At 53.3% G+C, this 115343-nt stretch carries 96 protein-coding genes and 1 riboswitch (1 of these 97 running past the window's edge); of the genes, 66 read left to right on the top strand and 30 right to left on the bottom strand.

Annotated elements, in window-relative coordinates; genetic code table 11:
• Positions 1-96: 96 nt before the first annotated feature.
• A complete protein-coding gene (locus tag AK59_RS0100695; protein ID WP_013097943.1) occupies positions 97-669 on the bottom strand; it encodes a DedA family protein in 573 nt (190 codons plus the stop codon).
• A gap of 157 nt (positions 670-826) precedes the next feature.
• On the opposite strand from AK59_RS0100695, the gene AK59_RS0100700 reads away from it, so the two are divergent.
• Complete coding sequence (locus AK59_RS0100700) at positions 827-1414, top strand: Yip1 family protein (protein ID WP_013097942.1); 588 nt, start codon at positions 827-829, stop codon at positions 1412-1414.
• Between the two features lie 167 nt (positions 1415-1581).
• Positions 1582-2505: a D-alanyl-D-alanine endopeptidase gene (pbpG, locus tag AK59_RS0100710; protein ID WP_013097940.1), complete on the top strand. Its 924-nt coding sequence runs from the start codon at positions 1582-1584 to the stop codon at positions 2503-2505.
• Positions 2506-2600: 95 nt separating this feature from the next.
• Here pbpG and AK59_RS0100715 read toward each other — a convergent pair whose 3' ends face one another.
• Positions 2601-3155, bottom strand: a complete 555-nt coding sequence (locus AK59_RS0100715; RefSeq protein ID WP_029881766.1) for a GNAT family N-acetyltransferase — start codon at positions 3153-3155, stop codon at positions 2601-2603.
• 111 nt (positions 3156-3266) lie between these two features.
• Positions 3267-5015: a D-lactate dehydrogenase gene (dld, locus tag AK59_RS0100720; RefSeq protein WP_029881767.1), complete on the bottom strand. Its 1749-nt coding sequence runs from the start codon at positions 5013-5015 to the stop codon at positions 3267-3269.
• A 189-nt stretch (positions 5016-5204) separates the two neighbouring features.
• Between dld and bglX the strand changes: the two genes are divergently transcribed.
• The 5 genes from bglX to AK59_RS0100745 all read left to right on the top strand — a co-directional run bounded on the left by bglX (position 5205) and on the right by AK59_RS0100745 (position 11400).
• Positions 5205-7502, top strand: a complete 2298-nt coding sequence (bglX, locus tag AK59_RS0100725) for a beta-glucosidase BglX (RefSeq protein ID WP_020690142.1) — start codon at positions 5205-5207, stop codon at positions 7500-7502.
• 146 nt (positions 7503-7648) lie between these two features.
• Positions 7649-8566 (top strand): glycine betaine ABC transporter substrate-binding protein OsmF, encoded by a 918-nt coding sequence (osmF, locus tag AK59_RS0100730; protein WP_013097936.1) that lies wholly within the window; start codon positions 7649-7651, stop codon positions 8564-8566.
• 12 nt (positions 8567-8578) lie between these two features.
• Entirely contained in the window at positions 8579-9736 is a 1158-nt protein-coding gene (locus tag AK59_RS0100735) for an ABC transporter permease (protein ID WP_020690143.1), read from the top strand.
• Positions 9729-10679: an ABC transporter ATP-binding protein gene (locus AK59_RS0100740; RefSeq protein WP_020690144.1), complete on the top strand. Its 951-nt coding sequence runs from the start codon at positions 9729-9731 to the stop codon at positions 10677-10679. The genes AK59_RS0100735 and AK59_RS0100740 overlap by 8 nt, the downstream gene beginning before the upstream one ends.
• The gene (locus AK59_RS0100745) at positions 10663-11400 is read left to right on the top strand and encodes an ABC transporter permease (RefSeq protein WP_029881768.1); all 738 of its coding nucleotides are present in this window, start codon (positions 10663-10665) and stop codon (positions 11398-11400) included. Before AK59_RS0100740 ends, AK59_RS0100745 begins: the two co-directional genes overlap by 17 nt.
• On the opposite strand, the gene AK59_RS1000000124115 is transcribed toward AK59_RS0100745, so the two are convergent.
• Both AK59_RS1000000124115 and mlrA read right to left on the bottom strand, forming a co-directional pair.
• Positions 11375-11488: a protein YohO gene (locus AK59_RS1000000124115; RefSeq protein WP_010433613.1), complete on the bottom strand. Its 114-nt coding sequence runs from the start codon at positions 11486-11488 to the stop codon at positions 11375-11377. The genes AK59_RS0100745 and AK59_RS1000000124115 overlap by 26 nt on opposite strands.
• A gap of 69 nt (positions 11489-11557) precedes the next feature.
• Entirely contained in the window at positions 11558-12298 is a 741-nt protein-coding gene (gene mlrA, locus AK59_RS0100755) for an HTH-type transcriptional regulator MlrA (protein WP_029881769.1), read from the bottom strand.
• A 218-nt stretch (positions 12299-12516) separates the two neighbouring features.
• Between mlrA and AK59_RS0100760 the strand changes: the two genes are divergently transcribed.
• Genes AK59_RS0100760 through AK59_RS0100770 form a run of 3 tightly spaced genes read left to right on the top strand, consistent with a single transcriptional unit; the run spans position 12517 to position 15433 of the window.
• Entirely contained in the window at positions 12517-14202 is a 1686-nt protein-coding gene (locus AK59_RS0100760) for a sensor histidine kinase (RefSeq protein ID WP_013097931.1), read from the top strand.
• Positions 14196-14915: a two-component system response regulator BtsR gene (gene btsR / locus AK59_RS0100765; protein ID WP_013097930.1), complete on the top strand. Its 720-nt coding sequence runs from the start codon at positions 14196-14198 to the stop codon at positions 14913-14915. The genes AK59_RS0100760 and btsR overlap by 7 nt, the downstream gene beginning before the upstream one ends.
• Positions 14916-14962: 47 nt before the next feature.
• Complete coding sequence (locus tag AK59_RS0100770) at positions 14963-15433, top strand: DUF1456 family protein (protein WP_020690148.1); 471 nt, start codon at positions 14963-14965, stop codon at positions 15431-15433.
• A 95-nt stretch (positions 15434-15528) separates the two neighbouring features.
• On the opposite strand, the gene metG is transcribed toward AK59_RS0100770, so the two are convergent.
• On the bottom strand, positions 15529-17562 hold the full coding sequence (gene metG, locus AK59_RS0100775) for a methionine--tRNA ligase (protein WP_029881770.1): 2034 nt from the start codon (positions 17560-17562) through the stop codon (positions 15529-15531).
• Between the two features lie 137 nt (positions 17563-17699).
• On the opposite strand from metG, the gene apbC reads away from it, so the two are divergent.
• On the top strand, positions 17700-18809 hold the full coding sequence (gene apbC, locus AK59_RS0100780; RefSeq protein WP_029881771.1) for an iron-sulfur cluster carrier protein ApbC: 1110 nt from the start codon (positions 17700-17702) through the stop codon (positions 18807-18809).
• A gap of 95 nt (positions 18810-18904) precedes the next feature.
• Here apbC and AK59_RS0100785 read toward each other — a convergent pair whose 3' ends face one another.
• Entirely contained in the window at positions 18905-19390 is a 486-nt protein-coding gene (locus tag AK59_RS0100785; RefSeq protein ID WP_029881772.1) for a GNAT family N-acetyltransferase, read from the bottom strand.
• On the bottom strand, positions 19335-19667 hold the full coding sequence (locus AK59_RS0100790) for an RcnB family protein (protein WP_013097925.1): 333 nt from the start codon (positions 19665-19667) through the stop codon (positions 19335-19337). Before AK59_RS0100790 ends, AK59_RS0100785 begins: the two co-directional genes overlap by 56 nt.
• 468 nt (positions 19668-20135) lie before the next feature.
• Between AK59_RS0100790 and AK59_RS0100795 the strand changes: the two genes are divergently transcribed.
• Genes AK59_RS0100795 through etk form a run of 3 tightly spaced genes read left to right on the top strand, consistent with a single transcriptional unit; the run spans position 20136 to position 23922 of the window.
• Entirely contained in the window at positions 20136-21275 is a 1140-nt protein-coding gene (locus tag AK59_RS0100795) for a polysaccharide export protein (RefSeq protein ID WP_023622076.1), read from the top strand.
• A complete protein-coding gene (locus AK59_RS0100800) occupies positions 21275-21724 on the top strand; it encodes an arsenate reductase/protein-tyrosine-phosphatase family protein (RefSeq protein WP_013097923.1) in 450 nt (149 codons plus the stop codon). Before AK59_RS0100795 ends, AK59_RS0100800 begins: the two co-directional genes overlap by 1 nt.
• Entirely contained in the window at positions 21724-23922 is a 2199-nt protein-coding gene (etk, locus tag AK59_RS0100805; RefSeq protein ID WP_029881773.1) for a tyrosine-protein kinase, read from the top strand. Before AK59_RS0100800 ends, etk begins: the two co-directional genes overlap by 1 nt.
• Here the strand turns inward: etk and AK59_RS0100810 are convergent.
• On the bottom strand, positions 23919-25262 hold the full coding sequence (locus AK59_RS0100810; protein WP_029881774.1) for an NCS2 family permease: 1344 nt from the start codon (positions 25260-25262) through the stop codon (positions 23919-23921). The two genes, etk and AK59_RS0100810, sit on opposite strands and share 4 nt — an antisense overlap.
• Before the next feature lie 20 nt (positions 25263-25282).
• Positions 25283-27061 (bottom strand): adenine deaminase, encoded by a 1779-nt coding sequence (locus AK59_RS0100815; RefSeq protein ID WP_029881775.1) that lies wholly within the window; start codon positions 27059-27061, stop codon positions 25283-25285.
• A gap of 122 nt (positions 27062-27183) precedes the next feature.
• Here AK59_RS0100815 and AK59_RS0100820 point away from each other — a divergent pair, with 122 nt between their 5' ends.
• Complete coding sequence (locus AK59_RS0100820; protein ID WP_162780648.1) at positions 27184-28104, top strand: LysR family transcriptional regulator; 921 nt, start codon at positions 27184-27186, stop codon at positions 28102-28104.
• A 70-nt stretch (positions 28105-28174) separates the two neighbouring features.
• The gene (locus AK59_RS0100825; protein WP_020690158.1) at positions 28175-28690 is read left to right on the top strand and encodes a protein disulfide oxidoreductase; all 516 of its coding nucleotides are present in this window, start codon (positions 28175-28177) and stop codon (positions 28688-28690) included.
• 36 nt (positions 28691-28726) lie between these two features.
• Here AK59_RS0100825 and AK59_RS0100830 read toward each other — a convergent pair whose 3' ends face one another.
• The 3 genes from AK59_RS0100830 to AK59_RS0100840 form a co-directional block, all read right to left on the bottom strand.
• Positions 28727-30193, bottom strand: coding sequence for a pyridoxal phosphate-dependent decarboxylase family protein (locus tag AK59_RS0100830; RefSeq protein WP_013097917.1), 1467 nt, complete (start codon positions 30191-30193; stop codon positions 28727-28729).
• Between the two features lie 18 nt (positions 30194-30211).
• A complete protein-coding gene (locus tag AK59_RS0100835; protein WP_013097916.1) occupies positions 30212-31588 on the bottom strand; it encodes a diaminobutyrate--2-oxoglutarate transaminase in 1377 nt (458 codons plus the stop codon).
• Between the two features lie 345 nt (positions 31589-31933).
• The gene (locus AK59_RS0100840) at positions 31934-32938 is read right to left on the bottom strand and encodes a LacI family DNA-binding transcriptional regulator (protein ID WP_029881777.1); all 1005 of its coding nucleotides are present in this window, start codon (positions 32936-32938) and stop codon (positions 31934-31936) included.
• A 238-nt stretch (positions 32939-33176) separates the two neighbouring features.
• On the opposite strand from AK59_RS0100840, the gene AK59_RS0100845 reads away from it, so the two are divergent.
• Together AK59_RS0100845 and AK59_RS0100850 are read left to right on the top strand one after the other, a co-directional pair.
• Positions 33177-34418, top strand: a complete 1242-nt coding sequence (locus AK59_RS0100845; protein WP_020690161.1) for an MFS transporter — start codon at positions 33177-33179, stop codon at positions 34416-34418.
• Between the two features lie 16 nt (positions 34419-34434).
• Positions 34435-35868, top strand: coding sequence for a glycoside hydrolase family 32 protein (locus AK59_RS0100850; protein WP_029881778.1), 1434 nt, complete (start codon positions 34435-34437; stop codon positions 35866-35868).
• Positions 35869-35943: 75 nt separating this feature from the next.
• On the opposite strand, the gene AK59_RS1000000125095 is transcribed toward AK59_RS0100850, so the two are convergent.
• Positions 35944-36438: a hypothetical protein gene (locus AK59_RS1000000125095; RefSeq protein ID WP_176471363.1), complete on the bottom strand. Its 495-nt coding sequence runs from the start codon at positions 36436-36438 to the stop codon at positions 35944-35946.
• A gap of 234 nt (positions 36439-36672) precedes the next feature.
• A complete protein-coding gene (locus tag AK59_RS0100860) occupies positions 36673-37500 on the bottom strand; it encodes a YadA C-terminal domain-containing protein (RefSeq protein ID WP_080292706.1) in 828 nt (275 codons plus the stop codon).
• Positions 37501-38172: 672 nt separating this feature from the next.
• Positions 38173-38269: riboswitch (TPP riboswitch) on the top strand.
• Positions 38270-38304: 35 nt separating this feature from the next.
• Here AK59_RS0100860 and thiM point away from each other — a divergent pair.
• The 3 genes from thiM to AK59_RS0100880 are packed head-to-tail and all read left to right on the top strand — an operon-like array spanning position 38305 to position 40661.
• The gene (gene thiM, locus AK59_RS0100870; RefSeq protein WP_029881782.1) at positions 38305-39075 is read left to right on the top strand and encodes a hydroxyethylthiazole kinase; all 771 of its coding nucleotides are present in this window, start codon (positions 38305-38307) and stop codon (positions 39073-39075) included.
• Positions 39072-39872, top strand: a complete 801-nt coding sequence (gene thiD, locus AK59_RS0100875) for a bifunctional hydroxymethylpyrimidine kinase/phosphomethylpyrimidine kinase (protein ID WP_029881783.1) — start codon at positions 39072-39074, stop codon at positions 39870-39872. The genes thiM and thiD overlap by 4 nt, the downstream gene beginning before the upstream one ends.
• Before the next feature lie 42 nt (positions 39873-39914).
• A complete protein-coding gene (locus AK59_RS0100880; protein ID WP_013097911.1) occupies positions 39915-40661 on the top strand; it encodes a GntR family transcriptional regulator in 747 nt (248 codons plus the stop codon).
• Here the strand turns inward: AK59_RS0100880 and AK59_RS0100885 are convergent.
• Genes AK59_RS0100885 through AK59_RS0100895 form a run of 3 tightly spaced genes read right to left on the bottom strand, consistent with a single transcriptional unit; the run spans position 40635 to position 43863 of the window.
• On the bottom strand, positions 40635-41588 hold the full coding sequence (locus AK59_RS0100885; protein ID WP_029881784.1) for a PfkB family carbohydrate kinase: 954 nt from the start codon (positions 41586-41588) through the stop codon (positions 40635-40637). The two genes, AK59_RS0100880 and AK59_RS0100885, sit on opposite strands and share 27 nt — an antisense overlap.
• A complete protein-coding gene (locus tag AK59_RS0100890) occupies positions 41585-42589 on the bottom strand; it encodes an ADP-ribosylglycohydrolase family protein (protein WP_029881785.1) in 1005 nt (334 codons plus the stop codon). Before AK59_RS0100890 ends, AK59_RS0100885 begins: the two co-directional genes overlap by 4 nt.
• On the bottom strand, positions 42586-43863 hold the full coding sequence (locus tag AK59_RS0100895) for a nucleoside permease (protein ID WP_013097908.1): 1278 nt from the start codon (positions 43861-43863) through the stop codon (positions 42586-42588). Before AK59_RS0100895 ends, AK59_RS0100890 begins: the two co-directional genes overlap by 4 nt.
• Positions 43864-44115: 252 nt before the next feature.
• Here AK59_RS0100895 and fbaB point away from each other — a divergent pair, with 252 nt between their 5' ends.
• Entirely contained in the window at positions 44116-45168 is a 1053-nt protein-coding gene (gene fbaB / locus AK59_RS0100900) for a class I fructose-bisphosphate aldolase (protein ID WP_008500869.1), read from the top strand.
• Between the two features lie 46 nt (positions 45169-45214).
• On the opposite strand, the gene yegS is transcribed toward fbaB, so the two are convergent.
• The 9 genes from yegS to AK59_RS0100945 form a co-directional block, all read right to left on the bottom strand.
• A complete protein-coding gene (yegS, locus tag AK59_RS0100905; RefSeq protein ID WP_029881786.1) occupies positions 45215-46114 on the bottom strand; it encodes a lipid kinase YegS in 900 nt (299 codons plus the stop codon).
• Between the two features lie 114 nt (positions 46115-46228).
• Entirely contained in the window at positions 46229-46993 is a 765-nt protein-coding gene (locus AK59_RS0100910) for a hypothetical protein (protein ID WP_029881787.1), read from the bottom strand.
• A gap of 315 nt (positions 46994-47308) precedes the next feature.
• Positions 47309-48670 carry a prephenate-dependent tRNA uridine(34) hydroxylase TrhP gene (trhP, locus tag AK59_RS0100915; protein ID WP_029881788.1) on the bottom strand — a complete coding sequence of 454 codons (1362 nt, stop codon included), beginning with the start codon at positions 48668-48670 and terminating at the stop codon, positions 47309-47311.
• Positions 48671-48833: 163 nt separating this feature from the next.
• Positions 48834-49556 carry a two-component system response regulator BaeR gene (baeR, locus tag AK59_RS0100920; protein WP_013097904.1) on the bottom strand — a complete coding sequence of 241 codons (723 nt, stop codon included), beginning with the start codon at positions 49554-49556 and terminating at the stop codon, positions 48834-48836.
• On the bottom strand, positions 49553-50956 hold the full coding sequence (baeS, locus tag AK59_RS0100925; RefSeq protein WP_029881789.1) for a two-component system sensor histidine kinase BaeS: 1404 nt from the start codon (positions 50954-50956) through the stop codon (positions 49553-49555). Before baeS ends, baeR begins: the two co-directional genes overlap by 4 nt.
• Positions 50953-52368: an MFS transporter gene (locus AK59_RS0100930; protein ID WP_029881790.1), complete on the bottom strand. Its 1416-nt coding sequence runs from the start codon at positions 52366-52368 to the stop codon at positions 50953-50955. The genes baeS and AK59_RS0100930 overlap by 4 nt, the downstream gene beginning before the upstream one ends.
• Positions 52369-55446, bottom strand: a complete 3078-nt coding sequence (gene mdtC / locus AK59_RS0100935; protein WP_029881791.1) for a multidrug efflux RND transporter permease subunit MdtC — start codon at positions 55444-55446, stop codon at positions 52369-52371.
• Entirely contained in the window at positions 55447-58569 is a 3123-nt protein-coding gene (locus tag AK59_RS0100940) for an MdtB/MuxB family multidrug efflux RND transporter permease subunit (protein ID WP_029881792.1), read from the bottom strand.
• Complete coding sequence (locus tag AK59_RS0100945; protein WP_013097899.1) at positions 58569-59771, bottom strand: MdtA/MuxA family multidrug efflux RND transporter periplasmic adaptor subunit; 1203 nt, start codon at positions 59769-59771, stop codon at positions 58569-58571. Before AK59_RS0100945 ends, AK59_RS0100940 begins: the two co-directional genes overlap by 1 nt.
• A gap of 790 nt (positions 59772-60561) precedes the next feature.
• Here AK59_RS0100945 and ecpA point away from each other — a divergent pair.
• The 8 genes from ecpA to AK59_RS0100995 all read left to right on the top strand — a co-directional run bounded on the left by ecpA (position 60562) and on the right by AK59_RS0100995 (position 69876).
• Complete coding sequence (gene ecpA / locus AK59_RS0100960) at positions 60562-61146, top strand: common pilus major fimbrillin subunit EcpA (protein WP_013097898.1); 585 nt, start codon at positions 60562-60564, stop codon at positions 61144-61146.
• Between the two features lie 52 nt (positions 61147-61198).
• Positions 61199-61873 carry a hypothetical protein gene (locus AK59_RS0100965; protein ID WP_032618325.1) on the top strand — a complete coding sequence of 225 codons (675 nt, stop codon included), beginning with the start codon at positions 61199-61201 and terminating at the stop codon, positions 61871-61873.
• A 54-nt stretch (positions 61874-61927) separates the two neighbouring features.
• Positions 61928-64420, top strand: coding sequence for a TcfC E-set like domain-containing protein (locus tag AK59_RS0100970; protein WP_029881795.1), 2493 nt, complete (start codon positions 61928-61930; stop codon positions 64418-64420).
• A 4-nt stretch (positions 64421-64424) separates the two neighbouring features.
• Positions 64425-66041 carry a hypothetical protein gene (locus AK59_RS0100975; protein WP_023622609.1) on the top strand — a complete coding sequence of 539 codons (1617 nt, stop codon included), beginning with the start codon at positions 64425-64427 and terminating at the stop codon, positions 66039-66041.
• A gap of 17 nt (positions 66042-66058) precedes the next feature.
• On the top strand, positions 66059-66733 hold the full coding sequence (locus AK59_RS0100980; RefSeq protein WP_013097894.1) for a hypothetical protein: 675 nt from the start codon (positions 66059-66061) through the stop codon (positions 66731-66733).
• Positions 66734-66832: 99 nt separating this feature from the next.
• Complete coding sequence (locus AK59_RS0100985) at positions 66833-67570, top strand: winged helix-turn-helix domain-containing protein (protein WP_029881797.1); 738 nt, start codon at positions 66833-66835, stop codon at positions 67568-67570.
• Entirely contained in the window at positions 67545-68018 is a 474-nt protein-coding gene (locus AK59_RS0100990; protein WP_029881798.1) for a hypothetical protein, read from the top strand. Before AK59_RS0100985 ends, AK59_RS0100990 begins: the two co-directional genes overlap by 26 nt.
• Positions 68019-68388: 370 nt before the next feature.
• Complete coding sequence (locus AK59_RS0100995) at positions 68389-69876, top strand: EAL domain-containing protein (RefSeq protein WP_029881799.1); 1488 nt, start codon at positions 68389-68391, stop codon at positions 69874-69876.
• Between the two features lie 51 nt (positions 69877-69927).
• Here AK59_RS0100995 and yegD read toward each other — a convergent pair whose 3' ends face one another.
• On the bottom strand, positions 69928-71280 hold the full coding sequence (yegD, locus tag AK59_RS0101000) for a molecular chaperone (protein WP_029881800.1): 1353 nt from the start codon (positions 71278-71280) through the stop codon (positions 69928-69930).
• Positions 71281-71410: 130 nt separating this feature from the next.
• On the opposite strand from yegD, the gene alkA reads away from it, so the two are divergent.
• Positions 71411-72283, top strand: a complete 873-nt coding sequence (gene alkA, locus AK59_RS0101005) for a DNA-3-methyladenine glycosylase 2 (RefSeq protein ID WP_029881801.1) — start codon at positions 71411-71413, stop codon at positions 72281-72283.
• Here the strand turns inward: alkA and AK59_RS0101010 are convergent.
• Positions 72248-75577: a diguanylate cyclase gene (locus tag AK59_RS0101010; protein WP_029881802.1), complete on the bottom strand. Its 3330-nt coding sequence runs from the start codon at positions 75575-75577 to the stop codon at positions 72248-72250. The two genes, alkA and AK59_RS0101010, sit on opposite strands and share 36 nt — an antisense overlap.
• Before the next feature lie 344 nt (positions 75578-75921).
• Here AK59_RS0101010 and udk point away from each other — a divergent pair, with 344 nt between their 5' ends.
• From udk to asmA, 3 genes are all read left to right on the top strand, one after another.
• Complete coding sequence (gene udk / locus AK59_RS0101015) at positions 75922-76563, top strand: uridine kinase (protein ID WP_008500855.1); 642 nt, start codon at positions 75922-75924, stop codon at positions 76561-76563.
• Positions 76564-76651: 88 nt separating this feature from the next.
• Positions 76652-77233 (top strand): dCTP deaminase, encoded by a 582-nt coding sequence (gene dcd / locus AK59_RS0101020; protein ID WP_013097886.1) that lies wholly within the window; start codon positions 76652-76654, stop codon positions 77231-77233.
• Positions 77234-77255: 22 nt separating this feature from the next.
• Positions 77256-79106 carry an outer membrane assembly protein AsmA gene (gene asmA, locus AK59_RS0101025; RefSeq protein WP_029881803.1) on the top strand — a complete coding sequence of 617 codons (1851 nt, stop codon included), beginning with the start codon at positions 77256-77258 and terminating at the stop codon, positions 79104-79106.
• Positions 79107-79180: 74 nt separating this feature from the next.
• On the opposite strand, the gene AK59_RS0101030 is transcribed toward asmA, so the two are convergent.
• Positions 79181-80764, bottom strand: a complete 1584-nt coding sequence (locus AK59_RS0101030) for a TerC family protein (protein WP_029881804.1) — start codon at positions 80762-80764, stop codon at positions 79181-79183.
• Positions 80765-81455: 691 nt separating this feature from the next.
• Between AK59_RS0101030 and AK59_RS0101035 the strand changes: the two genes are divergently transcribed.
• The 32 genes from AK59_RS0101035 to AK59_RS0101190 all read left to right on the top strand — a co-directional run.
• Positions 81456-82595 carry a polysaccharide export protein gene (locus AK59_RS0101035; protein WP_014170829.1) on the top strand — a complete coding sequence of 380 codons (1140 nt, stop codon included), beginning with the start codon at positions 81456-81458 and terminating at the stop codon, positions 82593-82595.
• Positions 82596-82601: 6 nt separating this feature from the next.
• Positions 82602-83045, top strand: coding sequence for a low molecular weight protein-tyrosine-phosphatase Wzb (gene wzb, locus AK59_RS0101040; RefSeq protein ID WP_013097882.1), 444 nt, complete (start codon positions 82602-82604; stop codon positions 83043-83045).
• Between the two features lie 2 nt (positions 83046-83047).
• The gene (wzc, locus tag AK59_RS0101045) at positions 83048-85210 is read left to right on the top strand and encodes a tyrosine-protein kinase Wzc (RefSeq protein ID WP_013097881.1); all 2163 of its coding nucleotides are present in this window, start codon (positions 83048-83050) and stop codon (positions 85208-85210) included.
• Positions 85211-85318: 108 nt separating this feature from the next.
• Complete coding sequence (wcaA, locus tag AK59_RS0101050) at positions 85319-86161, top strand: colanic acid biosynthesis glycosyltransferase WcaA (protein WP_013097880.1); 843 nt, start codon at positions 85319-85321, stop codon at positions 86159-86161.
• Complete coding sequence (gene wcaB, locus AK59_RS0101055) at positions 86161-86652, top strand: colanic acid biosynthesis acetyltransferase WcaB (RefSeq protein WP_013097879.1); 492 nt, start codon at positions 86161-86163, stop codon at positions 86650-86652. Before wcaA ends, wcaB begins: the two co-directional genes overlap by 1 nt.
• Entirely contained in the window at positions 86649-87866 is a 1218-nt protein-coding gene (wcaC, locus tag AK59_RS0101060; RefSeq protein WP_029881805.1) for a colanic acid biosynthesis glycosyltransferase WcaC, read from the top strand. Before wcaB ends, wcaC begins: the two co-directional genes overlap by 4 nt.
• Positions 87841-89061, top strand: coding sequence for a colanic acid polymerase WcaD (gene wcaD / locus AK59_RS0101065; protein ID WP_013097877.1), 1221 nt, complete (start codon positions 87841-87843; stop codon positions 89059-89061). Before wcaC ends, wcaD begins: the two co-directional genes overlap by 26 nt.
• 16 nt (positions 89062-89077) lie before the next feature.
• Positions 89078-89824 carry a colanic acid biosynthesis glycosyltransferase WcaE gene (wcaE, locus tag AK59_RS0101070; RefSeq protein WP_013097876.1) on the top strand — a complete coding sequence of 249 codons (747 nt, stop codon included), beginning with the start codon at positions 89078-89080 and terminating at the stop codon, positions 89822-89824.
• Positions 89825-89839: 15 nt separating this feature from the next.
• Positions 89840-90388, top strand: a complete 549-nt coding sequence (gene wcaF / locus AK59_RS0101075) for a colanic acid biosynthesis acetyltransferase WcaF (protein WP_013097875.1) — start codon at positions 89840-89842, stop codon at positions 90386-90388.
• A 24-nt stretch (positions 90389-90412) separates the two neighbouring features.
• A complete protein-coding gene (gene gmd / locus AK59_RS0101080) occupies positions 90413-91534 on the top strand; it encodes a GDP-mannose 4,6-dehydratase (protein ID WP_003863514.1) in 1122 nt (373 codons plus the stop codon).
• A gap of 2 nt (positions 91535-91536) precedes the next feature.
• Positions 91537-92502 carry a GDP-L-fucose synthase gene (gene fcl / locus AK59_RS0101085; protein WP_013097874.1) on the top strand — a complete coding sequence of 322 codons (966 nt, stop codon included), beginning with the start codon at positions 91537-91539 and terminating at the stop codon, positions 92500-92502.
• Between the two features lie 2 nt (positions 92503-92504).
• Positions 92505-92984 carry a GDP-mannose mannosyl hydrolase gene (locus tag AK59_RS0101090; RefSeq protein ID WP_029881806.1) on the top strand — a complete coding sequence of 160 codons (480 nt, stop codon included), beginning with the start codon at positions 92505-92507 and terminating at the stop codon, positions 92982-92984.
• The gene (gene wcaI, locus AK59_RS0101095) at positions 92981-94204 is read left to right on the top strand and encodes a colanic acid biosynthesis fucosyltransferase WcaI (protein ID WP_029881807.1); all 1224 of its coding nucleotides are present in this window, start codon (positions 92981-92983) and stop codon (positions 94202-94204) included. Before AK59_RS0101090 ends, wcaI begins: the two co-directional genes overlap by 4 nt.
• 3 nt (positions 94205-94207) lie before the next feature.
• A complete protein-coding gene (cpsB, locus tag AK59_RS0101100; protein ID WP_000084309.1) occupies positions 94208-95644 on the top strand; it encodes a mannose-1-phosphate guanyltransferase in 1437 nt (478 codons plus the stop codon).
• Between the two features lie 110 nt (positions 95645-95754).
• Positions 95755-97125, top strand: coding sequence for a colanic acid biosynthesis phosphomannomutase CpsG (gene cpsG, locus AK59_RS0101105; protein WP_013097871.1), 1371 nt, complete (start codon positions 95755-95757; stop codon positions 97123-97125).
• A 114-nt stretch (positions 97126-97239) separates the two neighbouring features.
• Positions 97240-98634: an undecaprenyl-phosphate glucose phosphotransferase gene (gene wcaJ / locus AK59_RS0101110; protein WP_014832616.1), complete on the top strand. Its 1395-nt coding sequence runs from the start codon at positions 97240-97242 to the stop codon at positions 98632-98634.
• A gap of 1 nt (position 98635) precedes the next feature.
• The gene (gene wzxC / locus AK59_RS0101115; RefSeq protein ID WP_029881808.1) at positions 98636-100114 is read left to right on the top strand and encodes a colanic acid undecaprenyl disphosphate flippase WzxC; all 1479 of its coding nucleotides are present in this window, start codon (positions 98636-98638) and stop codon (positions 100112-100114) included.
• Between the two features lie 17 nt (positions 100115-100131).
• A complete protein-coding gene (wcaK, locus tag AK59_RS0101120) occupies positions 100132-101412 on the top strand; it encodes a colanic acid biosynthesis pyruvyl transferase WcaK (RefSeq protein WP_021558691.1) in 1281 nt (426 codons plus the stop codon).
• Positions 101409-102629, top strand: a complete 1221-nt coding sequence (gene wcaL, locus AK59_RS0101125) for a colanic acid biosynthesis glycosyltransferase WcaL (RefSeq protein ID WP_020690194.1) — start codon at positions 101409-101411, stop codon at positions 102627-102629. Before wcaK ends, wcaL begins: the two co-directional genes overlap by 4 nt.
• A 12-nt stretch (positions 102630-102641) precedes the next feature.
• Positions 102642-104033, top strand: coding sequence for a colanic acid biosynthesis protein WcaM (gene wcaM / locus AK59_RS0101130; protein WP_029881809.1), 1392 nt, complete (start codon positions 102642-102644; stop codon positions 104031-104033).
• A gap of 175 nt (positions 104034-104208) precedes the next feature.
• Positions 104209-105105 carry a GalU regulator GalF gene (gene galF, locus AK59_RS0101135; RefSeq protein ID WP_013097865.1) on the top strand — a complete coding sequence of 299 codons (897 nt, stop codon included), beginning with the start codon at positions 104209-104211 and terminating at the stop codon, positions 105103-105105.
• A 354-nt stretch (positions 105106-105459) separates the two neighbouring features.
• Positions 105460-106542 (top strand): dTDP-glucose 4,6-dehydratase, encoded by a 1083-nt coding sequence (gene rfbB, locus AK59_RS0101140; RefSeq protein WP_029881810.1) that lies wholly within the window; start codon positions 105460-105462, stop codon positions 106540-106542.
• A gap of 2 nt (positions 106543-106544) precedes the next feature.
• Positions 106545-107444 carry a dTDP-4-dehydrorhamnose reductase gene (rfbD, locus tag AK59_RS0101145; RefSeq protein WP_029881811.1) on the top strand — a complete coding sequence of 300 codons (900 nt, stop codon included), beginning with the start codon at positions 106545-106547 and terminating at the stop codon, positions 107442-107444.
• A gap of 52 nt (positions 107445-107496) precedes the next feature.
• Positions 107497-108375, top strand: coding sequence for a glucose-1-phosphate thymidylyltransferase RfbA (rfbA, locus tag AK59_RS0101150; protein ID WP_029881812.1), 879 nt, complete (start codon positions 107497-107499; stop codon positions 108373-108375).
• Positions 108376-108378: 3 nt separating this feature from the next.
• Positions 108379-108933 (top strand): dTDP-4-dehydrorhamnose 3,5-epimerase, encoded by a 555-nt coding sequence (rfbC, locus tag AK59_RS0101155; RefSeq protein ID WP_029881813.1) that lies wholly within the window; start codon positions 108379-108381, stop codon positions 108931-108933.
• A complete protein-coding gene (gene rffA, locus AK59_RS0101160) occupies positions 108930-110054 on the top strand; it encodes a dTDP-4-amino-4,6-dideoxygalactose transaminase (RefSeq protein WP_029881814.1) in 1125 nt (374 codons plus the stop codon). Before rfbC ends, rffA begins: the two co-directional genes overlap by 4 nt.
• 81 nt (positions 110055-110135) lie before the next feature.
• Positions 110136-111659 carry a lipopolysaccharide biosynthesis protein gene (locus AK59_RS0101165; protein ID WP_050491961.1) on the top strand — a complete coding sequence of 508 codons (1524 nt, stop codon included), beginning with the start codon at positions 110136-110138 and terminating at the stop codon, positions 111657-111659.
• The gene (locus AK59_RS0101170) at positions 111656-112561 is read left to right on the top strand and encodes a hypothetical protein (RefSeq protein WP_029881816.1); all 906 of its coding nucleotides are present in this window, start codon (positions 111656-111658) and stop codon (positions 112559-112561) included. The genes AK59_RS0101165 and AK59_RS0101170 overlap by 4 nt, the downstream gene beginning before the upstream one ends.
• A gap of 105 nt (positions 112562-112666) precedes the next feature.
• Positions 112667-113287: a haloacid dehalogenase-like hydrolase gene (locus AK59_RS0101175; RefSeq protein ID WP_029881817.1), complete on the top strand. Its 621-nt coding sequence runs from the start codon at positions 112667-112669 to the stop codon at positions 113285-113287.
• The gene (locus AK59_RS0101180; protein ID WP_029881818.1) at positions 113284-114102 is read left to right on the top strand and encodes a hypothetical protein; all 819 of its coding nucleotides are present in this window, start codon (positions 113284-113286) and stop codon (positions 114100-114102) included. Before AK59_RS0101175 ends, AK59_RS0101180 begins: the two co-directional genes overlap by 4 nt.
• Entirely contained in the window at positions 114092-114970 is an 879-nt protein-coding gene (locus tag AK59_RS0101185) for a glycosyltransferase family 2 protein (protein ID WP_029881819.1), read from the top strand. Before AK59_RS0101180 ends, AK59_RS0101185 begins: the two co-directional genes overlap by 11 nt.
• Before the next feature lie 36 nt (positions 114971-115006).
• Positions 115007-115343 carry the start of an EpsG family protein gene (locus AK59_RS0101190; protein ID WP_149896229.1) on the top strand. The gene runs 629 nt beyond the window's last position, so 337 of the gene's 966 nt are visible here — the first part of the coding sequence; its start codon is at positions 115007-115009; the stop codon falls past the right edge of the window.

Here is a 115343-nt window from a genome sequence, read left to right on the forward strand (position 1 = left end):
AGCCGGCGGGGTAGCTTCCCCTCACCCCGTGGGAGAGGGTGTGTTAAGTTCCCTCTCCCAGTGGGAGAGGGTTAGGGTGAGGGCAACAGACCGCACTCACTCCTCATCCTGCTTCTTCTCTCTGTGCCGCATCCACAGCCTGACTCCAATCACCGCCACAACCACCAGAATCAGCCACGCCCAGTGCTTCAGATGCTGGTCAAGGTTATGCAGCCACGGGCCAATCACTTCTCCACCCACGTAACCGAGTGTGGTAAAGATCAGCGCCCAGGCGCACGCGCCAATCACGTTCAGCGGCAGGAAAATTTTCGGCGGCAGGCGGCTGGCGCCAATCAATATCGGCCCGATAATCCGAAAGCCGTACATAAAGCGGGTGCCAATCACAAACAGGTAAGGGTGGCGCTGGATCAGCCGCTGCGCGCGGTTAATTTTCTTCTTGTGCTTAGCGAAACGCTTAAGCAGCGTCGGCCCAAAACGCAGCCCCAGAAAGTAGAGCAGCTGATCGCCAATCATCCCGCCCAGCGCAACCGCGGCGACAACCAGCGGGAATTTAAGTAATCCCTGATGCGCGGCGACGCCGCCTAACAGGGTGATGGTTTCACCTTCTGCCACGCTTCCGACAACCAGCGCAGCGTATCCGTATTGTTCAATAACTCCGTTGATATCCATTACGTAAATATCATCTCCCTCAGCGTGCCTCGGTTAATCATATACCCCTTGTGACAACCGCGGGGCAATCAACGGAAATTTCCCACTGTACATAAAATAATCTAAACCCTGCATTATACTTAAGGTATCGATGACGGGCCGACAACAAGGGGGCGCTATGAACCATGTCTGGGGACTTTTTTCCCATCCCGATCGTGAAATGCATGTCATCAAAAGTGAGAACGAAACGGTCTCGCATCATTACACGCACCACGTGCTGCTGATGGCAGCGGTGCCGGTGATATGCGCGTTTATTGGTACAACACAAATCGGCTGGAACTTTGGTGATGGCACCGTAGTACAGCTTTCCTGGTTTACCGGGCTTTATCTTGCCATTCTCTTTTATGGCCTGATGCTGGCAGGGGTGGCGGTTATGGGACGCGTCATTCACTGGATGGCACGTAACTATCCGCAGCGTCCTTCCCTGGCACACTGTATGGTCTTTGCCGGATACGTCGCGACCCCGCTGTTCTTAAGCGGTATTGTTGCACTCTATCCCCTGGTCTGGCTGTGCGCGCTGATCGGGACCATTGCGCTCTTTTACACCGGCTATCTGCTGTATCTGGGCGTACCTACCTTCCTGAATATCAATAAAGAAGAAGGCCTGAGCTTTTCCAGCTCTACGCTCGCCATCGGCGTGCTGGTACTGGAAGCGTTACTGGCGCTGACGGTGATTCTTTGGGGTTATGGTTACCGTCTCTTCTGAGTTAATTGCATTGCTGGCGTAAATGCCAGCAATGCAGCATCTGTTCACGATTATCCGCTGGCGACAATGCACGGTGACCGCTATGATGCCGAAGCCAGCCTGTGTTTCTCCGTCGACGCAGGCGGTGTACGTCATAACGTGCGTGAATAATTATCAGAAGTCTCACCATGCTGAAATTCCGAGTTTCTTTACTTAGCCTGGCACTGTTGCTGGGGGCGTCCGCTGGCGTGCCAGCTCTCGCCAAAACGCCCGCGGTGACCACCGCTGCTGCTCAACCGCAAATCGCTTCCGGCAGCGCGATGATTGTTGATCTCAACACCAATAAGGTGATCTACGCCAGCCATCCGGATCTGGTGCGCCCGATCGCCTCGATAACCAAATTAATGACCGCGATGGTAGTGCTGGATGCACATCTGCCGCTGGATGAAAAACTGAAAGTGGATATCAGCCACACGCCGGAGATGAAAGGGGTTTACTCCCGCGTGCGCCTGAACAGTGAAATCAGCCGTAAAAACATGCTGTTGCTGGCGCTGATGTCGTCAGAAAACCGCGCCGCGGCGAGCCTCGCCCACCATTATCCGGGCGGCTACGACGCCTTCATTCGAGCGATGAATGCCAAAGCCAAAGCGCTGGGAATGAATAATACCCGTTTTGTTGAGCCGACAGGTCTGTCGATTCACAACGTCTCTACGGCGCGCGATCTGACCAAACTGCTGATTGCCAGCAAACAGTACCCGCTGATTGGGCAGCTCAGTACCACCCGTGAAGAGATGGCGACCTTTGCGAACCCGGCCTATACGCTGCCGTTTCGCAATACGAACCACCTGGTGTACCGCGAGAACTGGAATATTCAGTTAACGAAAACCGGCTTTACTAACGCGGCGGGTCACTGTCTGGTGATGCGTACCGTGTTCAACGGTAAACCGGTGGCGCTGGTGGTGATGGATGCCTTCGGCAAATATACTCACTTCGCCGATGCCAGCCGACTGCGCACCTGGATTGAAACCGGGAAAGTGCAGCCTGTTCCGGCTGCGGCATTGACGTATAAAAAGCAGAAAGCCGAGCAGATGGCGACGGCGCAGAACGATTAGGTTAAAGCAAAACGGTAACAGTGTTACCGTTTTTTATGTTTTCTCCCTCTCCCGGTGGGAGAGGGCCGAGGTGAGGGCACCAGACCGCACTGGGCCTATTCCGGCAGGGTCCAGTCTCCGTCGTTAAGCGGGCGCTGCATAATCACCGTATCCCGCCAGTCGCCTTTTTTGTAGCCCACGCTGCGCAGCTGACCGACCACTTCAAAACCGTGCTTTTTATGCAGCCGCAATGACCCGGCGTTATTATGGCCATCCCCCACAACGGCAATCATCTGACGCCAGGGACCTTGTTCGCAGCGTTCAATCAGCGCGTCCATTAGTGCACTGCCAAAACCGCGTCCGGTGGTGCTGGCATCCACGTAGATTGACTCTTCCAGCGTGAAGCGATACGCGTGTCGTGGACGGTATGGCGTGGCGTAGCAATAGCCCACCACAATGCCGCGATACAGCGCCACCAGCCAGGGGAAACCGTTATCGGTCACGTTTTTCAACCGCTTACGCATTTCATCAACGGTGGGGGGGATTTCCTCAAACGACGCACGTCCGTGAAGTACATGCCATGCATAAATAGCCGAAATGGCATGCACATCGTCGGGAAGGGCATCGCGCACTTCCACTTCGGTTACGGATAAAATATCAACAGCCGACATGATGTGCCTGCTCCTCGTCAAAGAATGCCGGAGAAACGTTTCTCCGGCGAGTGCAGGTACTCTAGTACGATTGAGCTGTGCTTAACAATCTCTTAAATATGGCTGTATGAATTAATCAGATGCTTGCGTAATGGCCTGCTCTGCGTTACCGCTCTCTTTCCAGTATTTATTCCGCGTTGTTTTACCAATGCCGGGATTCATACTGTTTGTAGGGTCATTCTCGCGATAAAACTGCTTAAGTGTCTCAGGGGCTTTGTAAAGATGCCCAACGTTGTGTTCCGCAGGATATTGTGCGCCACGTTCGCGCAGAAGGGCGAGCATCTCCTCTTTCAAGGCGTGCGCGTCGACCCCTTTTTTAACGATGTAATCCTGGTGGAAGACGTAGCACATAAAGTGGCCGTAGTAGAGCTTATGCACCAGCTTGCTGTCGATTTCCGGCGGCAGGTGTTCAAACCACTCGGTATCGTTGCGTCGCAGCGCAATATCCAGCGCCAGAATATCCTCTACTTCTTCTGAGTGTACGGCCTGATAACGGATGGCGGCCCCCGCAGCGGCAAAACGGTGCAGGAACGCTTTGCTCCCCTCCTCAGGTGTACAGGCGAAGAAATCCCCCTCGGCGGTTTTGAAGAATTCGCTCAGCCAGTTTTGTGCTTCGGCGATCCCGTCCCCGGCCATTTTCAGCAGCAGGTGATGTTCATACTTGTCGCGCCAGGTTTTCATTCGCTCCGGCAGGTGGGCCGGGAAAACGTTACCCAGCTTCTGCATAAAGCGGTCGGTGAAGTGGGGTTTAAACAGCGGCACTTTCTCCAGCATCGCATCGGTGCGGCCCTTCATGGTGAAGAAGAACGGCATCTTGTCGGTGCCGAGCTTGTCGATCATCAGGAACGTATCTTTGCCGTAGCGTTCGGCGATGTCGTAAATATCCCGATGCATATACTCGCCCGCCACCGGCAGATGCGTGAATTCGCCCAGAATATGACGACGGATTTCGGTCAGCACGTCAGGCTGATTGGTGCCGATGTAAAACACCTGCTGTTTTTTCTCGGCCGGGAAGGTGTCGAGCCGGACCGCGAAAACGGCCAGTTTGCCCGCGCAGCCGGAGGATTCGAACAGGCGATCCGGGTCGGCGTTGTAACGCGCTGGTGTATCCGCGTTGATATCACGTACGCGGGTGATGTAATCGTGATCGTGGGCATGACGGCCATCGTGCTGTACATCTGCATCTTTCACGCGATCGTCGTCGAGCTTACTCAGGATCTGCTCCGGCGTGACGCCCAGATCGATTCCCAGATGGTTCACAAGCGTCAGCTTGCCGTTTTCATCAATACGGGCATAGAGCGACATTTCGGTATAAGCCGGGCCGCGCTGCACCAGCGAACCGCCGGAATTATTACAAATCCCACCAATGACGGAGGCGCCGATGCAGGATGAACCAATCACCGAATGCGGTTCGCGCCCAAGCGGCTTAAGCGCTTTTTCCAGCGAGTAGAGGGTGGTGCCGGGGAAGGCCAGTACCTGCTCGCCTTTATCGAGCAGGTGAAGTTTGTCGAGGCGCAGGGTGCTGATAATCACGATGTCGCGATCGTAATCGTTGCCGTTCGGCGTCGAACCTTCGGTCAGGCCGGTGTTAGCCGCCTGCATTAAAATAATCTTGTCTGCGGCAACGCAGGCGCTCAGGACGCGCCACAGCTCCAGCAGCGTGCCGGGAAAAACCACCGCCAGCGCATCGCCCTGTCCGGAACGAAAGCCCTTACGGTAGCGGGCAGTTTTGGCCGGGTCGGTAAGCAGGTGAGAGTGACCAACCAGGCGCGACAGTTCGTTAATAAAAGTCGTGTTATCGGCAGTTCGAACAGAAGACATCTTCCACTCCTTGTGGTGGGGCAAATTTCTCGCTGTAAAGCATAGCGCGATTAGCTGTTTAGAGGGCGCGTATTTGCGAGAAAAATCAGAGAATAACCCTGCAACGTTCTGAGGGTTTGTGGCACACTGCGCTTTTCGCACGCCCTGGCCGAGATCTTCCGGCGGAAATTGATGAGAGAGTAAAACGACATGAAATGGCTATGTTCTGTAGGTGTCGCCGTCAGCCTGGCACTGCAACCTGCGCTGGCAGATGAACTGTTTGGCAATCACCCGCTTACGCCTGAAGCACGGGACGCGTTTGTCACGGAATTGCTCAAGAAAATGACGGTCGATGAGAAGATCGGCCAGCTGCGTCTTATCAGCGTCGGCCCGGATAACCCGAAAGAGGCGATCCGCGAAATGATTAAAGAGAGCCAGGTAGGGGCGATTTTTAACACCGTGACCCGTCAGGATATCCGCAAAATGCAGGATCAGGTGATGGAACTTAGCCGCCTGAAAATTCCGCTGTTCTTCGCCTATGATGTGGTACACGGACAGCGTACCGTTTTCCCTATCAGCCTCGGTCTGGCCTCCTCCTTTAACCTCGACGCGGTGAAAACCGTCGGGCGCGTCTCGGCATATGAAGCCGCAGACGACGGCCTGAACATGACCTGGGCCCCGATGGTTGACGTCTCCCGCGATCCGCGCTGGGGCCGCGCGTCAGAGGGCTTTGGTGAAGATACTTATTTGACCGCCACGATGGGGAAAACCATGGTGGAAGCGATGCAGGGTAAAAGCCCGGCGGATCGTTATTCGGTCATGACCAGCGTCAAGCACTTCGCCGCTTATGGTGCCGTGGAAGGCGGTAAAGAGTACAACACCGTCGACATGAGCCCGCAGCGCCTGTTTAACGATTACATGCCGCCGTACAAAGCAGGCCTGGATGCCGGTAGCGGCGCGGTGATGGTCGCCCTGAACTCGCTCAACGGCACGCCTGCCACCTCTGACTCCTGGCTGCTGAAAGACGTGCTGCGCGACCAGTGGGGCTTCAAGGGCATCACCGTCTCTGACCATGGCGCCATTAAAGAGCTCATCAAACACGGTACGGCCTCCGACCCGGAAGATGCGGTGCGCGTGGCGCTCAAATCCGGCATCAACATGAGCATGAGCGACGAATATTACAGCAAATACCTGCCGGGGCTGGTGAAGAGCGGCAAGGTGACGATGGCGGAGCTGGACGATGCCACGCGTCACGTGCTGAACGTGAAATATGACATGGGGCTGTTTAACGATCCGTACAGCCACCTGGGTCCGAAAGAGTCAGACCCGGCGGACACCAATGCCGAAAGCCGTCTGCACCGTAAAGAGGCCCGAGAAGTGGCCCGTGAAAGCCTGGTGCTGCTGAAAAACCGCCTCGACACGCTGCCGCTGAAAAAATCCGGCACCATTGCGGTGGTCGGCCCGCTGGCCGACAGCAAGCGCGACGTGATGGGGAGCTGGTCTGCTGCGGGCGTGGCCGATCAGTCCGTGACCGTGCTCACCGGTATTAAAAATGCGGTCGGTGAAAACGCTAAGGTGGTGTACGCCAAAGGGGCGAACGTCACTGATGATAAAGATATCGTGACCTTCCTCAATCAGTATGAAGAGGCGGTGAAGGTGGATCCGCGCTCGCCGAAAGAGATGATTGACGAAGCGGTAAACGCCGCGAAACAGTCTGACGTGGTGGTTGCCGTGGTGGGTGAAGCACAGGGGATGGCACACGAAGCCTCCAGCCGAACGGACATCACGATCCCGCAAAGCCAGCGCGATCTGATCGCCGCCCTGAAAGCCACCGGCAAGCCGCTGGTGCTGGTGCTGATGAACGGTCGTCCACTGGCGCTGGTGAAAGAAGATCAGCAGGCTGATGCTATTCTGGAAACCTGGTTCGCCGGTACGGAAGGGGGTAACGCCATCGCCGACGTGCTGTTTGGTGATTACAACCCGTCGGGCAAACTGCCGATGTCCTTCCCGCGCTCTGTCGGGCAGATCCCGGTGTACTACAGCCACCTGAATACCGGCCGTCCGTATAACGCCGATAAGCCAAACAAGTACACCTCCCGTTACTTCGATGAAGCGAACGGCCCGCTGTATCCGTTTGGTTACGGTTTGAGCTACACCACCTTTAAGGTCTCTGACGTGAAAATGTCGGCCCCGAGCCTGAAGCGTGACGGTAAAGTGACTGCCAGCGTTGACGTGACGAACACCGGTAAACGTGAAGGTGCGACGGTGATCCAGATGTATGTTCAGGATGTGACCGCATCCATGAGCCGTCCGGTGAAACAGCTGCGCGGCTTTGAGAAGGTCAACCTGAAACCTGGTGAAACCAAAACCATCAGCTTCCCGATTGACGTGGATGCCCTGAAGTTCTGGAACCAGCAGATGAAATACGATGCGGAACCGGGCAAGTTCAATGTCTACATTGGGGTGGATTCCGCCCGCGTCAATAAAGGCGAGTTCGAGCTGCTGTAACCTTTCCCTCCTTTGCATCCCCCGTTCACCGGGGGATGCGTCTTACCTTATGCTAAAAAGGCATTTTGCCGGGTAAATCCGCCGTTTTAAGCTACGCTTTTCTCTCAAGCCTCTGAAAAAGGCAGCAAAAAAATGAGGATAGTGGAATGACGATTAAAACGGGGATGGTAGTTTCTGCGGCGTTATTCGCGGCGCTAAGCCTGCCGTTACAGGCGGCAGAACCGGTAAAAGTGGGCTCAAAGATCGACACTGAAGGCGCGCTGCTCGGGAATATTATTTTGCAGGTGCTGGAAAGCCACGGCGTGAAAACCGTGAATAAAGTTCAGCTGGGTACCACGCCCGTGGTACGCGGGGCCATCACCTCCGGCGAGCTGGATATCTACCCGGAATACACCGGCAACGGGGCATTTTTCTTCAAAGATGAAAACGATCCGGCATGGAAAAACGCCAAAGCCGGGTATGAAAAAGTCAAGAAACTCGATGCAGAACAGAACAAGCTGGTCTGGCTGACTCCGGCTCCGGCCAACAACACCTGGACCATCGCGGTGCGTAAAGACGTGGCGGAGAAAGGCAAACTAACGTCACTTGCGGATCTCAGCCGCTATCTGAAAGAGAAGGGCGACTTCAAGCTTGCGGCCTCGGCGGAGTTTATCGAGCGTCCGGACGCGCTGCCTGCTTTCGAAAAAGCCTACGACTTCAAGCTTGACCAGGCACAGCTGCTCTCGCTCGCGGGCGGTGACACCGCGGTGACCATCAAGGCGGCGGCGCAGCAGACCTCTGGCGTCAATGCGGCGATGGCCTACGGTACGGACGGCCCGGTCGCGGCGCTTGGTCTGCAGACCTTAACCGATCCAAAAGGCGTTCAGCCTATTTATGCCCCCACGCCGGTGGTGCGTGAGGCGGTGCTGAAAGCCTACCCGGATATCGCCGACTGGCTCAAACCGGTCTTTGAAAAACTGGATGCAAAAACACTGCAACAGCTCAATGCGAGCATTGCCGTAGAGGGACTGGATGCCAAAAAAGTGGCCGCCGATTTCCTGAAACAACAAGGGCTTGTGAAGTAACAGGACAGGGATGTGCCAATAAAATGTCATAACCGCGTACTGCTGCTGTTGGCCTGTGTGGCCATTGCGGCGGTCGCGCTACCGTTTGTCAATGTGGCGCCAAACCGCCTGATGTCGGGGGAAGGGCGCGCGCTCTGGCAGGTCTGGCCGTTTACGCCGCTGCTGCTGGTTGTGGCGCTGGGTGCACTGGTTGTGCTCTCGCTCAGCCGTGGGCGGGTTGCACAGTGGCTGACGCTACTCCTCAGTGAAGGCCTCTTCATCACCTTGTTCTGGAGTGCCGGGCTTGCCGCCACGCACATGACCTCGGCGGAAAGTCCACTGGCGCGAACCACCGTGGGCAGTGGGCTGTGGCTGTGGCTGGCGCTGTGTCTGCTGGCCTGCAGCGATGCGATCCGCCGCCTGATCCCGTCATCTGCCTGGCGCTGGGTGCTCAATGCCCAGATCTGGTGTATTCCATTGCTGCTGCTGTTCAGCGGTGAGCTGAATAATCTCTCGCTGTTAAAAGAGTACGCCAACCGTCAGGAGGTGTTTGATGATGCGCTGGCGCAACACCTGACGATCCTCTTCGGCACGCTGTTCCCGGCGTTACTGCTGGGGGTACCGCTTGGCATGTGGTGTTATCGTCATCCCTCCCGCCAGGGCGGGGTTTTTGCCGTGCTCAACGTGATCCAGACCATCCCTTCCGTGGCCCTGTTTGGCCTGCTGATTGCGCCGCTGGCGGGGCTGGTGAAGTCATTTCCGGCGTTAGCCTCGGTCGGTATCGCCGGAACCGGATTAACCCCCGCGCTTATTGCCCTGGTGCTGTACGCGCTGCTGCCGCTGGTCCGCGGCGTGGTGGCGGGCTTAAGCCAGGTCGCGCCGGATGTACTGGAGAGCGCCCACGCGATGGGGATGAGCCGGCGACAGTGCTTCTGGCAGATCCAGCTGCCGCTCGCCTTGCCCCTGCTGCTGCGCAGCCTGCGGGTGGTGGCGGTCCAGACCGTCGGGATGGCGGTTATCGCCGCGCTGATTGGCGCAGGCGGTTTTGGCGCGCTGGTGTTCCAGGGGCTGCTGAGCAGCGCGCTGGATCTGGTGTTACTGGGCGTGGTGCCCACGATTGCACTGGCGGTCGTCATCGATGCGCTGTTTGCCTTATGGCTCGCGTTGCTCGGGAGAAGAGCCAATGATTGAATTTCACGATGTCAGTAAAACATTTGCCGGTCGTCCGGCAGCAAGTCACCTGAACCTGAATTTTGCCGAGGGGGCGTTTTCGGTACTGATTGGCACCTCGGGGTCGGGGAAGTCCACCACGCTGAAGATGATCAACCGCCTGGTGGAGCATGACAGCGGTGTAATACGTTTTGCCGGGGAAGAGATCCGCAGTCTGCCGGTGCTGGAGCTGCGTCGTCGCATGGGCTACGCCATCCAGTCCATCGGCCTGTTTCCCCACTGGACGGTCGCGCAGAACATTGCCACCGTGCTGCAGCTGGAAAAATGGTCGCGGGCAAAGAGTGACGAGAGGGTGGACGAGCTTATGTCGCTGCTGGGGTTAGAGCCTGGGCTGCGTGGCCGCTATCCGCATCAGCTTTCAGGTGGACAACAGCAGCGTGTGGGAGTGGCGCGCGCGCTGGCGGCGAACCCGCAGGTATTGCTGATGGATGAGCCTTTTGGCGCGCTCGATCCCGTTACGCGCGGGGCACTGCAGACCGAGATGACCCGCATTCACCGCATCCTTGGCCGGACGATCGTCCTCGTGACCCACGATATTGATGAGGCGCTGCGGCTGGCCGATCATCTGGTGTTGATGGACCACGGGGAAGTGATCCAGCAGGGCACGCCGCTTGAACTGCTGACCCATCCGCAGAACGATTTTGTGCGCGAGTTTTTTGGACGCAGCGAACTGGGCGTCAGACTGCTCTCCCTGCGAACCGTCAGCGATTATATGCGTCGACAGGATGTGGCGATGGGCGGTGAACCGTTACAGGAACAGATGAGCCTGCGGGACGCGCTCTCTGCATTTGTGGCGCGCCAGTGCGAGGTACTGCCGGTTACGGATGCCGCTGGGGCACCGTGTGGCACCCTGCATTTTCGCGATCTGCTGGCCGGGGAGGTGACGCGTGAAGGTCATGCGTGATCCGCTCCTCTGGCTGACGGGGCTTTTTGTTGCCCTGCTGTTTCTGATGCCGCACAGTGCGGCGCTGTTCAGCTCGCTTTTTCCCGGCCTGCCGCGCCCCGTCTATCAGCAGGAGAGTTTTATCAATCTTGCCCTGGCGCACCTGTGGCTGGTGGCGCTCTCCAGCGCGATTGCCGTGGTGCTGGGCGTGGGGGCGGGGATTGTGGTCACCCGGCCCTGGGGAAGAGAGTTTCGCCCGCTGGTAGAGACGATTGCGGCTATCGGACAGACATTTCCGCCGGTGGCGGTACTGGCGATTGCGGTGCCGGTGATCGGGTTTGGTCAGCAACCGGCTATCATTGCGCTGATCCTTTACGGCGTGTTGCCTGTTCTTCAGGGGACGCTGGCGGGCATTGCGTCGGTACCGGCATCGGTACTGAGCGTGGCCGAAGGGATGGGCATGAGCAGCGGTCAGCGGCTGTGCAAGGTTGAGCTGCCGCTTGCGGCACCGGTGATTATCGCGGGGATCCGTACGTCGGTGATTATTAACATCGGCACGGCGACCATCGCGTCTACGGTGGGGGCCAATACGCTGGGAACGCCGATCATTATCGGCTTAAGCGGGTTCAATACGGCCTATATCGTTCAGGGTGCGGTACTGGTGGCGCTGGCGGCCATCGTTATCGATCGCCTGTTTGAACGACTGGCCCGGCTTCTCAGCCGACACCGCCACGAACAATAAATGAGTACCCGGCCAGCATCACGCCGCCGATGCCGCTTACGGCCATCAGTACAAAAAGGGTAATTACGGCCAGTTTGGTTGCCTTCATCATCTGCTCCTGTTGTTAACGGAACAATTATACGGTGAAGCGCAGCTGTTAATGAACCATTAAATGCCGTTACGTTTCATCGGGGCCCAGGGCGTAAACCGGATAACCGTGCTCCCGCCATTCCGTCAGCCGCTGTTGCTGCGAGGCGGTGGGCACTTCCCCGCACCAGACCAGCAGAGTCTGGCCGTCGAAGAATTCGGGCCGTAGCTGAGCCAACGAATGCGCCAGCACCTCCACGCGCCAGCCCTGCTGGGTGGCGATCCAGGCTTCGAGCCACAGCCGCGTGGTATCGTGCACGTTCCAGCCAACAACCAGCGCGTCTTTTCCGCCCTTGTTTCGCGCCGAGGCCAGACAGACGGCGATATAATTGATTAGCACCCCGTCGAGCATACTCAGCAGCGCCTGCAAGGTAGAGTGCTGGCATTGCAGCCGTCGACGAAGCGGGATGAAAAGATGGTTGATTAAGGTTTGCGCTGGATAATCGCGGCCTTGCTCTTTGATCCACGCGCGCAGACGTTGAACGTTGCCCGCCTGCAGAAGCCGGAGCAGGGTTTCCTGCTGTTCGCGCCAGCGGTGTTGCGTATCGGGATCGTCATGGCAGAGCAGAGACTTTACCTTGCTCACCTGCACACCGTTATCTATCCAGCTTTTGATCTCGCGGATCCGATCGATGTCGGCATCATTGAAAAGGCGGTGACCGCCGTCCGTGCGCTGCGGTTTGAGTAAACCATACCGTCGCTGCCAAGCCCGTAGCGTGACGGGATTGATATCACAAAGGAGTGCCACTTCACCAATCGTGTAAAGCGCCATATTCGCCCCCTGGCTAACGCGTCCCAAGCTTAACTGTAGACCCAGTTTGTCGAACCAGGAAGAATTGCCTTTTTTTTGTACAAATAATGCGAAGCAGCCGTTATGTTCGGCAAAAGATGTGATGACGGACACGATTTACCGCTTTTTTGGACTGCTTCAAAGAAACTTCGGCGCCTTCAGTGTATGTTACGCGTTTTCAGAAGGTGCGGTTCCTGAGTATGTACGAGTTTAATCTGGTGCTGCTGTTGCTTCAGCAGATGTGCGTGTTTCTTGTCATCGCCTGGTTGATGAGTAAGACGCGTCTGTTTATCCCGCTGATGCAAGTCACCGTCCGCCTGCCGCACAAGCTCCTCTGTTATGTGACCTTCTCCATTTTCTGCATCATGGGGACCTATTTTGGCCTTCATATCGAAGACTCCATTGCCAATACGCGCGCCATCGGCGCGGTGATGGGCGGGCTGCTGGGCGGCCCGGTTGTGGGTGGCCTTGTCGGTTTAACCGGTGGGCTGCACCGCTATTCCATGGGCGGGATGACGGCGCTGAGCTGCATGATCTCGACCATCGTGGAAGGGCTGCTTGGTGGCCTGGTGCACAGCTACATGATCAAACGAGGCCGCCCGGATAAAGTCTTCAGCCCGCTTACCGCTGGCGCGATCACTTTTGTGGCCGAAATGGCGCAAATGGCGATCATTCTGCTTATCGCCCGACCTTTCGAGGACGCACTGCATCTGGTGAACAGTATTGCCGCCCCGATGATGGTCACCAACACCGTGGGCGCGGCGCTGTTTATGCGCATTCTGCTCGACAAGCGCGCCATGTTTGAGAAATACACCTCGGCGTTCTCTGCCACGGCACTGAAAGTCGCCGCTTCAACCGAGGGGATCCTGCGTCAGGGCTTTAACGAAGAAAACAGCATGAAGGTGGCGCAGGTGCTCTATCAGGAGCTGGATATCGGTGCCGTTGCGATTACCGATCGTGAAAAGCTGCTGGCCTTTACCGGTACCGGCGACGATCACCACCTTCCTGGCAGACCGATTTCGTCCGCGTATACGCTTCGTGCGATAGAGACCGGTGAGGTAGTCTATGCCGACGGTAACGAAGTGCCTTACCGCTGTTCGCTGCATCCGCAGTGTAAGCTCGGCTCTACGCTGGTCATTCCGCTGCGGGGGGAAAACCAGCGGGTGATGGGAACCATTAAGCTCTACGAAGCGAAGAACCGCTTGTTCAGCTCGATCAACCGGACGTTGGGGGAGGGGATTGCGCAGCTGCTTTCCGCGCAGATCCTGGCGGGGCAATATGAGCGGCAAAAAGCCCTGTTAACGCAGTCGGAGATTAAGCTCCTGCACGCTCAGGTGAATCCGCATTTCCTGTTTAATGCCCTCAACACCCTGAAAGCGGTGATCCGCCGCGACAGCGACCAGGCCGCACAGCTGGTGCAGTTTCTGTCGACGTTTTTCCGCAAGAACCTGAAACGGCCGTCTGAGATTGTGACCCTGGCCGATGAGATTGAACATGTTAACGCCTACCTGCAGATTGAGCAGGCGCGCTTCCAGTCTCGTCTGCAGGTGTCGTTATCCGTACCGGATGAGCTGGCTTATCAGCATCTCCCGGCCTTTACGCTGCAGCCTATTGTGGAAAATGCCATTAAACACGGGACATCGCAGCTTCTGGGCACCGGGGAGATCACTATTTCTGCCAGCCGTTTTAATCATCATCTGGTGCTGAATATTGAAGACAATGCCGGGCTTTACGTCCCGTCCGCTTCCGGCGGGCTGGGGATGAGCCTGGTGGATAAACGCCTGCGCGCTCACTTTGGGGATGGATGTGGCATCACCGTGGCCTGTGAGCCGGACCGATTTACCCGTATTACGTTACGATTGCCGCTGGAGGAGACCGCATGTTAAGAGTGCTGATAGTCGATGATGAACCGTTGGCACGGGAAAACCTGCGCGTGCTGTTGCAGGAGCAGAGTGACATTGAGATTGTGGGAGAGTGCGCCAATGCCATTGAAGCCATTGGTGCTGTGCATAAACTGCGCCCGGATGTGCTATTCCTCGACATCCAGATGCCCCGTATCAGCGGGCTGGAGATGGTCGGCATGCTTGACCCGGAGCATCGCCCGTATATCGTGTTTCTGACGGCGTTTGACGAATATGCCGTGAAGGCCTTTGAAGAACACGCGTTCGATTACCTGCTGAAGCCGATTGAAGAGAAGCGGCTCGAAAAGACCCTGACGCGTTTACGCCAGGAGCGTACGGTACAGGACGTCACGCTGCTGCCGGAAAACCAGCAGCCGCTGAAGTTTATCCCGTGTACCGGGCATAGCCGGATTTACCTGCTGCAAATGGATGATGTGGCATTTGTCAGCAGTCGCCTGAGCGGGGTGTTTGTCACCAGCGCCGAGGGCAATGAAGGCTTCACCGAGCTGACGCTGCGCACGCTGGAGAGCCGCACGCCGCTTGTCCGCTGCCATCGGCAGTATCTGGTTAACATGGCGCACCTGAAAGAGATCCGTCTGGAAGATAACGGTCAGGCAGAGCTGATACTGCGGGCCGGTCAAACGGTACCCGTCAGTCGTCGCTACCTGAAAAGTTTGAAAGAGGCGATTGGGCTGTAAAACTGGTACACTGCGCGCCATTGCATCATCGACAGTTAAAGGCACTCATGCTTAGTAATGATATTCTTCGTAGCCTGCGCTACACCCTGAAAGCAAACAACAACGACATGGTGCGCATTCTTGCGCTGTCTGCCATGGAATCCACCTCTGCTGGTTTTGACACCTGGATGACCAAAGAGGACGAAGAGGGGTTTGTTCGCTGCCCTGACATTATCCTGTCAGGCTTCCTGAACGGTCTGATCTACGATAAGCGTGGCAAAGATGATTCTGCACCTGAACTGGCGCTGGAGCGTCGGGTGGACAACAACACGGTGCTGAAAAAGCTGCGTATCGCGTTCTCGCTGAAAACGGATGATATTGTGGCGATCATGACGGAGCAAAAATACCGCGTATCCGTGCCGGAAGTGACCGCCATGATGCGTGCGCCGGGCCACAAAAATTACCGCGAGTGCGGCGACCAGTTTCTGCGTAATTTCCTGCGCGGGCTGACCCACCGGGTGCATAATACGAAGGCGTGATTGCGGAATGGGTGCGGCCTGATGCCCTCATCCCGGCCCTCTCCCTGTGCGAGAGGGAGAATAAAAAAAGCCGGAGATAATCTCCGGCTTTTTTGTTATTTCACCTGCTGACCCGGCTTCGCGCCTTCGTCAGGGCTTAACAGGAAGATATCTTTCCCGCCAGGGCCTGCGGCCATCACCATCCCCTCAGAGATGCCGAAGCGCATTTTACGCGGTGCCAGGTTCGCGACCATGACGGTCTGACGGCCAATAAGTACCTGCGGATCAGGATAGGCAGAACGGATGCCGGAGAAGACGTTACGCTTCTCACCGCCCAGATCCAGCGTCAGGCGCAGCAGCTTGTCAGAGCCTTCCACGAATTCCGCGTTTTCAATCAGCGCCACGCGCAGGTCCACTTTAGCGAAATCGTCAAAGGTGATGGTCTCCTGAATCGGATCGTCAGCCAGCGGGCCGGTCACCGGTGCGGCAGCTGCTTTCACCTCTTCTTTCGAGGCTTCCACCAGGGCTTCAACCTGTTTCATTTCGATGCGATTGTAGAGCGCCTTGAAGGTATTCACCTTGTGGCCAAGCAGCGGTTGCTGGATTGCATCCCAGCTCAGTTCGGTGTTCAGGAACGCTTCTGCACGCGCTGCCAGCTGCGGCAGTACAGGCTTCAGCCAGGTCATCAGCACGCGGAACATGTTCAGACCCATGGTGCAGATCGCCTGCAGGTCAGCGTCGCGGCCTTCCTGTTTCGCGACAACCCATGGGGCCTGCTCGTCCACATAGCGGTTGGCTACATCGGCCAGTGCCATGATTTCACGAATTGCTTTACCGAATTCACGACTTTCCCAGGCTTCGCCAACCGCAGCGGCGGCATCGGTGAAGGTTTTATACAGCTCAGGATCGGCCAGTTCGGCAGAAAGCACGCCGTCAAAACGCTTGGCGATAAAGCCCGCGTTTCGGGACGCCAGGTTCACCACCTTGTTCACGATGTCCGCGTTCACGCGCTGCACGAAATCTTCCAGGTTCAGGTCGATATCGTCGATGCGGGAAGAGAGCTTCGCCGCGTAATAATAACGCAGGCTGTCCGCATCAAAGTGGTTCAGCCAGGTGCTGGCTTTGATGAACGTCCCACGCGATTTGGACATCTTCGCGCCGTTCACCGTCACGTAGCCGTGAACAAACAGGTTGGTTGGCTTGCGGAAGTTGCTGCCTTCCAGCATTGCCGGCCAGAACAGGCTGTGGAAGTAAACGATGTCTTTGCCGATGAAGTGATACAGCTCGGCGGTGGAATCTTTCTTCCAGTATTCCTCGAAGCTGACAGTGTCGCCACGCTTGTCGCACAGGTTCTTGAAGGAGCCCATGTAGCCGATTGGCGCGTCCAGCCAGACGTAGAAATATTTGCCCGATGCATTTGGAATTTCGAAACCAAAGTAGGGCGCATCGCGGGAGATATCCCACTGCTGCAGACCGGATTCGAACCACTCCTGCATTTTGTTCGCTACCTGCTCCTGCAGCGCGCCGCTGCGGGTCCACGCCTGCAGCATTTCGCTAAAGGATGGCAGGTCGAAGAAGAAGTGCTCGGAGTCACGCATCACAGGCGTGGCGCCGGAGACCACCGATTTCGGGTCGATCAGCTCTGTCGGGCTATAGGTAGCGCCGCACACTTCGCAGTTATCGCCGTACTGATCCGGTGATTTACATTTCGGGCAGGTGCCTTTGACGAAACGGTCCGGCAGGAACATGCCTTTTTCCGGATCGTACAGCTGAGAGATAGTGCGGTTTTTAATAAAACCGTTCTCTTTAAGACGGGTGTAGATAAGCGTTGACAGCTCGCGGTTCTCCTCGCTGTGCGTGGAGTGGTAGTTGTCATAGCTGATGTCAAAGCCAGCAAAATCGGTCTGATGCTCCTGACTCATTTCGGCAATCATCTGCTCCGGGGAAACTCCCAGCTGCTGGGCTTTCAGCATGATCGGCGTGCCGTGGGCATCGTCCGCGCAGATGAAGTTAACCTCGTGGCCGCGCATTCGCTGGTAACGGACCCAGACATCAGCCTGGATATGCTCCAGCATGTGGCCGAGGTGGATTGAGCCGTTGGCGTACGGCAGTGCGCACGTTACCAGAATTTTTTTCGCGACTTGAGTCATAGTAGGCATTACTTCTTTTAACTGTGAAAAGGGTTTTTGATATTACCAAAAGGGGCATTATTAAGTAAGCACAAACCACGGCCTTTCAGGTAAACTTGTTCATCTAAGGTCTTATTCACAAGAACAAAGGAGTCGGGATGAGTTCGCAATCCCAGGCCAAATCACCGGAAGCCTTACGAGCAATGGTCGCCGGGACGCTGGCTAACTTTCAGCATCCAACCCTGAAGCACAATCTCACTACGCTGAAAGCGTTGCACCATGTCGCATGGCTGGACGATACGCTGCACATCGAGCTGCAGATGCCGTTCGTCTGGACCAGCGCCTTCGACGCGCTGAAAGAGCAAACCAGCTCGGAGCTGCTGCGCATTACCGGTGCAAAAGCGATTGACTGGAAGCTGAGCCACAGTATCGCCACCCTCAAGCGGGTGAAAAACCAGCCCGGCGTTAACGGTGTGAAAAACATCATCGCCGTCAGCTCCGGCAAGGGCGGGGTGGGGAAATCGTCTACCGCCGTCAACCTGGCGCTCGCGCTGGCGGCGCAAGGGGCGAAGGTCGGTATTCTGGATGCGGATATCTACGGGCCGTCAATTCCCAACATGCTGGGCGCAGAAAACCAGCGTCCAACCTCGCCGGATGGAACCCACATGGCGCCAATCATGGCGCACGGTCTGGCAACGAATTCCATCGGTTATCTGGTGACTGATGACAATGCGATGGTCTGGCGTGGTCCAATGGCCAGCAAAGCGCTGATGCAGATGCTGCAGGAGACCCTGTGGCCGGATCTGGATTATCTGGTGCTGGATATGCCGCCGGGTACCGGTGATATCCAGCTGACGCTGGCGCAGAACATCCCCGTCACCGGGGCAGTTGTCGTCACTACGCCGCAGGATATCGCGCTGATCGACGCCAAAAAAGGCATCGTGATGTTTGAGAAAGTCGAGGTGCCTGTGCTCGGTATCGTCGAGAACATGAGCATGCACATCTGCAGCAACTGTGGTCATCACGAGCCTATCTTCGGCACCGGCGGTGCAGAAAAACTGGCGGCGCAGTACCACACCCAGCTACTGGGACAGATGCCGCTGCACATCACGCTGCGTGAAGATCTGGATAGCGGGAAACCGACGGTCATCAACCGCCCGGACAGTGAGTTTGCGGAGTTGTACCGTCAGCTGGCGGGGCGCGTTGCGGCGCAGCTTTACTGGCAGGGTGAAGTCATTCCTGGCGAAATCGCCTTCCGCGCGGTGTAATTCTTCTGCGCTTGAGTGCCGGGTGGCGCTTCGCTTACCCGGCCTACAAATGGCACCATCATGTAGGTCGGGTAAGGCGAAGCCGCCACCCGACATTAACGCAATCGGTAATGCATCAGATAGTACTCTCCCTCCGGAGAGTCCCCCGTTGCCTCGATGTGCCAGCCATGACGCTGATAAAACGCGATAGCCCGTTCGTTTCTCACCAGACACTTTAACGCCCCCGTACTGGTAAACGTTTTTTGTACCTGTTCCAGCAGCAAACGGCCAACACCCAGGCTCTGATACTGCGGAGCAACGAACAGATTGTGCAGAAAGTTATCATTCGTCCAGACTGACGCAAAGCCCACACGATGGCCGTTCTGTACGGCAACCCAAATCACTTCGTCTCGGGTTGCCTCGTCAAAATCTTCGAGTTGCCATTCTGCACCGTTCAGCCACGGCCACGCCTCGCGGCGGGCATGCAGGTAAAGGGTGCGCAGGAAAGGACGATCGCTCTCCTGCCACGGCCGAATATGGACGGTATCAGCGATGATAGAAGATATCTCCGTTATAGGCTTTATAGATCTTACCGTCGGCATCGCCGATCAGGACATAGTTCTCGCCCATATAGGTCCAGTGCGTACCCGCATCCGGCGCCGGGAGGTTACGCAGTTGATACTGTTTGATGGTGTATTCAGGGGTTTGATACAGCGCCGGAGCCGTGTCGCCAATTTTGAACTTCGTGAAATCAGCAATGAACTCTTGTTCTTCATAAGCTTTGATGCCGCCAGATGCTGACGCCGTTTGCGGGGCTGCCGAAGCCGCGCTCGCAAGAGACATTACTACACCCAGAAGCAGCCATGTACGCTTAGCCATTTTTTCTCCAGTTATACCGTTACTGATACGCTCAGCCTGCTGTGTTGACGATATGGCAGACAGCCTATTTTAAGTATCCCAGCAGAGCCTGTTAGAAAAAAAATGTAACAAAAGTGGACGGTTTTGTGTAGATCAAACGGTTAATACTATTTTGTTTATGAATATTATTTCCTAGGACTTATTCAGAACGGAAATGTTTTTTTTAATTAATTCTGAAAATATAAGTTTACTCTAAATTTGTGACCTGAAATGCATGCATTTCATTTGAAGACGATTTAAACTTCTAAAAGCGGAGCGGTTTAATTCTCAATTCTACGTGGTTCCGGTCCTTCAGTTCATTCTACACATCATTCAGTGATGTGTAATTTTACGTAATTGCTTGAAAAACAGCATGTTGAAAAAGTAGGCGATTCTTCCGGAATGGCCTGTTATGCGTTTTTTGCGCTCATGAATGAAATATTAATTCTAATGAAAAACACAACCACATTATCTGTAATATTCTTAGCGATAAGTCAGTTGACGGGCTGCGTATTTTCTCCCGGGCAAACATTAAGCTCAGCGGGAAAAAACGTCATTACGTCGGGTGATGAAAATAATAATTTAGATAAGCGCGTGGATCTCTATCCTGTTACCCCTTCATTGATTGAGAAATTGCGCCCTGCCGTCACCAAATCTCAGTCTAATCCTAAGCTCGATGAGCAGGTCAGAAACTGGGAGTACCGCATTGGAACCGGTGATATTTTGACCGTAACCGTCTGGGATCACCCTGAACTGACAACACCGGCCGGACAGTATCGCAGTGCCAGTGACACCGGCAACTGGGTCAACGCCGACGGTACGCTCTTCTATCCCTATGTCGGCAAACTCCCGGTGGCAGGAAAAACGGTCTCTGAAGTCAGGGAAGAGATCGCCAAACGGCTGGATAGCGTGATCGAAAGCCCGCAGGTGGACGTCAGCGTGGCTGCCTTCCGCTCGCAAAAGGCCTATGTCACTGGCGAAGTCGTCAAATCTGGCCAGCAAGCAATCACCAATATTCCCCTGACGGTCATGGATGCCGTCAACGCGGCAGGCGGGCTTTCTGCCGATGCGGACTGGCGCAATGTGGTTCTCACTCACGAGGGGAAAGATTCGCGCCTCTCTCTGTATGCGCTGATGCAGCACGGCGACCTGACGCAAAATAAGCTGCTCTATCCGGGCGATATCCTTTTTGTGCCTCGTAATGACGCCCTGAAAGTCTTCGTGATGGGGGAGGTGATCAAGCAGAGCACGCTCAAGATGGACAGGAGCGGAATGACCCTTGCTGAAGCGCTGAGCAATGCGGGCGGCCTGAATCAGGATATGGCCGATGCGACGGGCATTTTTGTTATTCGCTCCATTGCTAAAGGCAACGACGCGGGAAAAATTGCCAACATTTATCAGCTTAACGCGCAGGATGCCTCCGCGATGGTGTTGGGCACCGAATTCCAGCTTGAGCCGTACGACATTGTCTACGTTACCACGGCACCGCTGTCACGCTGGAATCGCGTCATTACGCAGCTCGTGCCGACCATCAGTGGCGTTCATGACCTGACCGAAACGGTCCGTTACATCAGATCGTGGCCGCAATAATGTTTGATTCCATCTTAGTGGTCTGCACCGGCAATATTTGTCGCTCGCCGATTGGCGAGCGGCTGTTGCGCCAGCTGCTACCGGGAAAACGGATAACCTCGGCAGGTATCTATGGGCTGGAGGGCAGCCCGGCGGATGTCAGCGCTCAGGACGTGGCCAGGCGGCATGGGATCTCACTTGAGGGACATCGCGCGCGCAAACTGACCCCGCAGATCATGCGGGAATCGGATCTGATTCTGGTGATGGAACCTGCCCATCTTCGCTTTATCTCTGACATGGCCCCGGAAATTCGCGGCAAATCGCTGCTTTTTGGGCAGTGGCTGGGGCCGCAGGACATCCCCGATCCCTATTGTAAAAGTCGTGAAGCGTTCGATTATGTTTTCGGTCTGCTGGGCAAAGCCAGTCAGGAATGGGCTCATCGTTTGAGTCAACAAGGAATGAAGCGTTAATGTCGTCTTACACAACAGACAGTTACGGTGCGGCAGCACCGGAGAATCATGAAATCGATCTCATTAGCCTGCTCGGCGAGGTGATCGATCACCGTGCAGTCATTTTATCGATAACTTTCCTGTTCACCCTGCTGGCGGGGCTGTATGCCTTTCTGGCTACACCCGTTTATCGCGCTGATGCCTTAATCCAGGTAGAAGGAAAGCAGGATAACAGCCTGCTCAAAAATTTAAGGCAGTTTGGGAGTGAGATGTCTCCCGATGTCGAACCTGAAATTCTTCTGCTTAAATCGCGGATGATCCTGGGCGCAACCGTCGATGAATTAGGCCTAACGCAGCACGTGACGCAGCGTACGTTCCCGGTAGTGGGACGTCTGTGGGCACGATTGCAGGGCCGTAAACCGGCGACGGTTGCCCTTGGCTGGCTGCAACTTCCCCCTGTCGAAGGCAAACCTCGCACCCTTGTGCTCACTGTGCTGGAAAAAGGGGCATACCAGCTGGAGGGGGATAACTTTTATGCCGAGGGCAGGGAAGGGAAACCACTGGAAAAAGCCGGCGTTTCACTGTTAGTGGTGAAAATGAATGCGCCAACGGGCACGCAATTCACGGTGCAAAACAGCACCCGTCTGGAAGCTATCAATACGCTCAGCACCCAATTTAGCGTCGTTGAATCGGCAAAGCAGAGTGGGGTGCTGACGCTCACGCTGACCGGCAACGATCCTGAGCGCATTGCGCATGTGCTTGACCGGATTGCCAACAACTATCTGCAGCAAAACATTGCGCGCCAGGAAGCACAGGATGCCCGCAGTCTTGCATTTTTGCAGAAGCAATTGCCTAAAATCAGAAGCGAACTGGATCTGGCTGAAGAGCGGCTGAATCAGTATCGCAAACAGCGTGATTCGGTGGATCTCTCCCTGGAAGCGAAATCGGTTCTCGAGCAGATTGTGAATATCGAAAACCAGCTCAACGAGCTGACGTTTCGTGAGGCGGAGATTTCTCAGCTGTTCAAGAAAGAGCACCCGAACTACCGCGCCTTGCGTGAAAAGCGTCAGACGCTTGAGCAGGAGAAGGTCCGCCTTAATCAGCGTGTCGCCGCCATGCCATCAACTCAGCAGGACATTTTGCGCCTTAGCCGGGATGTGGAGTCAGGCCGCACCATCTATTTGCAGCTCCTCACCCGTCAGCAGGAGCTGAACATTTCGCGCTCCAGCGCCATTGGTAACGTGCGAATTATCGACAGCGCGGTGACGCAACCCGATCCCATCAAACCGCGAAAGCTGGTGATCATCGTCTTAGGCATCCTGTTGGGGCTGATATGCTCAATGGGGCTGGTCCTGGTCCGCATGGCGCTCAGACGCGGCATCAACACCTCCGAGCAACTGGAAGGGCTTGGCGTACAGGTGATGGCCACCTTGCCCCGTTCCCTGTGGCTGTGGAAAAAAACCAACCTGCGTAAAAAACGCGCATTTGGCTCACGCTGGAGACACAAGATTGTCGATGTCCCTTTCCTGCCGGTTGATCGGCCTGCGGATGTTTTTGTCGAGGCCGTGCGGGGGCTTCGCACCAGCCTGCATTTCACCTTGCAGGATGCCGCTAACCGGATCGTGATGATTTCAGGCCCAACGCAGGACTGCGGTAAAACCCTTGTCAGCACCTCGCTGGCCGCGATTGAGGCGCAGGCCGGGCTCAGGGTGTTATTCATTGATGCAGATATGCGCGAAGGCTATGTACACAACATCTTCGATCTGAAAAACCATACCGGGCTTTCCGACGTGCTTGACGGAAAATGTCATTTCCAGGCGGCGATTCAGCGCTATGAGAAAGGCAACATTGATGTACTGACCTGCGGGCCGGTTCCGTTACGCCCCTCTGAACTGCTGATGAGCGAACGCTTCAGGGCGTTAATGACCTGGGCAGACGAGCATTATGACCTTGTGATCCTCGATACCCCGCCGGTGCTGGCCGTAACGGACGCCTCAGTGGCTGCCCCGGTGGCCGCCACCTCACTGCTGGTGGCCCGCTATGGTAAAACCAGCCTCAAAGAGATGGAGAACAGCATTAAGCGTTTGCAGCAAACGGGGGCGCATATCAACGGCACCGTGCTGAACGATGTGGTGAAATCAGCAGCGCTGTATTACCGTGCAGGCTATGGCCATTACGAGTATGGCCAACGCCCGACACGGCAACCGCGCAAGGATTAGTGCTTCACCAGCGTGGCAAAGTAATACACCAGCGGAATGGCGAGGATCCAAAGACCAACGGGGATTTCTCGCCATTTTCCTGCAATCGCTTTAATGACGATGTAAAACAGCAGCCCTCCCGCAATCCCTGTCCCGAAGCTGTTGGCAATCAGCGTAATCATTACCATCATCAGCACCGGCAGCCCGTCGGTGAAGTTTGCCAGATCCACCTTACGCAGGCCGCTGAACATATTCAGGCCGATCAGGATCAGGGCAGGGGCGGTGGCTTCTTTTGGGATCATGAGCGCAACGGGCGTAAACAGCAGCATCAGCAGGAACATAACCGCAGCGGCCAGCGCCGTCATGCCGGTTTTACCCCCTGCTTCTGCGGCCGCGGAGGATTCGATCAGCGCCGTGGCGGCAGGAATACCCACCCAGGGGCCAATCGCGGCGGCAATCGAGTCCACCATAAACGGGCGATTGATGTTTGCCATATTGCCCTCTTCATCCAGCAACCCGGCTTCACCTCCCACCGCCAGCGTGGTGCCCATGGTGGAGAAAAACTCCGATGCGAAAAAGACAAACAGGAACGGCAGGAAGGCAATATTCAGCGCGCCCAGCATGTCGATATGGCCCAGCACCGGCGTCAGTGAGTGAGGCATATCAATAAAGCTGGCAGGAAGGTGAGTCACCCCCATCGGAATGCCCACGAGGGTGGCAAACAAAATGGCCCACAAAATGGCGCCCGGAATGCGACGCGCCTGCAGGGCAATGGCGAGGAACAGGCCGCTGAGCGCCACCAGCGCGCCTGGGGAGAGAAAATCACCCAGCATCAGCGCGTTCGTTTTTGCGTTAGCCAGCACCAGCCCGGCATTGCGAAAGCCCAGTACGGCGACAAAAAGACCGATAGAGGCCGTCAGTCCCAGTTTGATAGACTGCGGTACGGAGCGGGTCACAACCTCTCGCAGGCCAAAACGGGTGAGCAGGAAGAACAAAATTCCCGACCAGCAGGCAATGCCCAGACCAATTTGCCAGCCGATGCCTTCACTGCCCGCCAGCGTTACCCCAACCAGCACCGAGCCACCAATGCCGGGCCCGACAATAAACGGCAGGTTGGCGTAAAACGCCATCAGCAGCGTACCGGCCACAAACACCAAAATGGTGCCGGTGGTCGCCGCGCCTTTATCCATCCCGCCCACGGCCAGCAGCCCCGGGATGACCACCAGCAAATAGGCGGCGGCGAGAAAACCGGTGAGACCGGCCAGACACTCTGTGCGCACGGTACTGCCGCGCGTATGCAGTGAAAAACGACGTTCAAGCCAGTTCCCTGGTGCTGGCGAATTAACGGTATTGTCGGCCATTATCCGGCTCTCCTTCGGTATTATTGTGTGGTGTCCGGGGTTTCCCGGTAAGAAATCAGCGGATCGACAATCTGGCGCGTGCTGCCATCGGTCAGTCCAAGATCGGTTAAATGCGGCCCGGCGTTGCAGGCAAGGCACGTCCCTTCAATGGCTTTAAATACTCTGTATGGCGGCTCCCAGTCGGCAATCTGGCTGCTGCGTTCACGCAGTTCACGAAACTGGCGCGCCAGTTCCGCAGGGGCGAGTTCTGACAACATCCCCGCAATGGGCATCGCCACATGGGCGATCACATCCCCGTTCTGCACCAGCGCCATCCCGCCACCGCTTTGGATCAGCGTGTTGGCGGCCAGTGCCATGTCATCAGGATTGCGTCCCAGTACCACCAGGTTGTGTGAATCGTGGGAGTAGCTGGTGGCAATGGCCCCCCGCAGCTCTCCCCAGCCTTCCAGCAGGGCGATTTGCGGTTTTGCCGCATGGCGCGCGTGGCGGTGCTGAACCCAAATCAGGCTAAAACCAGCCGGTATCTCAACGCGTCCGTCACGTACCCGGGCGTCGGTTTCTCCCCAGCGGGTAAAACGTGCGCCGCTGATATGACGCAGGCGCGCCACACCGTGGTTTGCGTTGTCGATGCGCATGTAGAAATCTCTGGCGGTCAGCGACGACAGGCGCACGGTATCCCGGGGCAGCGTCAGGGGCGTATCAACAATCGGCTCGATCATCGCTCCGTCACGGGCAATGCATTTTCCGGCGACGTACACCCGGCGAGCCGTCAGCTTATCCAGTGAATCGAACACCACCAGATCCGCACGACGACCCGCGGCAATCAGCCCGAGATCGTTACGCTGCAGGCGCAGGGAAGCATTCAGGGTGGCAAACCGCAGCGCGTCCGTCGCCGGAAGGCCATGTTCAATCAGCAGGTTGAGCAGGGCGATGATGCCGCCTTTTTCCATCAGGATGTCCGGTGGGACATCATCAGTGCAGACCGTGATTTGTGACGACAGATGCGGCAGCGTTTTCAGCGCGCTGACGATATCAGGCAGCAGATAAGGATGCGAGCCGCGGATCTCCAGCGTCAGCCCGGCGCGTAATTTTTCCAGCGCATCGTCGGCGGAGGTGAGTTCATGATCGGAGGTAACGCCCGCCGCCAGATACGCCTGTAAATCCGCGCCGCTCAGACCACGCGCGTGACCTTCAATCAGCTTCCCACTTTCCAGCCCGGCCTGCAGGATCTCCAGCATACGCTGACTGCCATTCAGCACCCCGTGCATGTCCATCACTTCCGCCAGGCCGCGCACTTCGGGCCAGCCAAGCAGGGTATTCATCTCTTCGCCCGCAAAGTCTGCGCCGGACATCTCCAGCCCCGGTGTGGAAGGGACGCTCGATGGCGCCGCGACCATTACCTGCAGTGGCAGGTTGCGGCTCGCCTCAATGGCAAAGCGGACGCCCTCAATGCCCAGCACGTTCGCCAGCTCGTGCGGATCCCAGAAGACCGCGGTGGTGCCCTGCGCCAGTACGATCTCTGCGTAGCGGGCGGGCAGCAGGTGCGAGCTTTCAAGGTGAACATGCGTGTCCATTAGCCCCGGAGAGAGAAACTGGTTGTTCAGGTCATGCGTCTCAAGCGCATCGTTGCGGCTGCCGCGCGGATGGACGCTGGCGATAAGCGAGCCGACGATACCCACATCCGCGTCGCGGATCTCACCGGTTGCCATATCAACAACTCGGGTATGCGTAAGCAACAGGTCAAACGGCGTTTCGCCTCGTGCAGCCTTCACGGCGCGGCGTCGGGTTTCGGCAGTCATGCAATTAACAGTTCCAGCATTGAAATATTGACGTTACTCTATGCACCCGGCAAACGTTTGCCCAGCTGATAAAATTTATCGCCCGATAACCCCGGGTTATTCTGTGACGCGTGTAATGGATAATGATGACGGAACCCTGGCAGCGCTTGCCTGCGCTCTCCCTTCGGCAGCTACAGTATTTTGTCACTCTGGCGCAGCTGCGTCATTTTACGGATACCGCCAGTAAACTGGCCATCAGCCAGCCGGCACTCAGCAGCGCCCTGCGGCAAATCGAAACCGTGCTCGGCGGTAAACTGGTTAACCGTACCGCGTCGGCGGTCACGCTGACCGAGCTGGGGCACGCCATTCTGCCACACGCCCAGCGGGTGCTCAGCGTGGCGCAGCTGGCGTTTGATGATATGCAGCAGATTGTGCAGGCCGGCGGCGACGGTACGGTGCGGATCGGTCTGGTGCCTTCAGTCAGTTCGCTACTGTTTCCGCTGCTGCCGCAGACGCTGGCGCAGGCTTTTCCGCGCCTGCGGGTGGAGTTTCACGACCAGACCAACGATGCGCTGGTGGCGCAACTGCTGAAAGGGCAGATTGATTTTGGCATCGGGGCGCTGGACAACTCGGTACCCGAACAGCTGGACGTGTTCCCGTTGCAGGAGGATCCGTTTGTGGCCGTGCTGCACTGCGACGATCCGCTCGCCGCGTCGGCACATGTTCCCTGGAAACAGCTGGTGGGCCGGGATATTGCCGTTTTCTCAAAAGGCAATATTCAGCGGCTGGTCAATGCGCTTGCCGAAAGCCACCGTCTGTCCCTGCAGACCCGTTATCAGGTGGACTATATCGAGACATTATACGGGCTGGTGCGCTCGAAGCTTGCCGTGGGGATATTGCCTCAGCTTTATACCACCCACCTGCAGGACCCGCAGCTTAAGGTGGTTCACCTTCAGCAACCGGCCCTGGCGCGCACGGTGGCGCTGATGCGTGCCCCGCAGGCGCTGCCTCCGCTCATTGAGTCCTGCTTTACCCTGATGGTTGATACCTTACGCACCAGGTAGGGCGACACTTCTTTACAGCGAAACGGCGCGCAGCTCGCTAAGATGACTTTCGTTAAATCACGAGGTCACAATGGAAAACCGCAAATTCAGCCAACTGCGCCGCTGGGCGCGGGAAGGGATCATACTCGTACTGCTGGCGCTGGCCGTGATGTGGGGTGTGGATCAGTACCGCAAGCCGACATTACCCGCCACGTTTAGCGCTACCCCAATGCAGGGCATTGATGGCTCAGTACATGACATTGCCGCACTCAGTCAGGATCGGCCGCTGCTGATTTACGTCTGGGCGACCTGGTGCAGTATCTGTCGCTATACCACGCCTGCGGTCAACAGGCTGGCGGAAGAGGGCGGGAACGTGGTGAGTATTGCCATGCGCTCTGGTGATGACGCTAAGCTTGCGCGCTGGGTCGAAAAGAAGCAGCTGAAAATGCCGGTGATTAATGACGAAAACGGTGCGCTGTCACAGCAATGGCAGGTTAGCGTAACGCCGACGCTGGTGCTGGTCTCTAAAGGCAATGTCGTCAGTACAACAACGGGCTGGACAAGCTACTGGGGATTAAAAGTCAGGATGTGGTGGGCAGGGTTATAAAAATAGCCCCTCTCCCGGTGGAAGAGGGGCTGTGTATTACTTCGCCAGAACTTCCTGCGCAGTACGCTCAACCAGAGACAGCAGGGTTTTGATATCCTCCAGCGTCACGGTTGGGTTCAGCAGCGTCAGCTTCAGACAGGTCACGCCGTTATGCTCGGTCACGCCGACGTTTGCACGGCCGGACTCCAGCAGCGCATCACCAATTTTCTGGTTCAGCAGGGCGATACCTGCATCATCTGCCTGCACCTCGCCACGGAAGCGGAACAGCACGCTTGCCAGCTGTGGCTGCATAACCAGTTCCAGTGCGGGCTGCTCTTTCACATAAGCTGCAACCTGCTGTGCCAGCGTCACGCCGTGATCGATGATCGCTGCGTATTGCTCCTGACCCAGCGCTTCCAGGCTCATCCACAGCTTCAGCGCGTCGAAACGGCGTGTGGTCTGCAGCGATTTGGAAACCAGGTTCGGCACGCCGGCTTCTTCGTCGAACTCAGAGTTCAGGTAAGCCGCCTGATAGCGCATCAGCTCATAGTGGCGCGCTTCCTTCAGCAGGAATGCGCCGCAGCTGATGGTCTGGAAGAACTGTTTGTGGAAGTCCAGAGTAACGGAATCCACCAGTTCAATGCCGTCCAGGTAGTGACGATACTGCTCAGACATCAGCAGTGCGCCGCCCCAGGCCGCATCAACGTGTACCCAGATGTTCTGTTTCGCCGCCAGTTCAGCAATGGCACGCAGCGGGTCAATAGCACCGGCATCGGTGGTCCCGGCTGTCGCGACAATCGCCAGGATCTGTTCGCCGTTGGCGTTGCACTGCTCGATTTTCGCCGCCAGATCGGTCAGATCCATGCGAGAGAATTCGTCAGTTTTCACCTGCACGACGGACTGATAACCCAGACCCATGAGCGCCATGTTTTTCTGCACGGAGAAGTGCGCGTTTTCGGAGCACAGTACGCGGATCTTACGCAGATCGCCCGTCAGACCATCCTGCTGGACAGAGTGGCCCTGACGTGCGAAGAACGCATCACGTGCCAGCATCAGACCCATCAGGTTGCTCTGGGTGCCGCCGCTGGTGAAGACACCCGCGTCGCCAGCCTGATAACCCACGCGGGTACGCAGCCATTCGATCAGTTTGATCTCAATAATGGTTGCGGACGGGCTTTGATCCCAGGAGTCCATGCTCTGGTTAGTGGCGTTAATCAGCACTTCCGCCGCCTGGCTAACGACCAGGCTTGGGCAGTGCAGGTGCGCCACACACTGCGGGTGATGAACGGACAAACTGTCTTTCAGGAAGAACTCCACGGCGCGTTCAATCGCCGCTTCGTTGCCCAGCCCTTTCGGGTTGAAATCCAGCTTAATGCGGTCGCGCAGTTCCGCGACCGTTTTGCCCTGATACATCTCAGGCTGTTTCAGCCACTGCATCACAGCCTGAGTGCTTTGTTCAATCGCCTGCTGGTAAGCTTCAATGCTCTGCGCAGAGGAGAACAAAATTGGGTTTGAATCAGACATCGTAATCAACAACTCCGGTTACGCCGGGCGAACGCCCGCAGCAAGCAGTGCCTGCTCGAATTTATCCAGGAAGACTTTCAGCTCATCATCGCTGATCAGCAGAGAAGGCAGCAGACGCAGAACGATACCGTTACGACCACCGCGCTCCAGAATCAGGCCGGCTTCGAAGCACTTCTTCTGAATCAGTGCAGACAGCTCGCCATCACCCGGGAAGCAACCCATGTGGTCAGCGGCTTCGTGTGGTTTAACGATCTCAATACCGATCATCATGCCCAGACCGCGAACGTGGCCGATAACCGGATAGCGTTTCGCCATCTCGTTCAGCTGGCCTTTCAGCCATTCGCCCTGTGCAGCCACTTTGCCAGCGATGTTCTGGTCTTTCAGGATCTTCAGCGTCGTCAGACCGGTTGCCATCGCCAGCTGGTTGCCGCGGAAGGTGCCGGTGTGGTGACCTGGTGCCCATGCATCGAACTGCTTTTTGATACCCAGCACAGCCAGTGGCAGACCGCCACCAACGGCTTTAGACATCACGATGATGTCTGGCTCAATGCCCGCGTGTTCGAACGCGAAGAATTTACCGGTACGGGCAAAGCCTGCCTGAACTTCGTCCAGGATCAGCAGAATGCCGTGTTCCTGAGTCACTTTACGGATGCGCTGCAGCCACTCAACCGGAGCCGGGTTCACGCCGCCTTCACCCTGAACGGCTTCCAGGATTACCGCAGCAGGTTTACGCACGCCGCTTTCAACGTCGTTGATCAGGTTTTCGAAGTAGTAGGTCAGCGCTTTCACGCCTGCTTCACCGCCGATACCCAGTGGGCAACGGTACTGGTGTGGGTAAGGCATGAACTGCACTTCTGGCATCATACCGTCTACCGCTTCTTTCGGAGACAGGTTACCGGTCACGGACAGTGCACCGTGAGTCATACCGTGGTAACCACCCGAGAAGCTGATGATACCGCTACGGCCGGTGACTTTTTTCGCCAGCTTCAGCGCCGCTTCCACGGCGTCAGCACCGGATGGACCGGTGAACTGCAGGCAGTACTCTTTGCCCTGACCAGGCAGCAGAGAGAGCAGGTATTCGGAAAACGCGTCTTTCAGAGGCGTAGTCAGATCCAGAGTATGTAACGGCAAGCCGCTGGTAATGACATTTTGGATGCTTTTCAGCACATCAGGGTGGTTATGGCCAAGCGCGAGGGTGCCTGCGCCTGCTAAACAGTCAAGGTATTCTTTATTATCTGCATCGGTGATCCACACGCCTTCTGCTTTAGTGATGGCTAAAGGCAGTTTGCGCGGATAACTCCTGACGTTAGATTCAAACTCGGCCTGACGGGCCAGATAGGTTTCGTTGCTTTTGTGGGCATCTACGGTGTCAATACGGACTTTATCCGTCATCATATCACTCCTACAACCGCCGCTTCGTTATGAGCCACGATTGAATAAAAAGTTAAAAAACAGATGGGGCCTGAAAAAAACGCCGCCAATATAGAGCCTTTTGCCACGGGGCTCAATGGTTAATTTGTTTACTGTTTTGTGACATGGGGCACAGGGGACGGAACATCCCCGTTTTGAGAAAGAAAATTATGCGTTATGGCAAATAAAAACAGCCGGTTACGTGCTAACTGCCCGGAGGGTAAAATCATAAAAAAGAGTGTGACAAATCGTGCCATTTTTCCCTGAAAGGGAGGTTGACCGCCTCCTTAGCCTGCTTATTACTGCGACAGGGCTAAAAAGCGGTGGTCATCATAGATGCGTAATGGAATTCCGCATTAAAAATGGACTTTCAACGCGCGTGGTTTCCCGATGGGTTTCACCGTGAATAATATGCAGAGCACTGAGGCGACCAATTTCATAATGCGGCAATTGAACCGTTGAAAGAGGCGGAAGAAAGAGTTCTCCAATGCCCACCATATTGTCATAGCCGATAACTGCGATATCTTCAGGGATGCGAATCCCTTGCGCCAGCAGGGTCTGGTAAACCATCAATGCGATACGATCGTTGCCGCAGATAACCGAGTCGAACTGGGGAAGGCCATTCTGAATGCGCGCCTGCAGAACTGACGGAATGTCGCGATAGTGCTCGTCCCCAAACGCCATATAACTATGATCCAGACGGTCCGGGTCGAGCCCCGCTTCACGGCATGCACGTTCCAGCCCGTGACGGCGTCGGGTTGTGGCCAGATGATCTGCGGGTAAATGCAGGCACAGGGGCTGTCGATAGCCTGCGGCGAGTAACGCCTGTACGGCGGCGTACTGCCCCTGTTCATCATCAGGAATATAGCTGGCGACCTCTTCATCGATACTTTCGCAGTTGGCCAGCACGCAGGGAAGGGTAAGGAGCTTGGCCGGGAGAGGAACCTGACGTAATCCCATGGTGGTGTAAATAATGCCGTCCGGGCGGTGAGAGAGCAGCAGATCGACGATTGCCTCCGGGTTGTCATCGGTAAACATATTCATGACGAAACTGTTCCAGCCGTGCATCCGGGCCGTCTCTTCAATGGACAGCGTAATCTCCACCGAGAAAGGTGTCGTCACCGTATCGAGTGCCAGCACGCCTATGGTTTTTGGCGAGGCATGCGCGCCGCGTACTTTCTTGGCGGAAAGATCGGGTACGTAGCTGGTCTGCTCAATAGCCTGCTGTACGCGTGCCAACGTTTCCGGTTTAAGGCGCTCCGGGTTGTTAAGCGCGCGTGAGACGGTCATCAGCGATACGTTAGCCAGCTTTGCGACGTCCTTCAGGGAAGCCATTTTCTTACTCCGTTAATGTCACGTGTTAAAGAGTATACAACTAAGTTACTGATGTAAAAGGAAAGGGGGTATGTGAGTGGAGCCAGACAGGCTTCATTGATGAATAATTGATCGCGATCTCACTTCTGTAATGTTAACGTTAACTTTCGTGATTAACATCATGAATCTGCTCCAAACCGCATGAGTAACGCTCAATGTTAACGTTACCATTTTGTCATTACTCCAACATGAGAATGCCATGATGAAAACGCATCACTCTCACAGCTATCCCTTATTGAGCGCATTACTGTTTTTCTTTTTTGTCACCTGGTCTTCTTCCGGCTCTTTGCTTTCCATCTGGCTCCACCAGGAGGTGGGCTTAAAAGCGGGCGATACCGGCATTATCTATGCCGTGCTTTCTGTCTCCGCGCTTTTCGCTCAAATCTGCTATGGATTCATTCAGGACAAACTTGGTCTGCGCAAGAACCTGCTCTGGTTTCTGACCAGCCTGCTCATTCTTTCTGGTCCGGCCTTTTTGCTGTTTGGTTATCTGCTGCAGATTAACGTTTTACTCGGCAGTATTTTCGGCGGGATCTATATCGGCCTGACGTTTAACGGTGGGATAGGGGTACTGGAGTCCTATACCGAGCGTGTCGCCCGCCAGAGCCAGTTTGAGTTCGGCAAGGCGAGGATGTGGGGATCGCTTGGCTGGGCGGTGGCAACCTTTTTCGCGGGACTTCTGTTTAACATTAATCCGAAGCTGAACTTCGCTGTCGCAAGCTCTGCAGGACTGCTGTTTTTTGTTTTGCTGGCGCGTCTCAGGGTCTCTTCCGCCCCGCACGCCATGCAGGAAGCGGTGTCAGGCGGTAAAGTCACGCTGGAAGATGCATTGCGTCTGCTGACGCTGCCGCGGTTCTGGGCGCTGGTATTTTTTGTTATCGGCACCTGTATTTATGGCGTTTACGACCAGCAGTTCCCGGTCTATTTCTCCTCCCAGTTCCCGACGTTACAGGAAGGAAATGCCATGTATGGCTATCTCAACTCCTTCCAGGTTTTCCTTGAGGCGGCGGGCATGTTCTGCGCCCCATGGCTGGTGAATCGCCTTGGCGCAAAGAATGGCCTGATTTTTGCGGGAATGGTGATGGCGATGCGTATGGTGGCTTCGGGGCTGGTTGAGGGACCGGTACTGATCTCCATTACCAAGCTATTACACGCGGTCGAACTGCCCGTTTTGCTGGTCTCAATTTTTAAATACAACAGCTTACATTTCGATAAACGGCTCTCTTCCACCCTCTATCTGGTGGGCTTTGCCTGTACCAGCTCGGTGATCGCCTCGGTCCTCTCGCCGCTGGCGGGTTACAGCTATGAGAAATACGGCTTCGCCCAGTCCTATCTCATTATGGGGCTGTTAGTTTTCAGCACCACGTTTATCTCCATCTTCCTGTTGCGCTCGGGTAAATCCTCTTCTGACCCGCTCATGCCGCAACCTTCCACCATCTGATCGAAAGAGTAGAGAAATGACGTATTCAATTACTAAAGCAGAGCAGGAACTTCAGTCCAGACGCGAAGGGCTCAACCTGCGCTGGTATCCGCGTTACCACCTCGCTGCGCGCGCTGGCTGGATGAACGACCCAAATGGCCTGGTCTGGTTTGACGGCTGGTATCACGCTTTTTACCAGCATCATCCGTACTCCACCCAGTGGGGGCCTATGCACTGGGGCCATGCGCGTAGCAAGGATTTAGTTCACTGGGAGCATCTCCCCGTTGCGCTGGCGCCAGAAGGGCCTGAAGACAAGGATGGCTGTTTTTCCGGATCGGCGGTGGTGGATGGCGATACGCTGGCGCTGATTTACACCGGACATAAATTCCACGGCGATCCTGATGACGAGGCGAATCTCTACCAGGTGCAATGTCTGGCGACCAGCCGTGACGGCATTCATTTTGTCCGGCAGGGAATGATCGTTGATACCCCGCCAGGCCTGCATCACTTCCGCGACCCGAAAGTGTGGCGTGAAGGGGAGAGCTGGTACATGGTTGTCGGTGCGCGGGACGGTGAGACGGGCCAGGTGCGCGTTTATCGTTCTGCCGATCTGCGCCAGTGGCAGGATATGGGCGTGCTGGCGGTGGCTGAAAAAGAGATGGGCTACATGTGGGAATGCCCGGACTTTTTCACGCTCAATGGCAAACGCGTGCTGATGTTTTCGCCTCAGGGGATGGCCGCTGAAGGATTCAAAAATCGTAATCTTTTCCAGAGCGGCTATCTGTTGGGCGAGTGGCAGCCCGGGCAGCCTTTTGTGCGGGAAGGTGAGTTTATGGAGATGGATCGCGGGCATGATTTCTATGCGCCACAAAGTTTCCTCACGCCTGATGGTCGCCGCATCGTTATCGGCTGGCTGGACATGTGGGAATCCTCCCAGCCGGAACAGGAGGACGGCTGGGCAGGCATGTTCTCTTTACCGCGCGAACTGACGCTTAGTGCGGATAACCGTCTGCAAATGCGACCGGCCAGAGAGGTCGAAGGTCTCCGGCGAGCGTGGTTCCCCTGGCCGGTCAGCACGTTGACTCATCAGCAGATGGCTCTGGTGGAACGCTGCGACGCGATGGAGGTTATTCTGCAGTGGGATTGTGCCAATAGCAGTGCCGAGCAGTACGGCATTAGTCTGGGAGAGGGGCTGCGCGTCTACGTGGATGCTCAAATGCAGCGTCTGGTTCTTGAGCGAAACTATCCGCAGTATGGCCTGTGCGGGACACGAAGCGTCGCGCTGAACCTGGATAATACGCTTAATCTGCGTCTGTTCTTCGACAGTTCTTCCGTGGAAGTTTTTGTCAATGAGGGCGACGCGTGTTTAAGCAGCCGAATTTATCCTGAGGCAGGGCGAAGGGAAATAAATTTATTCGCCTGGGGTGGCTCAGCGTTATTATTCGAAGCCGGAGCATGGCAGCTGGAGTGACGACTTCCCGTTCATTCGCATGGTGAGTTTGCAATAAAGGGGCAGCCACCCCTTTATTGTTGCCGGTTTAGATCATCATTTTGACAGCTGGCTGTTCACAACAATTCCCTTTTCAACCACCAGCGTTAAGGTATATCCCTGTTTATGCCATTTACCGTTGTTTGGTTTCCATCCTTGCCCCAGCAGGAATGCCGCACCGTCATCGATGGTACCGTTCATTACCGCTTCGGCCTCGCGGGAGAGCTGTTTTAAATCACGCGATTGACTTTTATCTGAATTTGCAGTGCATTCGCCGTTAGCTTCCTCAACCTGCGTACATCCTGAATGAGCAAGCTCTTTTCTGTGCTTATGTGTCATTTGTGCATGTTGCACCGCATGAGCCGCATTCGCAAAAGCCGCATTCATCGACGCGTTGCTGATCGCTGCCTGGCGTTGTGATTCTGCGAGATAACAGGTGTCTTTAGAAATGCCTTCATTAAGACACTCCTGCATCCTTGACGCCTTTGTTGCACATCCGCCGAGAAAATACGCTATGCCGAGTATGACTACAGTAAATATCGTTTTTTTCATTGCGCTAACATCTCAATTTTAATATATGCTGTGATGATAATAATTATTATAAAAATAACTATCACCGCTAATGACCAGTAAATGATTTAAATTTTACACCCCAGTAGATCATTTAATTGCGCTCTTGCTTTGATATAAACAAAGCATGTCATTGCAAGAGCAGATATCTAAATTATTTCAGGAATTTAAACGCAACATGCGATTAATGGTTTTACTCTATGTGGTTGTTTTTAATTACCAGCCAAGCCCTATACCCGCCCCTACAGCATAATCGTTATTCGTTGTGGTGGTGACACCCGCTTTCACAATGGCATGTTCACCCGCATGGAAGGACGCGCCTACCGCAACGGCGCTTTCGTCATGAAAAGTCCCGGCACCCGCACTCACCATAAACGTTTGATCCCGCTCGACTTGCGGCATTGAAGCGATAGCAACGGCACCGGCGATTCCACTACGGGACTCTTTTTTATTATCGTCCACGTCGTCTTTAAGGCTTTTAAACTGTGCGTTAGAACTTTTTTGCTGCTGAATAAGCATTTGTCGGGCCGCGTTGAGCTCCTGTGCTTGCCCGGCTGTTTGCGTAGTCAGCGTATTGATCTGTTTAACGGCGGCTGTATCAGTGACATTACGGGTGATAATCGTCGTCACGCCGTCTTTGCCCGGACGGCCATCACGACCATTAATGACCTGGTTGTGTTGACCGTCTAAATGTGTTGCCTGCGCGGTTTTCAACGCCGTTGCAGAACCATCAACAGAGGTTTGTATTGGGTCAACCGCAATTTGTTTCACGGGAGTTTTCTGCGGCGGCAGAACAGGCGTGGGCGCCTGACCAGGCTCAATATGCTGCCCGTCCAGGTGAGGGGCTAATAATACTGGCTGTGGTGCAACCGGTGTTTGTTGCGTCGGCAGGGTAATAACAGGTGTGGCAGTAAATTGCTCATTCTTTGCGGAAATATATGCGTCCCCCCAACTGGATGTAACCGGCGAGGTAGAGGCAAGAACTGCTGTGCCAGGAACAGAAGTTAAAATAAAAACAGATACGGCGGTTTTAATACATTTCATTTCCAAACTCTCATCAATAAAATTATTTCGCTATCCTGGCGGGAGGATATAACGTCTTGTTATATTTAATTTAAAAAAGGAGGTTACGGTGATTTTTTCTAAATCACTTTTTTTGTAACGCGCAGCAACTATCCCGGATATTCACGTTTTATTTATTGATCTTCATCAATACTGGCACGCATGGCTAAAAAGGGGAGTTTGAGAGCGGATTGATCTACTCATTATAAAACAAGGAGTTAATTTTTATGGGGATTGACGGGCGTTCTTGGGTAAAACTAAGAATACATTAATCTTGCTTATCTTTTTTCGTCAAAAAATTACATTATTACGCCTGTTTAATTAATTTATTTAAAGCGTCTTTTGGTTTTTCTTTCTATTGATTTCGTTATTTGTTTTGAATGAAACTTTTATGATTGCCTCTGCAAAATATTTTCCACATGAAAAAATATCATGTTGTAACGGTTTAAAAACAACGAATTTATCGTGTTTAGGTAACAATGATTTAATTATCGCGAAACGTATAGCTAAAAAATACAGGAATGATCTCCCTACGATAAGCTGCGGCCACATGCTGCATGCGACTGGCCTTGTAGAAACCCCTTGCACCGTGGCCTTCGCTACGGTTACACTAAATTCAAGCAAATGTTTGTATCTAACTATTTGTTTTAAAAGTATTTTGACTCGGGGTGCCCTTCTTTGTGAAGGCTGAGAAATACCCGTATTACCTGATCTGGATAATGCCAGCGTAGGGAAGTCAGATGCCTTCCCGGTCATCGCTTCTTCACGCAAGGCAGGAGCGAACCTATGCAGCCTGACCTGCTCGATTTACACGTTTTACATCACTTCCGGACCCGTTCCCCGCTTACGCACTGTATGACCAATGATGTCGTGCAAACCTTTACGGCCAACGTTCTGCTGGCGCTTGGCGCTTCTCCGGCAATGGTGATTGAAGCCGAAGAGGCCGAGCAGTTTGCCGGGATGGCCGATGCGCTGCTGATTAACGTCGGTACTCTCACCACGCCCCGCGCCCAGTCGATGCGTCGTGCTATTGAGAGCGCGGTGGCGGCAGGCAAGCCCTGGACGCTTGACCCGGTTGCGGTGGGCGCTCTGGCGTTCCGTACCCGCTTTTGTCATCAAATCCTTGCCCTGAAACCAGCAGCCATTCGCGGCAATGCGTCGGAAATTCTCGCCCTTGCGGGGATGAGCGCAGGGGGACGCGGTGTAGATACCACCGACACCGCCGCCGCCGCGCTACCCGCCGCGCAGGTGCTGGCTCGCCAGACCAATGCCATTGTGGCAGTGACGGGGGAGGTGGATTACGTCACCGACGGTCAGCGCACCCGAACGGTTGCGGGCGGCGATCCGTTAATGACCCGCGTGGTGGGCACCGGGTGTGCGCTCTCGGCGGTGGTGGCGGCGAGTTGTTCCCTGCCGGGGGAGCGGCTGGATAATATTGCCGCTGCCTGCGGATGGATGAAGCGTGCCGGAACGATCGCCGTTGCGCAGTCTCACGGGCCGGGAAGCTTTGCCAGCGCGTTCCTTGATGCGCTGCACAACCTGGAGACACAAGCATGAAACGAATTAATGCTCTGACGATTGCCGGTACCGATCCAAGCGGCGGTGCCGGTATCCAGGCCGACCTGAAAACGTTCTCCGCTCTTGGCGCTTACGGCTGCTCGGTGATCACCGCCCTGGTGGCGCAAAACACGCGCGGCGTGCAGTCGGTCTACCGTGTCGAGCCTGATTTTGTCGGTGCACAGCTGGACTCGGTATTCAGCGATGTGCGCATCGACACCACCAAAATTGGGATGCTGGCAGAAACGGATATCGTCGAAGCGGTGGCTGAGCGGCTGCAACGTTATCAGGTGCAAAATGTGGTGCTGGATACGGTGATGCTGGCTAAAAGCGGTGACCCGCTGCTCTCTGCCTCTGCTGTTGAGACATTGCGCAAGAAACTGCTGCCGCAGGTGGCGCTGATTACGCCAAATCTGCCGGAAGCGGCCGCACTGTTAGACGCGCCACACGCGCAGAACGAACGTGAGATGAAAGAGCAGGGGAACGCCCTGCTGGCGATGGGGTGCGGCGCGGTGCTAATGAAAGGCGGCCATCTCGATGACGATGAAAGCCCGGACTGGCTCTTTACCCGCGACGGTGAACTGCGTTTCACGGCCCCGCGCGTGCATACCAAAAATACCCACGGTACGGGGTGCACGCTCTCTGCCGCGCTGGCGGCGCTGCGTCCACGGCACAACAGCTGGGACGATACGGTACGCGAGGCCAAAACATGGCTCTCGGCCGCGCTGGCAAAAGCCGATACTCTGGAAGTGGGTCACGGTATTGGGCCGGTTCATCATTTTCATGCATGGTGGTAAGCCAGTATACTGGCAGTAAACACCACGCCTGAGAAAACAGAGATGGAACAAGCGCATACCCGGTTAATCGCTCAACTGAATGAACGGATCGCCGCGCCCGACAACATGCCGCTGTATCTGAAATTTGCCGAAACGGTAAAAAACGCGGTACGCAGCGGAGTGCTGGAGCACGGGAATATTCTGCCCGGCGAGCGCGATCTGAGCCAGTTAACCGGGGTGTCGCGCATTACCGTGCGCAAAGCGATGCAGGCGCTGGAAGAAGAGGGCGTGGTAACGCGCGCCCGGGGTTACGGGACACAGATCAACAACATCTTTGAATATTCGCTTAAGGAAGCGCGCGGGTTTTCCCAGCAGGTGGTGCTGCGCGGTAAAAAACCTAACACGCTATGGGTGAATAAACGGGTGGTGAAGTGTCCGGAAGAGGTGGCCAGCCAGCTGTCGGTACCCCCTGACAGCGAGGTATTCTTGCTTAAGCGCATTCGTTACGTTGACGATGACGCGGTGTCGATTGAGGAGTCCTGGGTTCCGGTTGAGTTAATTCATGACCCGGACGCAATTGGCATCTCGCTGTACGACTACTTCCGTAGCCAGAATATCTTTCCGCAACGCACCCGCTCCCGGGTCAGCGCCCGGATGCCGGACAGCGAGTTTCAGGCGCATATCAGTATGGATGACAAAATACCGGTACTGGTGATCAAGCAGGTTGCGCTTGACCAGCAGCACCGGCCGATTGAGTACAGCATCAGCTACTGTCGCAGCGACCTATACGTCTTTGTGTGCGAGGAGTAAGGCCTCGCGCGTCGGCGCGCAATCCCCGCCGCGGTGGCTGACCACCCAGGCCGCCACGGCATTCCCCAGCGTCACGGCATCCGCCAGACGCCATCCTGCCGCCAGACCGGCAAGCGTACCGCCCGCATGGCTGTCGCCTGCGCCAATGGTATCGACGACGGTGGCGGGAAACGCAGGAACATAACCCGATGCGTCGCCTTCATACCAGGCTGCGCCATCTTTGTCGTGACGAATAATCAGCGCGGCGCCATAACGGTGCTGCCACTGCACGCCTAACGTATCAACGTCCATGCCAGCGCGCTCCGCGGCAATCTGCGCCTCCTGACGATTGAGCGACACGATAGGTTTCAGGGCCATGATCCGCGCCATCAGCGCGTCGGGAATATCAGCAATGCGGGGGCCAAAATCGATAAACGCGGTGACGTTTTCCAGCGACTCCAGCCAGCGTGTGAGCAGTTCGCCCGATGGCGATGCCAGCTGATAGCCGGACAGATACACCAGGCTACCCGGTGGGACGTTCAGCACATCCAGCCAGTGCGGCTGCCACTGGTTCTCCACGCCACTAAACGACATAAAGGTGCGTTCGCCATCAGGCTCTACCAGCGCCAGACACCAGCCGTTATCGCCCGCTTCGGCCTCCACGGCGCTGTGCAGATCCTGTCTTGCCATGGCGTTACGGATGATCTCCGCCCATACGCCGTGGCCGACGGGCAGGGCGTTTTGCGCCGCAATGCCGAGCCGCTTCAGGGCGATGGCAATATTCAGCGCACAGCCGCCGATATTCACCCCTTGTTGTTTCAGCTCGATATCGCATCCGCGCCAGGGCAGGGCGTACGCGTCGGCGATCACGTCGATGACCGCCGCGCCCAGCACCGTGACCGGGCGTGTGGCCTGTAATGTTTCAAGACGCTGGGCTAACGTACTCATACGCCCTCCCTTTGCTCCCGGTAGTGCAGCAGTTTTTCGCAATAGTAGTCAAAATCGAGCCGGTTTTCGGTATCGAGTTCATCCTTCAGCGCCGGGTCAATCGCCTGCACGCCGTGCAGTGCCCCGCAGATGGCCGTTGCCATCGCCCCGATGGTGTCTGTATCTCCGCCGAGGTTGGCGCACAAAATCGCGCAGCGGTTTGGGTCCGTGCCGGCCAGCTCCACCATCGCAATCGCGGCCGGAACGGACTCAATGGTGCTGGTGCCCGCACCAATAAGCTGATAAACCTGCTCGCTGGCGGAGTCGATGCCGTGGGCTTCCCGCACGGTCTTAAGCGCCAGTTCAATACGAGCCGCCAGCGAGGCGCTGAAGGTGGTGGTATTTGCCTCCTGTGCGTAGCGGGCAATGCCGGGCAGGGCATCGACGATGTTCTGCCAGCGCTCGCCGTCGATGGCGCGCGAAACCGCCCAGGCAATCACCACGGCCCCGGCGATGGCGAGGTCCGATTTATGCGTCGGGCTGGAGGCCAGCGCGACCTGCCCGACAAAATGTTCCAGCCGCGTCGCCGGTAGCAGGCAGCCCAGCGGGGAAGCCCGCATCGCCGCCCCGTTGGTCACGCCGTTGTTGTCCAGTTCGCTGACGGGTTTGCCGTCGCGGATGGCGTTAAGCGCGATTTTTGAGGTGGGACCCAGCACGTTTTTATTAAAGGCATCGAAATCCAGCGCCCAGTTCAGGATGTGTTTGCCGATGATATCCGCGTCAATCTCCCCGTCGCATTCGATAATCGCATCGGCCAGGCACAGCGCCATCGAAGTATCATCGGTAAACTCCGCGCGCTTAAAATAGCAGGCCGCGTTATTCTCTGCCGGGCCGGGTAAGAAGCGGTCGATCCAGCCGAAGTGCGCTTTTACGCGCTTTCTTGGCCACAGCTCGGAGGGCATACCCATCGCATCCCCTAACGCCTGCCCGTAAAGAGCACCGAGAATACGTTCTTGTTTCATTTAACTTCCCCTTGTGTCAGCGCAGCATCGCCATCAACCACCTCAATTGCGGTGATCTCTTTGTCCGATTCGCGGAAAAACAGCATAAACAGCACGGCGATCACGGCAATCATGATCGCACCGAATGTCCACATTCCGGCCCAGTTGAAGGTCAGCCCATTCACCGGCTCTTTGTAAGCGAACATTTTTTCCATCATCACGCCGCCCAGGCGGTAACCCAGCAGGCTACCAAAGCCCTGACAGCACAGCGTAATCAGGCCTTGCGCAGCCGTACGCATATGCGCCGGCGCTTTTTTATCCACGTAGATATACGCGGTTACATAGTAGAAGTCGTAGCTCACCCCGTGCAGCAGAATGCCGAGGAACAGCAACGCATAGGTGAAGTATTGTTCCGCGCCACCGTAAACAAAGAAACCGTAGCGGATGGCGGCCGTGAGCAGGCCCAGCAGTAAGACCTTCTTAATACCAAAGCGTTTAGTGAAGAACGGCAGCGCCAGCATAAAGAAGATTTCAGAGAACTGGCCGAGCGTCATCCAGCCGGTGGCGTTTTTCATCCCCACTTCGGTGAGATAGCCGTTGGCGAAGATGTAATAGAAGGCCAGCGGCATCGCGAACAGGAAAGAGCAGAAGAAGAACACCAGGAAGTTTTTGTCGCGCAGCAGGATCAGCGCGTCCAGACCGAGCATCACTTTGAAATCCAGCTTGCCGGTACTTTTCGGCGGCGTATTCGGCAGGAACAGGGCAAACACGCCCAGCAGGGCGGAGCTGGCTGCGGTCATCAGCAGCGGAATATTGGTATCAGAGATATCGCTATAGCCCAGCATCTGCGGCAGGAACCCGCATGCCAGACCGGAGGCGATCCAGCCGATAGTGCCCATCACGCGAATACGCGGGAAATCGGCTTCCACGTCATCGACGTTGGCGAAGGCAATACTGTTGGTCAGCGCAATGGTGGGCATATAGGTAAGAGAGTAGGCCAGCAGCAGCGGGAAGAAGGTGCTGAACTGGGTTTGCTGTGCGGCGAAGTACATCAGAATGGCACCGGCAAACATCAGAACCGCCAGCACTTTCTGGGCGGCAAAGAAACGGTCGGTCAGCGAGCCGACGAGAATAGGCGACAGGATCGCCGCAATGGCCGTACAGGCGTAGGACCAGCCAATCTCCCCGGCGGTAAAGCCACTTTTGCTCAGCCATAGCCACAGCGGCACAAACCACGCTCCCCAGATAAACCATTCAACAAACATCATGAATGACAGTTGGACTTTCGTTTTCATTGTTTAATCCTGCATGTCAGTGAGAGTACGCCTTTAACATACCATTCAATAATACCTTTAAAATACCTTTGTGGTGATTGTTTGATCAATGTAACAGTTTTGTTGTACACGAATCGAGCCAGCAGATTGTGCTGAAAAAAAATGCAAATGCTGGAAAATCTGTTAAGTCGGTACCAGGCTTAGTCTGCCCATAAAAATGTGGGTCTGGATAAACACTCACCGACATGACGTCGGAATTACGGGAGCATCGCTATGACTGATATTGCGCAGTTGCTTGGCAAAGACGCCGACAGCCTTTTACAGCATCGTTGTATGACCATTCCAGCCGACCAGCTTTATCTGCCCGGCCACGACTACGTTGACCGCGTGATGGTGGATAACAACCGTCCACCGGCTGTGCTGAGAAATATGCAGACGCTCTATAATACCGGGCGGCTGGGCGGTACCGGGTATCTCTCGATTCTGCCGGTTGACCAGGGCGTTGAACACTCGGCAGGCGCCTCCTTTGCAGCCAATCCGCTCTACTTTGATCCGAAGAACATTGTTGAGCTGGCGATTGAAGCGGGCTGTAACTGTGTGGCCTCTACCTATGGCGTGCTGGCGTCTGTTTCACGGCGTTATGCCCACCGCATTCCTTTCCTCGTCAAACTGAACCACAACGAGACGCTCAGCTACCCAACCGAATATGACCAGACCCTCTACGCCAGCGTGGAGCAGGCGTTCAATATGGGCGCAGTAGCGGTTGGGGCAACGATCTACTTCGGCTCTGAGCAGTCCCGTCGTCAAATTGAAGAGATTTCCGCTGCCTTTGAACGCGCCCATGAACTCGGGATGGTGACCGTGCTGTGGGCGTATCTGCGTAACTCCGCGTTTAAAAAAGACGGGGTGGACTACCACGTCTCAGCTGACCTGACCGGTCAGGCGAACCACCTGGCCGCAACCATTGGCGCTGACATCGTGAAGCAGAAAATGGCCGAGAATAACGGCGGCTATAAGGCGGTGAACTTCGGTTATACCGATGACCGTGTCTACAGCAAGCTGACCAGCGATAACCCGATCGACCTGGTGCGCTACCAGCTGGCGAACTGCTACATGGGACGCGCCGGGCTGATTAACTCCGGCGGTGCGGCGGGTGGAGATACTGACCTGTCTGACGCGGTACGCACGGCGGTTATCAACAAACGCGCAGGCGGTATGGGGCTGATACTTGGCCGTAAAGCGTTTAAGAAATCGATGGCTGACGGCGTGAAGCTGATCAATGCAGTTCAGGATGTCTATCTGGACAGCAAAGTGACGATCGCCTGACGCCTCACTCTCCCTCTCCCTGTGGGAGAGGGCTGGGGTGAGGGGATTAGCGCAAAAGCACACAATCCGGCGGCAACCGGCACTGCAGCGCGCCGGGCAATACCTCTATGCGGAAATGCTCCCCGCTCAACGGTTCCCCATCCAGATTAAACGTCATCCCGTGCGGGGCATTTACTTCGAACCACGCGGATTTTCCGGCAATAATGTTTGGGCTCTCTTCGGGCTGCGTCAGCGTGGTAAATAGCGCGGGCAGCAGGCCGTCGCCGGTGAAAATACGCAGCTGAAGCTGACCGTCATTAATCAGCGCCTCCGGGCAAAGCTGCTGCCCGCCGCCTGCCTGACGACCGTTGCCAATGCCAATCACCAGCGCGTCTCCCTGCCACTGGAAATCCTCGCCGCGAATTTCGCAGCGGTCAGGCTTGAGGGTGTCCATGCGCATCAGGCCGTGGATCAGATAAGAGACACCGCCCAGCGCCGCTTTGAGTTTTTCCGGCGTTTCGCTGGTGATCCGCGTGCCGAACCCGCCCGTCGCCATGTTGATAAAGCAGGTTTTGTCATTCACCTGCGCAATGTCCACGGCGGTAGCTTTACCGAGGATCGCCAGTTGCAGGGCTTTACTTAACTCCTCCGGAATGCCAGCGCTGGTGGCAAAATCATTGGCGGTACCGAGCGGTAAAATGCCCATCACCGGACGGCCTTCGGTGGGCAGGTCGACAAGCGCAGAGGCGATCTCATTGATGGTGCCGTCGCCGCCGCCGGAGATAATGGTTGCGACGCCCAACGTCAGGCCTTCATGGATATACCGTGCCGCGTCGCCTTTTTCCCACGTGACCCGTACATGGATCCGCGCCCCGTCTTCCCGCAAATCAGTGATTGCCTGACGCAGCAGATCGTTGCCTGTACTTTTACCATTGAGAATCAATAAACTGTCTGGATAGGTTGCCATCCTCGCTGCTCCCTTTTTTAGCGTTAGTAAGAGTGTATAGCAGTGTGGAAAAAAGCGGGTAAGAACAGGACGAATCCAGTGAGTACACTGCCTTTCTAACTCATCACATACTCGCTATTTAATACCTTTTAAATCACATACGATTTTATTTAATTTAACGAAATTAGTGATACCTACTATTATCAAGCCACCTATTGCTGTCAGTGCGACTACGAGCGCAGCGAGAACTTTTTTTCCAGTTGATTCAGATTCAATTGCATCCTGCAATTCTGTTCGTAGGTCAAGGTCATCAGTTGTGATATAAATACATGCATCTTTAAGATGCTGAATGGATTTTTCATCTTGGATGATTTTAAGACATTGAAGTTTGTTCCAGGAGTTATTATTATTTTTATCATATACCCGGTGTTTAGAAATATATAATTTTTCTGTATCGCTGACATTGTATGTGACATAACCTGCTTTCATGTAAGGCGCATCGTAGAGGATGCTACAAGCGGTAAAAATGAACAGAACACCGAAAAAAGTCGTACTAACAGACTCCAGACGCATCGTTCTCTTGACTCCCACTGCGCCAAACCACCCTGTAAAACGCAATGTTGAACGTTCAATTATTCCTTCGCTTAGAGCCTTAGAAATTAATTTTGCATCATCAGCAGAGGCAACTCTCACGCCATTCTTTAACCTGAATAATTGCTGATTATAAAGCATCTCGTCGTACTCGACATATTCTTTATCAGAGTATTTAATGCGGAATAATTTTAGAATGAGTCCAGTAAAGAAACTGATGCTTGGTGATTTCATAAAAAATAATATCGCCAAAAAGAACGCTATATAAATTTTGTACTCACCAAATGCTTCGAAAATATAGTTATTCATCACTCAGGGTCCTTTTGATAAGTTCAATTGAAAATCATTAATCAACGTACATGGATTTCATATCCAGAGTATCAAACCACTCCAGAGGCCATGGGAGTTTTTTGTCTACGACCAAGCAGGCACGCAGGCGAGACTTGGTATAGAAAAAAATAAGCCCACGTAAGGGAGATTACGCGGGCTAAGGAGGTGGTTCCTGGTACAGCTAGCATTTATGGGTTATGTTTTTCAGCGCTGGGGATAATACCCGTATTGAACGAAGCGGTATGTGATCCGATTCTAAGAATTTTCCCGGCGCGAAAAAATTTCCCTGGTTGACTATTTACTATGCGGATTTCGGGTGCTTTCACCGTTGAAATTGCGCATCAGCAGGGCAAACTCCAGCTCCACCTCTTCCGGTACCGGCAGCCAGACGGTATGACCATTGCCCGGCGCAACCTCAATCGCTTCGCCTTTGCCGTTCTCCAGGTGTTCCAGCGTGAAGTTCATGTTGCCCTGCGGGGTCATCAGCTCCAGGCTGTCGCCTTTGGTGAACTTGTTTTTCACCGCCACGGCGGCCAGCGTACCTTTGCGCTCGCCGGTAAAATCGCCGACAAACTGCTGACGCTCGGACACGGAGTAGCCGTGCTCGTAGTTCTGATAATCGTCATGGGTATGACGACGCAGGAAACCTTCGGTATAGCCGCGGTGCGCCAGACCTTCCAGAGTTTCCAGCAGGCTGGTGTCGAACGGTTTACCGGCTGCCGCGTCGTCAATCGCTTTGCGGTACACCTGTGCGGTACGCGCGCAGTAGTAATAGGATTTGGTGCGGCCTTCAATTTTCAGGGAGTGCACGCCCATCTGGGTCAGGCGTTCAACGTGGGCGACGGCGCGCAGATCTTTTGAGTTCATGATGTACGTGCCATGCTCGTCTTCAAAGGCGGTCATGTACTCGCCCGGACGTTTGGCCTCTTCAATCATAAACACGCTGTCGGTTGGTGCGCCGATGCCCAGCGTAGGCTCAACGTTCGTAACCGGGATTGGCTCATGCTTGTGGACGATATTACCGATATCGTCCTCTTTGCCTTCCTGGACATTATATTCCCAGCGGCAGGCGTTGGTGCAGGTGCCCTGGTTCGGGTCGCGCTTGTTGATGTAACCGGAGAGCAGGCAACGCCCGGAGTAGGCCATGCACAGCGCACCGTGAACGAAAATTTCGATTTCCATATCCGGCACCTGGGTGCGGATCTCTTCAATCTCGTCGAGGGAAAGTTCACGCGACAGAATGACGCGGGTCAGCCCCATCTGTTTCCAGAATTTGACCGTCGCCCAGTTCACGGCGTTAGCCTGCACGGAGAGGTGAATATCCATCTCCGGGAAGTTCTCCCGAACCAGCATGATTAAACCCGGATCCGACATGATCAGCGCGTCCGGCCCCATATCCACCACCGGCTTCAGGTCACGGATGAACGTCTTCAGCTTGGCGTTGTGCGGCGCGATGTTGACCACCACGTAGAATTTTTTGCCCAGGGCATGCGCTTCGTTGATGCCGAGCTGCAGGTTCTCGTGGTTGAATTCGTTGTTGCGCACGCGCAGCGAGTAGCGCGGCTGGCCCGCGTAGACGGCGTCGGCACCATAGGCGAAAGCGTAACGCATATTTTGCAGCGTTCCCGCCGGGGAAAGGAGTTCCGGTTTAAACATGTTTATTCTCGTTCTGATGACAGGTCAGATCCGCGTGCACCAGGTGCACCGGTAAGGGGAGATCCCCCACTTTAAGGGCGGGCATTGTAGCGCCGCGGGGCAGGGAGGTAAAGCTTTGCCCCTCACCCCTTTGTGGAGAGGGTTAGGGTGAGGGGGCGTTTAGCTATGCAATCCTGCACGCATCCGCTTCCCAGCGGTATCCCACGCCATACACCGCGCGAATAAATGACTGTTCGGCGTCGAGCGCCTCCAGCTTACGGCGCAGGTTTTTGATGTGGCTGTCGATGGTGCGGTCTGTCACCACGCGGTAATCGTCATACAGGTGGTTGAGCAGCTGCTCGCGAGAGAACACTTTTCCCGGCTCGTGGGAAAGGGTTTTCAGCAGGCGGAACTCAGCAGGCGTGAGATCGAGAAGCTTGCTGCGCCAGCTGGCCTGGAAGCGGCTCTCATCAACAATCAGCGGGCTTTCGGCGTCCAGCACCTGAAGCTCGCGCTGCGGTTTACAGCGGCGGAGAATGGTTTTCACGCGGGCGACCACTTCACGCGGGCTGTAGGGTTTGCAGATGTAATCGTCCGCGCCAATTTCGAGTCCCAGCAGTCGGTCGATCTCTTCGATTTTTGCCGTCACCATGACGATCGGCACGTCGGAGAAGCGACGAATTTCCCGGCACAGGGTCAGGCCGTCCGTGCCGGGGAGCATCAAATCCAGCAGGATCAGATCCGGCGGCGTCTGGCGCACGTACGGTAACACCTGATCGCCATGGCTGATAAGCGACGGGGCGTAGCTGGCCGCACGTAAATAGTCGATCAGTAACTGCCCAAGCTTAGGCTCGTCTTCCACAATCAAAATGCGTGGCGTGTTTTCGTCAATCGGTAATTCGGTCATGCTTCTCTCGATAAATCCCGTTCCAGCGGTAACTCTACTGTAATGCTAACCCCGCCAAAAGGCGAATGGGCGGCACGCAGGGTGCCATTGTGCGCCTCGACGATATTAACGCAAATCGCCAGTCCCAGCCCGGAGCCGCCGCTGGCACGGTTGCGGGAGCCTTCGGTGCGATAAAAACGTTCAAACAGTTTTTCCAGCTGCGCATCCTGCACGCCGGGAGCGGAGTCGGCAAAGGTGAGGGCGAAACGGCCGTTTTCCTGTCTGCCGGAGATGTGCAGTCCGCCACCGCTGTCGGTGTAGCGCAGGCTGTTTTCCAGCAGGTTGTTGAAGAGCTGCATCAGACGATCTTTATCGCCAAACACCACCGCGCTGTCCGGCAGGGAGAGGTCAATGGTCAGGTTGCGGCTGGCAAAACGCTCGCGGAAAGCCCCGCTGATAACCTCCAGAATGTTGATCACATCCACCGGTGCTTTCTGGTAGGCCAGCGCCCCTTCGTCTGACATGGAGAGCTGGTGCAGATCGTCTACCAGTTTGGTCAGCGTACCCACTTCCGCCTGCAGCGAGGCCACGGATTCGGGCGTGAACTTGCGCACGCCGTCCTGAATGGCCTCCAGTTCGCCGCGCAGCACTGCCAGCGGGGTGCGCAGCTCGTGTGAAATATCGGCCATAAAATCGCGCCGCATCTGCTGGTTTTTCTCCAGCGTACTGGCGAGCTGGTTAAAATCCTGCGCCAGCTTGCCCAGCTCATCCTGGCTGCGCGTGTCTACGCGGGTGGAGAAATCCCCGGCGGCCACTTTATGCGTGCCTTCCACCAGCCTTTTCACCGGGGCGAGCAGGCCCCGCGCCAGCGGGAAGGTGGCAAGCGCGGCCAGCAGCGTGGAGAGGATGACGATCAGCCAACTGGCCCGGCGCTGCTGACGATCGAAGTTGATATCGGTGTTGCGGGTCAGGCGCTCCACTGGCGAGGCGATAACCCAGCCGACGGTAGCGTTATTCACTTTGATTGCCCGCCGGGTGCCGTCCGGGGGGATGGGCGCACGAGGGCCAACCAGCGTGCGCATATCCTGGTCGATCACCCAGAACTGGGTGCGCCAGCCGTGGGGCGGCATGCCCGGGCCGGGGCGGTCATCGCCGCTATCGTGCTCCAGCGAGCGCAGGATCTGGAAGATAAAACGGTCATTGTTACGTAAAAAACGCCAGTTCCCGTGCTGGGCATACTGCTCGCTCAGTGCATCGCTCAAACCTTGCAGGCGCTGCTCATTACCATGCTTAATGTAATCGATAAAACCGCGCTCAAAGCTGAGCCGCACGGCCCAGTGCATGGTGATCAGCAGGACAATACAGGTGGCAAAAATTGCCAGAAAGAGCTTACCGGTAATGCCCGGACGCCAGAATTTCATGATCCACTCCTTTTACTGCGCCGGATAACGACGTTCTTACGGGTATCATCCGGCACGCGGGCGAAGATGAAAGCGGGCAGGGCGATGATAACCGCCATGCTGAGATACGTGTATAAAAAGACCTGATGCGCCACCGGCGTGTCGATGCTGAGATGGTGCTGACCGTACATGCCGAGCAGTAAACCGGCAATGGTGACCCCCACGCTCATGGAGAGCTGCATGATCATCGACAGCAGACTGTTGCCGCTGCTTGCCAGTTCGTCCGGCAGATCCTTCAGCGTCAGGGTGTTCATCGACGAGAAGCGCATGGAGTTAATAATGCCCTGACAGAACAGCACCAGCGGCAGGGCGTAGTACCAGCCCATCAGCGCTACAGCCATAAACAGCAGGCTGACCAGTGCCAGCCCCAGCGTGGCGGCCACCAGCACGTGGCGATAGCCAAAGCGGTTAACCACCTGCACCACAATGCGCTTCATTCCCATGCTGCCCAGCACCATCGGGATCATCATCAGCCCCGCGTGAAACGGTGAAAAGCCCATACCGATTTGCAGGAACACGGGCGTCATAAACGGCAGCATGCCGCTGCCCACGCGCCCCGCAAAACTTCCGAACAGGCCAAGCCGGTAGGTAGGGTTTTTAAACAGCGTCAGGCTGAACAGCGCCCGGTCGTTTCCTCTGGCATGCCACAGATACCACAGAATGGCGCTCATCCCGATAACGATCAGAATGGCGAGCGTCAGTGAGGAGATTCCCAGCCCTTTTTGCCCGTCGAGAGCGAGGGTCAGCGTCGCCATACCGGTGGCGAGCAACAGAAAACCGACTACATCAAAGCGCCGCGTCTGCAAGGTATAGTTGGGCATCAATGCCAGGGTGGCGATAGCACCAATAATGCCCACCGGCAGGTTGATGAGGAAAATCCAGTGCCAGGAGGCATATTCCACGAGTATCCCGCCCAGCGCCGGACCAAGCAGCGGACCCACCTGGCCTGGTAAGGTCACAAAAGTCATTGCCGCCATATACTGCTCGCGCGGGACGATCTTCATCACCGTCAGTCGCCCGACTGGCACCATCATAGCCCCACCGACGCCCTGCAGAACGCGTGCCATCACCAGCTGATCCAGCGTATTCGCCATCGCGCAACACAGCGACCCCGCGGTAAACAGCACGATAGCGGTGAAGAAGATATTGCGCACCCCCACTTTGTCCGCCAGCCAGCCGCTGGCAGGGAGCATCACGGCAACGGTCAGCACGTAGGAGACAATCACCATATGCATGTGCAGCGGGCTCTCCCCCAGGCTTTTTGCCATTGAGGGGAGGGCGGTGTTGACGATGGTGGTATCCAGCGACTGCATAAAAAAGCCGAAGGCCACTATCCATAATTGCCAGCGAACGTTACTGGGAAGATCAGTCATTTACCCGGTCACCGTAGTTCTGTCTTTACGTGAAAAACGCAGCCGCAGGCGGTCAAAGAACAGATAGACCACCGGCGTGGTGTAGAGCGTCAGGAGCTGACTCATCACCAGCCCACCGACAATAGTGATCCCCAGCGGCTGGCGCAGCTCTGAACCATCACCACCGGAGATCACCAGCGGCAGCGCGCCAAACAGCGCCGCCAGCGTGGTCATCATGATCGGACGAAAACGCAGCAGGCAGGCCTGGAAAATCGCCTCTTCTGGCGTCAGGTTGCCGTTACGCTGAGCCTCCAGCGCAAAGTCCACCATCATGATGGCGTTTTTCTTCACAATACCAATTAACAGCATGATCCCGATTAAGGCGATGAGGCTAAAGGGCGCGCCAAACAGCTCCAGCGCCAGCAACGCCCCCACGCCTGCCGATGGTAGCGTCGAGAGAATGGTCAGCGGATGAACATAGCTCTCATACAGCACGCCAAGCACGATATAGACCGTGGCAATGGCCGCCAGAATCAAAATCACCTGCGAATTCATCGTCTCCTGGAAGACCTGCGCGGTCCCGGCAAAACTGCCGCGCACGGTCGAGGGCACGCCGAGCTGAGTCATGGCACGGTCGATGGCCTCGCTGGCCTCGGAAAGCGACGAGCCGGTGGGCAGGTTAAAGGAGATCGTGGACGCTGCCGACAACCCCTGATGGTTCACAGAGAGCGGCGCGTTAGCGGGCCGCCAGCTGGCGAAGTAAGAGAGCGGGATCGCTTTACCGTCGTTGTTAATGACAAACATTTTATCCAGCGCGCTGATGTCCTGGGTATAGCGCGGGTCCACTTCCATCACCACCTTGTACTGGTTCATTGGCTGATAGATGGTGGAAATCTCGCGCTGGCCAAAGGCGTTGTTCAGCAGACTGTTGGCGGCTTCAACGTTAATGCCCAGCCGCGACATGGTTTCACGATCGTAGGTCAACGCCATCTCTGCCCCGTTGTCCTGCTGATCGGAGTTCACGTCCGCCAGCTGCGGCAGGGCGGCCAGCGCTTTACGGATTTTGGGCTCCCACTCGCGCAGCGCGGCCAGATCGTCAGAGAGCAGGGTGTACTGGTAGCTGGCGTTCGCCTGACGTCCGCCCACGCGGATATCCTGAACGGCCATCAAAAACAGGTTGGCGCCTGGCTCTTTGGCGAGCTTCATTCGCAGCCGGTCTATCACCTGCTGCGCCGTTTCATTGCGCTCGCCGCGCGGCTTAAGGGTGATAAACATCATCCCGCTGTTAACGCGTGACCCGCCGGTAAAGCCGGTGACGTTATCCACCGCCTTGTCTTCGCGGATGATCTTCATAAAATCCTGCAGCTTGCCGCGCATCGCCTGGAAGGAAATACTCTGGTCAGCCTGGATGCCGCCCATCAGCACGCCGGTGTCCTGCTCCGGGAAGAAGGTTTTCGGGATGGAGATATACAGCCAGACGTTGAGCGCGATGGTGCCGACAAGCACCAGACCAACCAGCCGCGTATGGTTGAGCACCCACTTCAGCGATTTTCCGTACCCTTCCTGCATTGCCAACAGGAAACGGCCAAACCCTTTACGACGCGGCTGCGAGTGCGGTTTGCTGCGCTTAAGCATCCAGCCGCACATCATTGGCGTGAGCGTTAGCGAGATAATCAGCGAGATGCCGATAGCCACCGAAAGGGTGACGGCAAATTCGCGCAGCAGTCGCCCCGGCAGCCCGCCCATCAGCAGCAGCGGCAGGAATACCGCCACCAGCGACAGGCTCATGGAGAGCACCGTAAAGCCCACTTCGCGCGTGCCCTGCAGGGCGGCCTGCAGCGGTTTTACCCCGGCTTCCAGATGGCGGGAAATATTCTCCAGCACCACGATGGCGTCATCGACCACAAAGCCGGTGGCGATGGTCAGCGCCATCAGCGACAGGTTATTCAGGCTAAAGCCGCACAGGTACATGGCGGCGAAGGTACCAATCAGCGACACCGGTACCGCAACGGCGGGAATAAGCGTTGCGCGGCCCGAGCGCAGAAACAGGAACACCACCAGGATCACCAGCCCGACGGAGATCACCAGCGTCTGTTCCACCTCTTCAAACGAGGCGCGAATGGTCGGCGAACGATCCTGGGCAATCTGCAGATCAATAGCGGCCGGGATGGTCTTCTGTAACTCCGGCAGACGCGCGCGAATGCTGTTTACCGTTTCAATAATATTGGCTTCCGGCAGCTTGCGGATCATCAGCAAGATGGCCGGTTTGGCGTTGGTCATCCCGGCGTTGCGCACGTCCTGCACCGAGTCGGTGACGCTGGCTACGTCGCTTAAACGTACCGCCGCGCCGTTATTGTAGTGGATGATGAGCGGCTGATATTCGGCGGCGGTTTTGAGCTCGTCGTTGGTCTGGATCTGCCAGCGGTGGCTGTTGCTCTCTATCGCCCCCTGCGGCCTGCGCACGTTGGCGCTGCTAATGGCGGAGCGCACGTCATCCAGCGACACGCCCTGGTTAAACAGCGCCTGCGGGTTCAGGCCGACGCGCACGGCGGGCAGGGAGCTACCGCCAACGCTCACGTCACCCACGCCGTTTATTTGTGAGATCGTCTGCGCCAGCTGGGTCGACGCAAAGTCGTAGAGCTGCCCCTGGGAATAGGTATCCGAGGTCAGCGTCAGGATCATGATCGGCGCGTCGGACGGGTTGGCTTTACGGTAGGTCGGGCGGCTTGGCATTCCGCTCGGCAGCAGGCTTTGCGCGGCGTTGATGGCGGCCTGCACGTCGCGCGCCGCACCGTTAATATCCCGGTCGAAGCTGAACTCCAGAATGATGCGCGTGCTGCCGAGCGAGCTGCTGGAGGTCATCTCGTTAACCCCCGCAATTCGCCCGAGCGAGCGTTCCAGTGGCGTGGCAACCGACGAGGCCATGGTCTCTGGCGACGCGCCCGGCAGCGATGCGCTGACCATGATCACCGGAAAATCCACCTGCGGCAGGGGGGCCACCGGCAGCAGGCGGAAGCCCAGCACGCCGCACAGCGTAATGGCGAGCGAGATTAAAATCGTCGCCACCGGGCGGTAAATGAAGAGGGCGAAAAACTTCACTTACGCCTCCTCTTCACGTTTCGGGAAGCGGCTTTTGGTCCACTGGGCCAGCTGGTCAAACAGCAGGTAAATCACCGGCGTGGTGAACAGCGTCAGCACCTGGCTCACCAGCAGACCACCGACCATGCCGATACCCAGCGGACGGCGCAGCTCGGCACCGACGCCGGTGCTGAGCATCAGCGGCAGCGCGCCCAGCAGGGCGGCGAGCGTGGTCATCAGGATCGGACGAAAACGCAACAGACAGGCCTGGAAGATGGCGTCTCGCGGCGACATGCCCTGCTCGCGCTCGGCGGCAAGGGCGAAGTCGATCATCATGATGGCGTTTTTCTTCACGATCCCGATAAGCAGAATGATGCCGATAATGGCGATGACGTCCAGTTCGCTGCCCGCCAGCATCAGAGCCAGTAGCGCACCCACCCCGGCGGTCGGCAGGGTGGAGAGGATGGTGATTGGGTGGATAAAGCTTTCGTACAGCACCCCGAGGACGATGTACATCGCCACCACCGCAGCCACGATCAGCCAGATGGTATTGCCCAGCGCAGCCTGGAACGCCAGGGTGCTGCCCTGGAACTGGGTCTGAATATCAGACGGGAAGTTGAGTTCTTTCTCCGCGCCCAGAATGGCCTCGACCGCTTCACCCAGCGAATAGTTGTCCGGTACGTTGAACGAGATGGTGGTGGACGGGAACTGATCGAGATGGTTAATCGACAGCGGCGTATAACGCTCCTCCACGCTGGCAATGGCGCTTAACGGCACAATACCACCGTCTTTGCTGGTCAGGCGCACCGAGTCCAGCGCGGCCAGGCCGGGCGTGTTATCGGTGTTGTGTTCCAGCACCACGCGATACTGATTCGCCTGGGTATAAATGGTGGAGATGAGGCGCTGACCAAAGGCGTTATAGAGCGCGTTGTCCACGTCGGACATGGTGATGCCCAGCCGGCTGGCAGTATCGCGATTGACATTCACATATGCCGCCAGCCCTTTGTCCTGCCAGTCGCTGCTGACGTCAGAAAGCTGCGGCAGCGCCTTGAGTTTGTTGACCAGTTGCGGTACCCACGTGCTCAGCGCATCAAGGCTGGTCGCCTGAAGCGTGAACTGGTACTGCGTGCGGCTGACCTGGGTATCGATGGTCAAATCCTGAATTGGCTGCAGGTAAAGTTCAATCCCCGGCACGCGCGCCACGGCAGTTTGCAGCCGCTCAATGACGGCGTTGACCCGATCGTCGCGGTCATCCAGCGGCTTGAGGTTGATTTGCAGACGCGCACTGTTCAGCGACGGGTTGGTGCCATCGACGCCCACATACGCGGTCAGGCTTTCCACCGCCGGATCTTTCATGATGATGTCAGAGACCTGCTGCTGACGCTGCGCCATACTGGCGAAGGAGACCGTCTGGGGCGCCTGAAGCGTGCCCTGAATAATGCCGTTGTCCTGGATGGGGAAAAAGCCTTTCGGGATAACGATCCACAGCATGACGCTGAGTGCCAGCGTGCCGAGCGCCACGCCGAGCGTCGCCCACGGGTGGTTAAGCACTTTTGCCAGCACCCGGCCGTAAGCGGCAATGATCCGTTCGAACATCCGCTCAGAGGCGCGAGAGAAACGGTTTTGCTTGCGCAGGGATTCATGGCTCAGCATGCGGGCGCACATCATTGGCGTCAGGGTCAGCGACACCACGGCAGAGATCAGAATGGCGACCGCCAGCGTGACGGCAAACTCGCGGAACAGTCGCCCGACGATATCGCCCATAAACAGCAGCGGGATCAGCACCGCAATCAGCGAGAAGGTCAGCGAGATAATGGTAAATCCGATCTCGCCCGCACCTTTCAGCGCAGCGGCCAGCGGTTTTTCGCCTTTCTCGATATAGCGCGAGATGTTCTCGATCACAACGATGGCATCATCCACCACGAAGCCGGTGGCGATGGTGAGCGCCATCAGCGTCAGGTTGTTGATCGAAAAATCGAGGAACACCATCACGGCAAATGTTCCCACCAGCGAGAGCGGCACGGCAACGGCGGGAATGATGGTTGCCGGTACGTTGCGCAGGAACAGATAGATGATCATCACCACCAGCGCAATCGCCAGCATCAGCTCAAACTGGGTATCGGTAACCGACGCGCGAATGTTGGTGGTGCGGTCGGAAAGCACCTTCACCGTGACCGATTTTGGCAGGCTTTCGATAAGCTGCGGGAGCATGGTGCGAATGCTGTCGGCGGTTTCAATGATGTTAGCGCCCGGCTGGCGCTGCACGTTCATCACAATCGCCTGCTGTTTGTTGGCCCACGCACCCAGCCAGCTGTTTTCCGCGCCTTGCTCAACGGTGGCGACGTCACCCAGACGTACCGGCGCACCGTTCTGGTAGGCAATAATCAGCTGACGGTACTCATCGGCAGACTGCATCTGATCGTTGGCCGAGAGCGTCAAGGCGCGGGTGGGGCCGTCCAGCGAGCCTTTCGCCGAGTTGACGTTGGCGTTGCTGATGGCGGTGCGGATGGTTTCGCTGGTCAGCCCCAGCGCAGCGATGGCCTGCGCGTTAAGCTTCACGCGCACCGCCGGGCGTTGTCCGCCCGCCAGCGTTACCAGCCCGACGCCGGAGACCTGGGAAATTTTCTGCGCCACGCGGGTTTCGACCATGTCTTCCACCTGGGTCATTGGCATGGCGGAAGAGGTGACAGCAAGGGTCATGATTGGCGGATCCGCCGGGTTTACTTTGCTGTAGACCGGCGGGTTAGGCAGGTCTGACGGCAGCAGGTTGGTGGCAGCGTTGATCGCAGCCTGCACCTCCTGCTCGGCCACGTCCAGCGACAGCGAGAGCTGGAACTGCAGCGTTACCACCGATGCCCCACCGGAGCTTTGCGATGACATCTGTTTCAGGCCCGACATCTGACCAAACTGGCGTTCCAGCGGAGCGGTAATGGCGGAGGTCACCACATCCGGGCTGGCGCCAGGATAGAGGGTAACGACCTGAATGGTGGGGTAATCCACTTCCGGCAGCGCCGAGACGGGCAGGAAGCGATAGCCAATAATCCCGGCGAGCAGGATCGCCACCATCAGCAGCGTGGTGGCAACAGGGCGCAGAATAAACAGGCGTGATGGCCCACCTGTTGCGCCTGGCGGCATGACCTGCATCAGGAGTTCGCTCCCTGTTTCGCGGGTTCAACCACTTCGACTTTGGCGCCTTCGGTCAGACGATCGATACCGTCCGTCACCACGCGGTCGCCCGCAGAGAGTCCGGCGCTGATCACAACCGTCTGGCTGTCCTGAATCCCGGTTTTCACCAGGTGCTTGCTGACTTTATTGTCGCTGTTCAGTACCCAGACGAAGTTGCCTTCGTTGCCCATCTGCAGCGCGGCGGTGGGGATCACCACCGCGTTTTCTTCCGTCGCCACCAGCATGCGTGCATTTACAAACTGATTCGGGAAGAGGGCATCGTCCTGGTTGTTAAAGCGCGCTTTCAGCTTGATGGTGCCGGTGGTGGTGTCGATCTGGTTATCCAGACTAAGCAAAGAACCTTCGCTCAATTTCTGCTTGTTGGTACGGTCCCAGGCTTCCACCACCAGCCCCTTTCCGGCTTTCTGCGCCTGCACCACCGTCGCAATTTCGCTTTCCGGCAGGGTGAAGACTAAATCAATCGGGTGGGTCTGGGTTATGACCACGATGCCCGTGGTATCTCCGCTTGAGATCTGGTTGCCGATATCGACCTGCTTGAGGCCAACGCGTCCGTCAATTGGCGCGGTGATGCGGCTCCAGTCGAGCTGCAGCTGTGCGCTGGCCACCGCGGCCTCGTCAGCTTTGATGGTGCCCTGCGTTTCGCTGACCAGCGATTGCTGCGTGTCCAGCTCCTGACGAGAGACCAGATTGGTTTTCACCAGCTGCTGGTAGCGCGCCAGATCGCGCCGGGCGTTAGCGAGCGTGGCTTTGTCTTTGGCAAGCTGCCCCTGAGCCTGGGCAAGGGCGACTTTGAACTGGCTTGGGTCGATCTCGGCCAGTAAATCGCCAGCTTTCACCTGCTGACCTTCCTGGAAGTGGATCGCCATGAGCTGACCGTCGACGCGGCTGCGTACCGTGACGGTGTTGGCGGCGGTAATGGTCCCGAGGCCTGTGAGATAGCGAGGCACGGCTTTATTCACCGCAGTGGCCGCCTGAACCGGTGCCAGCGCGCCGCCGCGCATACCGTGACGACCCCCGCCCGCAGGGCGTTTTGACTGACTGCTGGCCCCTGCCGGAGTAGAAGGCTCGGCGGATTGAGTGTGCCAGTACCAGGCGGCGGCAAGGACCACCACAATGATGCCAGCGGCGATTGCCCAGCGGGATTTATGACTGCCTTTCATCGTTATACGTTCTCATCCTGAAACACTTCGGGGAATGATACTAGTTTAGTCAGGTCAGTCGGCAGAAAAATGGAGGAAATATGGAAGACTGTCGGGAATTGTCTGAATGGCGGAGAGGGCAATGTGACACCGTGTGCACGGGCATAAGATGCTATCTCATCGCTTTGAGTGAAAGCGGTGAAGAACAGCAACACGTTGTGATAAATGCGCGAAATAAACCGTATCATTCGAATACCAGGATTTTTATATTATTCGCGGAATATTCTTATTTTTATAAATAACCACGAAAATAATGAATTTCTCGTGCGTTATTACTTTTAGGTTGCGTATAAGAATTTTCCTTGATTTATTTATTTGCGTTAGGAATATTTCATTTTTTACTAAAATGGGTTGTTTTTGTAGCATTTTTTTAACAAGTTTTTTCTTTTCTGAGGGTTTTCATAGTTTATTGATTTGAAATGTTTTTTAATCCTTTGAATCTTTTTTTAATTTTGATTTGCATCAAAAAGCAAGAATGGATGCAAATTCTTTAATTTGATTATTTTTTAGATTTAAAAACTTAATTATGAATTTTTATGGTTTTAAGTTCTAATTTGTAGGCTTTTACTTATCTTCCAGACAAGAAAATTCCTAATGATGTTGAGGATTTGATAATTTCATGCTGTTGCTGTTAACAATATCTCGGAACATAATTTTTCGGCGCGGCAATTCTCGCTCGCAATTAAATGGAGCTTCCCGGTTACTTATTATGAAAAGTGCCAGGTTGCGCGTTTGTTCTTAGGAGAAGAAAATGAAAAAATTATTACTGGTGGCCTCTCTGGTTTCTGTTTTCGCAGCAGCAAATGCAATGGCTGATGTTACTGCATCTGCCACTGCGTCATGGGATGCTACAGCAACAAAAGATACAACTAGCATGCTGGTTGTTACTCCGCTGAACTCCCTGACATTCCAGTATGCGGAAGGTCTGAATGCTTTTAATACTCAGGATGGTGCTTTTGACATTACGATCCAGGGACAGGAAAGTGCAACCGACTTTGAACTGACTGCACAGGTCATTAGCAATACCCTAACCAATGCAAGCGGCGATGCATCTACTCTGGATGTCGGTGTTGCCTGGAACGGTAATGCACTTTCCAGTTCCGCTGAAACCGTTCTGGTTAATGCATCATCAACTTCTGGTCTGGAAAGTCTGATGGCTGACGGTGCTTATAACGGTGCTGAACGCGTGAGCGATCAGTCCAGCTTTAAGTTCTCTATCGCCTCTGCGACGTCTGATGGTTCAACAGCTGTCACTGACTATTCTGCTTTGCCTGATGGCTACTGGACAGGCGATGTGAAAGTACAGTTCAACGCGACCTGGACCACGCCTGCGTAATGAATGAAAAAATTCGGGAGATTTTTCTCCCGAATTTCTTAGGAATGTACTGATGAATAAATATTTACCCTTTGCCATATTGGCGGGGATCGCTACGTCTTTTTCCAGTTGGGCAATTAATGTGGGTGATATCACGTCGATAATGACTTCCGAGCAGAGTTCATTATCGAAAGAGATTATCAACACGACGAATTCCGCACGCTATGTCAGCGTTACGGTGAAACGACTCTCATCACCGTTGCCTGATGGCACCGAAATAAGCATTAATCCAGGCGAATTACTGTCTACACCCGCCAGCCTTATTCTTCCAGGCGACGCGAAAGATGTTTTCCGCTTTTTCTATAAAGGGCCAGAGGATGATAAAGAACGCTATTATCGCCTGCAATGGATCGATGAACCTGTGAGCGAAAGCGCAGCAACGAAAGCGGGCAAAGCCGCGACGGCAACGGCTTCAGCGGAAATTGGGACTATTTTAGTTGTAGCTCCGCGTAATGAGCGCTTCAACTACAGTCGTCAGGACGATTTGATCATCAACACAGGCAATGTCTCTTTCCGCGTGATTGCCTATGGCGTGTGTAAGGATCCCGCTCAGAACCAGGGGCGGGGATGCCGGGAACGCTATTACGTTATGCCTGGAACCAAAATAAGGCTTCAAAAAAGCGATGTATCAAACAGCCGCACTCGTATTGGCATTTGGCATGGCAAGCAATTTATTACAGTGAAGTAATGCACGACGCCATTACCGGTGCCAATAATAAAATGCTGAAGTGTAAGGATGCATATGTCATTTAAATATTTTATTGGAGGGAGTGTATTTCTCTCTTTAGCGTTAACACCAGGGGCCGTTCATTCCGCCCCCGTTAAAATTGGTCATTATGTCATTCCTGGTACTTTTGCGCGCTCTCTGGAGCAAGGGATGACAGTTCCGGTGTTTATTCGGTATCAAGAGACGGACGAAAAAAGCCAGCAAAAAATTGCTGATGCGGTGATCTCATTGGTTGACGGGAATATTACAGTCAAATCGATAATGGTTTCTGACTTGCCAAACAATGCTGTGCTGGCGGATAAAACGCGCGAGATGGTAGAAAAAATAGGCAATGTGAAATTTAAGGACAACACCGCTATTGCCCTTACGCCTGAAGCACGTCTTCAACTGAACATTTCATCGTTCCACCTGGAGATGATCGTCAGCAGGGACGCGTTGACCGAGGCTGTTGTGGCGCGCAGCTCCTTGTTAGGTCCGTCAAGCGTTGACCGGTTAACTAACGTGCTCAATTACAGTTTTGGTACCTATTACAATGATTATCAAAACGGCAACAGTTCCCGCAGCTATTTAACGCTGGATAATACAACGTCACTTCGTGAGCACCATTTTAATATTAATGGTTCGGTATATGGTATTGGTGAAAGTAATGGTTCCAGCAACGTTTATCGGGCGATGTACGAGCGCGATTACGAAGGTTATCGCCTGGCATTAGGAATGCTTGATACCTGGAATGTCCAGTCTATTGCCAGTCTTAACGCCTTAAACGGCGGAAAAATCTACGGTGCAAGCTACGGAAATAAAGGCAGCACCGTTGTCGAAAATACCTCCCTTTCGCTGACCCCGATTACGGTCTTTTTACCGGCAGCAGGGGAGGTGCATGTATTTCGTGACGGACGCCTGCTGAGCGTTCAGAACTTTAACATGGGCAGCTACGAAATTGACACCAGCCGTTTCCCTTACGGGGTGTACGACGTTACGGTGGATATTGTCGTCAATGGGCGCACGGTCAATACCCGCATGAGTCGCGTAAATAAAATCTTCTCACGCCAGCAGGCGGCGGGGCTGCATGAGATCTCATGGCAGGTCTTTGGCGGTTCGCTTGATTACGATCGCGTCAGTTATAAGCGCAATCATTACCGTGACTTAGGCAGTGAACAGAGCTGGATTGGAGGGGGCGCGGCTTCTCTGACGCTGGCGGTGCTTTCCGGCCTGAATATGAAGTCAACGCTTTACGGTTTTGATTCCAATGCGGTTAACGAAACTGATATCACGTTAAATGTGAACGAATACGTGAGTGTGGGTGCGCAAACGATGCTGGCAAATGATGGAACCTGGCGAAATGTCAGCAATGTGAATGTCAGCGCACCCGGTGGATTTGGCTCAGTGTGGGCCTCTCGGGAAGACAGCAAAATTGGTGACCGTTTGCCGGTGCAAGAACGTGATAACTACTCCATTGGCGGCACGATCAACCTGGGAAGCGTTATTCCACACGGAGGATCGCTAACGCTAAGCCAGACGGAAAACCGCTATTCAGGCAATAAGTATCGCAATATAGATTACAGCACAACACTTTATGCCGGACGGTATGCCACTGTCGGTCTGCGGGCGGGTGTACAGCGCTACTTCTATAACAACACGAATGATGACGGTCGTCAGGAGCGTTATGTCAGCCTGGACTTCTCGTTACCACTGGCCTCCTGGTTAAGTGTGGGCGCATCGCGCGATCGTTACGGTGCGACGCAGGGCAATATCAGCGCTCGTAAACAGTTTAAAGATGGCCCAATCACCTCAGCAGGCGTTTCTGCCTCGACGCGCCTGAGCGGAGAGCAGAATTACGGCAACGATTATTCCGTCAATGGCAATGTCAGTTACAGCACCCAATATAACGCCGGGACGGTCTCTGTCACTCGTTCAGCAGATAACTCGACTAACATGAACTTCTCTTCTCTCGGGGCAATAGCCTGGGCTGGCGGTGATGTTGGTCTGAGTAATGAGCGACAACGCTCGGGGATCATTGTTAAAACGGGTCTGGCAGGCGATGGAAAACTGGCAGCAAAAGTCAATAACCGCAATTACCTGTTGAGCGGTAAATCGACCTTTATTGCGCTCCCTCCGTATGCGCAATACAAACTGGAAATTATGAACGACCGGAACTCCGAAGACAGCTTCGATATTGTTTCCGGACGCAAACACGCGATGAACTTGTATCCAGGGAATGTGAGCGTTGTTGCACCGGAAGTGAAAAGTATGGTGACCGTATTTGGTCGCGTCCGCTATCCCGATGGGCAACTGGCGGCGAACACAGATATCCATAATCACATAGGCAAAACTCGGACTGACGGGAAAGGTGAGTTTGCGATCGATATCGATAAAAAGTATCCCATCATTACCCTGGTATCAGCTAATGGAAGTATCTGTGAAGCCGATTTGGATCTGGATAAAGCCAGGGGGGCCGCGTGGGTGGGTGATGTTAAATGTGCACTGCAATCGACAATGGCGAAGAGGTAATTCTATGAAAAAAAGTGCAAATATTATTATTCCTTTACTCATTGTCGGTGCCTTAACACCCTTTACAGCGAAAGCGTTGACGGCGACATCCTCCGGATCTGTCAGTAATAATTTTATGTTTATCGAAAATGCCATTGATGGTGAGTATTTTATTACTCCTTCCTCGCTTGATCCACGTTTCAGCGGGTCGAATACCTGGGTGAAATATGGAACTTCCCAGGTAAGTCTAGGCTATTTAGGCTACGTAGGTTGGCTGGCACCGGCGAATAACTATCAGGATATGTGGATTGATAATTCCCCAATCGATGGACCGTTTAGCGGTATTCGTTGCTACAGTGGAACGCAGTGCCCAACGACAGGGTATATTACGGGTCAGGGAACGGACAGCAACGGTTTCTACCATGCTCAGGTCGGGTCTGTCGCCGGTGTGGTCGGCGGGGCATATGGGTTTGCCTCCCTGAGTGACTCTGCCTACGAATATTTCCGCAATATGGCCACCGGAAGTAGCGAAACATATGTTTTCAATCGCTGTTATACCTCGGTCAATTATGATTACGCGGCAGGCGAGCGCTGCAAAGATCAGTCCTCAGGACGCTGGAACTACGTAAACTACACGTTAACCAAACGCGGCCATCTGGCACTGGAATCGACCAGCGCCTTCCAGGAACTGTGGATCGCCAGCGACGGCACGCCGAGTATTACCAATGATTCAGGTGCCTGTGAGTTGGGCGTCGTCAGTAACGTGAGCGGTGTTATCTGCAAAATGGTCAGCTATAATCTTCAGCAGACAGCTAACCTGACGGCATCATTGACGTTCAGGGCGTATGTGGATTCAACAGCGCTTGGATTTACCCCTGCAGCGGCCACCGTGCGGTATTCCGGTAATGGCTCCACATGGTATAACTTCAGTGCATCGACGGCGTATTACAACGTGTTCACCACCAGCGGTGAATATGTGTACCTCTTTTTGTCGCAGACATTTCTCAAAAATCTGGTCAATGCGGGCGTCAGTATTACGAATAGCCAGCCGTTTACCTTTGCGTTTACTAATGCTCTAACACCTGAGTCAGGTTATTACCAGTTCACGCCTTCGTTACAGCTTAATATCGTACCTAAGGAGTATGGGATAAGTATTATTTCATCTAATAATACAACGTCTGCTAGCGGTAGCGGCACTATTGGCGAGGATACGCCAATAAGAATGGATTATACCGTTACTGTTTCAGGCCCTCGCCAGGCTGACAGCATTACCGCGCAAGTTATTGGCGATAGCACAACGTTAAATGACACGCCGTACTGCCTGTTTACGTCCGCACAAGGTGGAGTAAGTGTACCGATACCGGCCTATCTTGAGTATAACAACCAGTCAGGTAGTGTGACTCAGGCAAGAAATAGCTGTGGTGAAGCGGCCATAAGCCTGAATGATGCTCTGTGGCAACAAACGCCCTGGGACGCCAACAATACTGATGACGGGAGTTACTTCAATACCCGTTTATCACTGCTCTTTCCGATGGACGATTCTCGCTCTGCTTTAACGGTATCAGGTTCTGACTGGGAAGGCGTGGTCAGCGCCAGTGGGGAGATAAAAGTCATGGCGAACTGGGTAGGGGTGACAAAATGACCGGATGGCGTGTGGCTATGATCGTTACTGGTTTGGCTCTCCTGGCGTTATTTAGCCTGCCCGCACGCGCCTTGTATCTTGATTCAACCATTTTTGACATGGCGGCGGATAAATCCTTTATCAGCAAACGTGTTTTTAATGACAGCCACAAGCAGAATATTTACAGCATTTCGGCGGTGAAAATTGATAAGCCCGGGCCTGGCGGGGAGCGTCGCCAGGCTATCGAAGAGGGCGAATTACTGTTTGCACCGCTTAATTTCTCGCTTGCACCGGATGCAGGAGAGTTTTTCAAGATTTTCTATCGTGGTCCGCAGGATGACAAGGAGCGCTACTACCGTGTGCAGTTTACTGAAATGCCCATCACCCTTTTCCCGGAGCGCAACAGGGGTAAAAAGAGCGAAGCGATACCAGCTATCGCACTGGAAACCATTCTGGTTGTTCGGCCACGAAAAATGAATTTGCATTATATGCTGGATGAGCAGAAAGGGGTTCTTGAAAATACAGGAAATACCTTTTTTAAAATCATTGTTCAAAAGGGGTGCAATTCGACCGATGATGAAGCGACCATTCGCTATATTCTACCAGGAGAAACGTACCGAAGCCCCGAACTGAAAGCACAAAATAAAAAATTTATAGTGGCTTTGCAAAAGTATATCCCTGTTGGTAGTGGATGTTTTACACATGCCTCATAAAATTGGAACAAACTATTCTTGTATTGCTAACTATCTGGTGTGAATATATTCTGTATCGTATGTGAATCTCGTCAAAGATAAAAATAAGAGTTTATCTGGATGAAAAAAATAATTAACGGTCAGGTTTTATACGATTCAGAGCAGAGGGTATTAAGTGTGCAAGGTGAAAGGATTATCCTCTCTGCACCAACCTCAAGGTTACTGGAACTTTTTATTGATAATAACTATAAGCAAGTAAACCGGGAACTGATCATCGAAGAGGTCTGGGGAAAACATGGCATGATACCCTCAGGGCATAGCCTAAATAAAAGCGTGAGCATATTGCGCAAAGCTTTTTCATCGTTAGGCTTGAACAATATAATCGTCACGATCCCGCGCGAAGGGTTCCTTTTTCAGGCCCGGGTCAGCAGCGTGAATGATGATATCAAGAGTAAAAGAATGACGACCACCCAGTTAGATATTGTTGATAAGGCTTTTCAGTATAGACGGTGGCCGCAGCTTATCCTATGGTGTGTTTTCACTTTTACTGTCTGTGCAGTTATGGTTTTTTTTCTCATATTAATGTTTCGCAATAACGATGGGGTAGTACATATATTGAAATCCGGCTCGTGTGATTTTTACACCACAGATGATAATTCATCAGTGAAGTTATCCCGATTTTTGAATTCACCAAATTGGCAAAAACACAGTTCCATTTGTGAAGGAAGAGATAAAGTCATCATATTTTATGATGACAATAACTTATCGGCAGGTAATAAACTGAAAGAGTATTTCTTTAGCGTGTGTAAAATGGAGCAAAAAGGAACGGTGCATGAGTGCGAAAATTATCTTTATTAGTATGTTCGCTGCGGTCATGGTGATATTTCTTTTTTTGCTTAATTACCCTCGTATTCCATCGGCTTTTGTGTGTACGGCTAAAAGCCATGTTTTTCTCCATACTCAAAAAGAGGGGGTGAGCATTGAAGGTGAGGTTTTGTTAGTTTTGAGGATTTCCTCTGCAGAGGAAGGTGCTTTCTCACAAGTTGGGGTGCTGGATGTTAACGGTAAACATTATGCTATTAATCGCTCCACTACCTTGAGCTTCCTTAGAGAAGACAGTGATGGTTATTTGCGTACGCAACGCATTGCGGTGGTAAAAAATGATAACGATGACTTGCCTGATGAAATAACCAACCTGCTCATGTCTAAGCAACAACTCTTTTATTACAAGATCATACATATCACCGATAACGTTTATGGGGTCAGGGATCTACGGCGCACGCTGATGGTCTGTCGAGCAAAGTAACGTGACAATGAGGACTTCTCTTTGGCGTGATTCTCTTCATCTTGTTAGTTTCACAGACATTAATTCTGTATTTTTTCTTTTTATTCTTATTTTATTTTGTCTGGTTCTGAATGTAAGTGCATTAATTTGTACTGTATTAGGATAAGGAAAATTTCTGTATCTGCTGCGGAAATATTCTTATCATTGTGGAAAAAATATGATCTTGACGGAGGGAGGGACCATTAAGGTTAACCATTTCTTGTTCTTGTTTTATTAAGGCGGATATTGTCTACCGGGCATTGGATGTTTTGCGAAAACCAAAGCAAATATAATCTTTCTCTCTGTACGATAGAAGGAAGCGATTTTCAATTAAACTTTTACGGTGATAATTATGAACACGAAAAAAGTCTTTCTGCTCAGTTACGACATTTATCTTTTCTCAGGAATAAGATCATTTCTGCCTAATCTGGTACTCGTTGATTCTGGAACGTTTGTTTCTGATTCAGACATTTTAATGCCACAGTACAACAGCTGTTTGTTAATCATTGATAACAGAGTGCCATTTTGTATAATACAAAAATGGCTGCAAAGAAATAGCAGTCAGTTTATCTATGTTAACAGTGTTGTTCTCACGATGAGTAAAAGTAAATGTATCAATCGAGGCTGTGAAAATAGTGAGTCTGTTAACGCTAAAGTAAGCTGTAATAGCCTTATTTCTGTTCTAAAGACTAAATTGATGTCAAATGTGCAGGGGGGCGCTCCGTCAACATTGGGCTACGTTGATAGATTCCATTTAAGTGATTTTGAACAAGAGATGATTTACGCCTCTTTCACTAAAATGGGGCTGGAAGAATTTTGCAAGGCAAATTCTTTAACGCCAAAATCGCTCTATCGTTATCGAGATAAAATAACTCATCGCCTGAATTTTGATAACTTTAATGAGACTATAATTTATCTTTCCAGAAATGGTTTTTTGGCAGAACGATGGGGGGCACATGACAACAAGACAAGCCAAACAATGACAGAGGGTATATTTGATAGCAACGAAGCTAATAGATTAACTCTGGCTTTGAAAAATGATGAGATTGTGCCTTATTTTCAACCCATCGTCGGAAGTAAAGGAGAACTGCGTGGCGTTGAGGTGCTGGCGCGGTGGCCTTCAGGCCACAACTATGCCATTTCTCAACGTGAGTTCATCCCGCTGGCGGAAAGTAGTGGTCAAATAAACGATCTGACAAGTTATCTGATGAATAAGGTCGCGAGTCATTTAAATCACGATATTACCTGGCAGGGACAGTCTTTCTTTGTGGCGTTTAATGTGAGCCCCTCAAATTTGAGTAACCCTGTTTTCTATTGGGAATGCCTCAATTTTTTGGAATTAACGGAATCAGTGCCAATAAAATTAATGATTGAGATTACTGAAAACCAGACATTGGTAGTCACGCCTGCAATAAAAGAGTTAATCCGTTCATTACGTAACCGGGGTGTCCTCTTTGCACTGGATGATTTTGGAACGGGATACGCGAACCTGTGTTGTCTGAATGAACTCGAGCTGGACGTGATTAAGATTGATAAGATCTTTATCAAAGGGATCCATGCAGAAGATCAGAGGCTGCCGATGCTGGAATCGATCATTAATCTGGCTGGCATTCTGGGGTTACGTACTGTTGCAGAGGGCGTGGAGTATGCCTGTCAACGCGAATGGCTTATCGCCCATAAGGTTGATTTCCTGCAGGGGTATTATTTCATGCCACCTATGGCACTGGCTGAATTTCATCGCTATATGCAGCAGTATGGCTCCGCAGCAATAGGGTCTGCATGGAGGAGAAAAAGACTAAATTCAGACCCAATGCAAGTGGAGCGTTGTCGCTCACTATAGATACCGATACTGAGGCCCCACGAGATGATCGAGGGGCCTCAGTTTGTGTATTTAACTAAACATCACCTGCGCCCAGCGCGCCAGCCCCGCCGTGACGGAGCCAAAGTCATCGCCGCCGGCAATTGGAATGCCCGGCAGCTGTTTTGCCAGAGCTTTCTTGATCAGCGGCGAACGGGCGCTACCGCCGGTCAGGTAAATCACGTCCGGCTTCTCTTTGCCGTTCTCCAGCGCCAGTTGCACCTGTTCCAGAATGCGCTGCAGCGGCTGGGCGAGCGCGGTTTCCAGTCCTTCCTGAGAAATGGCGGTTGCCAGATCTTCACTGATAAACGGCAAGGAAACCGCGTGCTCCGGGCGATCGGAGAGGGCGATTTTGCTCTCTTCGGCAGTACGCACCACGCGATAACTCAGACGCTGACGCCAGACTTTGTAGAGCAGGGCGACCTTGTCGGCCTCCCGGGCATCGCGCACCATATCGTTCAGGAAGCGGCCATTCGCGCTGCTGTAAAAATCGCTCTGCGCGGGGACGTCGTTGATGGCGATAGCGTTCCACCAGGGCAGGATCGGCAGAGCGATCCCCTTTTCCGTTTGCCCACCCATGCCCAGCAGTGGCATCAGGCTCTTAAAGGCGAGCGCGATATCCAGATCGTTACCGCCCACGCGGCAGCCGCTGTGCCCCAGCAGGCTGTTTTCGCGGTCACGACGGTTATGCCACTGCGGCCCCATCAGCAGCAGTGAGCAGTCGGTGGTGCCCCCGCCGATGTCGACGACCAGCACGCGCTTCTCTTCTGTCAGCGTGGCTTCAAAATCCAGCCCCGCCGCCACCGGCTCATACTGGAATACCACGTCGCGAAAGCCCGCGCGGTGCGCGGCACGCTCAAGGATCCCCTGCGCCTGCTGGTTAGCCTCGTCGCCACCCAGCCCCTGGAAGTTGATCGGACGGCCAATGACCGCCTGATCGATTGTCTCCGGTACCTGGGTTTGCGCCTGATTGCGAATGTGCAGCATCATGGCGCAGACCAGATCTTCAAACATCGCCACCTGCTGCGGCTTCAGCCCGCTGGCGCCGAGAAACGATTTTGGCGATTTAACGAAGTAGACCTCTTCCGGGTCGTCAATGTAGTGTCCGAGCGACGAGAGGCCGAACTGGACGCTCGACGGTGTGACGTCGATATCTTCTTCGCGGTTAAAACTGACGGCCCGGCGCAGCAACGCTTGTGATTCCGCCGCCGTGGCCGGAACCTGATGGTGGCGGAACAGCCATTCGCTGACCGCTTCGCGGGTTGGTGCGCAGAGCATTGACGGCAGCAGCGTACTCTCGTTTTCCATTTTCAGGAGCAATGGTTGTCCGTTTTGCATAATCGCAACCGAACAGTTCGCCGTACCGTAGTCGAATCCAATAAACACGATTAATCCCCATGCCAGTGAGAAGGGGCGAGACTTTAGCGGAATGCCCGACCGGCGACAACAGGAATATGAAAGCAAGGCGAAACAAGGCCTTTCGGTTTATGCTGAGGTGAACAAAAAAGGAGTGACAATGTATACCCTGACCTGGCAACCCCCTTACGACTGGCAATGGATGTTTGGCTTTCTTGGCGCGCGTGCGGTGGAAGGGATCGAGACGGTTACCGAACGCTACTACGAGCGCAGTTTCACCTGCCAGCGACACCAGGGGATCTTTCGCGTCACCCCGGATCTGAACACCCATACGCTCAACGTCACGCTTAGCCCGGGGTTAATCCCGGTTGCGCAGACCTGTCTTGAACGCATCGCAGGTCTGTTCGATCTTGCCTGCGATCCGCAGCAAATTCAGCAGGCGCTGGGCGACCTGGGCGCTGCGCGGCCAGGGTTGCGCTTACCGGGGGCGATGGATGCCTACGAGCAGGGCGTGAGAGCGATCCTGGGGCAACTGGTCAGCGTGGCGATGGCGGCGAAGCTGGCCTCACGGGTGGTGGCCCTGTGCGGCGAACCGGTAAAAGATGCGCCGGGCTATTTGTGCTTTCCCACACCTGAGGTGCTGGCTACGGTGGATCCGCTGGCGCTGAAGGCCCTCGGCATGCCGGTCAAACGGGCGGAGTCGTTGATTCATCTGGCCCGCTCCGTGGTCGACGGCACGTTTCCGCTGTTCCCGCCTGCGGATATTGAGGCCGGGATGAAAGCCTTACAGCAGCGGCCGGGGATAGGGCGCTGGACGGCAAATTACCTTGCCCTGCGCGGCTGGCAGGCGAAAGATGTGTTCCTCCCGGATGACTACCTGATTAAGCAACGCTTTGCCGGCATGACGCCCGCGCAAATTCGCCGCTACGCCCAGCGCTGGCAGCCGTGGCGCTCTTACGCCCTTTTGCACATCTGGTATACCGACGGCTGGACGCCATCAGTTGATGGCGAAATAGCTGGTGTTCAGCAGTAGATCCAGCGGCTGCGGCTCACCGATGGTGTCACCGAAAATAAAATCAACGCCGATGCCGGAGAGCGTATCCATCATGATGGGCTGGTTACACGGACCGGCGATGGTACGCATCCCCAGACGCTGGGCATGGCCCTGAATAATGGTGACCATCATCTCATCCATCAGGTTGCCGTGCACATTGGTCACCACTTCGGCGTCCAGCATCAGATAATCAGCCACGTTGGCACCAAGGTGGCTAAAGAGCTCCATGTTGCGTCCCGCCTGGCTGAGCACCATACGGCAGCCAGCGTGGCGGAGCTTTTGTAGCCCCGTCTGGACGTTTGGATCCGGGCTTGCCACAACGTCGATCGCGATGACCAGATGCAGCAGACGGCCCGGTAAAGGCCCTTTATCCAGCAGGTCGAGCAATTCGTCGATCAGCGTGGTGCTGGCTAAACCCGCGGCGGACAGGGGAAGGGCGACCCCGAGGCCTTTTTTGGCAACCGGAGCGGCATACGCGCGGAAGAATTCGCTAAATATACGGCGGTCCAGCGCATGTAAAAGCTCAGGCTCCGCCAGGCCGGAACGGAAGGCGTGCTCTTCCAGCACTTCTCCCTGGCTGGTCCACAGGCGCAGCGAAATCAACCAGAAGTTGCAGCTTTCCGGGATGCGCGGGGAGGCCACGCTGCGGGCGATCATCATCAGATGGTTGTCTTTGATCATATGCCACTGTTCATCAAGCGACATCATGCTGCGCGCGCTGTGTGCCCGCTCCTGCTGCGGCTCGTACACTGTCACCACGCCGCGACCGTTGTTTTTCGAGGCGTAGCAGGCAATGTCGGCCTGGGACATGACTTCCGAGGCCTGATGATTATTTTCATCAATCAGCGTGATCCCCGCGCTGGCGCCGATCCGGTGCAGGCGACCTTCCCACATAAAGTGATAGTCGTTGATGGTATGGACCAGCCGACCCGCAATATAGCGGGCACTTTCAATATTGCAGTCCGGCAGCAGCAGCCCGAATTCATCCCCGCCCAGACGCGCCAGCACGTCGCTGGAGCGCAGCATGGTCAGCATCAAGGACGCAAGCTCCCGCAACAGGGCGTCGCCCGCCGCGTGGCCTGCGGTATCGTTGACGGCTTTGAAGCGATCGAGATCGATAAACACCAGCGCATGTCGCTGGCGCGTCTCCTGCACGGTTTGCAGCAGCCGCTTGAGGTGATTTTCGAAACTGACCCGGTTTGCCAGATGGGTGAGGGCATCGTGAGAAGCGCTATAACTGAGCTGACGCAGCATTTTGCGCGATTCGGTGACGTCCTGAATAACCAGCACCGAGCCGATATTCTGCCCGTCCAGCGTGCTGAGCGGGGTGATGCTGTAATGGATATCAAAAACGCCGCCGGTACGGCAGTTCAGCACCACATCCTGCTCGATATCTGAACGGGACATATCGCCGCTGTGAATATTCTCCATCAGCGGCCCTTTTTCGCCGAAGGTGATATGCAGAACCTTTAGCACCGGCTGGCCGATGGCCTCGGTTTGCAGCCAGCCGCTCATTTTCTCGGCGACCGGGTTCATAAAGGTGACATTCATGTCGACATCGGTACACAGCACTGCTTCGCCGATGGAGTCGAGGGTAATGTGCAAACGCTCTTTTTCCTGGAACAGGGCCTCATTGAGCTGCTTCACTTCGGTCATGTCCATATTGATACCGAGCAAGCGTTCGACTTCCCCCTGTTTGTTCAGGACCCGGTTCGCCAGGGAGCGAATATGGCGTACCCCCTCTTTCACGCGAATACGGAATTCAAGCTTAAACGGCAGCCGTGAAATGAGTGATTCCCGAAGCACTTTTTCCGCATGGGCGCGATCTTCAGGCAGCATCGTATCGTGCCAGAGCTGCCACGTAGGTTTGATGTGCGGCGGGATTTCATACAGCTCAAACATCCGCTTATCCCAGCTGATGATGTCCGGCTCAAGATCCCACTCCCAGATGCCAATGCCGCCCGCTTCATTGGCAAGGGTAATGCGCTCCATCAGCCGTTTATTGACCCATTCGGTCTGCTTCAGATCGTTAATATCTTCAATCTGGGCAATGAAATAGAGCGGTGAACCGTCGGCATGACGTACAACCGAGACGGCAAGTAGCGCCCAGACCACTTCGCCGCTGCGGGTGTAGTAGCGCTTCTCAAGGGTGTAGGTGTTGATATCCCCATTGACCAGTTGTTCAAGCTGTTCGAGATCGGTGTGCAGATCTTCTGGCCAGGTTAGCTGCTGGAAGGTGAGCGACTGCAGCTCCGTCTGGCTGTAGCCGAGAAAGTTACACAGCGCTTTATTGGCCTGCAGCCATTGGCCGTCAATGCTGACCAGCGCCATGCCAATAGCTGAATACTCCATCGCATTACGAAAACGCTCTTCACTTTCAGTGATGTGTTTTCGCTCTGCGCGAAAGGCATACATCACCATGGTCATGACGTTGGCTGGCAGAAGCAGCATCAGGAACGGCAGCCAGGGGGCATTCAGCATCGCGCCGGTGTGCTGCGTGGTCAGTGCCTCCGGGTTATGGGCAATCATCAGCGAAACCACCATCACGGTGACCAGAAACACCATAAAGGCTTCCATGCGCGGCAGGCGCACAGCGCTCCACATCAGCAGAACAATGACGCAGGTAAAAGGCCACGGCAGCCAGACGATGGCCGCCCAGCTAAGGACCAGCGTCACGGCCATGGTTACCAGCGTTTCCAGCAGCAGCTTCGGGTCTCGATGGCGCAGGAGATAGTGCGGCTTAAACAGTAACCCTAATGGCACCAGGGCCAGTGCGCCAACCGCTTCAGACAAGACCCACACGAGGAAATTACGTAGCGGCTCCGGGCTGGGTATCAGTAAATGCACCAGCACACCGCCCACCAGCGGGGGGATCAGCGCGCTGCCAATGGCCAGGCGGATCCAGTCATTCAGATTCTGCAGCGGGTTGTACCAGGGGAGCAGTTTGCGCAGTAATAATGCACCAACCACCGCTTCCACTACGTTAATGGCGGTATAGGTCGGATTAATCGACGACCAGGAGAAGAGCATCCACGAGGCCAGAATATTGCCAAACGAACAGGCCAGGGCAATACCGGGCCACATTTTTCCGGCGTGGCGATAAAACGCCACCATCATAATGGCGGTGGGAAACCAGAGCGGAGCCAGCAGCGCGCCGAAGCGGGTCAACTCCAGCGAAAAAAGGGTAAAGATAAAGGTGACCAGGCCCAGACAGACAAGTCGCATAAGAGGATGTGGGGTGGTAACCAAAACCCGCTGGTGTTGTTTATTCATTACCGCTTTATCCAGAGACGCCATGCCGTCGGGAGTGAAGGTCCGGACGAGTGAATGTGCTAATTTGGTTTATGCTAGTACAAACAATTTACAATTCATATGGCGACTGCTCATAATTTGACATCATAGATTTATTAAATAGTTAGTGTTTAAAAAAATCCTGTTAAACGCTGAAAAAACGCGCGTAAAAATTTCACTCAGGGAACATGACGTCACTTTTCAGCCTGTCTCGCATAACCTGCGCTTTCGACTGGTATCACGCCCGTGAAATCCCTATAATTGCCGCGTTTGACGCTCCGGCGTCGTCCTTCCTTAACATCCAGGTTAATCAGGTCGCTAAATTTATGACTGATAAGTCTCATCAGTGCGTCATTATAGGCATTGCCGGCGCATCGGCTTCAGGTAAAAGTCTTATTGCCAGTACGCTTTACCGCGAACTGCGTGAACAAGTTGGTGATGAGCACATCGGCGTCATTCCCGAAGACAGCTATTACAAAGACCAATCCCATCTGTCGATGGAAGAGCGCGTAAAAACGAACTATGACCATCCTAATGCCATGGATCACAGCTTGCTGTTCCAGCATTTAGAAGCGCTCAAGAGCGGCCAGGCGATTGAACTGCCTGTTTATAGTTACGTGGAACATACCCGCACGCAGGAAACGATTCGCATTGAGCCAAAGAAGGTGATTATCCTTGAAGGCATCCTGCTTCTGACCGACGCGCGTCTGCGCGAGTCAATGAACTTCTCCATCTTTGTTGATACCCCGCTGGACATCTGCCTGATGCGCCGCATCAAGCGTGACGTGAACGAACGTGGCCGTTCAATGGACTCCGTCATGGCGCAGTACCAGAAAACCGTTCGCCCAATGTTCCTGCAATTTATTGAACCATCCAAACAATACGCCGATATTATCGTGCCGCGCGGAGGCAAAAACCGCATTGCCATTGATATCTTAAAAGCGAAAATCAGCCAGTTTTTTGAATAAGCCGCGCGAATTGTGTACCGTTCAGAGATAACCTGCTTTGCCCTGAGTCTTTATCCTCAGGGCACGATGCACGAAAGGAGAGAGTGCCATGCGTCTTTGTGATCGCGATATAGAAGCCTGGCTGGATGAAGGCCGCCTGTCTATTACCCCACGTCCACCCGTGGAGCGTATCAATGGTGTCACCGTTGATGTGCGACTGGGGAATAAATTCCGCACCTTCAGCGGCCATACCGCACCGTTCATCGACCTTAGCGGGCCGAAGGATGAAGTCAGCGCCGCGCTTGATCGCGTGATGAGTGACGAAATCGTTATCGACGAAGGCGAAGCCTTTTATCTGCATCCGGGCGAGCTGGCGCTGGCGGTGACCTTTGAATCGGTGACGCTGCCCGCGGATCTGGTGGGCTGGCTTGATGGCCGTTCCTCTCTGGCGCGTCTGGGGTTGATGGTACACGTGACCGCGCACCGTATCGATCCAGGCTGGTCGGGCCGAATCGTGCTGGAGTTTTTCAACGCCGGTAAACTGCCGCTGGCGCTGCGCCCGGGCATGATGATTGGTGCGCTGAGCTTTGAACCGCTGACGGGTCCGGCCGATCGTCCTTACAACCGCCGTCAGGACGCAAAATACCGCGACCAGCAGGGTGCGGTTGCCAGCCGTATTGATAAAGACTGATCGTTAGTCCATTGAGGATGCCATGAGAAGAGTTCTGACAACGCTGATGATTTTGCTGGTGGTGCTGGTTGCTGGCCTTTCAGCGTTGGTTCTGCTGGTTAACCCGAATGATTTCCGCGCCTATATGGTGCGGCAGGTCGAAGCCCGCAGTGGTTATCAACTGAAGCTGGATGGGCCGCTGCGCTGGCACGTCTGGCCCCAGCTCAGCATTCTCTCTGGCCGCATGTCGTTAACCGCGCCGGGGGCTGCGCAGCCCCTGGTGTCTGCCGATAACATGCGCCTTGATGTGGCGTTAGTTCCGCTCTTTTCGCACCAGTTGCAGGTCAACCAGGTGATGTTAAAAGGCGCGGTGATTCAGCTGACGCAACAAACTGAAGCCGTGCGTAACGCGGATGCGCCGGTTGCGCCGCGGGAAAATACCTTACCTGATGAACCGTCGGATACGGGCTGGTCATTCGATATTGGCAAACTGAAGGTGGCCGATAGCGTTCTGGTTTTCCAGCATGAAGACGATGAGCAGGTCACCGTACGGAATATCAATCTTAAGATGGAGCAGGATGAGCACCATCTTGCTTCGCTGGAGTTTAGCGGACGGGTCAACCGCGATCAGCGCGATCTCACCCTGTCTCTGAATGCCAGCGTCAATGCGTCGGATTATCCGCACCAGCTTACCGCCGACATTCAGCAGCTGAACTGGCAACTGACAGGAGCCGATCTCCCTGCCCAGGGGATTGCCGGTCAGGGAACGATGCAGGCCGTCTGGCGTGAAGAGTTAAAACAGCTGGAGATGAATAATCTCAACCTGCAGGCGAACGACAGCAGCCTGAAAGGGCAGGCGAGCGTCATTCTGGAGGCGAAGCCGAAATGGGTGCTCAATCTGCAGTTTGACAAGCTCAACCTGGAAAACCTGCTTCCTCCGCCTCCGGCGAGCGCTACGGACAACGATCCCGCGCAGCTCGGGCAAAACCAGGGGAAACAGACGCGTCCGGTTATCTCGTCTAATCTCGATCAGCCGGACTATAACGGTCTGCGGGGCTTCACGGCGGACATTCTGCTGAAGGCCAACAGCCTGCGCTGGCGCGGTATCGATTTCACCGACGTGAGCAGCCAGATGTTCAACCAGAACGGTTTGCTGGTGATCTCCGAACTGAGCGGCAAAATGGGCGCCGGGCACCTTTCCCTGCCGGGCACGCTGGATGTGCGTAAAGAGGCCTCGACTGCGGAATTTCAGCCGCGTCTCGACAACGTTGAGATTGGCACCATCCTGAAAGCCTTTGACTACCCCATCTCCATGACGGGTCAACTGACGCTGGCGGGGGATTTCTCGGGCACGAAGATCGATGCTGATGCTTTCCGCCGCGACTGGCAGGGGCAGGCTCACCTTGAACTGAAAGATGCCCGCATGGAAGGGCTCAACTTCCAGCAGCTGGTACAGCAGGCGGTGGAGCGTAGCAGCGAAGTTAAAGCGCAGGAAAATTACGACAGCGCCACGCGTCTCGACAGCTTTAGCAGTGACCTGACGCTCGACAATGGGCAGCTCTCTCTGAACGGCATGCAGGGGACCTCCTCACTGTTGTCATTAACCGGCGAGGGCAAGCTGGATCTGGTAAAAGAGACGGCAGATACCCACTTCAACGTTCAGGTGCTGTCCGGCTGGCAGGGTGAAGGTAAGCTGATCGACTTCCTGAAAGAGACGCCGGTACCGCTGAGCGTATATGGCCAATGGCAGTCGCTGAACTACAGCCTGCAGGTGGATCAGATCCTGCGCAAGCATCTGCAGGATGAAGCCAAACGTCGGTTGAACGACTGGGCGGATCGCAATAAAGATACCCAAAACGGGAAGGACGTGAAGAAGCTGCTCGATAAGCTGTGATGCCTGTTGTGCCAGTGCGGCCTGATGCCCTCACCCCATCCCTCTCCCACGGGAGAGGGAGCAACGTGTTTTTCCTACACCTCAAAATCCATCTCGTCTTCGTCGCGCAGCGGTATCAGCTGCACCTTCTGCACGCGATGGTTTTCAATCTGCAGCGTCTTGAGCATATAGTCGCCTACCTGAACTTCTTCACCCGGCTGGGGAATGCGCTGCAGATACTCCATCAGCAGACCCGCAATGGTGTGATACTCGCGCTTTTCATCCAGCGGCAGGGGAACATACTGGACCAGGTCTTCAAGCGGCATATGGCCGTTGGCCGTCCATGAACCGTCCGCGTTTTTCTGAATGTCGTGGCGCGCATCGATTTCATCCACTTCGTTTGGCAAATTACCGGCGATGGTTTCCATCACGTCGCTGAGCGTGACCAGCCCCTCAACCGAACCAAACTCATCCACCACAAAGGCAAAGTGCGTACGCGCGTTACGGAATTGCTCAAGGGCAGAGAGCAGCTGCAGCCCCTCCGGGAACACCAGCGGCTGGCGCACCAGGGCGCGCAAATTGAGTGCCTCACCGTGCAACTGCTGTTGCAGCAGGTCAATGACGTGCACCACGCCCAGCAGCTCCTCTTCCTCGTCACCCCCCGTCACGACCACCCGGGTATGCTGGTTTCTGTCCAGCAGGGCGCGGATCTGCTCTTCCGGGGCGGTGAGGTCGATATGTTCGATGTCATGGCGCGACGTCATGATGCTGCTGACCGTGCGCTGGTTAAGATTGAGCACCCGCTCAATCATCAGCCGCTCCTGCGGGTTGAAGATCTGCCCGTCACTGTGATCGGCCAGCATCGCGGAGGATTCGGCATCCAGTTCCGCATCTTCTTTCTTCCCGCTGAGCAGGCGCATCACCGTGTCGGCGGTGCGTTGACGTAATGTCTGATTTGCCGAGAGGAAGCGGCGGCGGTTGAAAATCGCCAGCTGGTTAAGCGCCTCAATCATGACGGAGAAACCAATGGCGGCGTAGAGATAGCCTTTCGGAATGTGGAACCCAAAGCCGTCTGCCACCAGGCTAAAGCCAATCATTAACAGGAAACTCAGACAGAGAATCACAATGGTCGGGTGGCTGTTCACAAACCGGGTCAGCGCTTTACTTGCCATCACCATCAGCGTAATGGCAATGATCACCGCAGCCATCATCACCGCCAGATGGTCGACCATCCCGACGGCGGTAATGACGGAGTCCAGGGAGAAGACCGCATCGAGCACCACAATTTGCGCCACCACCGGCCAGAATTTAGCCCCACGCCGCTGGGTGGGGTTTTCGCTGTCTTTGCCTTCGAGCCGCTCGTTCAGTTCTACCGTGGCTTTAAAAAGCAGGAACAACCCGCCGAAGAGCATGATCAAATCACGCGCGCTAAAGCTCAGGCCGTGAACGGAGAAAAGGGGCTTTGTCAGGGTCACCAGCCAGGAGATTGAGGCCAGCAGCAGCAGTCGCATCACCATCGCCAGCAGCAGGCCCGTTACGCGCGCACGGTCGCGCTGCGCCGGGGGGAGTTTTTCGGCGAGGATGGCGATAAAGACCAGGTTATCAATACCGAGCACTAATTCGATGACGACCAGCGTAACCAGCCCGGCCCAGATTGATGGATCGGCAATCCATTCCATAGTAATCGCAATACCTTCTGTTATATGAGCAATGTCACACTTCGATCATGGATAAAGCCAGGGGAAATTGCAATGCCGGGCTGAGATTTCTCTTAATACGATCCGGCAAAAAGGAAGAACAATGCGGAATCTGTAAATAAGCTAAATACGTAGATTTAATTACGGCGAACGCATTTTAGGATATATCGCAATAAATGGTTTTTATTTTAATTTTGTCAATATAAAGAAAATCCTAAAACGTCAAAACTTTGCTCTTAATATTAATCTTAAAAACCGTTATTAGGACAGTTGTCTCCTTGCCTGCTATTAGGTTAGCTGCAACAATTCTCCCAGCATCAAATGTTAAATCTCCTTGTTGCTATTATTGTTCCGGTCTTCAGTGATGGTTATTCATTATCTGCCGTGTATCGCAAGCGGCTGATATATTTCCAGAAGGCCTTATCAAAGAGGGTGTCTATCCATAACGCATTGTTTAGTCAGTGGATTGGTAACTGAAAGCCAAGGGCGGTAGCGTGCCTGAAAGCGTGTGAATCAGCCTCGATTATTCTGTCAATAGCCAATGGATGAATAAGCTTTTTTTAGGACTGATGCCAGTTATATTTCTATTTGAACAACTGCATGCTGAAAGCCAAATCGACCCGGCTTATTTAATTGCACAGGATAATTACTCTGCCAAAGTGATAAATAATCAATGATGAAATCCAAAATGAAATTGATGCCATTATTGGTGTCTGTGACCTTGATGAGTGGTTGTACAGTCTTTCCCGGCAGCAATATGTCAACAATGGGTAAGGATGTGATCAAACAACAGGATGCTGATTTTGATCTCGACAAAATGGTGAATGTTTATCCACTGACACCACGTCTGGTCGAACAATTACGTCCACGTCCAAATGTTGCGCAGCCGAATATGTCTCTGGACCAGGAAATTGCCTCCTACCAGTACCGCGTAGGTCCGGGTGACGTGATTAACGTTACCGTGTGGGACCATCCGGAATTGACCACGCCAGCGGGCCAATACCGCAGCTCAAGCGACACCGGTAACTGGGTGCAGTCTGATGGCACCATGTTCTATCCCTATATCGGCAAAGTACACGTTGCCGGGAAAACCCTTGCCGAAATCCGTAGTGATATTACCGGCCGCTTAGCGCAGTACATCGCCGATCCGCAGGTGGACGTTAATATCGCCGCATTCCGTTCGCAAAAAGCCTATATCTCCGGACAGGTGAACAAATCTGGCCAGCAGGCCATCACCAACGTGCCGCTGACCGTGCTGGACGCCATTAACGCCGCGGGCGGCTTAACCGACGGTGCCGACTGGCGCAACGTCGTTCTGACCCACAACGGCAAAGAACAACGCATTTCTCTGCAGGCGCTGATGCAAAACGGCGACCTGACCCAGAACCGTCTGCTCTATCCGGGCGACATTCTGTATGTACCGCGTAATGACGATCTGAAAGTCTTCGTGATGGGTGAAGTGAAGAAACAGAGCACCCTCAAAATGGACTTCAGCGGCATGACCCTTACCGAAGCCCTGGGTAATGCAGAGGGTATCGATCTCACCACCTCTAATGCCACCGGTATCTTCGTGATCCGTCCGCTGAAAGGCGAGGGCAGTGCGAAAGGCAAGATTGCCAATATTTACCAGCTGGATATGTCCGATGCGACTTCTCTGGTAATGGCAACGGAGTTCCGCCTCCAGCCTTATGACGTGGTGTATGTCACCACCGCACCGGTTGCCCGCTGGAACCGTCTGATCAACCAGTTGCTGCCAACCATCAGTGGCGTTCGCTACATGACGGATACGGCGCGCGACATTCATACCTGGTAATCCGCGATGTTTAATAAAATTCTGGTGGTATGCGTGGGGAACATTTGCCGTTCCCCAACGGCTGAGCGGTTGCTGAAACACTACCAGCCCGAGCTCACCGTCGAATCTGCAGGGCTGGGCGCGCTGGTCGGTAAAGGTGCCGATGAAAGCGCCGCGAGCGTGGCCCGCGATCACAACCTTTCTCTTGACGGGCACTGCGCCCGCCAGGTCACCGGCCGCATGTGCCGGGAGTATGACCTGATCCTGACGATGGAAAAACGCCATATTCACTCGCTATGCGAAATCGCACCGGAGATGCGCGGCAAAGTGATGCTGTTTGGTCACTGGGAAAACGAACGCGAAATCCCCGATCCCTATCGCAAAAGCCGTGAGGCCTTTGAGGCGGTGTATACCTTACTTGACCAGTCTGCCCGTCAGTGGGCGCAGGCACTGAAAGCTCAGCAGGGATAACAATGACAGAAAAAACAAAACCTTCTGCCGCCCCGATTTCGGGCAGTGATGAAATCGATATTGGTCGCCTGGTCGGCACCGTCATAGAGGCGAAGTGGTGGGTACTTGGGATCACCGCCGTGTTTGCCGCCGCGGCGATCGTCTATACGCTGTTTGCGACACCCATCTATAGCGCCGATGCGCTGGTGCAGATTGAGCAGAACACCGGCAACTCGCTGGTGCAGGATATTGGCTCTGCCCTGGCGAACAAACCGCCTGCCTCCGAGGCCGAAATTCAGCTGATCCAGTCGCGTCTGGTGCTGGGCAAAACGGTTCACGATCTGGGGCTTGATATCTCCGTTACCAAAAATACCTTCCCGATATTTGGTGCCGGCTGGGATCGCCTGACCGGGCACAGCAACGACACGGTAAAAGTTACCGACTTTGTGCTGCCGAAAGGGAGCGCGGATCAAACCTTTACCCTGACCGTGCTAGGGCCGAAGCAGTATCAGCTGACCAGCGACGCAGGCTTCAGCGCGCGCGGTGAAGTGGGGCAAATGCTGACAAAAGATGGCGTCAGCATGAAGGTGAGCGCTATTCAGGCGCAGGAAGGCAGCGAGTTTACCGTCACCAAATTCTCCACCCTGGGGATGATCAACAATCTGCAAAACAACCTGACGGTCACCGAAAATGGCAAGGACACGGGTGTCCTGAGCATGACCTTTACCGGTGAAGATAAAGATCAAATCCGCGAAATTCTCAACAGCATTACCCGCAACTACCTTGAGCAGAACGTCGAACGCAAGTCGGCTGAAGCGGCGAAAAGCCTGGCCTTCCTCGCCAGACAGCTCCCGGAAGTGCGCGCACGTCTGGATGATGCAGAGAACAAACTGAACGCGTTTCGTCAGGATAAAGACTCCGTCGATCTGCCGCTGGAAGCGAAATCGGTGCTCGATTCGATGGTCAATATTGATGCGCAACTCAATGAGTTGACCTTCAAAGAGGCGGAAATTTCTAAGCTCTACACCAAACGTCACCCGGCCTATCGCACGCTGCTGGAAAAACGTCGCACCCTCGAAGAGGAAAAAGCGAAGCTTAATGACCGCGTCACCGCGATGCCAAAAACGCAGCAGGAAATTGTGCGTCTGACCCGCGACGTGGAATCCGGCCAGCAGGTCTATATGCAGCTGCTGAACAAACAGCAGGAGCTGAAGATTACCGAAGCCAGCACCGTCGGCGACGTGCGTATTGTTGACCCGGCCATTACCCAGCCTGGCGTACTGAAGCCGAAGAAAGCGCTGATTATCCTCGGCAGCATTATCCTCGGCCTGATGCTCTCCATTGTTGGTGTGCTGCTGCGTTCGCTGTTCAACCGCGGTATCGAAAGCCCGCAGGTGCTGGAAGAGAATGGTATCAACGTTTACGCCAGTATCCCGCTCTCCGAATGGCAGAAATCGCATGACCGGGTCAAAAGCGTCAAAGGCGTCAAGCGTTACAAACAGAGCCAGCTGCTGGCAGTGGGTAACCCGACGGACCTGGCAATTGAAGCGGTGCGCAGCCTGCGTACCAGTCTCCACTTCGCCATGATGCAGGCCAAAAACAACGTACTGATGTTAACCGGGGTCAGCCCGTCGATAGGTAAGACCTTTGTCTGTGCCAACCTGGCGGCGGTGGTCAGCCAGACCAATAAACGGGTGCTGCTGATCGACTGCGATATGCGTAAGGGCTATACCCACGAGCTGCTGGGGACCAATAACGTCAACGGTCTGTCGGAAATCCTGCTTGGCAAGGGTGAGATTAGCCAGAGCGCAAAACCGACCAGCATCCCGAAATTTGACCTCATTCCACGTGGTCAGGTGCCGCCAAACCCATCCGAACTGTTGATGAGCGACCGCTTTGCCGAGCTGGTGGAGTGGGCGAGCAAAAACTATGACCTGGTGCTGATCGATACACCACCAATTCTGGCCGTGACCGATGCGGCCGTGGTCGGTCGCCTGGCGGGAACCACGCTGATGGTGGCGCGCTATGCGGTGAACACCCTGAAGGAAGTGGAAACCAGCCTGAGCCGCTTCGAGCAGAACGGCATTGAGGTGAAAGGGGTGATCCTGAACTCCATCTTCCGCCGTGCGACCGGGTACCAGGATTACGGGTATTACGAGTACGAATATAAGTCTGACAGCAAATAACAATCCCCCTCACTCTAACCCTCTCCCGAGGGGAGAGGGAACTGCCCGGTGCAGCTATTCTCCCTCTCCCTTTGGGAGAGGGGCGGGGTGAGGGATCAGGGGAAGACCATGACCACACAACGCCCTTTAGTTTCTATTTATATGCCGACATGGAATCGTCAGCAGCTGGCGATCCGTGCAATCAAATCGGTGCTGCGCCAGGATTACGATAACTGGGAGCTGATCATTGTTGATGACTGTTCCTCTTCGTATGAGCAACTGCAAAAGTTTGTCACTGACCTCAATGACCCGCGTGTCAGCTATACCCATAACGCGATCAACTCCGGGGCGTGTGCGGTGCGTAATCAGGCAATTATGCAGGCCAAAGGGCAGTATCTGACCGGCATCGACGACGATGACGAGTGGACACCAAACCGGCTGTCCATTTTCCTGTCGCACAAGGAACAACTGGTCACGCACGCTTTCCTGTATGCCAACGACTATGTCTGTCAGGGCGAGGTTTACTCGCAGCCTGCCAGCCTGCCGCTGTACCCGAAATCACCATACTCTCGCCGCCTCTTCTACAAGCGCAACATCATCGGCAATCAGGTGTTCACCTGGGCGTGGCGCTTTAAAGAGTGCCTGTTCGATACCGAACTGAAGGCAGCGCAGGATTACGACATCTTCCTGCGAATGGTGGTGGAGTATGGCGAGCCGTGGAAGGTGGAAGAGGCCACGCAGATCCTGCACATCAACCACGGGGAGATGCAAATCACGTCCTCACCAAAAAAATTCTCGGGTTACTTCCATTTCTACCGCAAGCACAAGGATAAGTTTGACCGTGCCAGCCGGAAGTACCAGCTCTTTACCCTCTATCAGATCCGCAATAAGCGGATGACCTGGCGTACCTTGTTGACGCTGTTTTCTGTGCGCAACGGCAAGCGACTGGCTGATGGACTGCGGGGGAAATAATGTTTCTGGAAGATTGCCGCGCTAACAGCTGGAGCCTGCGCCCGTGCTGCATGGTTCTGGCGTACCGCATCGCGCATTTCTGCTCGGTGTGGCGTAAGAAAAATGTTCTGAACAACCTCTGGGCGGCACCGGTTCTGGTGCTGTACCGAATTATCACCGAATGCATTTTTGGCTATGAAATTCAGGCTGCGGCCACCATCGGCCGCCGCTTTACCATTCACCACGGCTATGCGGTGGTCATCAATAAGTTCGTGGTCGCCGGGGATGATTTCACTATTCGTCATGCGGTCACCATCGGCAACCGGGGGCCGGAGAGCCTGGCCTGCCCGGTCATCGGCAACAACGTCGAGCTGGGGGCGAACGTGGTGATCATTGGCGACATTACCATTGGTAACAACGTCACGATTGGTGCAGGCAGCGTGGTGCTGGACAGCATTCCGGATAACGCGCTGGTAGTGGGCGAAAAAGCCCGCGTGAAGGTGATCAAATGAACATTCTGCAATTTAACGTCCGTCTCGCCGAGGGCGGGGCGGCTGGCGTGGCGCTGGATCTGCACCAGCGTGCGCTGCAAAAAGGGCTTCAGTCTCGTTTTATCTACGGCTATGGCAAAGGCGGTAAGAAAAGCGTCAGCCATGATAGCTATCCGCAGGTGCACAAGCAGACGCCACGTCTGACGTCTGTCGCCAACATTGCGCTGTTTCGTCTGTTTAACCGCGATCTGTTTGGCAACCTGAACAACCTCTATCGTACGGTCACGCGCACTTCCGGCCCGGTTGTGCTCCATTTTCACGTGCTGCACAGCTACTGGCTGAATCTGCAAGAGGTGGTGACGTTTTGCCAGAAGGTACAGGCTCACAAGCCGGATACCCGCTTCATCTGGACGCTGCACGACCACTGGAGCGTAACCGGGCGCTGCGCGTTCACCGACGGCTGCGAAGGCTGGAAAAACGCCTGCCAGAAGTGTCCGACATTAACCAATTACCCGCCGGTGAAAGTGGATCGCGCTCACCAGCTGGTGGACGGAAAACGTCAGCTGTTCCGCGACATGCTGTCGCTCGGCTGCACGTTTATCTCCCCAAGCCAGCATGTGGCCGATGCCTTCAACAGTCTGTATGGGGCAGGGCGGTGTCAGATCATCAACAACGGGATCGACGTGGCGACGGAAGCGATTCTGGCCGAGTTGACCCCGGTTGCGGAAACCGCAGGCAAACCGAAAATCGCAATCGTCGCGCATGACCTGCGTTACGACGGCAAAACCAACCAGCAGCTGGTGCGCGACATGATGGCGCTGGGTGACAAAATCGAACTGCATACCTTCGGCAAATTCTCGCCGTTCGATGGCGCTAACGTGGTGAATCACGGGTTTGAAACGGATAAGCGCAAGCTGATGAGCGCCCTCAACGGGATGGATGCGCTGGTGTTCAGCTCGCGCGTGGATAACTACCCGCTGATCCTCTGCGAAGCGCTCTCGATTGGCGTGCCGGTGATCGCCACCCACAGCGATGCGGCGCGTGAAGTGCTGGAAAAATCGGGCGGGAAAACGTTCGCGGAACAGGAGGTGCTGCCGCTGGTGCAACTGCCGAAGCCGCAGATTGCGCAGGCCGTTTTTGGCACTGACCTGGAATCGTTCCGCAACCGCAGCCGCAAGGCCTACAGTGGACAACAGATGCTGGAGGAATATGTCTCGTTCTATCAGAGTCTGTAGTTATCTGCTGCTGCCGCTGATCTATCTGCTGGTCAACGTCAAAATTGCCCAGCTCGGCGAAAGCTTCCCGATAACCATTGTGACCTTCTTGCCTGCTCTGCTTCTGTTGTACGTCGATAAAATCAACCTCAAGAAGCTGATGATTGCCTTAGGGATGGGCTTTGGCCTGACGCTGTTTAACTACATCTTTGGCCAGTCGCTGGATCCCAGCAAGTACGTCACCTCTACCATGCTGTTTGTTTATATTGTCATTATTATTGGCATGGTGTGGAGTATTCGTTTTAAAACTATTTCTCCGCACAATTATCGGAAAATCCTCAGGCTCTTTTATATTGCCGTTGCGTTAATTGTTATGCTTGCTGCACTGGAAATGGCACAAATTATTCTCACCGGTGGTAGCAGCCTGATGGAGATAATTTCGAAATATCTCATTTACAGTAACAGCTATGTACTGAACTTCATTAAGTTTGGCGGTAAGCGTACGACAGCCCTCTATTTTGAACCGGCGTTTTTCGCTCTGGCGTTAATCTCAATTTGGCTCAGCATCAAACAGTTTGGTATCAAAACCCCTAAGACCGATGCTATGATTCTTGCAGGAATCGTTCTGTCTGGTTCGTTCTCAGGGGTCATGACATTTATCCTGTTTTACCTCCTGGAGTGGGCATTCCAGTACCTGAACAAAGATGCGATTAAGAAAAAGCTGCCGCTGGCGATCATCTCCCTGACGGTATTTTTAGTAGGCGTGATATTTGCATTCCCGTATATCTCAGAGCGTCTGGGAGATTTGGGAACGGAAGGCTCATCGTCCTATTATCGCATTATCGGGCCGCTGGTGATGGTGGGTTATTCCTTAACCCATATCGACGGTGTAGTAAGATTCGGCTCACTTTACGAATATGTTGCATCATTCGGAATCTTTAACGGTGCGGATGTCGGTAAAACCATAGACAATGGCCTGTATCTGTTAATTATTTATTTTTCGTGGTTCGCCGTACTGTTGACGCTCTGGTATCTGTTTAAAGTTTTCAAAATGATGATTAACGCGTTTGGGGATAACCAGAACTTTCGCGTGCAGCTTTATCTGTTTACGCCAGTGTCGCTGTTTTTTACGGGGTCAATATTTAGCCCGGAATATGCTTTCTTGATTGTCTGTCCGTTTATTCTGCGCAAAGCGCTTAATATTACGAACGTATGACGAAATGAGGTGATTTATGTTTCTTAGCGTCATTACTGTTGCCTTTCGTAATTACGAAGGGGTGGTAAAAACCTGGCGCTCGCTGCGCAACCTGGCGCGCGATCCGAGTCTCAGCTTTGAGTGGATCGTGGTCGATGGCGGCTCGAACGATGGCACGGCGGAGTTTCTGGAAAAACTCAACGGTGAGTTCAACTTACGCTTCGTTAGCGAGAAAGATAAAGGCATCTACGATGCGATGAACAAAGGCATTAACATGGCGCAAGGCCGTTATGCCATCTTCCTTAACTCGGGCGATGTGTTCCATGACGATGTAGCCCAGTTTGCCCGTCAGCTGGCGCGCCAGAAAGACGACGCGATGTATATTGGCGATGCGCTGCTCGATTTTGGCGACGGGCATAAAATTTGCCGCAGCGCGAAACCCGGCTGGTATATCTATCACAGTTTACCGGCAAGCCATCAGGCCATTTTCTTCCCGGTAAAAGGTCTGAAAAAACAGCCTTACGATCTGCAGTATAAAGTGTCATCAGATTATGCCCTGGCCGCCAGTCTGTATAAATCAGGCTACCCGTTCCGTCGAATTAAAGGGCTGGTGTCTGAATTTTCAATGGGCGGTGTATCCACCTCGAATAATCTGGAATTGTGCCAGGATGCAAAAAACGTACAGCGTAAGATATTACGCGTGCCCGCATTCTGGGCGGAATTGTCTTATTTATTCCGCCTACGCACTACGGGTAAAACGAAAACCTTATATAACAAAGCCTGAATATAAGGAAATGTAATGCAGGATCTTAACGGGTTCACCGTGCCGAAAGGTTTTCGGGGCGGGAACGGAATTAAAGTGCAGTTATGGTGGGCCGTTCAGGCCACCTTATTTGCCTGGTCACCGCAAATACTGTATCGCTGGCGTGCCTTTTTATTGCGTCTGTTTGGCGCAAAAATCGGAAAAAACGTAGTTATTCGTCCATCGGTAAAAATTACTTACCCCTGGAAATTAACGCTTGGCGATTACGCCTGGGTAGGGGATGACGCCGTGTTATATACCCTTGGCGATATCACGATTGGTGCAAACGCAGTGGTGTCACAGAAGTGTTATTTGTGTACCGGCAGCCACGATTTTATGAGTCAGCATTTTGATATTACCGCTTCGCCAATTGTGATTGGCGAAAAATGCTGGCTGGCAACAGATGTATTTGTTGCACCTGGTGTTTCTGTTGGCGATGGCACGGTAGTCGGTGCCCGCAGCAGCGTTTTTAAATCGCTACCGGCAAATAAAATTTGCCGTGGCAACCCCGCAGTGGTGATACGCGAACGCGTTGAAACTGATTAAATTCATAAGTAGAGGAATATAAACATGTCTAAAGTCGCTCTCATCACCGGCGTTACCGGGCAGGATGGTTCTTACCTGGCAGAGTTACTGCTGGAAAAAGGTTATGAAGTTCACGGTATTAAGCGTCGTGCTTCTTCTTTCAACACGGAACGTGTGGATCATATTTACCAGGATCCGCATGCGGCGAACCCGAAATTCCATCTGCACTACGGCGACCTGACCGATACCTCCAACCTGACCCGCATCCTGCAGGAAGTACAGCCGGATGAAGTTTACAACCTGGGCGCGATGAGCCACGTAGCGGTTTCTTTCGAATCCCCGGAATACACCGCTGACGTTGACGCCATGGGTACGCTGCGTCTGCTGGAAGCGATTCGTTTCCTCGGCCTTGAGAAGAAAACCCGTTTCTACCAGGCATCCACCTCTGAACTGTACGGTCTGGTGCAGGAAATCCCGCAGAAAGAGACCACCCCGTTCTACCCACGTTCTCCTTACGCGGTAGCCAAACTGTATGCCTACTGGATCACCGTAAACTACCGTGAATCTTACGGCATGTACGCCTGTAACGGCATTCTGTTTAACCACGAATCCCCACGTCGTGGCGAAACCTTTGTGACCCGTAAAATTACCCGCGCTATCGCCAACATCGCTCAGGGTCTGGAATCCTGCCTGCACCTCGGCAATATGGACTCCCTGCGTGACTGGGGCCATGCCAAAGACTACGTGAAGATGCAGTGGATGATGCTGCAGCAGGAGCAGCCAGAAGACTTCGTGATTGCGACCGGCGTGCAGTACTCCGTCCGTCAATTCGTGGAAATGGCTGCCGCACAGCTGGGTATCAAACTGCGCTTCGAAGGCACTGGCGTGGAAGAGAAGGGGATCGTTGTCTCTGTGACCGGCCATGACGCACCGGGCGTGAAACCAGGTGATGTGATTGTGCAGGTTGACCCGCGTTACTTCCGTCCTGCGGAAGTGGAAACCCTGCTGGGCGACCCAACCAAAGCGCACGAGAAACTGGGCTGGAAACCAGAAACCACGCTGCAGGAGATGGTCTCTGAGATGGTAGCCAAAGATCTTGAAGCAGCGAAAAAACACTCCCTGCTCAAATCTCATGGCTACGAGGTTGCCATCGCGCTGGAGTCCTGAGAATGACAAAACAACGTATTTTTGTCGCCGGTCATCGCGGAATGGTGGGTTCCGCGATTGTTCGCCAGCTGGAACAGCGCGGTGACGTGGAAGTGGTTGTCCGTACCCGCGACGAGCTGAATCTGCTCGATAGCCGTGCGGTACAGGACTTCTTTGCCAATGAACGTATCGATCAGGTGTATCTGGCGGCGGCAAAAGTGGGCGGCATTGTCGCTAACAACACTTACCCGGCAGATTTCATCTACGAGAACATGATGATTGAGAGCAACATCATTCACGCGGCACATCTGCACAACGTGAACAAGCTGTTGTTCCTCGGATCATCCTGTATCTACCCGAAAATGGCGAAACAGCCGATCGCCGAGAGCGAACTGCTGCAGGGGACGCTGGAAGCAACCAACGAGCCGTACGCCATTGCCAAAATTGCCGGGATCAAGCTGTGCGAGTCCTACAACCGTCAGTACAACCGTGACTATCGCTCGGTGATGCCGACCAACCTGTACGGGCCGCACGATAACTTCCACCCGAGCAACTCGCACGTGATCCCGGCGCTGCTGCGTCGTTTCCACGAGGCGACCGCCGAGAACGCACCGGATGTGGTGGTGTGGGGCAGCGGCACGCCGATGCGCGAATTCCTGCACGTGGATGACATGGCCGCGGCCAGCATTCACGTAATGGAGCTGGATCGCGAGGTGTGGCAGGAGAACACCGAGCCGATGCTGTCGCACATCAACGTTGGCACTGGCGTGGATTGCACCATTCGCGAGCTGGCGCAGACTATCGCTCAGGTGGTGGGCTATAAGGGCCGCGTGGTGTTTGACGCCACCAAACCGGACGGCACGCCGCGCAAACTGCTGGACGTCACCCGTCTGCATCAGCTGGGCTGGTATCACGAGGTGTCGCTGGAACAAGGGCTGGCAAGTACCTACCAGTGGTTCCTGGAAAACCAGCACCGCTTCCGGGGGTAACAATGTTTTTAAGTCAGGAAGATTTTGCCACGGTAGTGCGCTCCACTCCGCTCATCTCAATTGATTTGATCGTGGAGAACGAACGCGGCGAGTTCTTGCTGGGGAAACGAACCAATCGTCCTGCTCAGGGCTTCTGGTTCGTGCCCGGCGGGCGCGTGCAGAAGGATGAGACGCTGGCCAACGCGTTTGAGCGTCTCACTCTGGCGGAACTGGGCCTGCAACTGCCGATGGCAGCAGGCCAGTTTTACGGGGTCTGGCAGCACTTCTATGACGATAACTTTTCAGGCACCGACTTCACCACGCACTACATCGTGCTGGGGTTCCGCCTGAAGGTGAGTGAGGCAGACCTGCGTCTGCCTGATTCTCAGCACGACGACTACCGCTGGCAGACGCCAGAGGCGCTGCTGGCCAGCGACAATGTGCATGACAACAGTCGTGCCTATTTCCTGGCCGATCGTCAGTCTGAGGTGCCGGGACTATGAAGATCCTCGTATATGGAATCAACTACTCGCCGGAATTGACCGGTATCGGGAAATACACCGGCGAGATGGTCGAGTGGATGGCGAGCCAGGGACATGACGTGCGGGTCATTACCGCGCCGCCGTACTACCCGGAATGGAAAGTGGGCGAGCGCTACTCCAGCTGGCGCTATCGCCGCGAAGAGGGCGCTGCGACCGTCTGGCGTTGCCCGCTGTACGTGCCGAAGCAGCCCTCGACGCTGAAACGTTTAATTCATCTGGGCAGCTTTGCCCTGAGCAGTTTCTTCCCGCTGATGGCGCAGCGTCGCTGGAAGCCGGACCGCATCATCGGCGTGGTGCCGACGCTGTTCTGCACGCCGGGCATGCGGCTGCTGGGCAAGCTCTCCGGTGCGCGCACGTTGCTGCACATTCAGGATTATGAAGTCGACGCCATGCTGGGCCTGGGGATGGCAGGTAAAGGCAAGGGCGGCAAAGTGGCGAAACTCGCCAGCGCTTTTGAGCGCAGCGGTCTGCATAACGTGGATTATGTCTCCACCATCTCGCGCTCGATGATGAACAAAGCGCAGGAGAAGGGCGTCGCGCCGGAAAAGGTGATCTTTTTCCCGAACTGGTCCGAAGTGGCCCGTTTCCGTGACGTAACAGAACACGACGCGCAGGCGCTTCGCGCAGAGCTCGGTTTGCCTGATGACCAAAAAATCATTCTTTATTCAGGCAATATCGGCGAAAAGCAGGGGCTGGAGAACGTTATCGAGGCGGCTCAACAGCTTAGCGAACATCCGTGGATGTTTGTGATTGTCGGTCAGGGCGGCGGAAAAGCGCGTCTGGAGAAGATGGCAAGTGTTCGCGGCCTGACTAACGTGAAATTCTTCCCGCTTCAGTCTTACGAGGCGCTGCCTGCGCTGCTGAAGATGGGTGACTGCCATCTGGTGGTGCAAAAGCGCGGCGCGGCGGATGCGGTGCTGCCGTCCAAGTTGACCAACATTCTGGCCGTGGGCGGGAACGCCGTGATCACGGCAGAAGCTGAAACCGAATTAGGCCAGCTGTGTGACAGCTACCCGGGGATCGCCGTTTGCGTGGAGCCGGAATCGGTTCCGGCGCTGGTGACCGGAATTGAACAGGCACTCGCCATGCCAAAAGTGAACACGGTGGCACGTGAATATGCCGAACGCACGCTCGAGAAAGAGAACGTGCTGAGCCAATTTATTGCAGATATACGGGGATAAATCATGAGTCAAACCACGTTGTATCCGGTTGTGATGGCAGGTGGCTCTGGTAGCCGGTTGTGGCCGCTGTCCCGCGTGCTCTATCCAAAACAGTTCCTCTGCCTGAAAGGGGATCTCACCATGCTGCAAACGACGGTTAACCGTCTGCAGGGTGTGGAGTGTGAAAGCCCGGTGGTGATTTGTAACGAACAGCACCGCTTTATTGTTGCCGAGCAGCTGCGCCAGCTGAACAAACTCACAGAAAACATCATTCTGGAGCCTGCCGGACGAAATACCGCCCCAGCCATTGCCCTGGCGGCGCTGGCGGCAAAACGCAGCAGCCCGGATTGCGATCCGCTGATGCTGGTCCTGGCGGCAGACCACGTCATTCAGCAGGAAGAGGCGTTCCGCGACGCAGTGCGGGCGGCCATTCCTTACGCAGAGAGCGGCAAGCTGGTGACCTTCGGCATCGTGCCGGATCTGCCAGAAACCGGCTATGGCTATATCCGCCGCGGCAGCGTGACGCCGGGCGAAGGCGACAGCGTGGCGTTTGACGTGGCGCAGTTCGTTGAGAAACCGAATCTGGAAACCGCGCAGGCCTACGTTGCCAGCGGTGAATACTACTGGAACAGCGGTATGTTCCTGTTCCGCGCCGGTCGCTATCTGGAAGAACTGCAAAAGTATCGTCCGGATATCCTGAGCGCCTGCGAAAAAGCCATGAACGTGGTGGATCCGGATCTCGACTTTATTCGCGTCGACGAAGCCGCTTTCCTCGCCTGCCCGGAAGAGTCCATTGACTATGCGGTGATGGAGCGCACGGCGGATGCGGTGGTGGTGCCGATGGATGCAGGCTGGAGCGATGTTGGCTCCTGGTCCTCCCTGTGGGAGATCAGCGCCCATACCCCGGAGGGTAACGTCCATCACGGTGATGTGATTAGCCACAAAACCGAGAACAGCTACGTCTACGCCGAATCCGGCCTCGTGACCACGGTGGGGGTGAAGGATCTGGTGGTCGTCCAGACCAAAGACGCCGTGCTGATTGCCGACCGTAACGCCGTGCAGGACGTTAAAAAGGTGGTGGAGAAGATCAAAGCCGACGGTCGCCACGAGCACCATATTCACCGCGAAGTGTACCGGCCGTGGGGCAAATACGACTCCATCGATGCGGGCGAACGTTACCAGGTGAAGCGCATTACCGTGAAGCCGGGCGAAGGCCTGTCGGTACAGATGCATCACCATCGTGCCGAGCACTGGGTGGTGGTAGCGGGTACCGCCAAAGTGACCATCGACGGTGAAGTGAAACTGCTCGGTGAAAACGAGTCAATTTATATTCCGCTGGGGGCGACACACTGTCTGGAAAACCCAGGGAAGATACCTCTCGATTTAATTGAAGTGCGCTCCGGCGCGTATCTGGAAGAGGACGATATTGTCCGTTTCCAGGACCGCTACGGTCGGGTGTAACCGCTTCGCATCATGCCCGGTGGCGCTGTGCTTACCGGGCCTACGAATGAATAAAAAATATTTTGCCTGTTAATTGGGCGGGCCAACTGTTGCCTGAAAAAGGGGTCATGATGGAAAAGTTAACCTGTTTTAAAGCCTACGATATTCGCGGCAAGCTGGGTGAAGAGCTGAATGAAGACATTGCGTGGCGCATCGGCCGCGCGTACGGCGAATACCTGAAACCGAAAACTATCGTACTGGGTGGCGACGTGCGTCTGACCAGCGAATCCCTGAAGCTGGCGCTGGCGAAAGGGCTGCAGGACGCGGGCGTGGACGTGCTGGATATCGGCCTTTCCGGTACCGAAGAGATCTATTTTGCCACCTTCCACCTGGGCGTGGACGGCGGGATTGAAGTCACGGCCAGCCATAATCCGATGGATTACAACGGTATGAAGCTGGTGCGCAAGGGTGCGCGCCCTATCAGCGGTGATACCGGCCTGCGCGACGTGCAGCGTCTGGCGGAAGCCAACGACTTCCCGCCGGTGAACGAGTCTGCACGCGGCAGCTACAAGCAGATCGATCTGCGTAAAGAGTACATTGACCACCTGCTGGGTTACATCAACGTAGCAAACCTTAAGCCGCTGAAGCTGGTCATCAACTCCGGCAACGGCGCGGCGGGCCCGGTGGTGGATGCCCTGGAAGCCCGCTTTAAGGCGCTGAACGTGCCGGTGACCTTCGTCAAGGTACACAACACCCCGGATGGCAACTTCCCGAACGGTATCCCGAACCCGCTGCTGCCAGAGTGCCGCGACGACACCCGCAATGCGGTGATTGAACACGGTGCGGATATGGGCATCGCCTTTGACGGCGATTTCGACCGCTGCTTCCTGTTCGACGAAAAAGGGCAGTTCATCGAGGGCTATTACATTGTCGGCCTGCTGGCGGAAGCGTTCCTCGAGAAAAATCCGGGGGCGAAGATCATTCATGACCCGCGCCTCTCCTGGAACACCGTTGACGTGGTGTCAGCGGCAGGCGGTACGCCGGTGATGTCCAAAACCGGTCACGCGTTTATTAAAGAGCGTATGCGCGAAGAAGACGCCATCTACGGCGGCGAGATGAGCGCCCATCACTACTTCCGCGATTTTGCCTACTGCGACAGCGGGATGATCCCGTGGCTGCTGGTGACCGAACTGCTGTGCCTGAAAGGTCAGACCCTGGGCGAGCTGGTGCGCGACCGTATGGCGGCCTTCCCGGCAAGTGGAGAGATCAACAGCAAACTGGCGCAGCCGGCTGAGGCCATTGCCCGCGTGGAACAGCACTTTGCTATTCACGCGCTGGAAATTGACCGTACCGACGGTATCAGCATGGCGTTCCCGCAGTGGCGCTTTAACCTGCGCTCGTCCAATACCGAGCCGGTGGTGCGCCTGAACGTGGAATCCCGCGCCGACACCGCGCTGATGGAAGCCCGAACGAAGGACATTCTGGCGCTGTTGAATCAGTAATCATTGCCCCTCACCCCAGCCCTCTCCCCACAGGGGAGAGGGTGTTCAAGTTCCCTCTCCCCGGTGGGGAGAGGGTTAGGGTGAGGGGTAAGGTTTTGAACTAAAGGAACAACGATGACGAATCTAAAAAAGCGCGAACGAGCGAGAACGAATGCATCGTTAATCTCTATGGTGCAGCGTTTTTCTGATATCACCATCATGGTCGGCGGATTGTGGGCGGTGTGTTGGATCAGCGGGCAATCGTTCTTATACATGCACCTGCTGATGGCACTGATTGCGCTGGTCGTGTTTCAGATGATCGGCGGGATGACGGATTTCTATCGTTCGTGGCGTGGCGTCAAGATGACCACCGAACTGATGCTGTTGCTGCAGAACTGGACCTTAAGCCTGATCTTCAGCGCGGGCCTGGTGGCGTTCAGCCATGATTTTGATAATCGTCTGGTGACGTATCTTTGCTGGTATCTGTTAACCAGCGTCGGCATGGTGGTTTGCCGCTCCCTGATCCGCTTTGGCGCGGGCTGGTTGCGTAACCGTGGTTACAACCGCCGCTATGTCGCCGTTGCCGGCGATCTGCCGGTGGGCCAGGTGCTGCTTGATAGCTTCCGCAAAGAGCCGTGGTTAGGTTTTGAAGTGGTTGGGATCTACCACGACGCGAAACCGGGTGGCGTGCCGTCGGACTGGGCGGGCAACTACGACCAGCTTATTGACGATGCGAAAGCGGGCAAAATTCACAACGTCTACATTGCCATGCAGATGAAAGAGGAGTCCCGCATTAAGAAACTGATGCGCGACCTGGCGGACACCACCTGTTCCGTGATCCTTATTCCGGACGTCTTTACCTTCAACATTCTCCATTCCCGTATCGAAGAGGTGAACGGTGTACCGGTAGTGCCGCTGTACGACACGCCGCTGTCAGGTATCAACCGTGTTCTCAAACGCCTGGAAGACATTGTGCTCTCTTCGCTGATCCTTCTGCTGATCTCTCCGGTGCTGTGCTGCATTGCCCTGGCGGTGAAGCTGAGCTCTCCCGGCCCGGTCATCTTCCGTCAGACGCGCTACGGCATGGACGGTAAGCCGATCATGGTGTGGAAATTCCGCTCCATGAAGGTGATGGAGAACGACAAAGTGGTGACGCAGGCTACGCAGAACGATCCGCGCGTGACCCGCGTGGGGAATTTCCTGCGCCGCACCTCGCTGGACGAGCTGCCGCAGTTTATCAACGTCTTTACCGGCGGTATGTCGATTGTCGGGCCACGTCCGCACGCGGTTGCCCATAACGAGCAGTACCGCTCGCTGATTGAAGGCTACATGCTGCGCCATAAAGTGAAGCCAGGCATTACCGGCTGGGCGCAAATCAACGGCTGGCGCGGTGAAACCGACACGCTGGAAAAAATGGAAAAACGCATTGAATTCGACCTTGAGTACATCCGTGAGTGGAGCCTCTGGTTCGATATCAAAATTGTTTTTCTGACCATCTTCAAAGGTTTCGTGAACAAAGCGGCGTACTAAGATGAGCTTACGTGAAAAAACCATCAGCGGCGCCAAGTGGTCAGCGATGGCGACTATCGTCATCATTGGCCTGGGGCTGGTGCAGATGACCGTGCTGGCGCGCATTATCGATAATCATCAGTTCGGTCTGCTGACCGTCTCGCTGGTTATTATCGCGCTGGCCGACACGCTGTCTGACTTCGGTATCGCCAACTCCATTATCCAGCGCAAAGAGATTAGCCAGCTGGAGCTGACCACGCTCTACTGGCTGAACGTAGGGCTGGGGATGTTTGTTTTTGTGCTGGTGTTCCTGCTGAGCGATGTGATCGCCAGCGTGCTGCACAACCCGGATCTGGCCCCGCTGATGCGCACGCTGTCGTTTGCCTTTGTGGTGATCCCGCACGGGCAGCAGTTCCGCGCGCTGATGCAAAAAGAACTGGAGTTCAACAAGATCGGCATGATTGAAACCAGCGCCGTGCTGGCGGGCTTTACCTTCACGGTGGTGAGCGCCCATTTCTGGCCGCTGGCCATGACCGCCATTCTGGGGTATCTGGTGAACTCTACCGTGCGTACGCTGCTGTTCGGCTACTTTGGCCGCAAGATCTACTGCCCGGGGCTGCATTTTTCCCTGGCGTCCGTCTCCTCGAACCTGCGCTTTGGCGCCTGGCTGACGGCCGACAGCATCATCAACTATGTCAACACCAACCTTTCCACGCTGGTGCTGGCGCGCATTCTGGGGGCGAGCGTCGCGGGTGGCTATAACCTGGCCTACAACGTTGCGGTCGTCCCGCCGATGAAGCTCAACCCGATTATCACCCGCGTGTTGTTCCCGGCGTTCGCCAAAATTCAGGACGACACTGAAAAGCTGCGCGTCAACTTCTACAAGCTGCTCTCCGTGGTCGGCATTATTAACTTCCCGGTACTATTGGGTCTGATGGTGGTGTCGAGCAACTTTGTGCCGCTGGTATTTGGCGAGAAGTGGAACAGCATCATCCCGATCCTGCAGTTGCTCTGTGTGGTGGGGCTGCTGCGCTCCGTGGGTAACCCGATTGGCTCCCTGCTGATGGCGAAAGCGCGCGTGGATATCAGCTTTAAATTCAACGTATTTAAAACCTTCCTGTTTATTCCGGCAATTATCGTCGGCGGACACATGGCGGGCGCCATTGGCGTCACGCTGGGCTTTCTGCTGGTGCAAATCATCAACACCGTGCTGAGCTACTTCATCATGATCAAGCCGGTGCTGGGCTCCAGCTACCGTCAGTACATCCTGAGCCTGTGGCTGCCGTTTTATCTCTCCTTGCCGACCCTGGTGGTGAGCTACGGTCTGGGCGTGCTCCTGAAGGGGCATCTGCCACTGGCCGCGCTGCTGGCAGTGCAGGTTGCTGCGGGCGCACTGGCGTTTGGGGTGATGATTGTGCTGTCACGCAATGCGCTGGTGGTGGAGATGAAGCGCCAGTTTTGCCGTAACGAAAAAATGAAAACGCTGCTTCGCGCAGGCTAGTTATTTAAGAGGCCATTATGAAATTATTAATTCTTGGCAACCATACCTGCGGCAACCGTGGCGACAGCGCCATCCTGCGCGGTTTATTGGATGCAATTAACACCCTTAAGCCTGAGACAGAAGTGGACGTGATGAGCCGTTACCCGGTCAGCTCATCCTGGTTACTGAACCGCCCGGTGATGGGCGACCCGCTCTACAGCCAGATGAAACAGCACAATAACGCTGCGGGCGTGATGGGACGCGTGAAGAAAGTGTTGCGTCGCCGCTACCAGCATCAGGTGCTGCTTTCTCGCGTAACCGACACCGGCAAGCTGCGCAACATCGCCATCGCGCAGGGCTTTACCGATTTTGTGCGTCTGCTTTCCGGCTATGACGCCATCATTCAGGTGGGCGGTTCGTTCTTCGTCGATCTCTACGGCGTGCCGCAGTTTGAGCATGCCCTCTGTACCTTTATGGCGAAGAAGCCGCTGTTTATGATTGGTCACAGCGTCGGGCCATTCCAGGAACCTCAGTTCAACCAGCTGGCAAACTATGTGTTTGGCCACTGCGATGCCCTGATTTTACGTGAATCAGTCAGCCTCGACATGATGAAGCGCAGCGAGATCGACACCTCGAAAGTCGAGCACGGCGTGGATACCGCGTGGCTGGTGGATCACCAGGACGACAGCTTCCAGCCGAGCTACGCGGTGCAGCACTGGCTGGACGTGGCGGCGAAACAGAAAACCGTCGCCATTACCCTGCGCGAGCTGGCACCTTTTGATAAGCGTTTAGGCACCACTCAGGCCGCCTATGAGAAGGCCTTTGCCGAGGTCGTTAACCGCGTGCTGGACAGCGGTTATCAGGTGCTGGCGCTCTCCACCTGTACCGGTATCGATAGTTACAACAAGGATGATCGCATGGTGGCGCTTAACCTGCGCCATCTGGTGAACGATCCGTCCCGGTATCATGTGGTGATGGACGAACTGAACGATCTGGAGATGGGCAAACTGCTCTCAGCCTGTGACCTGACCGTGGGTACCCGTCTGCACTCTGCCATCATCTCGATGAACTTTGGCACGCCAGCCATTGCCATCAACTATGAGCACAAGTCTGCCGGGATTATGCAGCAGCTGGGGATGCCGGAAATGGCCGTGGATATCCGTCATCTGCTGGATGGCTCGCTCGGCGCAATGGTGGGCGACACCCTTGGGCAACTGCCCGCCGTGAATGAGCGCCTGGCCGTGGCGGTGAAAGCCGAGCGCGAAAAGGGAATGGGGATGGTGAAGTCGGTGCTTGACCGCGTGCGGGAGGGGAAATGAAGGTTGGTTTCTTCTTACTGAAATTTCCACTGTCGTCTGAAACCTTTGTACTCAATCAAATCACCGCGTTTATCGATATGGGATATGACGTGGAAATTATCGCCCTGCAAAAGGGCGATACGCAAAACACCCATGCGGCGTATACCCAGTATGGGCTGGAGGCGAAAACCCGCTGGCTGCAGGATGAGCCATCCGGAAAAGTGAACAAGCTGCGCTACCGTGCCAGCCAGACTTTACGCGGGCTCCATCGTGCGTCGACCTGGCGAGCGCTGAACATCTCCCGCTATGGCGCGGAGTCGCGCAATCTGATCCTGTCGGCCATCTGCGGGCAGACGGCGCAGCCGTACCGCGCTGATGTCTTTATCGCCCACTTTGGCCCGGCAGGGGTGACCGCAGCCAAACTGCGCGAGCTGGGGGTGATTGACGGGAAGATCGCCACGATCTTCCACGGCATTGATATCTCCAGCCGTGAAGTGCTGAACCACTACACGCCGGAGTATCAGCAGCTGTTCCAGCGCGGCGACATGATGCTGCCCATCAGCGACCTGTGGGCCGGACGCCTCAAAAAGATGGGCTGCCCGGGCGAGAAAATCACCGTCTCGCGGATGGGGGTGGATTTGGCGCGTTTTACCCGACGTCCGGTCAAGGTGCCGGGTAAACCGCTGCAGATTATCTCCGTTGCCCGACTGACCGAGAAAAAAGGGCTGCATGTGGCGATTGAAGCCTGCCGCCAGCTCAAGGCGCGCGGGGTGGATTTCCGTTATCGCATACTCGGTATCGGCCCGTGGGAGCGTCGTCTGCGCACGCTTATTGAACAGTATGAGCTGGAAACGCACGTGGAGATGCCCGGCTTTAAGCCGAGCCACGAGGTGAAGGCCATGCTCGATGAAGCCGACGTGTTTCTGCTGCCGTCCGTTACCGGCGCCGATGGCGACATGGAAGGCATACCGGTGGCGCTGATGGAAGCGATGGCGGTGGGGATCCCGGTGGTATCGACGCTGCACAGCGGGATCCCGGAGCTGATCAAGTCAGACCATTCCGGCTGGCTGGTCCCCGAAAATAACGCCATGGCCCTGGCCGATCGGCTGGCCGCGTTTAGCGATATCGACCAGCAGGCGCTGGAGCCCGTGCTGCACAATGCCCGACAAAAAGTCGAGGCAGATTTTAACCAGCAGGTGATCAATCGCCAGTTAGCGAGCCTGCTGCAAACGTTGTAACGCCGAGGTTGTATGCTGAAAAAGATTACCCGACGCAGCTTTGTCTCTTCTCTGTCCGTCCTGGCGGCAATGCCGCTGCTGTCGTCCCGCGTTGCGCGGGCGGCAACCGGCAAGACGGTCTCTGTAAATCAGTACAATAACAACGACTGGATCGCCGCCTTTAAGCAGGCGTTTAACGAAGGCGACACCGTCGTAGTGCCTGCAGGACTCACCTGCAAAAACATCAACACGGGCATTTTCATTCCTGACGGCAAAACGCTGCTGATTCGCGGGGCGTTAACCGGCAATGGCCGGGGGCGCTTTGTCCTGCAGGAGGGCAGCAAAGTCATCGGTGAGGGCGAAGGCCGTACCGAAAATATTACCCTTGACGTTCGTGGCTCTGACTGTGTCATCAAAGGGCTGGCGATGAGCGGATTTGGCCCGGTAACGCAAATCTACATTGGCGGCAAAAAGCCCAGCGTGATGCGTAATCTGGTTATTGATAACATCCGCGTGAGCCAGGCCAATTACGCCATCCTGCGCCAGGGGTTTCACAACCAGGTGGATGGCGCCCGCATCACCAACAGCAAATTCAGCCACCTGCAGGGCGATGCGATCGAGTGGAATGTGGCCATCAATGACCGCAATATTCTGATCTCCGACCATGTGATCGACAACATCAACTGCACCAACGGGAAGATTAACTGGGGGATTGGTATTGGCCTTGCGGGCAGTACCTACGACAACGACTACCCGGAAAAACAGACCGTGAAGAACTTTGTGGTTGCCAATATCACCGGCAGCAACTGCCGCCAGCTGGTGCACGTTGAGAACGGTAAACACTTTATTATCCGCAATATTAAGGCCAAAAATATTACGCCTGATTTCAGTAAAAAGGCGGGAATAGACAATGCCACCGTAGCAATTTATGGCTGTGATAATTTCGTTATTGATAATGTCGATATGGTCAATAGTGCCGGCATGTTAATCGGTTACGGCGTGATTAAAGGTGACTACCTGTCGATTCCGCAGAACTTCAAGCTTAACGATATTCGTCTGGATAATAGCCAGCTTGCCTATAAGCTGCGCGGCATACAAATTTCATCCGGTAATGCGACCTCGTTTGTGGCCATCACCAACGTCGACATGCAGCGCGCGACGCTTGAACTGCATAACAAACCTCAGCACCTTTTCTTACGCAATATCAACGTAATGCAGGAAGCAGCAATCGGACCCGCGCTGAAGCTGAACTTCGACCTGCGTAAGGATGTGCGGGGTAAGTTTATGGCGAAAGACGAGACGTTGCTGTCACTGGCAAACATCAAAGCAGTGAATGAGAAAGGGCAGAGCTCGGTGGATATTGACCGGGTGGATCAGCATGTGGTGAATACGGAACGGCTGAATTTTGCGCTGCCGCACAGATAATCGTCAGTGGGCTTTTTGCGACTATTCCTGGCACGGAATCGCATTCTATTCAGATTACAACTACTGTAATTTGTGGTGCTAAGGCGTAATATCATTACAGGATTACGGCAAATCATACTGGCGAAAACAGGTTTAAGAGCTATAATTCGTCAACCATTTTAAGGTGGAAGAAATAATGATTAATTTGAAAGCAGTCATTCCGGTAGCCGGACTGGGCATGCATATGCTGCCAGCCACAAAAGCCATTCCTAAAGAGATGCTACCGATCGTCGACAAGCCGATGATTCAATACATCGTCGACGAGATTGTTGCTGCAGGGATCAAAGAAATCGTTCTGGTTACGCACTCGTCCAAGAATGCGGTTGAAAACCACTTCGACACCTCTTACGAACTCGAAGCGCTGCTGGAGCAGCGTGTTAAACGTCAACTGCTGGCGGAAGTGCAGTCCATTTGTCCTCCTGGCGTGACCATCATGAACGTGCGTCAGGCGCAGCCGCTGGGCCTTGGCCACTCCATCCTGTGTGCTCGCCCTGTTGTTGGCGACAACCCGTTTATCGTGGTCCTGCCGGATATCATCATTGATACCGCTTCTGCGGATCCGCTGCGCTATAACCTGGCGGCGATGGTGGCGCGTTTCAATGAAACGGGCCGCAGCCAGGTGCTGGCGAAACGCATGAAAGGCGATCTGTCCGAGTACTCTGTTATCCAGACTAAAGAAGCGCTGGAGACAGAAGGGCAGGTGAGTCGTATCGTTGAGTTTATCGAAAAACCGGATCAGCCGCAGACGCTGGATTCTGACCTGATGGCGGTTGGTCGTTATGTCCTGAACGCGGATATCTGGGCCGAGCTGGAAAAAACCGAGCCAGGCGCCTGGGATCGTATCCAGTTGACCGATGCGATCGCCGAGCTGGCGAAAAAGCAGTCTGTTGACGCGATGCTGATGACCGGTGAGAGCTACGACTGCGGTAAGAAGCTGGGCTACATGCAGGCGTTTGTGAACTATGGGCTGCGCAACCTGAAGGAAGGGGCGAAGTTCAGAAGCCGGATTGAGAAGTTGTTAGCTAACGACTGATTTTATCTTACTTGATTTGCACAAGCGGCAGTCATCATTTGGGTATGTTGAAACATAACCAAAATGGTAGCTGCCGTTTTTTGTTATTAATTCTAATGATAACATGGATTTATCTGATTTAAATCTGGTCAGATTTGTAACGATTTGTGCTTGTTTCTGAGGTCGTTTAGGACGACAATTAACGCCAGTTTTTGTCTGAATCCAGACCAGAAAAATCATTTATTCAAACTTCGCTCAGTGCACTGGTAGCTGTTAAGCCAGGGGCGGTAGCGTGCAAAATTTCTGAAGCCGATATTAATTACCCGGTATCAGAACGCCAATATCTCGACAAATTCAATAGACGGAACAGATCACGTGAAAATTCTTGTGACGGGCGGGGCCGGCTTTATCGGCTCAGCAGTGGTACGACATATTATTAAAAATACCCAGGATGAAGTCGTCAATGTGGATAAACTGACGTATGCCGGCAACCTGGAGTCACTGACCGACGTTAATGATAGCGATCGTTATGTATTTGAACATGCGGATATTTGCGATAAAGCGGCGATGGATCGCATTTTCGCCGAGCATAAACCGGATGCGGTCATGCACCTTGCAGCAGAAAGTCATGTTGACCGTTCTATTACCGGCCCCGCTGCATTTATTGAGACCAATATTGTCGGTACCTATGTGCTTCTGGAAGCCGCACGGGCTTACTGGTCGACGCTGGATGACGTGGCCAAATCTGCGTTTCGCTTCCACCACATCTCTACGGATGAAGTGTACGGTGATTTACCTCATCCTGATGAACATCCTGCCTCTGCTGAGCTGCCGCTGTTTACAGAAACCACAGCCTATGCGCCAAGTAGCCCGTACTCTGCTTCGAAGGCCTCGAGCGATCATCTGGTTCGTGCCTGGCTGCGTACTTATGGCTTCCCTACCATCGTCACTAACTGCTCTAATAACTACGGCCCGTACCATTTCCCTGAAAAACTGATCCCGCTGGTTATTCTGAATGCGCTGGACGGTAAAGCCCTGCCGATTTACGGCAAAGGCGACCAGATCCGTGACTGGCTGTATGTGGAAGATCACGCGCGTGCGTTGTACACCGTTGTTACCCAGGGTAAACCGGGGGAGACCTATAACATCGGTGGTCATAACGAGAAGCAGAATCTGGATGTTGTACATACGATTTGCGATCTGCTGGATGAGATTGTGTCGAAAGAAGGCTCTTACCGCGATCAGATCACGTATGTTGCCGACCGCCCGGGGCATGACCGTCGCTATGCGATTGATGCGCATAAAATCGGCGTAGAGCTGGGATGGAAGCCAGAAGAGACGTTTGAAAGTGGGATTCGTAAGACCGTGGAATGGTATCTGAGCAACCAGGACTGGGTTAATAACGTAAAAAGCGGTGCCTATAAAAGCTGGATCGAACAGAATTACGGAGAACGTTAATTGTGAATATTCTTCTGTTCGGGATGACAGGGCAGGTGGGTTGGGAACTCCAGCGTGCGCTGGCGCCGTTAGGGAATTTAATAGCGCTTGATGTGCACTCGAAAGAGTACTGTGGCGATTTCAGCAAGCCAGAAGGGATTGCTGAGACGGTTCGTGCCATCAAACCTGATGTTATCGTTAATGCTGCAGCGCATACTGCTGTTGATAAAGCGGAATCAGAGCCTGAATTCGCCCAGTTATTGAATGCAACAAGCGTTGAGGCCATTGCGAAGGAAGCGGCGAAAATTGGTGCCTGGGTTGTTCATTATTCAACAGATTACGTTTTTCCGGGCGATGGGGATAAACCATGGCGTGAAACGGATGCGACAGCGCCATTAAATGTTTATGGGCAGACTAAACTTGACGGTGAAAAAGCGCTGCAAGCACATTGTCCTAACCATCTTATTTTTCGTACCAGTTGGGTTTACGCGGGTAAAGGGAACAATTTCGCGAAAACCATGCTGCGTCTGGCGAAAGAGCGTAAAGAACTTTCTGTTATCAACGATCAAGTTGGTGCGCCTACGGGAGCAGAATTACTGGCAGACTGTACCGCGCATGCTATTCGTGTAGCGATGGTAAAACCAGAAGTGGCTGGTCTTTATCACCTCGTCGCGTCAGATACGACAACCTGGTATGACTATGCTGCTCTGGTATTTGATGAAGCCAGAAACTCAGGCATTGAACTGGCGATTGAAAAACTCAATGCTGTTCCGACAAGCGCTTACCCGACACCTGCTCGCCGGCCGCAGAATTCGCGGTTAAGCACAGAGAAATTCCAGCATAACTTTGGTCTGGTATTGCCAGCATGGGATGTTGGCGTGAAGCGCATGCTAGCTGAGCTTTTTACGACTCACTCACTTTAATCATTAAATAAATGCCCGTTTTCGGGCATTTTGCGTTTACAGAGAAATTATAATGGCTACGCGTAAAGGTATTATTCTTGCTGGTGGATCCGGCACTCGTCTCTACCCAGTGACCATGGCGGTGAGTAAACAACTGCTGCCCATTTATGATAAACCGATGATCTACTACCCACTGTCTACGCTAATGCTGGCAGGGATTAAAGACATTCTGATAATCAGTACACCTCAGGATACCCCGCGCTTTGAACAGCTTCTGGGCGACGGCAGTCAGTGGGGGTTAAACCTTCAGTATAAAGTACAGCCAAGCCCTGATGGACTGGCACAGGCTTTTATCATTGGCGAAGAGTTCATTGGTGACGACAACTGTGCCCTAGTGCTGGGCGATAATATTTTCTACGGTCATGACCTGCCTAAACAGCTGGAAGCCGCAGTGAGAAAAGGCGACGGTGCAACGGTATTCGCCTATCACGTCAACGATCCGGAACGTTATGGCGTGGTGGAGTTCGATAAAAATGGTACGGCCATCAGTCTGGAAGAGAAGCCGCTGGAACCTAAAAGCAACTATGCTGTAACGGGTCTTTATTTCTACGACAATGATGTAGTGGAAATGGCGAAGAACCTTAAGCCTTCAGCGCGCGGTGAGTTGGAAATTACCGATATTAACCGTATCTACCTTGAGCAGGGCCGTCTGTCTGTAGCGATGATGGGACGAGGCTATGCCTGGCTGGATACCGGTACGCATCAGAGCCTGATTGAAGCGAGCAACTTTATTGCGACCATCGAAGAACGTCAGGGGCTTAAAGTCTCCTGTCCGGAAGAGATTGCTTTTCGTAAGGGATTTATTGATGCAGAGCAGGTAAAGATACTGGCTGAACCACTCAAAAAAAATGCCTATGGCCAGTATTTGCTCAAAATGATTAAAGGTTATTAATCTATGAATGTTGTAAAGACAGATATTCGAGATGTGATGATTTTTGAGCCGAAGGTTTTTGGTGATGAACGAGGTTTTTTCTTTGAAAGTTTTAATAAGAAAACCTTTGAAGAGTTAACAGGACGTGAAATAGAATTTGTGCAAGATAACCATTCTAAATCCTGTAAAAACGTACTACGTGGTCTTCATTACCAACAAGCACCTTATGCACAAGGAAAATTAGTTCGCTGCATAGCTGGTGAAGTTTTTGACGTAGCTGTGGATATACGTAGAGAATCGGAAACATTTGGTAAATGGGTTGGGGTATATCTTTCTGCTGAGAATAAACGGCAGTTATGGATACCTGAAGGTTTTGCTCATGGTTTTGTTGTTCTTAGTGAAGTTGCTGAGTTTCAATATAAAACAACAAATTATTACAACCCCAGTAGTGAACGATGTATTGCATGGAATGACCCTGTGCTAAATGTACATTGGCCGATTTCTGAGAATGAAGTCATTCTCTCTGAGAAAGATAAATTAGCTCCAGATTTTATAGAACATATTAAGGATGAACAATGATTCCATTTAATAAACCATACTTACAAGGGAAAGAACTCTTTTATATATCCCAGGCGGTAAGTTTAGGAAAAATATCTGGTGACGGTTTTTTTACAAAAAAATGTCACGAATACTTTGAAAATAAATATGCTTTTAAAAAAGTATTATTAACAACATCTTGTACCGATGCTCTTGAAATGGCCGCGATATTACTTGATATTAAGCCAGAAGATGAGGTCATTGCACCGGCTTATACATTTGTATCTACAGTAAACGCTTTTGCACTGCGAGGAGCAAAATTAGTTTTCGCGGATAGCTATGCAGATAATCCAAATGTTGACCCAAGCTCAATCCGAGCTAGTATAACTGATAAAACGAAAGCTATTATTGTTGTTCATTACGCTGGTGTAGCGTGTGATATGGATGAAATTATGTCCATTTCTAAGGAATATAATATTCCTGTCATTGAAGATGCTGCGCAAGCTATTGATTCCTTCCATAACGATAGACCTCTGGGAAGCATTGGTACATTCGGTACTTTTTCATTCCATGAAACAAAAAACATTATCTCGGGTGAAGGTGGAATGCTTGTCATCAATGATGAAAGCTATTTTCAGCGAGCAGAAATTATAAGAGAAAAAGGGACCAACAGGTCTTCATTCTTCAGAGGAGAGGTAAATAAGTATGGATGGGTTGATATCGGATCATCCTTCCTTCCATCCGATATTATTGCAGCATATCTTTTTGCGCAATTAGAAAATTTAGAGCTCATTCAGAAACAGCGAAAAGTATTGTGGGAGAGATATCGTGCTAATTTGAGTGAATTAGAGACTAAAGGATTTATTAAGCTACCTGTAATTCCTGAGTTTGCTACTAATAATGCCCATATGTTTTATGTAATATGTGCTGATATAGAAAAAAGAACAGCGTTAATTAACCATCTTAAAGGATTCGAAATTCATTCCGTTTTCCATTATTTGTCACTTAATAAAAGTGATTATTATTTGTCAATCGGTGATGAAGTTGAGTTGGCAAATAGTGACCATTTTAGTGATTGCTTGTTAAGACTTCCGATGTTCTATGAATTAACAATAGAGCAGATAGATTATATTTGTGAAAAAATAAAAAATTTCTATAACTAATCTTTTGATCACGTAGTGTAATGTTAGGGTTATAGGGTTATCATCAAATAACCTTCTTCTTAATAACAAGAAATTTATATAATGATTAAAGAAGTCAAGTTATTAACATATATATATGGCGTAAGAATATATACAGCTGTCGTTGCGATCTTGCTGATTCCTTTGTTAATAAAGAGGATTGGTGTAGAAGCATATGGATTACTTGGCTTCTTTACAGTATTACAGGCATGTTTAAGTATTTTGGATGCAGGAGTAGGTGGGGTATTAACAAGGGAAGCCATTATATCGAAGCAAAATATTAAGCGGTTTGAAAAATTCAATATATTATATCGAAAAATAATTTTAATATTTATTGGCATAGCAATATCGCTCATTCTGTTGGGAGGGTTATTTAGCTATAAATTTAGTACATTATGGCTAAAAACAAATATCAAAGATTCCACATTAATTATATGCACAACACTGATGTTTTGCATTTTTGCATTAAGATATTTGCAGGGGCCATTCAGAAGTTTATTACTTTCTAATGAATCCCAGATTACAATTACGACTATTAATTTAATAAACACAACGCTATCGCAACCTTTTACACTTGTATTATTATATGTTTTCAAAGGCGATGTTATCTTTTATTTTATAATGCAGCTTTTGAGTGCAGCGTTAACTTGTGGATTGATGATTCTTTTTAGTGAACGCGTGAGAAAAAACATATTAAAGACCATCGATAAACAACAAGTTACTGATGATGATACTAGTGAGATATCCATTTCAAAATTCTTTTCTTTTGCATTGCAGCTGTCAATGCTTACGATTCTATGGGTAGTGGTAAACCAATCGGATAAGTTAACGCTGACGCGTTTTCTGCCTTTATCCGAATATGCAATGTATAGTATCGCTATTTCTATAATGGGGATTCTGGCAATTATTAGCGATCCTTTAAATCAGTATCTACAGCCAAGACTGACCAAATATTTCCATGAAAAAAATACGCTACAATATTCAAGATTATATTTTCATGCATTTAAATTTATAATTACTATTACTATACCCTTAAGCATCTTTTTGTTTTTCTTTTCTGAGAAGATACTTTTTATATGGAGTAACAACACACATCTCGCTACTGAAGTATCTAAATATTTACCATGGCTGTTTTTGGGAGGGGTGTTTTCAATTTATTCAAATCTAATATTCTTGCTTCTCTATAGCCAGGGACAGTTAAAAAAACATACTGTCGTGTATGTGATTTTTAGCACGATAATAATTCCGTCAAACATTTTTATCGCTAAGAACTTTCATGGTGATGGAACTTCTGTTTTTTATGCGGTGAATGCTATCCTCTTATTTATTTTGTGGGGAGGATATAACCTTACTGAAACATTCAAACATGGACTAGGAATAATAATCTTTTATATTATACCCTTGGTCATTATAGAACTCATTTATTATTATTACATATCTAAATTCGAAGCGTTTAGTGGAAGCCGGTTATTATCTTTTGCATATTTATCTTTGTTAGGGTTTGGAAGCGTTCTAATTTCTATGTGCTATATTTTTGGAATGCATAAAATATTACCTTCTTTTGATTTTAAAATGAGCAAAAAATGAAAGTGTTTATATGTGCGCCTTCTTTTGATGAGAATAGTGGTGGTTCCGTAGTTCTTCATCGTTTATGTCATATTATTAATGAATTTAGCGAACATAACGCTTTTCTTGTAAAGTTAAAACCAACATATTCAGGAAAAATAACGATTAAAAAAATACTTCAGCAATTAAAATGGGAAGTTCGCTCGAAGTCTTGTTTTAAAACGCATGCTGAATGGAATACTCCGCTATGGAATTCGAAAAGAATTCCTGAAGATGGGATAGTCATATATCCGGAAATAGTTAATGGCAATCCTCTTGGGGCCAAACATGTCGTAAGATGGTTACTGCATCAGCCTGGTTTTCATACATCCATCATCAATTATGAAGCTGGCGAAATGTATTATAAATTTAACTCAGCTATTAAAGATTTTCAGAGAGACGGGTCGTTTACATCTCAGAATGAATTGAAAGTTATTTATTACCCAATTGATATATATAATGAAAGTAATGATGTAAAAGATATAGACTGCTGTTTCATGGTTAGAAAAGGAACTTATAAAGAAAAAATACATCCCGCTAATGCAGTACAAATTGACGGTTTAAGTCATAAAGAAGTAGCCGCTATTTTCAAGCGCTCTAAAAAATTCATTTGTTATGATGATTACACCGCCTATTCAATTTTTGCTGTGTTATGTGGTTGCCCGTCATATGTTGTACCAGCTCAAGGGCAGTCGATAGAAGATTGGTATCCAAATTTATCGGACAGATATGGTATTTCTTTTGGTTTCTCAATAGAGCAAGAAGAGTGGGCACAAAGCACAAGAGAAAATGTTTATAATCACATTATTGCAGAACATCAACGATCAAACGAAACAGTACTTAAATGCTTATCTGAGATGTCTATATATTTCCATTTAAAGTGATGGAATATACTTATACATAAATATTTTCGCAAAGCGTAAATTCACCAAACTTTGCAGAATAATATTTCGCTTCTTATTATTTTAATGATCATTAAAGGTATGCATATGCGTGTATTTGATGTTTGTTTTACACTTTATGCTTCAAATACAACTTTTGATTTTATTACTCAATATCATCAAAAGGCTGGAAATAAAATTAAGTTTTTATGGTGTAAGGTTTTACTATCTTTACCTTTTAAAATTTTAAATAAATTCAAATTAATTTCTCTACGAGATAATTTTATCTATACTTTAAAAGGAGAGTCCAAAGATAAACTCTTCAAATTTTCAACTTTTTTTGTTGACGATTTTCTCAAATCTAAAGAAAATGAAACAACGATGAAATTGCTTTTATCAAATCAATCAGATTCTATTTTGATATCCGCTTCCCTGGATCCTGTAATTGATGCAATTTCTAAGAAATTAAGTGTTACCGGGTACTCTTCAAAATTACAATATAAAAATGGTTATTGCACTGGTAGATTAGAGATAGATCTCAAAGGGAATAAACATACTAAAATTATGCTAGAAAAACTAGAGTTGGTTGTTACTGACAATATGAGTGATATTAATCTAATAAAAAATAGTCAACAATCCTATATTGTTACTCGAAAAAATAATAATGAAAAGTGGCTGGTATTACTTTCACATAACAATGTGGATTTAGGAAGGATTAAATTTTTATGAACCTTTATATACCATTTTCCTATCTTCTCATTACCAGAATTAAAACGAAGCATGAAAGAATTAGTTGGTTTATCATTTATCCTCTTTTTCTTTTGCTCACAGTAATTATTTTAAAAGGAGAGGTGTTAAATTTCATAGCTAGTTTTATTATGATAATGTCCTTATATGAAATAGGATATATTGACAATGATTTTAGAACTGTAAAAAAAGAGAAAGATCCTACCCTTCGTGCCACAACACAACGCGCATGGATAGAAAAAAATATAATTTCTCTTGTGGTTTCTAGAATATTACTTTCTGTTGTATTGGGTTTTTTTCTATATTTTAAGACTGATTTTCCCCAGCAGATAACAATATTGCTTTTGATGGTTTTACTGTTGTGTGGTTTTTACTATCATAATACATTGCGTTCTCGATGGAATGTATTGACCTATTTTATTGTGGTTCTCTGCCGCTATATAATCCCAGTTATTGCATCTGTAAATAGTGTTTATTTTCCATATTTAGTTCCGTTTATCATTCTCTCGTTTCCTTTAGTCCGTACTATTGAGCATGCTTGTAAAGAAAAATATGGTTTTATCAAACTTAAGAAACTTGTAAAGAACCCAGATCTTTTTCGTGTAAAATGGTATATGTTAGTGACATTACTCATTTTTATAATAATGATAATGCACCGTGTTAACATTTTAATCGAATTATTTGTCCTAAGTATGTATTTTCTTTCGTACAGAATTGCAACACTGTATATTTCCAAAACAAAACAAGTTATGAGAAATAAACATCAATCTTATAATTGGGAAGACAATGAAAAGTAAGACAGCCGCGATAGTTATTCTATTTAACCCTACAAAAGAAAATACAGAGAAATTATTAATTGAGCTTAAGCAGCAATGTGACTTTGTCGTACTTGTTGATAATACACCTGAAAATATTCCCAGAACGTTAGGTCCGAATTTGAAGTTCGAAAATGTAATCTACGACGATCTAAAGATGAATATGGGGATAGCTTACGCTCAAAACCATGGCTTCCTCAAAGCTGTTAATCTAGGTTGCGATATCTTTTTCACTTTTGACCAAGATTCAACAATTGGGAAAAATTATATTTCTGAAATGTATAATGAATATATTAAATGTGCAAAAATAAATAAACAAGTAGCTGCATTAGGCCCTTTAATAATAAATGAGAGGAATAAATCTCAGTACGATCGTGAAATTAATATTGGTAAAGAGTTCGCTGAGGGTGTTTATTCTGTAGAAAGTATTATTTCCTCAGGCGCACTGATTCCCTTAAATGCTCTTACATATGTAGGGTTAAACAAATCGGAATGGTTTATCGATCTGGTAGATATCGAATGGTGTTATCGAGCCCGACATCTTGGTTGGGAAGTTCTTTCAACCAAAAATATTACGCTACAACATAATATTGGTATGCAGGATGTTAACATTTTAGGAGTACGCAGTTTCGCTAAATGTAGTCCTTTTAGATTATATTATGTTTATAGAAATTGGCTATTGGCAAATAGAGAAATTTCATTCCCTCTGAAATACAAGATCAAAAAATTATTTGTTATGCCATGCAAATTTATAATCTATGCATTAAGTGATAACGGTCTTGCACGAATCAAGTTTATGCTTCAGGGGATTCGTGACGGATTAAAAGGTGTGAGTGGTCCACATCGTTAAAATTCTTTTAACAAAGTAAAATTTTCTGAGGTTAAATTGGCTATCAAACATTTTAGAATATACATGCTTTTTCTTTGCATGGTGGCAATATCATTATTCTTTGGCTTACGGATGTTAGGGCAGGATAGCGATTTTATATCTTACGAAACTTTTTACGATAGTATTAATGATAACTTTGCTTTTTCAGATACAAGGTTTGAATTTGGCTTTGTATTGATAAGTTATTTTTTTAAACAGGTCCTCAATACTGACATTCATGTGCTACTGGTCTTCATAGCATTTATCTCATTAACGATTAAACAATACCTTTTTTCTAAATCTAATAATAGATTCCTCATTGCAATTATTTATTTGATGGGAATAGGGCTTCTGC

It is taken from the genome of Enterobacter sp. T1-1 (genome assembly GCF_000710795.1).
Lineage (GTDB): Bacteria > Pseudomonadota > Gammaproteobacteria > Enterobacterales > Enterobacteriaceae > Enterobacter > Enterobacter cloacae.

What these genes read in the sequence shown, in the direction of transcription:
- AK59_RS0100695 (WP_013097943.1), bottom strand. Translation starts at nt 669, where the DNA reads ATGGATATCAACGGAGTTATTGAACAATACGGATACGCTGCGCTGGTT.
- AK59_RS0100700 (WP_013097942.1), top strand. Translation starts at nt 827, where the DNA reads ATGAACCATGTCTGGGGACTTTTTTCCCATCCCGATCGTGAAATGCAT.
- pbpG (WP_013097940.1), top strand. Translation starts at nt 1,582, where the DNA reads ATGCTGAAATTCCGAGTTTCTTTACTTAGCCTGGCACTGTTGCTGGGG.
- AK59_RS0100715 (WP_029881766.1), bottom strand. Translation starts at nt 3,155, where the DNA reads ATGTCGGCTGTTGATATTTTATCCGTAACCGAAGTGGAAGTGCGCGAT.
- dld (WP_029881767.1), bottom strand. Translation starts at nt 5,015, where the DNA reads ATGTCTTCTGTTCGAACTGCCGATAACACGACTTTTATTAACGAACTG.
- bglX (WP_020690142.1), top strand. Translation starts at nt 5,205, where the DNA reads ATGAAATGGCTATGTTCTGTAGGTGTCGCCGTCAGCCTGGCACTGCAA.
- osmF (WP_013097936.1), top strand. Translation starts at nt 7,649, where the DNA reads ATGACGATTAAAACGGGGATGGTAGTTTCTGCGGCGTTATTCGCGGCG.
- AK59_RS0100740 (WP_020690144.1), top strand. Translation starts at nt 9,729, where the DNA reads ATGATTGAATTTCACGATGTCAGTAAAACATTTGCCGGTCGTCCGGCA.
- AK59_RS1000000124115 (WP_010433613.1), bottom strand. Translation starts at nt 11,488, where the DNA reads ATGAAGGCAACCAAACTGGCCGTAATTACCCTTTTTGTACTGATGGCC.
- mlrA (WP_029881769.1), bottom strand. Translation starts at nt 12,298, where the DNA reads ATGGCGCTTTACACGATTGGTGAAGTGGCACTCCTTTGTGATATCAAT.
- AK59_RS0100760 (WP_013097931.1), top strand. Translation starts at nt 12,517, where the DNA reads ATGTACGAGTTTAATCTGGTGCTGCTGTTGCTTCAGCAGATGTGCGTG.
- btsR (WP_013097930.1), top strand. Translation starts at nt 14,196, where the DNA reads ATGTTAAGAGTGCTGATAGTCGATGATGAACCGTTGGCACGGGAAAAC.
- AK59_RS0100770 (WP_020690148.1), top strand. Translation starts at nt 14,963, where the DNA reads ATGCTTAGTAATGATATTCTTCGTAGCCTGCGCTACACCCTGAAAGCA.
- metG (WP_029881770.1), bottom strand. Translation starts at nt 17,562, where the DNA reads ATGACTCAAGTCGCGAAAAAAATTCTGGTAACGTGCGCACTGCCGTAC.
- apbC (WP_029881771.1), top strand. Translation starts at nt 17,700, where the DNA reads ATGAGTTCGCAATCCCAGGCCAAATCACCGGAAGCCTTACGAGCAATG.
- AK59_RS0100785 (WP_029881772.1), bottom strand. Translation starts at nt 19,390, where the DNA reads ATGCCGACGGTAAGATCTATAAAGCCTATAACGGAGATATCTTCTATC.
- AK59_RS0100790 (WP_013097925.1), bottom strand. Translation starts at nt 19,667, where the DNA reads ATGGCTAAGCGTACATGGCTGCTTCTGGGTGTAGTAATGTCTCTTGCG.
- AK59_RS0100795 (WP_023622076.1), top strand. Translation starts at nt 20,136, where the DNA reads ATGAAAAACACAACCACATTATCTGTAATATTCTTAGCGATAAGTCAG.
- AK59_RS0100800 (WP_013097923.1), top strand. Translation starts at nt 21,275, where the DNA reads ATGTTTGATTCCATCTTAGTGGTCTGCACCGGCAATATTTGTCGCTCG.
- etk (WP_029881773.1), top strand. Translation starts at nt 21,724, where the DNA reads ATGTCGTCTTACACAACAGACAGTTACGGTGCGGCAGCACCGGAGAAT.
- AK59_RS0100810 (WP_029881774.1), bottom strand. Translation starts at nt 25,262, where the DNA reads ATGGCCGACAATACCGTTAATTCGCCAGCACCAGGGAACTGGCTTGAA.
- AK59_RS0100815 (WP_029881775.1), bottom strand. Translation starts at nt 27,061, where the DNA reads ATGACTGCCGAAACCCGACGCCGCGCCGTGAAGGCTGCACGAGGCGAA.
- AK59_RS0100820 (WP_162780648.1), top strand. Translation starts at nt 27,184, where the DNA reads ATGATGACGGAACCCTGGCAGCGCTTGCCTGCGCTCTCCCTTCGGCAG.
- AK59_RS0100825 (WP_020690158.1), top strand. Translation starts at nt 28,175, where the DNA reads ATGGAAAACCGCAAATTCAGCCAACTGCGCCGCTGGGCGCGGGAAGGG.
- AK59_RS0100830 (WP_013097917.1), bottom strand. Translation starts at nt 30,193, where the DNA reads ATGTCTGATTCAAACCCAATTTTGTTCTCCTCTGCGCAGAGCATTGAA.
- AK59_RS0100835 (WP_013097916.1), bottom strand. Translation starts at nt 31,588, where the DNA reads ATGATGACGGATAAAGTCCGTATTGACACCGTAGATGCCCACAAAAGC.
- AK59_RS0100840 (WP_029881777.1), bottom strand. Translation starts at nt 32,938, where the DNA reads ATGGCTTCCCTGAAGGACGTCGCAAAGCTGGCTAACGTATCGCTGATG.
- AK59_RS0100845 (WP_020690161.1), top strand. Translation starts at nt 33,177, where the DNA reads ATGATGAAAACGCATCACTCTCACAGCTATCCCTTATTGAGCGCATTA.
- AK59_RS0100850 (WP_029881778.1), top strand. Translation starts at nt 34,435, where the DNA reads ATGACGTATTCAATTACTAAAGCAGAGCAGGAACTTCAGTCCAGACGC.
- AK59_RS1000000125095 (WP_176471363.1), bottom strand. Translation starts at nt 36,438, where the DNA reads ATGAAAAAAACGATATTTACTGTAGTCATACTCGGCATAGCGTATTTT.
- AK59_RS0100860 (WP_080292706.1), bottom strand. Translation starts at nt 37,500, where the DNA reads ATGAAATGTATTAAAACCGCCGTATCTGTTTTTATTTTAACTTCTGTT.
- thiM (WP_029881782.1), top strand. Translation starts at nt 38,305, where the DNA reads ATGCAGCCTGACCTGCTCGATTTACACGTTTTACATCACTTCCGGACC.
- thiD (WP_029881783.1), top strand. Translation starts at nt 39,072, where the DNA reads ATGAAACGAATTAATGCTCTGACGATTGCCGGTACCGATCCAAGCGGC.
- AK59_RS0100880 (WP_013097911.1), top strand. Translation starts at nt 39,915, where the DNA reads ATGGAACAAGCGCATACCCGGTTAATCGCTCAACTGAATGAACGGATC.
- AK59_RS0100885 (WP_029881784.1), bottom strand. Translation starts at nt 41,588, where the DNA reads ATGAGTACGTTAGCCCAGCGTCTTGAAACATTACAGGCCACACGCCCG.
- AK59_RS0100890 (WP_029881785.1), bottom strand. Translation starts at nt 42,589, where the DNA reads ATGAAACAAGAACGTATTCTCGGTGCTCTTTACGGGCAGGCGTTAGGG.
- AK59_RS0100895 (WP_013097908.1), bottom strand. Translation starts at nt 43,863, where the DNA reads ATGAAAACGAAAGTCCAACTGTCATTCATGATGTTTGTTGAATGGTTT.
- fbaB (WP_008500869.1), top strand. Translation starts at nt 44,116, where the DNA reads ATGACTGATATTGCGCAGTTGCTTGGCAAAGACGCCGACAGCCTTTTA.
- yegS (WP_029881786.1), bottom strand. Translation starts at nt 46,114, where the DNA reads ATGGCAACCTATCCAGACAGTTTATTGATTCTCAATGGTAAAAGTACA.
- AK59_RS0100910 (WP_029881787.1), bottom strand. Translation starts at nt 46,993, where the DNA reads ATGAATAACTATATTTTCGAAGCATTTGGTGAGTACAAAATTTATATA.
- trhP (WP_029881788.1), bottom strand. Translation starts at nt 48,670, where the DNA reads ATGTTTAAACCGGAACTCCTTTCCCCGGCGGGAACGCTGCAAAATATG.
- baeR (WP_013097904.1), bottom strand. Translation starts at nt 49,556, where the DNA reads ATGACCGAATTACCGATTGACGAAAACACGCCACGCATTTTGATTGTG.
- baeS (WP_029881789.1), bottom strand. Translation starts at nt 50,956, where the DNA reads ATGAAATTCTGGCGTCCGGGCATTACCGGTAAGCTCTTTCTGGCAATT.
- AK59_RS0100930 (WP_029881790.1), bottom strand. Translation starts at nt 52,368, where the DNA reads ATGACTGATCTTCCCAGTAACGTTCGCTGGCAATTATGGATAGTGGCC.
- AK59_RS0100940 (WP_029881792.1), bottom strand. Translation starts at nt 58,569, where the DNA reads ATGCAGGTCATGCCGCCAGGCGCAACAGGTGGGCCATCACGCCTGTTT.
- AK59_RS0100945 (WP_013097899.1), bottom strand. Translation starts at nt 59,771, where the DNA reads ATGAAAGGCAGTCATAAATCCCGCTGGGCAATCGCCGCTGGCATCATT.
- ecpA (WP_013097898.1), top strand. Translation starts at nt 60,562, where the DNA reads ATGAAAAAATTATTACTGGTGGCCTCTCTGGTTTCTGTTTTCGCAGCA.
- AK59_RS0100965 (WP_032618325.1), top strand. Translation starts at nt 61,199, where the DNA reads ATGAATAAATATTTACCCTTTGCCATATTGGCGGGGATCGCTACGTCT.
- AK59_RS0100970 (WP_029881795.1), top strand. Translation starts at nt 61,928, where the DNA reads ATGTCATTTAAATATTTTATTGGAGGGAGTGTATTTCTCTCTTTAGCG.
- AK59_RS0100975 (WP_023622609.1), top strand. Translation starts at nt 64,425, where the DNA reads ATGAAAAAAAGTGCAAATATTATTATTCCTTTACTCATTGTCGGTGCC.
- AK59_RS0100980 (WP_013097894.1), top strand. Translation starts at nt 66,059, where the DNA reads ATGATCGTTACTGGTTTGGCTCTCCTGGCGTTATTTAGCCTGCCCGCA.
- AK59_RS0100985 (WP_029881797.1), top strand. Translation starts at nt 66,833, where the DNA reads ATGAAAAAAATAATTAACGGTCAGGTTTTATACGATTCAGAGCAGAGG.
- AK59_RS0100990 (WP_029881798.1), top strand. Translation starts at nt 67,545, where the DNA reads ATGAGTGCGAAAATTATCTTTATTAGTATGTTCGCTGCGGTCATGGTG.
- AK59_RS0100995 (WP_029881799.1), top strand. Translation starts at nt 68,389, where the DNA reads ATGAACACGAAAAAAGTCTTTCTGCTCAGTTACGACATTTATCTTTTC.
- alkA (WP_029881801.1), top strand. Translation starts at nt 71,411, where the DNA reads ATGTATACCCTGACCTGGCAACCCCCTTACGACTGGCAATGGATGTTT.
- AK59_RS0101010 (WP_029881802.1), bottom strand. Translation starts at nt 75,577, where the DNA reads ATGAATAAACAACACCAGCGGGTTTTGGTTACCACCCCACATCCTCTT.
- udk (WP_008500855.1), top strand. Translation starts at nt 75,922, where the DNA reads ATGACTGATAAGTCTCATCAGTGCGTCATTATAGGCATTGCCGGCGCA.
- dcd (WP_013097886.1), top strand. Translation starts at nt 76,652, where the DNA reads ATGCGTCTTTGTGATCGCGATATAGAAGCCTGGCTGGATGAAGGCCGC.
- asmA (WP_029881803.1), top strand. Translation starts at nt 77,256, where the DNA reads ATGAGAAGAGTTCTGACAACGCTGATGATTTTGCTGGTGGTGCTGGTT.
- AK59_RS0101030 (WP_029881804.1), bottom strand. Translation starts at nt 80,764, where the DNA reads ATGGAATGGATTGCCGATCCATCAATCTGGGCCGGGCTGGTTACGCTG.
- AK59_RS0101035 (WP_014170829.1), top strand. Translation starts at nt 81,456, where the DNA reads ATGATGAAATCCAAAATGAAATTGATGCCATTATTGGTGTCTGTGACC.
- wzb (WP_013097882.1), top strand. Translation starts at nt 82,602, where the DNA reads ATGTTTAATAAAATTCTGGTGGTATGCGTGGGGAACATTTGCCGTTCC.
- wzc (WP_013097881.1), top strand. Translation starts at nt 83,048, where the DNA reads ATGACAGAAAAAACAAAACCTTCTGCCGCCCCGATTTCGGGCAGTGAT.
- wcaA (WP_013097880.1), top strand. Translation starts at nt 85,319, where the DNA reads ATGACCACACAACGCCCTTTAGTTTCTATTTATATGCCGACATGGAAT.
- wcaB (WP_013097879.1), top strand. Translation starts at nt 86,161, where the DNA reads ATGTTTCTGGAAGATTGCCGCGCTAACAGCTGGAGCCTGCGCCCGTGC.
- wcaC (WP_029881805.1), top strand. Translation starts at nt 86,649, where the DNA reads ATGAACATTCTGCAATTTAACGTCCGTCTCGCCGAGGGCGGGGCGGCT.
- wcaD (WP_013097877.1), top strand. Translation starts at nt 87,841, where the DNA reads ATGTCTCGTTCTATCAGAGTCTGTAGTTATCTGCTGCTGCCGCTGATC.
- wcaE (WP_013097876.1), top strand. Translation starts at nt 89,078, where the DNA reads ATGTTTCTTAGCGTCATTACTGTTGCCTTTCGTAATTACGAAGGGGTG.
- wcaF (WP_013097875.1), top strand. Translation starts at nt 89,840, where the DNA reads ATGCAGGATCTTAACGGGTTCACCGTGCCGAAAGGTTTTCGGGGCGGG.
- gmd (WP_003863514.1), top strand. Translation starts at nt 90,413, where the DNA reads ATGTCTAAAGTCGCTCTCATCACCGGCGTTACCGGGCAGGATGGTTCT.
- fcl (WP_013097874.1), top strand. Translation starts at nt 91,537, where the DNA reads ATGACAAAACAACGTATTTTTGTCGCCGGTCATCGCGGAATGGTGGGT.
- AK59_RS0101090 (WP_029881806.1), top strand. Translation starts at nt 92,505, where the DNA reads ATGTTTTTAAGTCAGGAAGATTTTGCCACGGTAGTGCGCTCCACTCCG.
- wcaI (WP_029881807.1), top strand. Translation starts at nt 92,981, where the DNA reads ATGAAGATCCTCGTATATGGAATCAACTACTCGCCGGAATTGACCGGT.
- cpsB (WP_000084309.1), top strand. Translation starts at nt 94,208, where the DNA reads ATGAGTCAAACCACGTTGTATCCGGTTGTGATGGCAGGTGGCTCTGGT.
- cpsG (WP_013097871.1), top strand. Translation starts at nt 95,755, where the DNA reads ATGGAAAAGTTAACCTGTTTTAAAGCCTACGATATTCGCGGCAAGCTG.
- wcaJ (WP_014832616.1), top strand. Translation starts at nt 97,240, where the DNA reads ATGACGAATCTAAAAAAGCGCGAACGAGCGAGAACGAATGCATCGTTA.
- wzxC (WP_029881808.1), top strand. Translation starts at nt 98,636, where the DNA reads ATGAGCTTACGTGAAAAAACCATCAGCGGCGCCAAGTGGTCAGCGATG.
- wcaK (WP_021558691.1), top strand. Translation starts at nt 100,132, where the DNA reads ATGAAATTATTAATTCTTGGCAACCATACCTGCGGCAACCGTGGCGAC.
- wcaL (WP_020690194.1), top strand. Translation starts at nt 101,409, where the DNA reads ATGAAGGTTGGTTTCTTCTTACTGAAATTTCCACTGTCGTCTGAAACC.
- wcaM (WP_029881809.1), top strand. Translation starts at nt 102,642, where the DNA reads ATGCTGAAAAAGATTACCCGACGCAGCTTTGTCTCTTCTCTGTCCGTC.
- galF (WP_013097865.1), top strand. Translation starts at nt 104,209, where the DNA reads ATGATTAATTTGAAAGCAGTCATTCCGGTAGCCGGACTGGGCATGCAT.
- rfbA (WP_029881812.1), top strand. Translation starts at nt 107,497, where the DNA reads ATGGCTACGCGTAAAGGTATTATTCTTGCTGGTGGATCCGGCACTCGT.
- rfbC (WP_029881813.1), top strand. Translation starts at nt 108,379, where the DNA reads ATGAATGTTGTAAAGACAGATATTCGAGATGTGATGATTTTTGAGCCG.
- rffA (WP_029881814.1), top strand. Translation starts at nt 108,930, where the DNA reads ATGATTCCATTTAATAAACCATACTTACAAGGGAAAGAACTCTTTTAT.
- AK59_RS0101165 (WP_050491961.1), top strand. Translation starts at nt 110,136, where the DNA reads ATGATTAAAGAAGTCAAGTTATTAACATATATATATGGCGTAAGAATA.
- AK59_RS0101170 (WP_029881816.1), top strand. Translation starts at nt 111,656, where the DNA reads ATGAAAGTGTTTATATGTGCGCCTTCTTTTGATGAGAATAGTGGTGGT.
- AK59_RS0101175 (WP_029881817.1), top strand. Translation starts at nt 112,667, where the DNA reads ATGCGTGTATTTGATGTTTGTTTTACACTTTATGCTTCAAATACAACT.
- AK59_RS0101180 (WP_029881818.1), top strand. Translation starts at nt 113,284, where the DNA reads ATGAACCTTTATATACCATTTTCCTATCTTCTCATTACCAGAATTAAA.
- AK59_RS0101185 (WP_029881819.1), top strand. Translation starts at nt 114,092, where the DNA reads ATGAAAAGTAAGACAGCCGCGATAGTTATTCTATTTAACCCTACAAAA.